Raw genomic sequence first — 113953 nt, 5'->3', positions numbered from 1 at the left:
GGGGGGAAGCCCCGGCGCCTGCTCGGCCAACAGCAACGGGACCGAGGATTGCGGGCCGGGCCAGATCAACAGCATCTGGTTTTCGGTGATCGCCGCTGGCCGCGTGCCCCCGGCGGCGATCCGGCAGGCGCTGACCCACGACGCCTGCTACAACGTCCGGGTGACCGCCTGGATCCTGCGGCGCGAGATCGACGCGGTGGGCTGGGACCGGTTCTGGACGGCGGTCGGCAACTACCACAGCCGCACGCCGGAGCATCACGCCAAGTATCTGCGCCGCATCGTCGAGGCGGCGAAGGCGCTCTCCATCCAGCCGTGACGGGCGCGGCGTCCTGAAGTCCTCAAGACCCGCTACGGCGCAGCTCCATCCGCATGGCGACCTTGCCATCGCTGCCGCAGGCCTTGCCCATGCAGAAATAGGCCAATTCCATGTCCGGGCAGAAGGCCAGCAGGCCCGTGGCGTCGGTCAGCGCGGTGCGCTGGTCGGCGGTGTCCGCCATCGTCAGGCGCAGGCCGTCGGCGGTCGGCGCCACCTCGCCGCCGACCCGGCGGGCCGCGGCGAGGCAGGAGGCCTCCGTCTGCCCGGCGCCGTCGGCGACCGCCTCGGCCAGCCTCAGGCCACGGATGTGCAGGGCCGCCCCGGCGCCGCCGAAGAGCGCCCCCAGGACCAGCAGGGCGATGCAGACGATGCGGACGGCGGCGGGTTCGAACATGGCGGGCAGGATGGCAGGCTCTAGAAGGGCTGTCGCGCGATATGTTCGGACAATTGCAGGATCGGGATGATGGTCAGGCCGAACAGCACGATTCCGGCGATGCTGACCACCAGCACCGACAGCCCGCGCAGCACCGGCTCCGTCACCGCCACCGCGTGGAGGTAGAGGTCGCGGTGCTGCTCGGCCAGCGCCGACAGGGTCTGGGCCAGTTCGGCGCGGTTCTCGGCGGCGGCGAGTGCTGCGCGGTCGGTGCCGTGCAGGCCGCGCAGCGCGTCGGTCCAGGGCAGGCCGAGCGCGATCGCCCCGGTCGCCCCCTCCAGGTCGGCGCGCAGCGCGCCGGGCGGCGCGCCCTCGGCGGTCAGCCGCAGCGCGCGGTCGATCGGCACGCCGCCGCCGACGAGCAGCGCCAGCTCGCGGAAGGTCACATGCCCCTGCACGCCGAGCGCGAGGTCGCGGTAGAGCGGGACGGCCATGATCGCCCGGTCGATCCGGCTGGGCGCCAGCCGCCGGCCGGCGGTGGCGAGCGCCGTCATCGCCGCCAGCGCCGCCAGCAGCACGGCGACCGCCCCGGTCGTCACGTCGGACAGCAGATAGACCCAGCCGACATCGACCTCCTCGCCGGCGCGGCGGAACACCTCGGTGTCGAGCAGGATCGGCGTCAGGAAGACCGAGGTGCCGACCATCACCGCGCCGGCCATCGCCACGTAGAGCACCGCCAGCAGCAGGCCGGAGCGGAACTCCTGCCGCGCCCCCGCGACCTGGCGCTCGAAGCTGGCGGCGGTGCGCAGGGCGGCGGGCGTGCCCTCGCCGAAGCCGCCGGCGCGGACCAGGGCGACGAGGTTGGGCGGGAAGTCGCGCGGCAGCCGCTGCATCGCCGCGGCCAGATCGTCGCCCAGCTCGACCGCGTCGGCCATCCGCTCCGCCGTGCGGCGGATGCGGCCGCGGAAGGAGGCGGCGATGCGGCGCAGCGCCTCGGCCAGCCCGACGCGGGAGTCCAGCATCGCCGCCAGCCGGATGAACAGGATGTGCCGCTCGTTGCGGTCGAGCGGGCGGCCCCAGCCGCCGAGCTTCCGGCGCGGACGCACCGCCAGGATGCGGCCGCGCCCGCTCAGCGCGTTGCGGGCGGCCGGGGCGTCGGCGGCCTCGATTTCCAGGCTGCGCACCCGCCCCTCGGCGATCAGTCTGACCTCGAACCACGCCATGGCGGCGCCGGCCCCCCTCTGGCTCAGTTCGGCACTTCGCGGAAGACGGTGACGGTCGGGCGCAGGATCAGGAACAGGGCGTCCTTGGCGATGTCCTGCGCCCGCTTGCCGATGCCCTCCTCGATGACGCCGCGCGTCGCCGTCGGCTGGTTGCCGCTGAAGCCCCGGCTGTCGGTCTGCAACCCGCCCAGCACCACCGTGCTGCCGGCGACCACCCGGACGATGTCGTTCAGCGCCTGTTCCTGCGTCACCGGCTGGGTCAGGATGCCGACCTGGTTGCCGGCGTTGAGGTCGCGGAACTCGATCAGGTTGTTCAGCAGCAGGTTGAGGTCGACGGTGACGATCCGGGTGTCGGCGTCGTAGTGCGGCGTCAGCTTGATGGTCAGGCCGGTCTGCACCGTGCCGGTCTGCGCCGAGCCGAGCACCCCCGGCGTGTTGAGCGTGGTGGCGGAGTTGGCGGCGGTGGTCGCGGTGGACAGCCCGCTGACGGCGGTGACGCCGACGCCGGTCACGTAGGGGATGGTCTGGCCGCTGCGCAGCGTCACCTCCGCACCCGAGAGCGTGTGCACCTCGACGTTCTGGCGGGTGTCGGTCTGGCCGAACTTCGACAGGAAGGCGATGGCGCCGGCGACGTTGAGGGCGCCGCTGAACCCCAGCAGGGTGGCGGGCTTGGCGACGTTGAAGGACAGGGGTTGCTGGGAATTCGCCAGCGTGCCGAGCAGCGTCCCGTTGCCCGTCGTCGTGCCGTTGACGGTGGCCGTCGAGCCCGACGGCAGCTGGCTGAACTGCAAGGCCAGCGCGTTCCAGTCGAAGCCGCTGGCCGACTGGTCGGTCAGGCCCAGGCTGACGACGGCGAGCTGGATGCGCACCATCGCCATGTTGCGGTGCAGCCGGTCGACGTAGGGCTGGATCACCTCGCGGTAGACGGTGGGCGCGGCGGAGAAGACGACCTGCCCGCCGCGCAGCGACTGGGTGATGTCGGTGGCGCCCAGCGTCTTCAGGTCGCTCATCACCGAATCGATGACCGCCTGGTTCTGCGGCACGGTGAAGGCGAAGCGGTCGCGGTTGCTGAGGAACAGCGTCCCGTTCTGCCACCAGGCGACCACCCCCATGCCGGTTTCCAGCACGCCGGCCAGATCGGTGAAGGTCCCGGAGAAGGACTGGAAGGGCAGCGTCTGCCGCAGCATGGCGGCGCCGTCGGTGCCCTCGAACCGGCTCGCCATCGGCACGCCGGAATAGGCCATCATGCTGGACAGCCGCTCCAGCGTGTTCTCGCCGGACGGGAAGCTGACCGAGATGCGGCGGGCGGCAAGGCTGGGCGGCAGGGATTCGCGCAGCGAGCGCGCCACCAGCATGCCGCGGCTGACCGGCACCTCGGTGACGGGCGGGGAGGGATCCTCGGTCAGCGTCTGCCGGGTCTCGGCGACCACCGCCGCGCGCGGCGGCAGGTTGCCGACCTCCGGCAGCGAGCAGGCCGCCAGCCCGAGCGAGGCCATCAGGGCGGCGGGAAGCCGGGAACGGGTCAGCGTGCGCATGAGGAGGGTCCGCCGGGTGCCGCCGGAAAGGCGCGCGGGTCGATCAGGAAGGGCGTGCCCGAGCGGTCCTGGAAGAAGGCGCGACCGTCGAGGCAGCCGATGAAGGTGGCGCCGGCCGGCACCAGCTCGGCCCCGCCCAGGTTGGGCAGCGGCGGCAGGCGGGGAGCGCCGCCGCCGGGACCGGGGAGCGCCTTGCCGGCCATGCCGCCGGACGCGCCGCCCGCCGAGGCCATGCGGCGGGCCATCGCGTCCTCCAGCGCCTGGGGCAGGGCGCCGTCGCGGGCCTTGCCGTCGAGCGCGTCGATCATGGTCTTGGCCAGCCGCTCCTCCAGCCCGTTGACGGCGCGGTCGATGCGTTGCTGGAGCCTGCCCTCCAGCGACTCCTGGCGTTCCCTGGGCGTCAGGAAGGGGCTTTCCTCCGCCACGGCGGCCGCCAGCGGGGCCACCGCCAGGAGCGCGGCGGCGAGGCATGCCCGCAAGGTCGGCCGTCTGTTCATCGCGCTTGCCCCCACCCTGACCCTCCCCCACCGGGCGGGGGAGGGAACTCCGCCGCATGCCCCGTCTAACCCGGAAATCCTTAAGGAAACGGCCTTCATCGGGCGGTCGCGGTTTCGATGGTCCAGCGGCCGTCGCGGTATTCCAGCTTGCTGACGTAGCTGTCCGGTCCGATGGTCGCCAGCGCCTTCTCCCACTGGCGGTGCGGCATCTGGTCCAGGGTCAGGACCTGCGCGCGCGGCACGCGGTGCGGCGACCAATAGTAGAGTCCGCCGCCCGTCGTCAGCAGGCCGAGCCCGGCGGCGAAGCCGACCGCCGACAGGGCCAGCGGGACCGACACCGGGGTGGCGACCCGCCGCATCCGCCGTGTCGGCCGGATGGTGCGCAGCCGCACCTGGTCGGCCGTCACCCAGGGCGGGATGACGAGGCCATAGGCGCGGCCGTCGACCTTGGCGGTCGGCCGCATCGCCGCCATCTGGAGCTGGACCTGCCGGCTCTTCGCCTCGGGCAGCAGGCCGCCGACCGGGCGGCCGTTGCGCACCGTCAGTTCGAACACCCGGCGGCCCGACGGCACCAGCGCGATGCCGCCGGGGTTGGCGTCCAGTTCGGTGACGAGGTCGGGCAGGAAGGAGCGGCCGGGGCCGCCCTCGTGGATCTCGTAGAGGTAGCCGGTCCACAGCGGCTCCACGGCGTACCAGCAGCGCTCGGAGGTCTTCAGCGTGCGGCGGGCGAAGGAGCGCGCGTAGGCGAGCGCGTCGCGGCGCTCCACCCCCTCCAAAAATCCGTACAGAACATTGGCCGCCAGCCCGCCGTCACCCAAGAACGAACCTGCCTTCCGATGCCTCTTCCCAAAAGCGGTACGCCGCTTTCCCGCCGACAATACTCTGAAAGGCCGAGTATTGGCAGTTGTTTATGGTGCCCGCCGCTGATGGTCAACAGCAAAAGCCGGGCCAACGGCCGGGCTTCCGCTGTCCCGGTCCTTGTCGCCTTCGCTTCTCACCCCCGGGTGTAGGCCAGCACCTGCGGTCCGAACAGGCGTTCGAGCAGGACCGGCGGCAGCTCGTACTGCGGCAGGCACAGGCTGGTGCTGCGGGGGTGCAGCGTGTGCAGGCACAGCCCTTCGGCGTCGGGAAAGGCGCCGACGCGGAACCGTTCGCGCGCCGCCTGGACGAAGGGGGCGTCCTCGCAGGCGTTCACCGGCGGAAATCGCACCGCCTGCCACAGAGCCCGCCGGTAGGCGTAGGAGAAGCCGTAGCCGTCCAGATTGTCGGGGGAGGGCGGGTCGTCCGCCGCCTCCACCCACTCGCAGGCGGTGCGGCCCCAGCGGTGGTGCGAGCCGCCGCGCGCGGTGTCCCAATAGCCGAAGCGGTCGTGGACGACGCTGTGCAGGAACCAGCCCGACAGCTTGACCAGATCGAAGCCCTGCTCCAGCCAGCCGACCATGCGTTCCACATAGGCCGGGGCGTAGAAATCGTCGTCGTCCATGTGAAGAATGATTTCCCCGGTCGCATGCTCGGCCAGGATGTTGCGCTTCTCGCCGATGGCGTAGCGGCTGGGAGAGTAGAAGTATTTCAGCCGTGGCCCGGCCAGCGGCTGGAGATAGGCCGACGGGCGCGGGCTGTCGTCGAAGACCAGCCATTCGATCGCCCCGTGGGTCTGCGCCTGGATGCGGGCGTGCAGCCGGGGCAGGAAATCCTCGCGCTGCCAAGTGGGCGTGACGACGCTGACCAGGGGGCCGGACGGGTGACATGCGGAAGAGGGGGAGGCCATGGCCGGTCCTGCGCGGGTTTCGCCTTGATGGTGCCCTGCATCATAGCACGCCGCCGCCGGTCCCCCAGCGCCCGTCACCCCCGGCCGCGGTCGCGGTCACGGTCGCGGATGCAGTGGGTGGGCGGGCAGGACCGGCAGCTCTGGCAGCACAGCTCGTCGAGGTCCACCATGATCCCGTGTGCGGTCAGCACGCTCTGCGCGTAGACGGTGTAGAGCTTGCCCAAGGCGGGGCCGCCGTTCGGGCGGGGGGACGAGGCGCCGGTCGGCGTGGCCGCCACCACCCGTTCCACTTCATCGATTGCCCGGCGGATTGCGGACGGATCGAACATCGGCCCCTCGAATTCGCGCTGCTTCATTGCACCGCATATAATGGGATGATGCGCCCAATCTGGAACGGTTACAACGTGGGATGCATGACAATTACGACACGAATTCATGAAGACCGCCGACCGCACTGGCGGCGGCGCTAGGCGGGGCGGGCGAGGCGCCCGACCTCCCGCGCCAGGGCGGCGGCCAGATGCCCGGCGAGCGTCCGCCCGTCGCACAGGGGCCCCGCCGCCATGCGGGCGCGCAGGTCCCGCCGCAGGGCCGCCAGCCGCGCCGGGTCGCGCGCCCAGCCGACCGCCAGCTCCACATACTCCGCCGCGTCGCGGGCGACGCATCCCTCCACCCCGGCCACCGTCAGGAAGGCCAGCGAGTGGCGGCTGGAGAAGGTATCCCCCGGCAGCGTGATCACCGGCACCCCCATCCACAGCGTTTCCAGCGTCGTCGTGCTGCCGCTGTAGGGAAAGGGGTCGAGCGCCACGTCGATCGACGCGGCGTGGCGCATGTGGTCGAGGCTGGAGGTGGCGCCGAGCATCGTCACCCGGTCCGGCGCGATGCCGGCGGCGGCGAGCCGGCCGCGCCACAGGGCGGCGGTCGCCGGGCAGGACAGCGCCTTGGTCTTCATCAGCAGGCGGGCCTCCGGCAGGCGGGCCAGGATGGCCGCCCAGGCGTCGAGCACCGTGCCGTTCAGCTTGGTCAGGATGTTGAAGAAGCCGAAGGTCACCGGCGCGCCCGACAGGCAGGGCGGCGGTCCCGGCTCCGGAACGCCGGGCGGCGGGTCGTAGGCGATGAAGGCGTCGGGCATGCGCAGGACGCGCTCGACGTAGAAGGCGTCCGCGCCCTCCGGCACATGGTGGCGGTCGGCGACCAGCGCGTCCATCGCCGCAAGGCCGGTGGTCGCCATGTAGCCCGACCACGCGACCTGCACCGGCGCCGGCTTGCGGGCGAAGACTCCCAGACGGTTGCGGGCGTTGTGGCCGGCGAGGTCGATCAGCACGTCCGGCCGGTCGGCGCGGATGCGGTCGGCCAGCTCGGCGTCGGACAGAGCGGCGACGGGGGTCCAGCGCTCCGCCGCCGCGCGGAAGCGGGCGGTGAGGTCGTCGCTCTCGGGCTGGTTGGCGTAGAGGAACAGGCGGACCCCGAAGGCGGGCAGGGCCTCCACCGTGCGGACGGCGAACTGTCCGGCGGGATGGCGGCGGAAATCGCCCGACAGGATGCCGACCGTCAGCGGCCGCGCGGCGCCCCCCTTGCCGCCGGCGAGCGGCGCCACCTTGTGCCGCCGCCACCCGGCGCGCAGCGGCGCCCCGTGGACGGCGTCCCAGGCTTTGTGGGCCTCCAGCGCGCCGCCCAGGCTCGCGTCCGGCTGGAACAGCGCCAGATAGGCGAGGTTGGAGCGCACCTCGGCGAGGTCGGGCCGCAGGACCAGCGCCCGCCGGTCGCCCGCCTCCGCCGCGTCGAGCAGGCCCTGGGTCTGGCGGACCAGCGCCCGGTTGGCGTGCGCCTCGGCGAGAGCGGGGTCGAGCGCCAGGGCGGCGCCGTAGATGCCGGCGGCCTCGCCCAGCCGGTTGGCCCGCTGGCGCACCTCGCCCAGCCGCAGAAGAGTCTCGGCCACGCCGGGCCGCGCCAGCACCGCGCGGCGCGCCGCGTCGTCGGCCCGCGCGTTGTCGCCGAGCGCCAGCAGGGCGGACGCCCGGTTGGCGAGCGCCGGCCCATGGTCGGGTTGCAGGGCCAGCGCGCGGGCGAACGCCGCGCTGGCCTCGTCCGGGCGCATCCGGGCCAGCAGCAGGGCGCCGTGGTTGGCGTGCGCCTCGACGAAGCCGGGGTCGTCGGCGATGGCGGCGCGGTAGGCCTCGGCGGCCTCGTCGTCGCGGCCGAGCGCCGCCAGCGCGTTGCCCAGGTTGAAGCGGGCGCGGGCGTAGCCGGGCCGCCGGGTCGCCGCCTGCCGGTAGGCGGTCACCGCCTCCTCCCGCCGGCCGAGCGCGTCCAGCGCGTTGCCCAGATTGTAGAGCGCCTGCGCGAATCCGGGGTTCAGTCGGATGGCCTGCCGGTGGGCGGCGGCGGCCTCCTCCAGCCGGCCCAGGGCCTTGAGCGCGCTGCCGAGATTGTCGTGGTAGGCGGCGGCGCGGCGGTCGGACTGGATGGCGGCGCGGATCAGCGCCTCGGCCTCGGCGGGCTGGCCGGCCTGGAGATGGACGACGCCCAGCAGATGGGAGGCGTCGGCGTGGCCGGGGGCGGCGTCGAGCACGGCGCGGTAGAGCCCCGCCGCCTCGCCCAGCCGGCCGGCCTGATGGTGCGCCAGCGCCGCGTTCAGCGCCTCTTGGATCGTCGCCATGGCGCCCTGTCTAACCGGCCGGGCGGGGCGTGCGCCACAGATTTCCGCCATGGTCCGCCGCGGCGGATTCCGGGGGGCGGGAAAGGTCCCGGTTTTCCGCACTTGACCCGGCGGGCGGAGATGGTCAGCTTGCCGCGCGAGCTTCTCCCGGCCAAGGCCCATGAACCGACTGCAACGGTACCTGTTCCGCAATCTCCTGATCGCCACGCTCTATTCGACCGCGGGCCTGACCCTGACCATCTGGCTCAGCCAGTCGCTGCGGCTGATCGAGATCGTGGTCAGCGCCGGCGCGCCGATGGGGATGTTCCTGTGGCTGCTGCTGCTGACGGTGCCGACCTTCCTCGGGATCGTGCTGCCGCTGGCGCTGGTCGGGGCGATCCTGTTCACCTACAACAAGATGGCGACCGACAGCGAGCTGGTGGTGATGCGCGCCGCCGGGGTCGGTCCCTTCTCGCTGTCGCAGCCGGCGCTGGCGCTGGCGCTGGGGGTGACGGTGGTGGTCTACACCCTGAACGTCTGGGTGACGCCGGCCGCCCACCGCGAGCTGGTGCGCATGGAATACGCGGTGCGCAGCGACTATTCGCAGCTCTTCCTGCGCGAGGGCGTCTTCAACGAGGTGGGCGAGCGCTTCAGCGTCTTCCTGCGCGAGCGCGACGGCGAGGGCAACCTGCACAAGGTGCTGATCCACGACGACCGCGTGCCGGAAAAGCCGGTGACGGTGATGGGCGACCGCGCCGTCATGCTGACCGGGCCGGAGGGCGCGCGCTTCGTCGTCTATGACGGCAACCGGCAGGAGCTGGACCGCAAGACCGGCCGTCTCTCGCAGCTTTTCTTCGAGCGCTACGCCGTCGACCTCAAGGTGCTGACCCCGGCGGCGGCCGAGCGCTGGCCCGACGCCCGCGAGCGCTCCACCGCCGAGTTGATGGACCCCAACGCCATCATCGCCCAGGACGACCGCATGCGGCGCGGCCTGATCGCCGAGCTGCACCACCGCTTCTCCTCGCCGCTGCTGGCGCTGGCCTACGCCGCGGTGGCGCTGGCCGCCCTGCTGTCCGGCGAGTTCAACCGGCGCGGCCAGTCGTCCCGCGTCACCATCGCGGTGCTGCTGGTGATGGGGCTTCAGGCGGCGGCGCTGGGGCTCACCAGCCTTGCCGGCAAGATGACGCCCTTCGTGCCGCTGATGTACGCGCTGCCGCTGGTCACGGTGGTCCCGGCGCTCTGGGTGATGTCGCGCGGCCTGCGGCTGAAGCCGGGGCGCAACGCCGGGCCGCCGCCGGCCTCCACCACGGGCGCCGCCGCCGGGGCCGGGCCGTGAGGAGCGGAGCCGTGAGGCGCATCCTCTTCATCACCTCCAACCGGCTGGGCGACGCGGTGCTGTCCACCGGGCTGCTCGGCCACCTGACCGAGCGCTTTCCCGACGCCCGCCTGACCATCGCCTGCGGGCCGCTGCCGGCGCCGCTGTTCCGCGCCGTGCCGGGGCTGGAGCGGCTGATCCCGATGGCCAAGCGCTCCTACGCCCGCCACTGGCTGCGGTTGTGGCTGGACTGCGTCGGCACGCGCTGGGATCTGGTGGTCGATCTGCGCAACTCGGCGGTCGGGCGGCTGGTGCCGGCCCGGCGCCGCGCCTTCCACGCCAAGGCGGCGCGGCCGATGCACAAGGTCGAGGAGATCGCCGCTGTGCTCGGCCTGTCGCCGCCGCCGGCCCCGCGCCTGTGGATCGACGAGCGCGCGCGGGCCGAGGCCGAGGCCCTGCTGCCGTCCGACCGGCTGCCGCCGGGCGCGCCCCTGCTGGCGATCGGGCCGACCGCCAACTGGCTGGGCAAGGAGTGGCCGGCGGAGCGCTTCGCCGCGCTCGCCCGCCGCCTGACCGCCGCCGACGGGCCGCTGCCCGGCGCCCGCGTCGCCGTGCTGGCGGCCGGGCCGGAGCGCGAGCGCGCCCGGCCGCTGCTGGAGGCGCTGGGCGGGCAGGCGATCGACCTGACCGGCCGCACCGACCCGATGGCCGCCGCCGCCTGCCTGTCGCGGGCGGCGCTCTATGTCGGCAACGACAGCGGGCTGATGCACATCGCCGCCGCCGCCGGGGTGCCGACGCTGGGGCTGTTCGGGCCGGGCTTTCCGGAAACCTACGGCCCCTGGGGGCCGCGCGCCCGCGCGGTGACCGGCACGGTGCCGCGCGACGAGCTGCTGTGCCGGGTGGCGGCCGACCCCGGCGCGCGCGGCCTGATGGACGGCATCGCCGAGGCGGTGGTGATCGACGCCGCCCGCGCCCTGCTGGCCGGTTGCGGCGGGGCCGGCGGCTGTGATCATGTCGCGGCAAACCCTTACAGGCCGTCTGAATTAACCCCGTCGCGTTGACAAAACCCGGAGGATCACCCACACTTCGGGCATGAACGAGCGGGGGCAGTCCGTCCGCGTCCGCATGGGTCCGCCTCCTTTGAGGGTTTGGAATGAAGCCGACTCCCACCTACGCCAACAAGCCGACCTCGGACAATCCGCGGGATGTCGAGGCGTGGGCCCTGGCCGAGGCCGCGCGTCGCCTGATCTCCGCCGGACACGCCAGGGACGCCGAGGCCCTTCAGGCCGCTCTACAGTTGAACCAGCGGCTGTGGACGATCTTCCAGGCGGCGATCACGGAAGAGGATTGCGGGCACCCGCCCGAGGTCCGCACCAACATCGCGGCGCTGTCGCTGCTGGTCGACCGCGAGACGACCGCCCGTCTGATCGACCTGGATTTCGACAAGCTCGAAACACTGGTCAGCGTCAACCGCGCCGTCGCCAGCGGCCTGACCGCGCAGGGCGAGTTCATCGCCCAGCAGGCGGCCCAGCAGGCCGCGGCATCCCAGGCGCCGGCCCCGCAGGGTCCGGCCGGTCTGCGCCCGGCCGCCGGTGCGATGCCGCGCCCGCCGATGGCTCCGGCCGCCACGCCGGACAGCCCGCCGGTCAACCGGGAATCGCTGCGCATCTCGATCTGATACCGTCGAGCGAAAGTCCTGACACCGGTGACCCGTCATGCCCGGCCTTGAGCCGGGCATCCACGCGCAAATTCCAAGCACGCTCTCGGAGTGCGCCCGTGGATGACCGGGACAAGCCCGGTCATGACGTGAACGAGAGTAGGCGAGGGGGATGCCTCCCGCCCGGCTGCCCTATCCGTCGAGGCCGGGCAGATCACCCTCCAAACCCGGCCCGGACAGGTTGGCATGGCCGTCGCGGATGCGGGCTTCCAGCGCCGCCGCCTCCGTCAGCATCCTCTGCATGAAGAACCGGGCGAGGCCGATCCGCGCGTCCAGGAAAGCCGCGTCGTAGCCTTCCGGCCGGCGGGCCGCCGCCGTGGCCATCAGCCCCCACATCCAGCCATAGGCGACCAGCGCCGTCAGACGCAGCAGGTCGGTGGCGCCGGCGGCCGGGTCGAGCGGGCCGCGCCCTTCCTCCCCGATCCAGGCGACGGCGGCGCGCAGGCGCTCCAGCGCGTCGCGCAGCGGCTGCGCCAGAGCGGCGGTCGCCGGCTCCGACGCCAGATCCCCCGCCGCATCCTCGACGGCTTTGAACAGCCGGGCGACCGGGCGGCCGCCGTGCAGCGCCAGCTTGCGCCCGACGAGGTCGAGCGCCTGGACACCGTTGGTGCCCTCGTAGATCTGCGTCGCCCGCACGTCGCGGACGAGCTGCTCCACCCCGTTGTCGCGGATGTAGCCGTGCCCGCCCATCACCTGCTGGGCGAGCAGCGCCGCCTCGAAGCCGAAATCGGTGCCGGCGGCCTTGATGACCGGGGTCAGCAGCGCCGCCCAATCCTCCGCCTCCCCGGCGACGGCGGCGTCCCCGCGCTTCGCCGCGCGGTCGAGCCACAGCGCCGTCCAGGCGGCGAGCGCCCGGCCGGCGTCGGTGACGGCGCGGGCGGTCAGAACCATCCGCCGCACGTCGGGGTGGTCGAGGATGGGATCGGCCGGGAGATCGGGGCGCGACGGTCCGCCCGACGGTCCGCCGGGGGAGCGCCCCTGCACGCGGTCGCGCGCGTAGGCGAGCGCCGCCTGCGCGGCCCGCTCGCCGACGCCGATGCCCTGGAGGCCGACGAACAGCCGCTCGTGGTTCATCATCGTGAACATGGCGGCGAGGCCGCGGTGCGGTGTTCCCACCAGCCAGCCGACGGCGCCCTCGTAGGACACGACGCAGGTCGGCGAGGCGTGCAGCCCCATCTTGTGCTCGACCGACAGCACCGACCAGCCGTTGCGGCTGCCGTCTTCCAGCCGCTTCGGCACGGCGAACAGGCTGATGCCGCGCGTGCCGGGCGGCGCGCCGGGCAGGCGGGCGAGCACCAGATGCAGGACGCCGCCGGTCAGGTCGTGGTCGGCCGAGGAGATGAACATCTTCTGGCCGGTCAGCCGGTAGCCGCCGTCGCCGGCCGGCTCCGCCGCCGGGTCCGCTCGGGTCCGCAGCAGGCCGAGGTCGGTGCCGGCCTGCGGCTCGGTCAGCGCCATGGCGCCGGTCCACTCCCCGGCGACCATCGGCGGCAGGAAACGGTCCTTCAGCGCCGCGTCGCCATGGGCGGCGAGCGCACGGATGGCGCCCTGGGTCAGGCCGGGGGTGACGCTGAAGGCGAGGTTGGCGGCGCACACCATCTCGGTCACCAGCGCGTCGAGCAGGAAGGGCATGCCCTGTCCGCCGTAAGCCGGATCGCCGGCCAGCCCCATCCAGCCGCCGTCGCGCCACGCCGCGTAGGCGGCGGCGAAGCCGGCCGGCATCCGAACGCCACCACCGTCATGGCCCGCCTCGACCCGAGCCCCTTCCTCGTCGCCGGAGCGGTTGAGCGGCGCCAGCTTGTCGGCCGCCAGACGGCCGGCCTGGGCCAGCACGTCGTCGAACAGCTCGGGCGACACCTCCTCCCAGCCGGCCTCGGCGAGGAGCGCGGGGGCCTTCAGCACCTCGTGGACGAGGAAGCGCAGGCTTTGCAGCGGCGGCTGCCAGGCGGCGCCCATCAGGCCGGTTCCGAATGACTGCGGCGCAGCTCGCGCTTCAGCAGCTTGCCGGCGGTGTTGCGCGGCAGGGACTCGACGAAATGGACGGCCTTCGGCAGCTTGAAGGGCGCCAGATGCTGCCGGCAATGGGTGACCAGCTCCTCGCCCGTGGCGGTCTGGCCGCTGCGCAGGACGACGAAGGCGGTCACCGCCTCGATCCATTTCGGGTCGGGCAGGGCCACCACCGCCACCTCGGCGACCGCCGGGTGGGTGTAGAGCGCCTCCTCCACCTCGCGGCTGGCGACCACCACGCCGCCGGTGTTGATGACGTCCTTGATGCGGTCGACGATGTAGAGGTAGCCGGCCTCGTCGAGATAGCCGACGTCGCCGGAATGGAACCAGCCGCCCTGGAAGGCTTCCGCCGTTTCCGCCTCCTTGCCCCAATAGCCGGCCATCAGCTGGGGCGAGCGGTGGACGATCTCGCCGTGCTGGCCGGGCGGCAGATCCTTCATGTCGGCGTCGACCACGCGGGTCTCGACGTTGAGGATCGGGCGGCCGGCCGAGGCGGGACGCTCCTCGTGCTCGTCGGGGGCCAGCACGGTGGCGAGCGGGCCGATCTCGCTCTGGCCGTAGCAGTTGTAGGGCTTGGCGCTGGGCAGCCGCCGGCGCAGCTCCTGAAGCACCGGCACCGGCATGATCGAGGCGCCGTAATAGAGCTTCTCCAGAGAGCCCAGATCGTGCGCGTCGAAATCCGGGTGGCGCAGCAGGCTGACCCAGACGGTCGGCGGCGCGAAGAAGGAGGTGATGCGGTGGCGCTCGATCAGCTCCAGGCACAGCTTGGGGGCCGGCGCCTGGATCAGCAGGCTGGAGGCGCCGACCAGCAGCAGCGGCATCAGGAAGACGTGCATCTGCGCCGAGTGGTAGAGCGGCAGCGCCGCCAGCGTGCGGTCGGTGCCGTCGAGCCGGCAGTCGTGGATGCAGCTCTGGTACTCGGCCAGCAGGCTGCCGTGGGTCATCATGGCGCCCTTGGGCGCCGCCGTGGTGCCCGAGGTGTAGAGGAGCTGCACCACCGTGTCGGCGCCGATGAGGGGTTCGGCCGTCAGATCAGGCGCGGTGTCGTCGAGCGCCACCGTCAGCACGTCGAAGGCGCTGGGGGCGCTGGGGGCGCTGGGGGCGCCGGCACTCCCCTCCGCACCCGCCAGCGTCGCCGCCCATTCGCCCCGCCGGCTCGCTCCGGCCAGCGTCTCCGCCAGCTCGGCGTCGTGCAGCACCAGCCGGGCGCCCGACTGGCCGAGGATGTAGGACAGCTCCTCCCCGGTCAGGGCGTAGTTGACTGGCACATGGATGAAGCCGCCGATCGCGCAGCCGAGCCACGCCACCACATAGGCGTCGGAGTTGCGGCCGAAGGCGGCGACCCGGTCGCCGGGCCGCAGGCCGAGGTCGCCCAGCCGGCGGGCGACGCGGCGGGCGGCGCGGTGCAGCCTGGCGAAGCTCCATTCCCGCTCGCCGTAGCGCAGCGCGGTGCGGTCGCCGTACCGCCGCGCCGCGCGCGCCAGGGCGCCGCCGATGCTGGTGCCGCGCGCCGCGACGATCTCGTCCTGGACGATTCCATCCTGGGGCATTGCGTGTTCTCCCGGTTCTTGCCTGTGGACCGGCACCGGAGCGCGGAGGCCGGCCTTCTTGATCTACTTGTTGGAATATATGTTACTTGAAAGTAGAGTTGAGAACAAGCGGGTCACGCGAACAATGCGCCGGACGGCTCATTGCCGCATCCGCTTTCGGTGCGGACGGGTCTGGACAGCGGAGCCGCGAGGTGGGAAGGAAGGGCGATGGGGCAGGGGAGCCGGAGCAGCATGTCGGAATCGCCGTGGAAGACACCGACGGACCGGCGGAACGAGCGCGAGGAAAAGCGCATCGCCGTCCTGCGGACGGCGGCGCAGGCGTTCAACGAGATGGGTTACTACGCCACCTCGCTGGACGATATCGCCCGTCGGTTGAATGTTACCAAGCCGACAATCTACTATTACGTGAAAAACAAGGAGGAAATCCTGTTCGAGTGCGTGCGGATCGGGCTGGAACTGCTCGATTCGGCTTCGAACGAGGTCATCGGTCATGGCGGCAGCGCGTACGACGAGCTGGTCGCGGTGATGACCACCTATGTCGGCATCGTCACCGCCGATTTCGGCATGTGCGTGATCCGCGTCGGCGAGGAGCCGCTGACGGGCGAGAGCCGGCGCACCATGCGCGCCCTGAAGCGCCGCATCGACCTGAAGTTCCGCACCCTGATCGAACGCGGCGTGGCGGAGGGCTCGATCGCGCCCTGCGACCCGAAGATCGCCGCCTTCACCCTGTCGGGCGCCCTGAGCTGGATCGCCCGCTGGTACCGCCCCGACGGCGACCTCGACGTGGAGGCGATCGCGCGCCAGTCGATCGGGCTGCTGCTGGACGGCTTGCGCCCGCGCGCCTAGGCGGCGAGGGTTTCGGGAGCGTCCGGCCGCCCGCGCATTCTTCGCCATTCTTTGAAGCTGTTGGGAACGCGCACCCGGTTTCCCAAGCCGCCGCGATGGCTTTAGACTCCGCTCAACCAGCCATCCGGGCCGGCTGCCCGCCCGAAGGGCGGTGAGAAGGGGAGAGTGTCTGCGATGGAACCCATCCTGTGGGAGTGGATCAACGCCGTGGCGCGGTGGCTGCACGTCATCACCGCCATCGCCTGGATCGGGTCGTCCTTCTACTTCATCCATCTCGACGCCTCGCTGCGCAGGCGGACGGGGGCGCCGGCCGGCACGGCGGGCGACGCCTGGCAGATCCATGGCGGCGGCTTCTACCACATGACCAAGTACATGGTCGCCCCGCCGCAGCTGCCGGAGGATCTGACCTGGTTCAAGTGGGAATCCTACGCCACCTGGATCAGCGGCTTCTTCCTGATGTGCGTGCTCTACTACCGGGGCGCCGACCTGTTCCTGATCGACCAGGACGTCATGGCACTGGCGCCGTGGCAGGCGATCGCCGCCAGCGTCGGCGCGCTGGCCCTGGGCTGGGTCGCCTATGACCGGATGTGCAAGTCGCCGCTCGGCCGCAACGACGCGGCGCTGGCGGCGGCGGGCTTCGTCCTGCTGGTGGCGACCGCCTGGGCGATGACGCGGGTCTTCAGCGGGCGCGGCGCCATGCTCCAGATGGGCGCGCTGATGGCGACCATGATGGCGGCCAACGTCTTCCTGCTGATCATCCCCAACCAGCGCAAGACCGTCGCCGCCATGCTGCGCGGCGAGACCCCCGACCCGGCGCTGGGCCGTCAGGCCAAGCAGCGCTCGCTGCACAACAACTACCTGACCCTGCCGGTGGTCTTCCTGATGATCGCCAACCATTACCCGCTGGTCACATCGACCCGCTTCAACTGGGTGATGGTGGCGCTGGTGCTGGTGGTCGGCGCCTCGATCCGCCATTTCTTCAACAGCCAGCACGCCGGCAAGGGATCGCCCTGGTGGACCTGGGGGGTGGCCGCCGCCGGGATGCTGGCGGCGGCGTGGCTGAGCAGCTTCGGCCCCGCCCTGCCGGCCGGGGGGACGGCCGCCGCGCTTCCGACCAGGGTCAGCTTCACCCAGGTCGAGGAGATCGTGTTGTCCCGTTGCAGCATGTGCCACGCCGCCGAGCCGGTCTGGGAGGGCATCGCCACGCCGCCGCGCGGGGTGGTGCTGGACGGCGAGGCGGCGATCCGCCGCCATGCGACGGAGATCCGCTTGCAGGCGGGCCTGAGCCGGGCCATGCCGCCGGCCAACATCACGCAGATCACACCGGACGAGCGCGCCATCCTGGCCGCATGGTCCGGGGATACCACGCGCTGACGGGACTGCAACCATGACCGACACCACCGCGATCCGTGGCCGCCTGCTCAGCTTCCGTCGCGCGCCCGACGGGCCGGGCGACGCCGGCAGTTACCGGTTCATCGAGGACGGGCTGGTGCTGGTCAAGGACGGGCGGATCGCTGCCGTCGGCGACTACGCCGGCCTGCGCGGCCGGCTGCCGGAAGGCGTCGCGGTCGAGCATCACCCGGACGGGCTGATCCTGCCCGGCTTCATCGACACCCACATCCATTTCCCGCAGACCCAGGTCATCGCCTCCTACGGGGCGCGGCTGCTCGACTGGCTGGAGAAATACACCTTCATCGAGGAGCAGAGATACGCCGACCCGGCCCACGCGGCGGCGGGGGCGGCCTTCTTCCTCGACGAGCTTTTGCGCAACGGCACGACGACCGCTGTCGCCTACGGCTCGGTCCACCCGCAATCGGTCGACGCCCTGTTCGCCGAGGCCGAGCGGCGCGGCGCCGGCCTGATCGCCGGCAAGGTGATGATGGACCGCCACGCCCCGGCCGCCCTGACCGACACTGCCGAGAGCGGCTACGCCGACAGCAAGGCGCTGATCGCGCGCTGGCACGGCCACGGGCGCCAGCGCTACGCGGTGACGCCGCGCTTCGCCATCACCTCGACCGAGGCGCAGCTGGAGGCGGCGGGCGCCCTGCTGCGCGAGCATGCGGGCGTCCACATGCAGACCCACCTGTCGGAGAACGCCGAAGAGATCGCCACCGTCCGCCGGCTGTTCCCCGCCGCCCGCGACTACACCGACGTCTACGACCGCTTCGGGCTGCTCGGGCCGACCTCGCTGTTCGGCCATTGCATCCACCTGTCGGAGGCCGAGATGGGCCGGCTGTCGGAGACGGGATCGGTCGCCGTCTTCTGCCCGACCTCCAACCTGTTCATCGGCAGCGGGCTGTTCGACCGGGCGGCGCTGGCGCGGGCCGACCGGCCGGTGCGCACGGCGCTGGCGACCGACGTCGGCGGCGGCACCAGCTATTCCATGCTGCGCACGGCGGGGGAGGCCTACAAGGTCCTGCAACTGAACCGCCAGAACCTGCCGGCGCTCGCCGCCTTCGACCTGATGACGCGCGGCAACGCGGCGGCGCTGGGCCTGGAGGCGGAGATCGGCGCGCTGGAGCCGGGGCGCTGGGCCGATCTGGTGGTTCTGGACCCGCGCGCCACCCCGGCTATGCGACATCGCATGACGACGGTGGACGGCGACCTGGAGGAGGAGCTGTTCGTGCTGATGACGCTGGGCGACGACCGCGCGGTGGCGGCGACCTACCTGCGCGGCCGGATCGCGCACCGCCGGGTTGGTTGGTAGCGGATTGGCTGATGGCGCATCGCGCTGGACAGGATGCCGCAGTGCGGGATCGCGGGGCGCAAAATTCTTGACCCCGGCGTCCGGCGCCGTTAGGAGTTTGTGCGTCATTGGGGAGTAGCCACCCTCCGGCGTTGGAGGGGTTCGCGTCAACAGACTTGGACGGTTCCGGCGGGTGCGCCGAACCGCCATGGCGCGGACAGCCGTCTTCGGACCAGCCAGGCGAGACCAGTGGAACGGGCATCTCCGCAGGCCAGCCGGAGTCCGCCTGTATCCACTGAAATCCGCTTGGCCGAGGATTCGTCGATGTTCGGGACCTCCCTGGCCCTAGCCTTCAGCCTGTCCATGGATTCCTTCGCCGCCGCCCTCAGCCGCGGCGCCTGCTCGCGCCGTCCCGGCCTGCCCGAGGCGATGCGGGTCGGCATGGCCTTCGGCGTCGCGCAGTGCGCCATGCCGCTGATCGGCTGGGCGGTCGGCATCGCCTTCGCCAGCCTCGTCGAGGCGGTCGACCATTGGATCGCCTTCGGTCTGCTGCTTGCCGTCGGCGGCGCGATGATCCGCAACGCCATCCTCGATTCCGAGGAGGAGGGGGAGTCGGATTGCGGTCCGGTCCGTTCGGGACGCAACGAATGGCTCGCCCTGCTGACCACGGCGATCGCCACCAGCATCGACGCGGCGGCGGTCGGCGCCGGCCTCGCGATGGTCGACGTCGACATGGTGACCACGGCGGCGCTGATCGGCGCCGTGACCTTCGCGGTCGCCTTCGGCGGCGTCCTCATCGGCCGCGCCGCCGGCAGCCGCCTCGGCCGCTGGGCCGAGCTGGCCGGCGGGCTGGTGCTGATCGGCATCGGCGCCAAGATCCTGGTCGAGCACACGATCGGTTGAGGGGGCGAGGCACCGGCCGGGACCCGGCTCCCTCCTCCGAAGATCCCGTTGGAACCCGTTGCCCGGATTGGGGTTGCGTCCGATGATGGAGGCCGATCGGGCTTCTGGACGCAACGGGGGGCAACGATGTTCGAGGGATTCACGGAACGGCGCATCCGCGTCACGGGCGTGGAGATCCAGGCGCGGATCGGTGGGGCGGGGCCGCCCCTGCTGCTTCTCCACGGCTTCCCGCAGTCCCATGTGATGTGGCACCGGGTCGCCCCACGGTTGGCGCAGCGCTTCACCGTCGTCGCCACCGACCTGCGCGGCTACGGCCGTTCCTCCAAGCCGCCGGGCGATCCGGAGCACCTGACCTACTGCAAGCGCAGCACCGCCCGCGACCAGGTGGAGGCGATGGCGGCGCTGGGCTTCGACCGTTTCCGGCTCGCCGGGCACGACCGTGGCGCCCGCGTGGCGCACCGGCTGACGCTCGACCATCCGGACGCGGTGGAGAGCGTCGCCTTCCTCGACATCATCCCGACCGTCGAGGTGTTCGAGCGCGCCGACCAGGCGATGGCCACCGCCTATTTCCACTGGTTCTTCCTGATCCAGCCCAACGGCCTGCCCGAGCACATGATCGGGCTGGATCCCGACTATTACCTGCGGCGCACGCTGGGCTCCTGGGGGTCGGCGCCCGACACCTTCGGCGAGGAGGCGGTCGCCGCCTACCGCGAGGCGTTCCGCGATCCGGTCGCCGTCCACGCCATGTGCGAGGATTACCGCGCCGCCGCCGGCATCGACCTCATCCACGACCGCATCGACCGCGACGCCGGCCGGGTCGTGACCTGTCCGGCGCTGGCGCTGTGGGGCTCGCGCAGCACGGTCGGCCGCCTCTACCCCGACCCGCTGGCGATCTGGCGCCGCTACGCCCCCGCCATCCGGGGGACGGCGCTTCCCGCCGGCCATTTCCTGCCGGAGGAACGGCCGGAGGAGACGGCGGACGCGCTGCTCGCCTTCTTCGGGGAGAAATAGGGCGGGACCGGGTGGGAAAGGCGCCGGCAGGGAAAGAGCACGGGTTTGTGGCGCGGCTCACAGCGGGGGATCCGGAGCGGGATTAGTGTCCGGTCATCGAGACGGTGACAGGGCAGACGGCCAGGACGGCCAGCCACCGCCGGCCTCGCCTCCCTCCTCCCCGCCCCTTATTCCCGCCCCTTATTCCCGCCATGAAGGAAGACGCGCCATGATCCGCACCGCCCTGTTCGCCGGCTTCGCCACCGTCGCCCTGCTGTCGGCCCCGGCCTTCGCCCAGAACGTCAGCTCGATCTCGAACACCGCGGCCGGCGTCGGCAACGTGGCGCTTCAGTCGGCGATGACCCGGCAGGCGACCGGCGGCAGCATCCTCGGCACCGCCAACACCGCCGACGTCAGCAACCTGGCGGCGGGTGTCGGCAACGTCGCCCGCCAGGGCGCCACCGTGATGCAGGGCGGCCCCGGCCGCGTCCTCGGCGCCCCGCTGGTCGGCGGCGGCTCCAACACCGCCATCGTCGGCAACACGGCGGCCGGCATCGGCAACCGCGCCTCGCAGAGCGCCCTGGTCCAGCAGTTCGGCAGCCGCTCCCCGCTGCCCGGCGGCGGCAACCTCGGCAACGTCCAGAACCTGTCGGCCGGCATCGGCAATTTCGCCGGGCAGCGCGCCCTCCTCCAGCAGCGCTGAGCAATCCCCGCAACGCCCTGCCGCAACCCTCTCGCCGCAAACATTCGCCGAGGAGATCGCCATCATGATCCGCTCCGTCCTGCTCAGCGGTTTCGCCGTCGCCCTGCTCGCCGCCCCCGCCATGGCCGACAATGTACCGGTGCGTCCCGGCGCCTTCCCCGGCTTCGGCGGGTTGACCTCCACCAACGTCGGGACCTCCACCAACACGGCGGCGGGCATCGGCAACAGCGCCCAGCAGCGGGTAATGACGATGCAGGGCACGCCCGGCGGCGGTCTGGCCGGCGGCGGTCTGGTCAACCCGCTGGTCAGCACCAACGTCGGCGTGGCGACCAACACGGCGGCCGGCATCGGCAACAGCGCCCAGCAGCGCGTTCTCGGCATGCAGGGCAACGGTGTGCAGGTCGGGCTGAACATGACGGGGCGCGGGCCGCTGGTCAGCACCAACGTCGATCTGGCCACCAACGTGGCGGCCGGTCTCGGCAACGTCGCCGGCCAGCGGGGTCTGGCCCGGCAGCGCTGAGGCGATCATCCCATCGGGCCGGCCGGCAACGCGGAGGCGCTGCCGGCCGGCTCCGTTCTCCGCATCCCCGGAACGAGGGGGGAATCCCATGCCGAACGCCACGCTGTCCCTGTTGCTGCTGCTCGGCGCCGTCGCCGCGCTTCAGCCCACCCCGTCGCAGGCCGCCTTCACCGTGTGCCGGACGGTCAACGGCCGCAGCGTCTGCTCGCAGAGCGGCGAGGCGCTGAGCTGCCAGACCGTCAACGGCAAGACCCAGTGCCTGAGCGGGTCGGGAACCATGCGCTGCGACACCGTCAACGGCAAGACGACCTGCTCGTCCTCGCCGGAGTCCGCGCGCGTCCCGCCTTCCGCGCTGGGACCGCTGCCGCTGCCGCCGGCCCTGCCGGACGAGGATTTGGACGGGGCGGAGGGGCTGCCGGCCCTGCCGCCCGGTTCGGGTGAGTGGAGCGGCTGGGGCGGCGGCCCCGTCGCCAGCCCCGTCGCCAGCTCCGTCGCCGTCGAGCGGACCGCCCATGGCCTGCGCGTGCGCACCGGCACGCTCGACCTGCAACTGGGTTCCCCGCGCTGATTTTTCCGCGAAAGGAGGGCCGGCGGAACGGCGAAGTACCGCCATTGGCGGCCCCGGCCCGGCGGCGGGGGCGATGCTAGGATGTTCCCCTCAAAACCCGATGGTCCAGAGAGGTCGGCCATGACCGTGAGCCGGATCGCGTTCGACAAGGAACTCGTCCTCGCCGGGCATTTCCTCCTCAAGCATCTCCAGCGCGAGGACCTGCACCGGCTCGCCGCCGGATCGCGGCTGACCTACCATCCCAGGAACGCGGTGATCTTCCAGAAGGGCGATCCCGGCAGCAGCATGATGGCGGTGGTGCGCGGGCGGGTGAAGATCTGCTCCCACTCGCTGGACGGCAAGGAGCTGGTGCTCAGCATCGTCAACCGCGGCGGGGTGTTCGGCGAGATCGCCCTGCTCGACGGCGAGCCGCGCACCGCCGACGCGGTGGCGCTGGAGGAGACCGACCTGCTGGTGCTCGATCGCACCCAGTTCCTACCCTTCCTGACGGCGCGGCCCGAGGTGGCCATGCGCCTGCTCGGCGTGCTGTGCAAGCGGCTGCGCCAGACCAGCGAGCATCTGGAGGACACGCTGTTCCTGGAGGCGTCCTCGCGCTTCGCCCGCGCGCTCGGCCGGCTGGCCGACTCCTTCGGCCGTCCGGTGGCGGAGGGCCTGCAACTCGACATCAAGCTGTCGCAGCAGCAGCTCGGCTGCCTCGTCGGCGTGTCGCGGGAGAGCGTCAACAAGCTGCTGAACGAGTGGCAGCGCGGGGGCGTCATCCGGCTGGACGCCGGCCGCATCACCATCCTCGACCGCGAGGCGCTGGAGGATCTGGGCGAGAGCTGCGTTTGAGGGACGATGCGGGGGCGACTGTGGCCCCCGTCACAGCGGTGGGGTGCGGACGGCGTTAGGCTTCCTTCCATGCGGTGATCGTCACCGCGTCCGGGAGACAGCCCCAGGGAGACCGCCGATGTCCAAGCGTCCGACCTCCGACACCGCCTGTGGCACCGACGCGCCGCTCCCCCGCTGGAGCGCCGCCGACCGTTTCTTCGCCGATCTCGGCGTCCATGACAGCGCCTATGTGAAGCCGGTCCTGCTGGACGGCCGCAAGGCGGTCGCCGTGCACGCGGCGGACGGCCGGCTGCTCGATCACTTCTCCAGCGTCGAACTGGCCTCCGCCATCCTCCGCCAGGAGGATCTCGAACCGCTGCGCGTCCATTGAGCCTTTCCCGACCCCCCTCCTTCAACCGTCCTCCAGGGAGATTTCCATGCGGCGCGTCGGCTTTCTGCACGGCATTGCGGGGCTTCTGCTGACGGCCACGGCGGCCGGCGCGGTGGTGGGCGGGGAGGCGCGCGCCCAGGACATGGGCGGCATCGGCTTCGGGCCGGCCGGGGTCAGCGCCGCGAACCTTGCCCAAGCCTTCGCGCAGCCGGCCCGCCAGCCGGTCTTCGCCTCGGCGCGGCGCGGGACGCCGGCCGGCGCCATGGTGACGAATCCGGGCAAGAGCCGGAAGGAATTCCACCAGCAGCTCATCGCCAAGACGCGCGGCGACGCCGGTTTCCTGGCCGGCTTCAGCCAGGGCCAGGCGCTGGCGCCCAGCCGCAACCCGCCGCCGTCCTTCGAGCCGAGCGTGACCTTCATCGACGCGCCCTTCATCGTGAACAACATCAACAGCGCGCTGAACATCGCCATCGGCGAGGGCAACTCCACCGACCAGGGCGTGGTGACCGGCGGCGAGGGCGTGATCCTCGACCCCGGAGCCGGAAGGACGGCTCCGGAGGCTGCGGCCCCGGCGACCGCCGCCCCGGTGGCTACGGCGCCGGAGGTGGCGGCCGACCCGGCTCCCCCCCGCCCGCGCAACCGGCAGAAGGGCGCCGACGGTCCCAGGATGCCGAAGCTGCCGGAGGTGCCGCCGGTGGCGACGCAGGAGATGCCGAAGGTCCCGACCCTGCCGGGCACCGCCCCATCGGGCCAGCCCGACGCGCTGATGACCACGCTGGGCCCGCTGCCCTACCTGCCCTTCGCCATGAAGAACGGCGGCGTGCAGTTCAACAACGCCAACAGCGCCGTCAACATCGCGTCCGGCACCGGCAACTTCGCCGGACAGCGGGTCAAGTCGGTGCAGCGGTGAGGGGGGAGAGGCAGCGCCTGCACCGCCACTCAATTCAGATCGCGGGCGATGCGGAAGCCGTTGTTGAGGTAGCGGACGTCCTGGTCGTAAAGGTTGCGGACGGTGTCGGTGATGTCGGTCAGCGTGTTGCGCCAGGAACCGCCGCGCAGCACCCGCTTGCGGCAGTCGCCGCGCTGCCAGACGCCGCCGTCGGCCGGCGCCCCGGCATAGTCCTTGTTCCAGCAGTCGGCGACCCATTCCGCCACGCCGCCGTTCATGTCGTGCAGCCCGAAGGGGTTCGGCTTGAAGCTGCCGGCCGAGGCCGGGGTCAGCGGTTCCTGCGGGCCGCCGCAATTCTGGCAGTTGGCGAAGATGCCCTTGTCGCCGCCCCACCAGTAGGGGCCGCTGGTGCCGCCGCGCGCCGCGTACTCCCACTCCGCCTCGCTGGGCAGGCGGTAGCGCTGGCCGGTCTTCTGGCTCAGCCACTTCACGTAGGCCTGGGCGTCCTCCCAACTGATGTTGTAGACGGGCGTGCCATCGTTGGCGTTGGTCATGCGCGGCATGTTCGAGCAGCCGCCGCCCTGGACGCAGGCCCGCCATTCGCCGACCAGCACCTCGTAGGCGCTCATCGCGAAGGGCTTGGCGAGGGTGACGCGGTGCACCGGCCGTTCCGACGGGTCGCCCTTGTCGCTGCCCATCAGGAAGGAGCCGGCCGGCAGCCGCACCATCACCGGGCAGGTGTCGCAGTCCTGGAAGCTGTTGCCGGCGCCGTGGTTGCGCGCCCCGCCGTTCGATGGAGCGGCGGGTTGGGGATTGGGTTGGGACGCCGTGGTTTGCGGTGGTTGAGGGGCCGGTGGCTGGAAGGTCTGCGGCTGGGCCTGCTGCGGTTGCGGGGGCTTCGGCGGCGGCAGGGCGGCGATCACCGCCGGGGCGGGCGTCCCGCCCGATCCGCCGCCCGATCCGCCGCCGCCGCTGTTGCCGGAGAGCGCGGGCTGCTCGGACGCGCGCGCGTTGCCGCGCAGCTGGTCGATCCGCTGGCGCGCCGCCGCCGCGAAGGTGCCGTTGCCGAACAGGCGCAGATACGCCTCGATCTCGTTGACGTTGTTGCTGGTCCGCACCCGCTGCCACACCGTCTCCTCGGCGTTGGCGGCGAGCGGCGGGGTACCGGGCTCGGCGATCTCCACAGAGACCGTCCCGCGCGACACGCCGCCGCGCCCGTCGTCGGCGGTGAAGGCGAAGGCGCCGGCCGGACCGGGCGCCGCCCCCGACGGCTCGAAGACCAGGCCGGTCAGCACCTCGGTCGTCAGGATCTCGCCGGGGCGGATCATGCGGTCGCCGCTCACCACATGGCCGCGCTCGGGCACGGCGGTGACGGTGATGGTCAGCGGATCGCCGTCGGGATCGACAGGCGCCTCGATCCGCAGCGGGTTGGGCGTCGCCATCACCCGCTTTTCGGAGATCAGCACCGGCGGCCGGTTGCTCGGCCGGATGGTGATGGGGACGAAGCCGCGCACGTTGCCGCCGCGCCCGTCCATCACCACGAACTCGAAGCCGCCGGCGTCGCCGCGCAGGCTGGCGTCGGGCTTGAAGCTGGTCGCGGCGAGCTGCTCCACCGTCAGGTAGTCGCCGATCAGCACGCTGCGCTCGCCGATGCGGATGGTGCCGCCGCGCGGCAGGCCGGTGACGCGGGCGAAGAGCTGGTCGTCGTCGGGGTCGGTCGGCTGGCTGATGCGCAGCGGTTCCGGGTCGGCGCGGTCGGCGACGGTGATCGGCCGCGTCTCGGCCAGCAGCGGCGGCCGGTTGGGCGGGCGCGGGTTGAAGTAGAAGGGGGTGGCGCCGAGCGAGCCGTAGATGAAGGGATCCTGGCGGCCGTCGGTCGCCTGCTTGACCGTGTCGCGGACGTTGCGGAAGAACAGGCTCAGCTCAAGCCCCGGTGTCGCCAGATGCTGGAGCAGGGCGGCGGTGTAGGGGCTGTGCTCGCCGGTGCCGTCCTCGGCGAGCTGGTCGGCGCGGGTCGCCATGGCGACCAGCGTGTCGCTCGGGGTGTCGTCGACCCGGCCGAAGCCGGGATGCGCCTGGGTCTTGTTGGTGCCGGTGCGGGTCAGCCGGTCGACGAAGGGGTTGTTGCGGCAGGCGTCGAGAATCATGATGCCGAGCTTGCGCGCCTGCGCCAGCTCGCCGAGCGGCAGGTTCAGCGGCACCGCCTCGTAAACGAGGTCGCGCTCGCGCTCCAGCTGGGCGTCGGCCGGGATCAGATAGTTCGTGCCGGCGACCTGGATGCCGTGCCCGGCGTAGAACAGCACGGCCACGTCGGCCTGCGAGGCGCGGATGCCGAAGGCGCGCAGCGCCATGCTGAAGCCGCGGTTGTCGAGGTCGTACTGCTCCTCGACGGTGAAATCCAGGCCGCGCAGCGTCTCCGCCATGGCGCGGGCGTCGTTGCGCGGGTTGATCAGCTCCGGCGCGTGCTGGTAGCTGTTGACGCCGATGACCAGGGCGATGCGCTTCTCGGCCGCCGGTTGCGGCGTCGGCGGGCCGGCCGCCCGCGCGGCCACGGCCATGGTCAGCGCCATGGCGGCGATCAGCGCGGCAACCCAGAGGAACATGGTCGGCAGCGCGGGCACGGCGGACCAGCGCCGCTTCCCCCCTCCTTCCATCATATCGCCCCTCCCATCGTATCGCCTCCTTGCATCGCGGCGAAGCCCACGCCGCTGCGGCGTGTCGGGACATCCGGCGACCGGTTTTGGGATGAGTGTGGAGCATTTTATTGATCGGGCGGAGGGCTGCCAAGCCGCGCGATCAGCCTAACCCGTATAACGGAAAGGATGCACCCTCCATTGGGGCACTCCGTTGGGACAGGTCGGAAGCAGAAGTGCAGAACTGCCGCGCTTCCGTCACAAGGTGGTCTTTCCCGATTCTTCGGGCTCCACCAGCGTCCGGCCGGTCTCGTCTTCGGCGCCGTCGATGACCAGCCAGATGCGGACGGTCCTGGATTTCCCCTTCAGAGCCACCTCGCCGACCGGCAGCACGGCGATCCGGCCGCGCACCGCCCGGCAGGTCGGGTCGCCGATGATGATCCGGCAATGCGGGGAGGAGCGGGCGCCGACCGTCTTGGCGTGGCTTTCCAGCCGGGCCGCCGTGTTGGCGGTGTCGCCGAGCAGCGAGTATTCCATGTGCCGCAGCCCGCCCATGCTGCCGGCGACCAGCGGGCCGGTGTGGATGCCGACGCGCACGCCGACCGGCGGCAACCCCTCGTCGCGCCAGCGCTGGTTCAGCGTCGCCAGTTCGCGCCCCATCTGCACGGCGCAGCGTACCGCCCGCTCGGCGTCGGCGTCGATCTGCGCCTGGGTGGTGCGGGCGACCGGCACGCCGAACACCGCCAGGATGGCGTCGCCGACGAAGCGCAGCACCACCCCGTCATGGGCGGCGACGATGCGGACCATGGCGTCGAGATAGCCCTCCAGCCAGCGGATCAGCGGTTCCGGCTCCAGCGCCTCGCAGACGGTGGTGAAGCCCTCGATGTCGGAGAACAGCACGGTGGCGGTGAGCTGCTGCGGGCGCGGCCGGTTGCCGGCCATGAAGGTGGCGCGCTCGCGCCAGATCTCGTCGGCGACCGGCTGCGAGACGTGGTTGGCGAACAGATGCATCAGCACGCGGCGGTCGGCCCGCGCGCGCAGCGACAGGTGCGCGGCCATCGCCGCCGTGCCGCCGATCCACGCCATCGACGGCGCCATCAGCGGCACCAGCGGCCCGCCCTGGGCGAACAGCAGCGAGCCGCCGGCCCACAGCGCCGCGAGCGGAACGAGGCTGACCGCCGCCAGCAGCCCCGGCCCCAGGCCGGTCAGCGCCAGCCCGACCCCGGCGGCGGCGAGCGCCAGCGCCAGCGCCGCTTCCACGGGCAGCGGCAGGCGCGGGCTGGTGCGGCCGTCGAGCATCTGGGCCAGCACCTGCGCCTCGACGACCAGTCCGGGGGTGGCGGCGCCGGCCAGCGCCAGGGGCGTGCGGTGGCGGTCGATGCCGTTCAGCACGGTGCCGATCAGCACGATGCGCCCGGCCAGCCAGCCGGGCGGCAGCAGCGCCACCATCTCCGCCGGGTAGGCGGCGAAGGGCGGCTCGTCCGGCGTCGGGCCCACGCGCCAGTCGATGCGGAAGGGCTGGTCGGGCACCGTGGCCCCGGCAAGGGCGGCAAGGCTGGCCGGCAGGCTGGGTTCGCCACCCTCGCCGCGCGGCACATGCCAGCGCACGGTCGCGTCCAGGGGATCCTTGGCGAGGTTGGCGTGGCCGTGCCGCATGCCGTCGAGGAAGTTGCCGAGATAGCGGCGCTGCGCCTCGGTCAGCGGGGTCTGGGCCAGCGCGGTGATCGCCACCACGGGAACGCGGGCGTCGAGGATGCGGCGGCGCAGCCGCTCGTCCAGCGCGGGGATGGTCGGCTGGTCGAACAGGATGTCGATGCCGATGGCGCGGACGCGGGCGGCCTCCAGCCGGCCGATCAGGTCGGCGAGGAAGCCGCGGTCGATCGGCGAGCGGCAGACCAGCGTGGCGAAGCTGTCCTCGCCCAGCGTCACCAGCGCCACGCCGGGGTGCGGCGGCTGCGGCGGCGCCAGATGGGCGATCTGGAGATCGCTGAAGGTCTCGTCGGCCGAGCGCAGCGGCGGCACCAGATGGGTCAGCCCGACCGCCAGCGCCGCGACGGCGCCGGCGAGCAGGGCCGCCCGCCACGGCGCGACGCGGCCGTCCCCGCCGGACGCGGTTCCGGAATCCCCCCCGGATTCCTTCCCCCCGGATCCCCCCATGTCAGCGCACCCGCAGGATGACCTGGGTCATGACCACCTCGGTATCGCGCATCCCGTTCAGCGCGCGGTCGAGCTGCGCCACCGTCTCGGCGCTCATCGGGCGGAAGGCGTCGGCGCGGCCGGGCAGGTCGCCGCCCAGGTCGTGGTCGGCGGCGACGCAGCGCACCTCCATGTCGCCGGCGCTCTCGCCGGCCAGCAGCGGCAGCGGCATGCGGTCGCCCGGCATGGTCAGCGGCGTGTCGGCGGAGAGCTGGGCGCTGGTCCCGGACCCCGGCGGGAAGAAGGGGATGAGCTGGCCGCGCGTGTTGCGCAGGTAGCAGTAGACATGGGCGTCGCGGTTGGCCTGGAGCACCAGCCGGAACGGGTCGCCCGGCCGGTAGCTCGCCGCCGGCCCGCGGTCGGCGGCCAGATAGATGTCCAGCGGCACCACCGCGTCGCGCAGCGGGGCCAGCAGCGCCGCCGCCTGCCGGGCGCAGCCGGCGCCGGCCAGCCGCAGGGCCAGCGCCGCGCCGTTGGTCGCGCCGGGGGCGGCGGACGCGGCGTCGAGGGTGCGGAAGCGCAGCGTGTGGCGCGGCGTGCCGTCGGGGCCGCTGACGCGGAACTCGGCGCCGTCGCTCAGCGCCAGCTCGTTCGGCCAGGGGGCCGGGGCGTCGCCGGTCCAGGCCACCGTCGTGGACCCCTCGCGCCCGTTGGCGGCCAGTGAGATTTTGGCCAGGGCGGGATCCTGCGGCCGGGTCAGGCTCGGGCGCCCGCCGGCCGGAATGCAGTAGGTGCCGTCGATTCCGGGGTCGATGGCGAAGGCGCGCTCCGCCGCCTTGTTGAGCGGCGAGCCGAGCGAGCGGGCGGCGCCGAGGTCGGTCTGGACGAAGCGCTCGCCGCCCAGAAGCCCGCCGAGCGCCGGGCGGGTGCCGCCCTGGGCGCCTTGGTCCTGGGCGCTGTCGCGCAGGCTGTCGAACGGCCCGGCGTAGGGACCCTTGAGGCGCATCGTCCGCCCGCTGGCGAACAGCAGCATGACGCCGGCCCCTTCCGGCACCGTCACCGACGCGCCGTCGGCGACGACCTGCCCCAGCTTGTAGCCGGGGGCGGTGGAGGCGACGACCACCGCCTCGGCCGCCCGTGCGGCGGGAGCGGAAAGCGTCGCGGTCAGGGCGGTGGCGAGGGCGACGACCGCACCGGCGCACAGCCGGCTGGCCGGATGGGCGGCGCCAAGGCGGAATGCGGGACGGCGGATCATGGCGGGGACCTCATTCAATCGCGGGAGGGCCAGGGTGGGGCGAGTGCGGCCGCGCCCTCACTCATGCCCACCGAGCAGGCAGGCGGTGCGCGCCTGGGTCGTCACCGACACCGTGCCGTCGGCGTCGCCCGTCCGGCGGAAGCGCATGCCGTTCAACTGGCTGGCGATGCTCAGCGAGACGACGGCGAGGTCGGCCTCGTCGATGATCTTGCGGCCGTCCTGCCAGCATTGGACACGGACCTTGCCCTTCGGCACGCCGACGTCGACGCCCCCGGAGGCGGCCCCGACCGTCTTGCCGTCGCCCTTCCGGACGAGCGTCGCGTCGGCGTCTCTGGGCAGGGCAAGGAGTGGGAGCAGCAGCAGACCGGCCGCCGCAACACAGGACAACAGGCGTCTCATGGCGACCTCCGAAGGGTTGGGTGGGGGCGGGCCGGATCAGCGGGCCGGCTTGAACTCGACGCGGCGGTTGCGGCCGTCGTAGGGGTCGGGCATCACCGGCTCGGCCGGGCCCTTGCCGGCCACGGCGATGCGCTGCGGGTCGATGTGGTGCATGCGGACCAGATACTCGCCGACCGCCACGGCGCGGCGCTGCGACAGGGTCTGGTTGTAGGCGGCGCTGCCGACCGCGTCGGTGTGGCCCTCGACCACCAGCACGAGGCTGCTGTCCTGCGCCATCAGCCCGCCGACCGCGTCGATGTAGGGCTGGAACTCGCGCGGGATCTCGGCCGAGTTGAAGGCGAAGTTGATGCGGAAGCCGAAGGCGTTCGGCGCTGCCGGTTCCGGCGGGGGGGGCGGCTCGGGCAATGCCGCCTGCTGGCGCGCGTCGGGGGGAGCGGCCTGGCGGTCGATCGGGGGTTCGGGTTGGGGTTGCGCCTTGGCGACGGGGCGCGGCTGCGCCTTGGGCGGCACGGCTTTCGCGGGCGCGGGCTCCGGGGCGGAGGCGGCGTCCGACGGGTAGTTCGCCTGCTCGGTCGGGCGCTGGCGCTGGGCGGCGCTGTTGGCGACGCCGCCCATGATCTCGATGCTGCGGGTGCGCGGCTTGGGCGCCACCACCTCGCGCAGCTCGTCGACGGTCGGCGGCCGGTCGAACATCAGGACGCTCGACGAACCGCTGCCCTCCATGGTCTGGGCCAGCGCCGGCCCGGCGCAGGCGATCGCGAGGGCCGGAAGAACGAGGCGGGCCAAGGCCCTCCGGATGTGCGTCGACATAGCAATCTCCCAAGGAAGGAAGGGGTTCGGCGAGAGCGCCTTCTGTTGCATCCGCCGTCTGTTGCTCCATTTCTAGCACCGCCCCCGGCGGCCTTCTGTGAGCCGGGCCACAGAAGGCCGCCGATGGCCTTGCAGCCTCACTCGCGCAGGGCGACCGGCCCCGGCAGTACCTGGATGCCCATCCGCTTCGACCGCGCGGCGCCGCCGGACGCGCCGGCGAAGGCCTCCAGCACGTTGTCCAGCGTGGCGCCGGGGATCGGTTGCAGATCCTCGGTCTTGAAGCGGTCGGGCAGCCGCACGCCCATCTCGTCGCGCGTCGCCACGCAGGCGATGGCCTCCTGGTCGCCGACCCGGTCCATGCGCAGGTTGAAGGGCTTCTGGTTGCCCGGCGGGATCTCGACCTGCCGGTTGGCCTCGACGAAGGCGTCGGGCTGGAAGCGGTTGGGGTAGATGCGGGCGACCGTCCCGCCCGTGTCCTGGTAGTAGCAGTAGACGAAGCCGTCGGCGGTCGGCGACACCCGCACCACCAGCGGCTCGCCCAGCCGGTAGCGCGGCTTCGGCCCGCGGTCGGACGACAGGGCGAGGTCGGGACCGGCCCCGGCCGGCGCCGGGGGCGCGTGCGGCAGCCCCTCGCCGCCGGAGTTGCCGACCGCCTGCAACCGTTCCGGCGCCACCTGCTGGCGGCCCGACGGCTGGCCGAGCATGCGCTGGTAGAGGTCGAAGTCGATCCGCCCGGTGGCGATCAGGTCATGGTCGGCCTGGTAGCGCGACACGGCGGCGCGGGTCTGCTCGTTCAACTCGCCGGTGACGGTGCCGTCGTAATAGCCGTCGGCGACCAGCGTGCGCTGGACGAAGGTGACGCGCTGGGCCGCCGGCATGCCGTCGAACCAGTCGCGCGCCTGCCCCATGAAGGCCGGGTTGGTCTGGTCGATGCCCAGGCATTGCCAGTAGGGGGTGCGCGTCAGCTTGCCCAGCACCTCGATGGTGCTGAGTTCCACCAGCGTGCGGACCGCCTGGTGCAGCCCCTCCGATTTGTTGAAGGAGACGTTGAAGGTCAGGCCGGCCTTGCCGATCAGCGCCCCGCCGTCGGCCCCCTTGCCCGAGGTCAGCACGGCCAGCGAGTTGCTCGCCGACATGCCGGGGATGATCTGGCGGGTCACCAGCTCGCCGACGTTGAGGTCGACCGAGATCATCGACGCCACCTGATCGGCCGAAACGCCGAGGTCGAACTTGGGCAGCGAGATGCCGGCGCCCGCCGACTCGCTGACCACGTTGTCGTCGAGCTGGGTGATGGCGCCACGGATGTAGTAGGAGGGGGCGCGGAAGTTGGGCTGCACGCCGATCATCCAGTACAGCGCGTTGACGTCGTCGAGCGCCGGCTCGAAATCGACGAAGCGGAAGGCGTTGGAGCGCTCCGACATGCGGCTGACGGCGGTGATCAGCATGTCCTTGGTGCCGCCGGCGACACGGCCGGTGGCGTCGGGGATGCCGTTGCTGGTGATGTAGATGTCGTGCTTGCCGTGGGCGGCCATCAGCCCGTCCATGCAGCGCAGCGCTTCGCTGAAGCTGCTGATGGTGCGGACGGCCGGCGTCTTGGGCTGCTGCACCACGGACACCTTCTCGCCGGCGGTGAAGCAGCCGGCCAGCGGCAGCGCCAGCAGCAGGGCCGCCAGCGCGGCGCATCGGCCCGCGGCGCATCGGCCCGCGGCGCATCGGCCCGCCGCGCGTCGGCCGGACGGCGGAACGGACTCCTTGCCTGAAACTCCCATGCCTGCGGTCTCCATGCTGCTGCGGAACGGCGGGGTCGGATGGTGGATTCAGCGCGCCGAGACCTGCGCGCCGCGCTTGCCCTGGACGGTGATGGTGATGACCTTCGAGACGATCGGCGGGTCGTGGGGGACGTGGTTGGAATCCGCCAGGACCAGTTGCAGCGTGTGCCGGCCGGGCGGCAGCTCCAGATAGGTTTCGGTCTGGCCGGCGCCGAAATGGAGGTGCTGCTTGTCGTTGGGGATCGGCTCGTCGAACCTGGTCAGCGGGGTGTCGATCAGCAGATGATGGTGGCCGGTGTTGTCGCGGGTCACGCCGGCCGGGGCGACGCCGAAGTTGCGCAGCCCGAACCACACCTTGAAGCGCGGGCCGACGACCATCCCGTCGTTCGGCCAGCCGATGTAGAGGTGGGCGTCCTTGCGTCCGGCGGCCCGCCCGGTCAAGGGGGAGTCGACCGGGGCCGGGCCGGGCGCGTCGGCCTCGGGCGAGACGGCGCCGTGGTCGTGGCTGCCCGGCTGGCCTGCCGGTTGCTGACCGGCGGGCTGCTGTCCCGACGCGGCCCCGGCGGCGAGAAGGAAACCGGCCGTCATGGCGGCGGCCAGAAGCGTGCGTGCCGGCATCATGTGCGTGGGCGTGGTCATGCGGTCCTCCCCTGTGCGGGACGTTACCGAACCGTGATGGTGATCTTCTGCGACATCACCGGCGGGTTGTGCGGGATATGGTCGGCGTCGCCGAGGACCATCTGAAGCGTGTGCCGGCCGGGCGGCAGCTCCAGCCGGACCTCGGTCTGGCCGCCGCCGAAATGCAGGTGCTGCCGGTCGTTGGGGATCGGTTCCTCGGGGTTGCCGAGGTCGGTGTCGACCAGCAGATGGTGATGTCCCGTACGCTCCCGGCGGATGCCGGCCGGCGCCACCCCCATGTTCTGAAGGCCCATGCGGACCCACAGCTTGCCGCCGTTGATCACGCTGCCGTCGTAGGGCCACATGATGTAGGCGCGGGCACCCTCCGGCGCGGCCTCGCGCTGGGCCGCCGCCGGAATCGGCGCCAGCAGGACGGCGCCGAGCAGGAACGCCAAGGATCGAGGCATGTGCAGCCCTCCCCCATTTTTTCGATTGTGTCCGGTATCGGCCATCTTATGCCCGGAGGGGGCGCGATCCTCCCGCGTCATTCACGGTAATACCGGAAGGGGGAAGGCCCCTCCTTTTCCGGGACCGTCCCGCTCCATCCGGCCGCCGCGGGCTCCGATCCCCCCTCTTCTTTGGGACGGATGACCGTCCCGATGATCGTCGTTGTTGACGGCGCGCGCGTGCCCGAGCATGCGATGCGTGGCTTTCGCCTCCTCCCATCATCCAAGACAGGACATGCCCGCAACCATGAACGCCGTCCGGCGCCTCCTTGCCCCGTTGGCCCTGCTGGCCCTGCTGGCCGCCGCGGTGCTGCACCGGCCCTGGCTGCACGCCCGCCTGGAACCGCTGGGCGGACCGGCGGTGAGCGACGGCTTCGACATGGCGGTCGCGGCGGCGGCGTGGCTGGCCCTGGCCTGGGCGGGGTCGCGGGTGCTCGACCTGCTGGCGACCGGCAACGGCCGCGCGAACGGACGTCCGGGCGGCAGGCCGCCGCCCATCCCGCGCCTGCTGAGCGACCTGCTGCGCGCCCTGCTCTACGTCGCGGCGCTGGTGGCGATCCTGGCCTTCGTGCTGGAGCAGCCGGTGACCGGGCTGCTGGCGACCTCCGGCGTGATGATCGCGGTGCTCGGCTTCGCGCTGCGCAACATGATCGCCGACATCTTCTCGGGCATCGCGCTCAACATCGAGCACCCCTACCGCATCGGCGACTGGATCGAGCTGGCGCCCGGCGTCTCCGGCCGGGTGGACGAGATCAACTGGCGCGCCACCCGGCTGATCACGGCGGACGGCGCCGCCCTGATCGTGCCCAACGGCATCGTCGCCGGCAGCCGCTTCGTCAATTTCAGCCGGCCGGAGCCGCGCTTCCGCGCCGCCATCCCGATCCTGCTCGACCACGACGTCCCGGCGGCCCGTGCCAAGCGGGTGCTGCTGTCGGCGCTGCTCTGCGCCGACGGCGTGCTGGCGACGCCGCGCCCGGACGTGGTCATAGACAGCTTCAGCCCCAACGGCGTCGGCTACCAGGCGCGCTTCTGGCTGGACGACTACGAGCGGCTGTCGGCGGTGCGCGACGCGGTGGCGACGGTGATCCTGGAGCATCTGGGCCGCGCCGGCATCGAGCTGGCCCGGCCCAAGCAGGAGCTGCGGACCCACCGCCCGGCCAAGCCGGTGCCCGGCGCGCTGCGGCGCAGTCTGCTGCGCCAACTCGACCTGTTCGCCGCCTTCGACGAGGCCGAGGTGGCGGAACTGGGGCAGGCGATGCGGCGCCACCACATCCCGGCCGGCGGGGTCGCGGTGCGCCAGGGCGAGGCCGGGGAATCGCTGTTCGTCATCGCCGAGGGGGTGTTCGACGTCACGCTCGACCAGGGTCGGCACGCCGTCCATCTCGACCGGCTGCGGCCCGGCGACCTGTTCGGCGAGATGTCGCTGCTGACCGGCCAGCCGCGCAGCGCCTCGGTCGTCGCCTGCACCGACGCGGTGGTGTTCGAACTGGACAAGGGCCACCTCGACCCGGTGCTGCGGCGCCGGCCGGAGCTGGCGCGGCAGCTCGCCGAGCTGATGGCCAACCGCCAGCTTCACAACGACGCCGAGCGCGACCGGCTGGGGCGTGACGGCGCCGGGCAGTCGCTGGCCGCCTCGCAGGATCTGCTGGCCCGTCTTCGCGGTTTCTTCAAACTTTGAGCGGAAAATACCGGCGGGTGTGAAGCGGACGACAGGCGGCGGACGGCGGCACGGGCATGATGCCCCCATGTTTCCCACCCACCCGGCCCCGCCGAACCCGGCCTCAACCGTCCGGTCCATCCGCTGGAGCAACGCCATGGCCCCCTCCGTCACCCGTGCTTTGCAAGCGATCAAGCGCCATGGCGTCGCCCCTGAACAGCTCGACCGCGCCATCCTGGCGGCGATCAACGTGACGCTGTGCCTGGCCTCCAACGGCAACGACCGGGTGGCCGAGGGCTTCAATCACGACATCGCGTCCAACGGCAGCGGCTTCGCCGCCATGGCCGGATTGGCGGCATGAGCCGGCGGCCGGTCCGGAAGGGGGCGGCCAGAAAGGAACGGACGCACGGGACATGAAGGAACGGGACACGAAAGAGCCGCCACCGGGCGGCTTTTTTCATGCCCGCGTCCCGCGCGTCTGCACATCTTTCGAGAGTCGAGCGGAGCGGCATCTCTCCTCATCCGTCATGCCTGGCCTTGTGCCGGGCATCCAGGGCCGCAAGTCATGCGAAAGAGCCCGCACGTGGACGACCGGGCCAGACCCGTCATGACGGATGACGAAGAACCGATCGAAGACCGCGCGTCCGCTCAGCGCTGCGCCTTCAGCAGGGCCTTCAGGTCGGCGAGGCCGTCCTTGGCCTTGGCCGTCCGCGCGTCGGGTTGGGTGCCGAGCATGAACTGCATCATCCGCTCGTCGCGCGTCATCGTGGCCTTGGCCGTTCCGGGCGTCCCCGCCGGTGCCGCCGCGCCCATCGGTGCCGCCGCTCCGGGCAGCGCGCCGCGCTGCGCCGCCGTGTCCGCCGCCGGCCGCTCGTTGCGCTTGGCCAGCCGCTCGGCCAACAGCGCGACGTTCTGCGCCGACAGCGCCACGCCGCCCGACTGCACGTCGAAGGCGAAGGCGGAGGAAGTGGCGACGGGGGCGGCACCCAGCACGGCGATCAGCGTGACGACTTGAACGGCGCGGCGCATGGAGGCGGCCCTTTCGCGAAAAGGGCCGGTCCGCCGCGTGACGGACCGGCTGAGGCGGGAGGAGGCAGGATGGGGCGGGGATTGCTCAGCGCTGCTGGAGGAGGGCGCGCTGTCCGGCGAAATTGCCGATGCCGGCCGACAGGTTCTGGACGTTGCCGAGGTTGCCGCCGCCGGGCAGCGGGGAGCGGCTGCCGAACTGCTGGACCAGGGCGCTCTGCGAGGCGCGGTTGCCGATGCCGGCCGCCGTGTTGCCGACGATGGCGGTGTTGGAGCCGCCGCCGACCAGCGGGGCGCCGAGGACGCGGCCGGGGCCGCCCTGCATCACGGTGACGCCCTGGCGGGCGACGTTGCCGACACCCGCCGCCAGGTTGCTGACGTCGGCGGTGTTGGCGGTGCCGAGGATGCTGCCGCCGGTCGCCTGCCGGGTCATCGCCGACTGAAGCGCCACGTTGCCGACGCCGGCCGCGGTGTTCGAGATCGAGCTGACGTTCTGCGCGAAGGCCGGGGCCGACAGCAGGGCGACGGTGGCGAAGCCGGCGAACAGGGCGGTGCGGATCATGGCGCGTCTTCCTTCATGGCGGGAATAAGGGGCGGGAATAAGGGGCGGGGAGGAGGGAGGCGAGGCCGGCGGTGGCTGGCCGTCCTGGCCGTCTGCCCTGTCACCGTCTCGATGACCGGACACTAACCCCGCTCCGGATCCCCCGCTGTGAGCCGCGCCACAAACCCATGCTCTTTCTCCCGGCCCGCCTTTTCAGGCCGCGTCGTGGAAGATGATGCCGAGCGTGTGACGCAGACCCGAGCGGACCCGGCTGACCCCGTGGCGCAGGCTGACCCGGTAATCCCCCCGCGTGCCCCGCACCGGGCGGTGGCGCACGGCGAACAGCACGGCGTCGCCCTGACGCAGCGGCACGACCTCCACCCGGCTTTGCATGCGCGGGCGCTGTTCGGTCAGCACGAATTCGCCGCCGGTGAAGTCCCGCTCCGGCTCCGACAGCAGCACCGCCAGCTGGAGGGGGAACACGAGATCGCCGTAGAGATCCTGATGCAGGCAGTTGTGGTCGCCGGTCCGGTACTGGAGCAGCAGCGGCGTCGGCCGATTTTGGCCGGCGGCGTGGCAGAGCGCCAGGAAGTCGGCGTGGCGTGCCGGAAAGCGCGCGGCCTCGCCCATCCGTTCGTTCCACCTGTTGGCGAGCGGCGCCAGGCGCGGATAGAGCGCGTCGCGGAGATCGCCCACCAGACCGGGCAGCGGGTAGCGGAAGTAACGGTATTCGCCCCGGCCGAAACCGTGGCGGGCCATGACGACCCGGCTGCGGAACGGCTCCTCCCGCGGGTAGAGGGCGGCGATGTCCCGGCATTCCGCCGCCGTCAGCAGCCCCTTCAGGACGGCGCTGCCGCCACCGTCCAGTTCGGACGTCACGCCGTCCCAGTCATGGGCGGCGACCCTCTCCGCCGCCGAACGCGGGGGCAGGGCCAGGGCGGGCAAGGGAGGTGCGGGCAAGGGAGGGGCGCTCACGGTTGCCCGTCCCGGACGCCGGCCAGTTCGACCCTGGCTTCCCGGTCGAGCAGGGCGCGCTTGCGCTCGACGCCCCAGCGGTAGCCGGACAGCGCCCCGTCGGTCCGCACCACGCGGTGGCAGGGGATCGCCACCGCGAGCGGGTTGGCGCCACAGGCCGAGGCGACCGCCCGCACCGACTTCGGCGCGCCGATGGCGCGGGCGAGTTCGGCGTAGCTGACGGTCTTGCCGGCGGGAATGGCGCGCAGAGCCTGCCAGACCCGCTGCTGGAAGACGGTGCCGCGCACGTCGAGCGGCAGGTCGTGGCCGAGCGCCGGCGCCTCGACCAGACCGACCGCCGCCGCGACCAGCGCCTCGAAGCCGGCGTCGCCGCCGATCAGGTTGGCCTTGGGGAAGCGGTCCTGGAGGTCGCGGGCGAGCGCATCGGGATCCTCGCCGAGCAGGATGGCGCACACCCCCTTGCGGCTGCTGGCGACCAGGATGGCGCCGAGCGAGCAGTCACCGATGGCGAAGCGGATGTCGGCGTCGGTTCCGCCGGCGCGGAAGGCGGTCGGGGTCATGCCGAGCGTGGCGTTGGACGTCGCGTAGAAGCGGCTGCTGGCGTTGAAGCCGGCGTCGTAGATGGCCTCGGTCACGCTGCCCCGGCCGCTGGCGAGCTGGTCGCGGATCTTCCGGCTGCGATGGGCGGCGCCGTAGGCGCGCGGCGTCAGGCCGGTGGTCGCCTTGAACAGGCGGTGGAAATGGTGCGGGCTCAAGCCCACCGTGGCGGCCAGCGCGTCGAGCGACGGCATCTCCTCGGCCGTCTCGATCGCCCGGCAGGCGTCGGCGACCAGGGCGGCCTGCCGGGCCGCCAGCGGCGCCTCGTTCGGACGGCAGCGCTGGCAGGGCCGGAAGCCGGCGGCCTCCGCCTCCGCCGGGCCGGCGTGAAAGGCGACGTTCTCCGGCCGGGCCGGGCGCGAGGCGCAGGAGGGGCGGCAATAGACGCCGGTCGTCCGCACCGAATAGACGAACCGTCCGTCGAAGGCCGGGTCGCGTTCCCGCAGGGCGCGCCAGCGCGGGTCGTCCTCCAGGTCCGGCCCCACCAGGTCCGGCCCCAGCTCCGGCCCGGCATCCGTCCGGGTGGTGTCGCGGTGTTCCATCTGTCGTTCCATGGCGATGCTCATCGGTCGCTTCCTCGATGACGTGTCGTCCATCGGTGTAGCGGCCCGTCCGGGGCCTCGCACCCCGGCGCTTGCTTTCGAATCCCCGGCCCGATCATACCCGCGATGGGAGCGCGCCGGAAGCGGGGGCGGGTTTATCCATCGGATTGCTCGATGGAAGGCATCGAACAAATTCCTTTTTCCTATTCCTGAAGCCGCCTTATCCTCGGATTCCAAGCCGTTGCGCCGGTGGCCGGCCAAGGCGGGTGGCGCGACAAAATGTCCCGCGTGGGGACTTGCGGTTTTTTGCGCGAGAGTTGTCGCCGTTCCGCCGGTTATCAACGAAAGGCGTTGCGAGAACATCATTCGGAATAGAAAGAAGGCCGGATGCGGGTTTGACGGATGTTCTTCTTTATTTTCCTTGGGAAACATCCTAATTCGATAGGCGAAGAGAGGGTGTGGAGATGATCGAGACTCGGGATTTGACGATCGTCACGGGATGGGGAATGGCCGGTGTCGTCGCCAGCACCCTGGCCGTGATCCTGCTGTCGCCGGGTGCCGCCTCGACCGCGGACACGGTTCTGATGGAGCGTGTCTCGCACAATCTCAGCGGCGACGCCTGCCGCCGCGTGCTGGAGGACGTCATCGCCCGGCCGGCCGACAAGCCGGTTCTCTGGCTGTGGGCCGAGGAATCGGAACCGGGCCGCACGCCGGTCGCCTCCTGGTCGCGGCGCGAGGCGCCGGTGGGGCCGCCGCGCCCCTATGCCTTCCGGCCGGGCACCGACAGCGTCCCGCAGCAGGCCTGCTCCTTCGACAGCAACTCCGTCCACATCGTGTCGTTCGAGCCGAAGAAGACCTTTTCCATCACCCCGGTCATGATCGATCCGGTCGATTGATCCGGTCGATTGTCCGCATCGCGTGTTTCGGGGATGCCGGAAAAGAAAAAAGACGCCCATCGTCGGGGGGACGATGGGCGCGCGAAGGCAAAACGGGAGACATCATCACACCAGTGATGATGAAATCGCCGGAGCGATTGTGCGGCGATCATCGCCGCCGGGACCAGGCCCAGCCTTGACTGCGGTCAAGCTGGAGCGGAAAAAGCGCTTTTCCGTTCGGATGCCTCTTCTGCCCGGTCAATGGGCCATTTCTCCCATCTTCTTGCGGGAGTCGCCGGTCTTGTCGAGGATGATGCTGTCGTCCGCCTTGCCCTCGACCTCCAGGATGCCGATCAGGCCCTTGGTGGCGCGGCTCAGCGCGTGATCGACTAGGGCGTACTGGCCGGGATAATCGACCTTGAACTCGACCATGGTGGCGCCGCCCGGCGGGACGGTGACGGTCTGGATGCCCTTCAGCGGCTCCGTTTCGAGGCCGCCCAGGCTGTGGACGCGGTCGAAGATCTCGCCGATGACGTGGAAGGAGGAGGTCAGGTTGGGGCCGCCGACACCGAACCAGATGCGCACGGTCTCGCCGACCTTGGCCTTCAGCGGCTTGTCCTTCGACAGGGCGCCGACGGCGCCGTTGAACACCAGATAGTTGGGCCGCTCGTTCACGAGCCCGTCGTAATCATCCTCGGCGGTGGGGATGTTCTTGGCCTTGGTGGCGTAGATCTCCTGCTGCATCACGTAGAATTCCCGATCGACCGCCGGCAGCCCGGCTTCGGGCTCGACGACGATCAGGCCGTACATGCCCTTGGAGATGTGGTGGGCGACCATCGGCGTGGCGCAGTGGTAGACGTAGACGCCCGGCGTCAGCGCCTTGAAGGAGAAGGCCTTGGTCTGGCCCGGCTCGACCTGGGTGATCTGGCCGCCGCCGAGGAAGCCGGTCGCCGCGTGGAAGTCGATGGAATGGTTCATCGTCGCTTCCTTGGCGTTGGTGATGCTGACATCCACCGTGTCGCCGACGCGCACGCGCACCATCGGGCCGGGGATGGTGTTGTTGAAGGTCCAGTAGGTGTAGGTGGTGCCGTCGTCGAGCTTGGAATCGACCTCGGTCGTGGTCAGCGTGACCTGATGGGTCTTCGGCGCGCGCTTGCCGGGTTTCTCCGCGGCGGGGACGGCGGCCGGATCCAGGACGATGTCGACCGTCTTGTCCTTGACCTTCGGATCCGCGTAGAGCGTGGTGGCCGAGACCGCGCCGATCCCCGACAGGGTCAGGAGAGTGGCAACGCTGACGCTGGCGAGAAACATCCTGCTGTTCATGGCACGGTCCATTCGATGCGTTTCGTATGGACCGAGTGTCGCCCGACAAGACGGCTGGCCGATTGACCGCCGTCAAGCCGCGCCTCTCTATTTGCCGTTCAGGTTGTGATATTGATGGGATCCAATGAATTGCTTTTGAATCGATTGCGATGTTCGTGGTCGTTACCGTCCGGCGACTTGACGGCGCAGCGCCTTCAATTCCTCGAAGCGGGCTGTGACGTCGCGCAGGACCGCCGCCATGCCGAGCATCCCGCCATCCCCGTCGTGGAGCGGCACGATGGTGAACTCCACGGAGATGCGGCGCCCATCCTTGTGCAGGGCCGGGACCGACAGCAGGTCGCCCTTGCCGTAGCGGCTCTCGCCCGTCGCCATCACGGCGTCGTACCCCTCCCAATGACGGGGACGCTGGCGTTCCGGTATGATCAGGTCGAGGGACTGGCCGAGCGCCTCCGCGGCGCTGAAACCGAAGAGGCGTTCCGCCCCCTCGTTCCAGAACGCGATCCGGCCGTCCCGGCCGGAATAGACGATGGCGTCGGCGGCGCTGCGCAGCAGCGCGTCGCCGAGCCGGGCCAGCGTGTCGGCGGAGAGGGTGGAGTCCGCCGGCTGCCGGGGTTGCGGGTCCATGGTCGGGCTCTTTCCTGGGTTCCTGGCCGTTCCAGCCGTGGTCACGTCACAGGCGCGTCAGCCGGAAGATGATGATGAACATGGTGAGCGTCCCGAGTTCGGCCAGCGCCGCCAGCCAGCTCGGGTGGAAAATGATTCCGAGCGGCATGATCAGCAGAAAGATCAGACCGGGGAAAACCACCCATGGTGACTCCGATTTGTGGGCGTGAGGGTCGTCCTGTTCGGTTCCATCAAGGATTTCCGAGCCGTCGAGCGCGTGATCCGTCATGACCTTTTCCCGTTTTTCTGGTTGTCCGGCCGAGTTCCACGCGACATCGTCTTGTGTTCCCAGCCTGGATTGGTCACGCGACTTTACGGAGTTGACGATGGTTGAAAAGCGAAACTATTCGATGGATATCATCGGTGTTTCCGAAGGCTTCCCGCTGTCCGGGGGCATCTCCGGCGCCGGCTGCGGCGCGCGCGACAGGATCGCCCGCAGGCCGGTGAAGGCGGCCTCCAGAACGCCGGAATCGGCTTCCACCGGGTGGACCGCGTAGATCGGCAGATTGAAGGGGTGGGTTTCCGGCAGGATCTCGGCGAGCCCCTCGTCGACCAGCGGCTGCACCAGTCCGCGCGGGAAGTGACCGGTGCCGCCGCACTGTTTCAGGTAATCGAGCCCCAGCGTGCCGACGCCGATCGACAGCGGCGTCGTTTGCGCCTCCGGGTGGCGCAGGTGGATCTTGCGCTGGAAATCGTCGCTCCAGTCGATGTGGACGTATTCGCCGCCCCCTCCCTCCCCCTGTTCGCCAGGGATGCGCAGCAGAACCAGCTCCTCCTCCATCAGCAGGCTGATCTTCAGGCCCGGCGTGTTGCGCGGCGAGTACATGATGCCGAGGTCGAGCGTGCCCTCCCGCAGCGACTGGAGCAGACCGTCGGCCAGCCCGACCTCGCAGCGCAGCGCGATGTCGGCGGCGTTGCGGCGCATCCAGGGGATCCAGCGGTGCAGCATGCGGTTCCACAGCCCGGCCTCGCTGCCGATGCGCAGCAGCGCGCGGTGGCCCGGCGGCAGCGCCGCCTCCTGGCGGGCCTGCTCCCACAGCCGCATCATGGCGACGGCGTGGCGCTGGAACCGCACCCCGCCGGGGGTCAGCGCCGCCCCGCTCTTGGTGCGTAGGAAGAGGCGGCAGCCGAGCTGCTCCTCCAGCTGGCGGATGCGCGTGCTGACCGTCGACTGGGTGACGTGCAGCCGCTCCGCCGCCGCGACGAAGCTGCCCGCCGCCGCGACCTCAAGGAAGGTGCGGGCCGTTTCCGTGTCCATCTGTCCCGCCCCCGGCGACCGTTTCTGCCCGCCCACAAGGCACACCGGAACCCGTCACTGCGTCAAGAACAGCGACGCGGTGATGGCCAGGGTCGAGACGATCACCAGCGCCAGCCCGCCGCGCCCGAGCGCCCGCTGGCGGTGCAGGGCGATCCCCATGCCGATCACGGCGGCGGCGGCCAGCAGCAGGCCGAGCTTCATGTCGGTCATGGCGTGCCTCCCGGCCCGATCCAGCCCCATGTCCCGGCGGCGTGGACCAGCAGGATCGCCCCGCACAGCAGAACCAGATAGCCCGACAGCAGCACCCGCCAGCCGGCTCCGGCGCGGTCCAGCTCCAGGTAATGCAGCAGGATTTCCCGCCCCTTGGCCACCGCGACCGCCAGAAGCAGCGCCGCCCCGGCGATTCCGACGCCGGATCCGGACTCCTCGTGTTGCGCGAACAGCAGCGTGACGGTCGACAGCCCGAGCAGGATCAGCCAGGACCACGTGAGGCGATCGATCCTCATGATCGATTTCCTTTCATCGCACGAGATAGACGAGCGGGTAGAGGATCACCCAGATCAGATCGACCATGTGCCAGAAGGCGGCGCCGGTCTCCAGATTCTCCACGCTGGGCCAGCGGGCGACGATGGCCAGCACGGCGATCCCCATCACGACGTGCAGCGCGTGGAAGCCGGTCAGCAGGAAATAGAGCGCGAAGAAGGTGTCGCTGTCGATCGACAGGCCGGCCCCCAGCGTCGCCGCGTACTCCACCGCCTTGACCGCCAGGAAGACCGAACCGACCGCCGCCGCCGCCAGCATCCGGCGGCGCGCCAGCGCCGGCCGGCCGCGCCGGCCGGCGGCGACGCCGCGCGCGGCGATGAAACCGCTGGTCACCAGCACCATGGTGTTGACGGCGCCCAGCGTCCCGTCCAGATGCGCCTGCCCGGCCGCGAAGGGGACGGGATCGAGCGCGCGGGCGACGGCGAAGCCGACGAAGGCGGCGCCGAACACCGCCAGTTCGCCCAGGATCAGGATCCACATCATCAGATTGCCGGGCAGGCCGGAAAACCCATCCGGCCGGTCATCCAAAGCGCGGCTGCCCATCGTTGCCTTCCTCTTGCTCGACGGCCGGCACCCTAGACCGGCCGGCGCCGGGGCGGCTTGACCACGGTCAAGGAATGTCCTGGCGCGGCGCTCAATTAATGGACCGACCGGTGGTGGACCACCCGCTGACCTCACCCGCCTCTATCCTGGGATCCCGAGCGATGACCGAACGCTTCACCAAGGCGGCCGCGCGCAACATCTTCTACGGCGGATCGCTGTTCTTCTTCGCAGCCTTCGTCGGGCTGACCGCGCTCAGCCACAACTACATCGTCAACAAAGGCACCGACAGCGCCGGGCTGACCGACGCGGTCGCCCGCGGCAAGCATGTCTGGGAAAAGAACGCCTGCATCAACTGCCACACCCTGCTGGGCGAGGGCGCCTATTTCGCGCCGGAGCTGGGCAATGTCTGGCTGCGCTACGGCGGCGACAAGGACCATGAGGGCGCCGTCACCGCGCTGAAGGGCTGGATGGCCGCCCAGCCGTCCGGCATCGAGGGCCGGCGCCAGATGCCCCAGTTCAACCTGACCGACCGGGAGGTCGAGGATCTCGGCGCCTTCCTGGAATGGACCAGCCGGATCAACACCCAGAACTGGCCGCCCAAGCTGTCGGGCTGAGGAGACTAACCGTCATGAAATACGAATCGCAAAAGGTCGCCCTCTGGTACTTCGCGGCGGCGATGGGGCTGTTCGGGGTGCAGATCCTGGTCGGGCTGCTGGCCGGCGTCGTCTATGTGCTGCCCAACACGCTGTCGGAGCTGCTGCCCTTCAACCTCATCCGGATGATCCACACCAACGCGCTGATCGTCTGGCTGCTGATCGGCTTCTTCGGCGCCGCCTACTACCTGATCCCCGAGGAGTCGGAGGTCGAGCTGCACAGTCCCAAGCTGGCGCTGATCCAGCTCGGCCTGTTCGTCTTCGGGGCGCTGGCCGCCGTCGTCGGCTACGTCTTCCGCGTCCACGAGGGGCGCGAGTTCCTGGAACAGCCGACCTGGATCAAGGCCGCCATCGTCGTCGTCGCGCTGATGTTCCTCTACAACATCACCATGACGGTGCTGAAGGGCCGCCGTACGGTGATCACCAACATCCTGCTGGTGGGCATGTGGGGCATCGCGCTGTTCTTCCTGTTCTCCTTCTACAACCCTGCCAATCTGGCGCTGGACAAGATGTACTGGTGGTACGTCGTCCATCTCTGGGTCGAGGGCGTGTGGGAACTGGTGATGGCCTCGATCCTCGCCTTCCTGATGATCAAGATGACCGGCGTCGACCGCGAGATCGTCGAGAAGTGGCTCTACGCCATCGTCGGGCTGGCGCTGTTCAGCGGCATCCTCGGCACCGGCCACCATTATTACTGGATCGGCACGCCGGGCTACTGGCAGTGGATCGGTTCGATCTTCTCGACGCTGGAGGTGGCGCCCTTCTTCACCATGGTCGTCTTCTCCTTCATGATGGTGTGGAAGAGCGGGCGGCGTCACCCCAACAAGGCGGCGATGCTGTGGTCGCTCGGCTGCGCGGTCTTCGCCTTCTTCGGCGCCGGGCTGTGGGGCTTCCTGCACACGCTGGCCCCGATCAACTACTACACCCACGGCACCCAGGTGACGGCGGCGCACGGGCACCTCGCCTTCTACGGCGCCTACGCGATGATCAACCTCGCGATCATCACCTACGCGATGCCCTACCTGCGCGGCGTGCAGCCCTACAACCAGGTCCTCAACATGTGGAGCTTCTGGCTGATGAGCGGCGGCATGGCCTTCATGACCTTCGCGCTGACCGTGGCCGGCGTCGTGCAGACCCATCTCCAGCGCGTCATGGGCATGGACTACATGGAGGTCCAGGAGCAGTTGGCGCTGTTCTACTGGATGCGCCTCGGCGCCGGTGTCGCCGTGGGGGCGGGCGTGCTGCTCTACCTCTACGCCATCTTCGGACCGGCGCGCGAGGAACGGCCGGCCTCGATCCCGACCAGCTACCAGCCCGCGGAGTGACGGTTCTCCAGTGACGTTTTCCCAGTGACGTCCCCTCGGCTCCCGCGTCCCCCACTCGGACAGATTGGCGGCGCGGGGGCCGTCTTTTTCCTTCCGGAGTGTTTCGCGATGCCCGACAGCGCCGCCTTCCCCGTCCAGCCCGCCTCCCTGCCGTTCTACCAGCCGGTCGCCGACGAGTGCGCGCTGTTCGAACACGCCTTCAACCACCGCCTGCCCCTGCTGCTGAAGGGGCCGACCGGCTGCGGCAAGACCCGCTTCGTCGCCCACATGGCGGCCCGGCTGGGGCGTCCGCTCTACACCGTCTCCTGCCACGACGACCTGACCGCCGCCGACCTGACCGGGCGCTACCTGCTGAAGGGCGGCGACACGGTGTGGACCGACGGACCGCTGACCCGCGCCGTGCGCGAGGGCGCCATCTGCTACCTCGACGAGGTGGTGGAGGCGCGCAAGGACGTCACCGTCGTGCTGCACCCGCTGACCGACGACCGCCGCATCCTGCCGCTGGAGCGCACCGGCGAGACGCTGGAGGCGCCGGATGGCTTCATGCTGGTGGCGAGCTACAACCCCGGCTACCAGAACGTCCTGAAGGCGCTGAAGCCGAGCACCCGCCAGCGCTTCCTCGCCGTCGAGTTCGACTTCCCCAAGGCCGAGCAGGAAATCCCCATCGTCGCCGCCGAGAGCGGCCTGCCCGAATCCCGCGTCGCCCCGCTGGTCCGCCTCGCCAACGCGCTGCGCGCGCTCAAGGGCCAGGATCTGGAGGAGGGCGTGTCGACCCGCCTGTTGATCTACTGCGCGACGCTGATCCGCTCCGGCATGAAGCCCGAGCGCGCCATCCGCGCCGCCCTGATCGAGCCGCTGACCGACGACGCCGACGTGCGCGCGGCGCTGCTGCGCGTTGCCGACGTCACGCTCGGCTGACCCCAATCCTGTTGAAGCTGCCCTGATGGAGCGGTTATGATCGCGTTGTTCGAGCCGGAGGAAACCATCGGCCGGCTGTGGCATCGTCTGGTCGGCAACCGGTCGAGCTACCCGCGCCACCCGGAGGCGGCGGTGACGCTGGAGTCGCTGCGCCCGCGCCTCGCCGTCTTCTTCCGCGCGCTGGGCGGCGACCGCGGCGTGCGGCTGTCCTCCGGCAGCGCCGCCGGGTCGGACCACCGGCTGTCCCTGATGGCCCGCATCGGGCTGGGGACCGAGCGGGTCGAGCGGCCGGCGCTCGACGGCGACGTGCTCCAGCTTCCGGCGGCGATCGACCTGTTTCCCGATCCCCGGATGAACGAGCGGCTGTACGAGTGGCTCGCCGCCTATTTCGCCCACGCCGAGCCGGCGGTGCCGGCCGGCGACCCGTTGCAGGCCGACCTCCAGGCGCTGCGCGACGCCGCCCGCACCACGGCGCGGGTGCTGGCGCGCTGGCCGGGGCTCGCCGCCCATCACGCGGAACTGGCCGCCGCCGTCGCCGCGATCCGCCCGCTCCGCCGCCTGCCGCCGGTCGAGGCCGCCGTGGAGCGCGCGACGCTCGTCCTGCTCGGCGCGGCCGACGCCGACGCCGAGGTCGAGCGCATGCTCGATCCCGCCTTTCCCCTGAGCGCCTTTCCGGCGCCCTTCGAGTACCGCCGGCTGTTGCCGGTGCCGCTCTGGGGGCTGGCGACCGGGATGGCGGGCAACGACGCGGCGACCGCCGACGACGGCCCCATCGAGAGCCCGGCCGCGCGGGAGGGCGACGGCCGCCGCCGCAAGGCGACCCGGCGGGCGACCGACCAGATCAAGCGCGACGACCCGCTGATCCTGAACCGCTTCGAGAAGATGCTGAGCCTCGCCGAGGCGCTGAACATCCCGCGCGCGGTCGACGACGACGACGCGGACAACGCCCGCAAGGCGGCCGACGATCTCGACGAGATCGCCGTCGGCACGCACCAGCGCAAGGCGTCGACCACGCTGAAGCTCGACCTCGATCTGGCGCCGCCGGCCATCGACGTCACCCCGCTCGCCGCCACCCTGACCTATCCGGAATGGGACCATCGTCGTCACGCTCACCACCCCCACCATTGCCGGGTGATCGCCGAGACCGCCCCGGCCGAGGGCGAGGCGTGGCAACCCGACGAGACGGCGCTGCGCCGCATCCGTCAAGTGCGCCGCCAGTTCGAGGCGCTGCGTCCGCGCCGCATCCTGTTCACTGGCCAGAGCGACGGCGAGGAGCTGGATCTGGCGGCGCTGGTGCGCAGCCGCGCCGACCTGCGCGCCGGCGGGGCCGGCAGCGACCGCGTGCATTGCCAGGCCCGCAGCGCGGCGCGCGATCTGGCGGTGGCGGTGCTGGTCGACGCCTCGCTGTCCACCGACGGCTGGATCGACGGGCGCCGCGTGCTCGACGTGGAGAAGGAGGCGCTGCTGGCGCTGACCCATGGGCTGACCGCCTGCGGCGACGACCACGCGCTCTACGCCTTCACCTCCAAACGGCGCGACTGGGTGCGGGTGCAGACGCTGAAGGGCTTCGGCGAGCCGCTGGGATCCACGGTGACGCGCCGCATCGGCGCGTTGAAGCCCGGCTGGTACACCCGCATGGGCGCCGCCATCCGCCACGCCGCCGCCCGGCTCGCCGAACGGCCGAACCGCCACCGGCTGCTGGTGGTGCTGTCGGACGGCAAGCCGAACGACATCGACCATTACGAGGGCCGCTACGGCATCGAGGACACCCGGCAGGCGATCCGCGAGGCCCGCAAGGACGGGCTGGCGGTGTTCGGCGTCACCATCGACGCCGAGGCGCGCGACTATGTGCCCTATCTGTTCGGGCGCGGCGCCTACGCGATCTTCCCGCAGGCCGCCCACCTGACCAAGGCGCTGCCGGCGCTCTACCGGCAGGTCGCCGGCAACCCGTGACCCGGCGCGCATGGCCCCGGACGAAACCGGCGCGCTTCAGGGTCTCTGCATCCACAAGGTGGCGGCGATCGTGCCGTCCGGCGTGCCGCCGTCGCCGCCGCACTCCCGCGTGACGTCGTAGAGCCCCTGCGGGCGCCGCGTCGACAGGGCGTTCAGCGCGTTGCGGACCGGGGCCTTGGCCGGGTCGCCGGACAGCGGGCCGGACAGGCAGAACCAGACCCCCTCCGCTTGGACGCCGTAGGACCAGGACAGCCCCGCCACGGCCGCCGGCAGGCTGCCATGGGCGGGAAACAGCGCCGTCCGCCACGCGTCGGCGGCGGGGGCGGCCGCTCCCGTGGCCTGCCGGCTGCGGAAGGCGCTTTCGAGCGACGAGAAGCCGGCGTCGGCCTGGGAGGCGAGACGGTTGGCGGTCGCAGCACCAGGGTTGACGTACTGGATGCCGCCCGCCACCGCCATGGCCATCAGGGCGATGGCGAACACCGCCTGGACGATCGGCATCAGCGGGGCGTCCGTGGCCGGGGCCGCGGCCTGGCCGGCGGGGATGGGACCGGCGCGCGCGGCTCCATCCCCGCCGCCTCGCTGCCGAAGACCCGGCGCAGCTCGGCGGCCGTGGTCAGGCCGGCGTGGAACTTGGCGACGGCGTCGTCGAACAGGGTCGGCCAGTTCCGCCCGCCCTTGGCGGCGGCGACCACGGCGGCGGGATCCTCGAAGACCGCGCATTCGCTGATCGCCGTGCGGCCATTGTAGCCGCTCTCGCCGCAGGCGGCGCAGCCGGCGCCGTTGCAGTCCTGGCAGGTGGCGCGGATCAGCGACTGCACCATGACGCCGCGCAGCAAGCCCTTGATGTCGTGGGCCGGGACGCCGAGGTGGCGCAGCCGGTCGATGGCGCCGTTGACCGAGCCGGTGTGCAGCGTGGTCAGCACCATGTGGCCGGTGTCGGCGGCGCGCACGGCCATCTGCGCCGTCTCCTCGTCGCGCACCTCGCCCAGCACGATGACGTCGGGATCGGCGCGCATGAAGGTGCGGACGACGCGGGCGAAATCGAGCTTCACCGCCGGGTTGACGTTGACCTGCCCGGTGTAGGCCATGCGGTACTCCACCGGATCCTCGATGCTGTAGATCGCCCGGCCCAGCCGGTCCATCTCGCGCACCGTGGCGGTCAGGGTGGTGGATTTGCCCGAGCCGGTCGGGCCGCAGACCAGGCACAGCCCATGGCGGCGGTCCACCGCGCGCCGCCAGTCGGCGACCCGGCTGAGACCCAGCGTGTCGAGATTGGGCTGCACCCGCTCGGCGTCGAGAATGCGCATCACGATGATCTCGCCGTCCACCGAGGGCACGGTGGTGACGCGCAGATCGACCGGCCGCCCCTGGTGCTCGACCTCGAAGCGGCCCTCCTGCGGCAGCCGCCGTTCGGCCAGATCCATGCCGGAGCGGTCCTTGATGCGGGCGGCGAGGGTCGCGGCGGGGGCGGCGGCCGTCTCGTCCATCAGCCGGCGGATGCCGTCGACGCGCAGGAAGACGCTGCATGTCTTGCGGCGCGGCACGATGTGGATGTCGGACGCCCCGGCCTCCACCGCGCGGGCGACGAGCTGGCCGACCGGGTCGCCGTCCTCTCCGCCGTCCTGGCTGCGGCGGACTCGGTCGAGGAACTCGTCGTACTGGTCGGGGACGAAGGCGCTGAAGCGGATCGTCTTGCCGGGGTAATAGGCGGCGACCACCCGCTCGGCCACGGATTCCTCGTGCAGGGTGGCGACCTGGACCGTCTCGGCGTTGAGGCCGGTGACGATGATCGCGTGGCGCTCCAGCAGCGGCAGCGGGATCGGCGTGCCGCCGAGCGCGGTCGGCGTCTCCAACGCCGTCTCGTGGCTGACCTGGGCCTCGTTCAGGTCGGCGCGGGCGAGGAAGCCGTTGCGCACCAGGATGGCGCCCAGCGGCTCGCCGGTCACCCGCTGCTCGGCGAGCGCGGCGTCGAGGATGCCGCGCGTCACCAGCCCCTTGCGCAGCAGATAGCCGGCCAGTTCCTCGCGGAAGGCGGCGGATGGCTTCAGGACCGGCATGTCCAGCTCGCGCGGTTGGCGACGGCGGCGGCGGCCACGTTCGGCTGTGCCAGCGCGGCGGCGGCCCCCCCGGCGGCGAGTCGCCCGACGTCGCCTGCGGCCACCGCCGGCTGGGCGAACAGGGCGCCCTGGGCGCAGCGCCCGCCCGGCGCCGACCAGATCTGGGTGTTGGGGTCGGCGATGACGTGCGAGCCGCCGAGATCGAGCACGGCGGCGCTGCCCGGCCGCGCCGACGGGCCGCCGACGACCGAGGCCTTCATCTCAAGCTGGCCGTTCTCCACCACCACGCCGAAGGGCATTCCGTTGTCCATGGCCACGTCGGTGCGGTCGAGGATCGCCCGCCCGCCGCCGCTGCGCAAGGCCGCCATCGGCAGCCCGCGCCCGCGCACCTGGAGAAGCGGGCGGCGGTTCTCCGCCGTGAAGGTGATGGCGGCGCCCAGCGTGGAGACCAGCGCGCTGCGCCCGGCGCCGACCGTGGCATCGACCACCGCGTCGCGAAACAGCGCGCTGCCGCCGTCGACCAGCACCCCGTCGCCGCCGGGCGCCGACAGCGCCAGCCGCCCGCCGGCGACGTCGAGCCGGGCATGCGCCACCCGCAGGGCGGCGACCCGGCCGGTGACGATGGCGTTGCTGCCGGCGAAGGTGAGCTGGGTGCCGGGCAGCGCCTCGACCGGCATCTCGAAGGCGATGTTCTCGACCCGCGCGTCGGTCGGCAGGCGCAGGGCCTGGTCGGGCGGGCTGGTCGCCAGCACCACGCCGGCGCCGTCCCCCTTCAGCACCAGCCGCAGCGCGCGGCCGCCGCCGCCCGGCGGATCGGCGGCCAGCGCCTGGACGAGCGCCGCCGGGATTTCGTGGCGGCCGGGGGCCAGCCGCAGCACCATGGTCGCCGGCCGGGTCGCCTGCCAGTGGCCGAGCGCCGCCGGCAGCGCCATCGCGTCGGCCGGCGTGGTGCCGCTGGCGTCGCCGAGCGCCGCCGGGGCGACGTAGCGGGTGACCGTCGCCGAGGCCGCCAGCGCCGCCAGATCGGCCGACGCGCCGCGGGTGACGGCGACGGCGCTGCCCTCGGCGGCGGCGATCTGGCCGTCCTTGAAGGTCAGGGCGGCGCAGTCGGGCAGGGCGGTGGAGCCGATCGGCGGCGCCACGATGGCGGCGACGACCCCGGCGCGCGCCAGTTCCGCCGGGGCGGCGGGGGCGGCGGCGACGTAGCTCCGGCCGCCCGCCGCCGTTCCCGGCGGCCAGGCGGCGGTCTGCACCTGCGACGCCGCGCGGTCGGCGGCGGGGGCGAAGACGCAATAGCCGTAGACGGCGCCCCAGGGCGTCCGCGTGCCGGGCAGCAGCCAGCGCGGCAGGGTGCCCGCCGGCTGGACGGCGGCGACCTTGGCGGTGGTCTTGCCGTTGCTGGCCTGCGCCTTCGCGGCCTGGGTTCCGGCCGGTCGCGGCGGCGGATCCTCGGGGGCCGGCGGGCTGGCGACGCCGTCGTTGTCGAGCGTGCGCAGGTTGGCCTCCACCAGGGCGGCGAGGCGGTGCATCTCGGCGGCGCTGCGCTGGGCCTGGCTGATGCGGTTGGAGGCGTCCACCATGGTGTAGGCGGTGTAGCCGGTCGTCGCCACCAGCGAGATGGCCATGATCGTCATCAGGATCAGCGAGGTCACGGCGGAAATCCCCGAGGCAGCGGCCCGTCGGCGCGCACTCTACCCCGCCGCGCCGTGCGGAACCAATCCCGGCGGCGGCGGGACGCCCGCATCAAAAAAGCGATCGCCCCGGCCGAAAGGGACCGGGGCGACGGTGTCGGGCGACGGCGGTGTCGCTTAGAACTTGTAGTAGGCCACGAACTTGTTGTCGTCGGCCGGGGACGCGCCGGCGACGTTGTTCAGCGTCAGGGCGGAGGCGGTGGTGACCTGGACGCAACCGAACTTGTAGCCGGTGAAGGCGGCAACGAAGGCGGCCTGGGTTCCCACCGAGAGCACCAGACCGGTGCCGGGCGCCGCCAGCGTGCCGGTGGCGCTGATCTGGCCACCGGCGCGGGCGATTTCCGTGCATTGCGACAGGGCGGTGCTGGTCAGCACCAGGAAGACGCCGCCGTTGGCGAAATTGGAGTTGATGGTCAGGCCGGACGCCGTTGCGGGGTTCGTCAGGTCGAGCGCGATGCGGGATGCGCCGCCGCCCCAACTGGCGGCGATGGTGGGCGCCGTCGGCACGGCGGCGAGATAGCCGGTGCCGATCAGGTCGGTCTGCGTCGCCGCTCCGGTCATGCTGGGGAAGGTCGCGCCGGCCGCGGCCAGGGTGGTGGTGTTGCCGTTGGAGGCGTAGAGCACCCAGGCGGCGTCGACCTGCGACAGCGACTGGATGATGCCGACGGCGGCGGCCTTCGGGCCCGCGCTCGTGAAGGCGGTGCCGACATAGAACACGCCCGCGGCGCCCATCACGGCGGTGAGGGCGACGGAAATGATGACCGTCAAAATATTGAACATGGGGGTCCCTTGAAAATGCCGGCACGTTGTTCTTCAGCGGGACGCAGAAAGTCGCGCTTCCGAATCGCTCCGGAAACTATTTCGAGTCCAACCATCCTGATTCCCACTGTTGAGGATTTCAGTGCAAAACTGTTTATGACTCGTTAATCTCGCGGTCTCGTTGATTTGAGTACGGATGATAAAACCGACGTGGGCACCGGGGGCGACCTTCGGCGATGCGTCACGCGGCGCCCTCCGGTCTGGAGGGAAGGCATTCTGGATGGTGCACCAAATCATATTTTTGGTATCCCAAACCGCTTGACCGCCGTATCGGCGACCGCCACATTGCGCCTGTGCGCGGCCCCACTTTTGCTCGGAATCGGTGATGCAGCCTGAGAAACCAAGCCGGGTCTCGGAAATGCGCCAGATCCTCGAACAGGAAATCCTGGACGGGGCGATCAGGCCCGGAGAGCGCCTCGACGAGCGGGCGCTGGCCGACCGCTTCGGCGTGTCGCGCACGCCCGTGCGCGAGGTTCTGTCGCAGCTCGGCTCGACCGGACTGGTGGCCATCCGGCCGGGAGCCGGGGCGTCGGTGGTCCGCATGTCGGCCAAGCAGCTCGTCAACATGATGGAGGTGCTGATCGAGCTGGAGGCGCTGGCCGCCGGTCTCGCGGCGCGGCGCATGGGAATGGCGGAGCGCGGCCGGCTCGCCGCCGTGCACGAGGAAAGCCGCGCCGCCGCGCAGGCCGGCGACATCCAGGATTACGACCGGCTGAATCGCGAGCTTCACGAGCTGATCTACGCCGGCAGCCGCAACGAGCATCTGGAGCAGCAGGCGAAGTTCATCCGCGGCCGGATGCGCATCTACCGCCAGTACCCGTTCCAGCACACCGCCCGCCCGCTGAAGTCCTACAACGAGCATGACCTCGTGGTGAAGGCGATCCTCGAAGGCGACAGCGACGCCGCCCGGATGCACATGCACGGCCACATGACCGTCGGCGGCAGCATCTTCGTCGACATGGTCGTCGGCATGCCGGCAATCGGCGACACTGAATAGCACCCGGCGTTTTCGTTCCGATCGCAGCGGCCCGCCGGCTCCCTCGGCGGGCCGCTTTGCATTTGCGGGCATCCCGGTCCACCATAGGGCGGCCACGGATTGTTCGCATTCCCATCTTTTTCGGATTGCATTCCATAAATCACGTTTGGTATACCATTCAGCGTGAACGGAGCGATCCAGGCCGAAGTTGGTATCCCTTCACCACGAACGGAAAAACATGACACCGGGACACAGGATGAGCGGTTCTCCAGAAACCGGAACGGACGCGGCGGGAACGACGCCCGTGCTTACGACGGACGGCGCGGTCGCGACGATCCGCTTCAACCGCCCCCGGCAGCACAACCGGCTCGATTCGGCGGACATCGCCGCCTTGCACGAGCGGATCGAGTCGGCCGAGGCGGATCCCGCTCTGCGCGTCCTCGTGCTGACCGGCAGCGGGCCGAGCTTCTCGTCGGGCTATGACCTGGGCGCCGCGCAGAACTCGGAACGCGCCGCTCCGGACGCGGACTCCTGCGACGACGGCGAGGTCGCCTTCTCCCGCCTGTGCGACCGGGTCGAGGCGATCCGCATGCCGACGATCTGCGCCCTGAACGGCGGCGTCTATGGCGGTTCCACCGATCTGGCGCTCGCCTGCGACTTCCGCGTCGGCGTGACCGGCATGCGGATGCGCATGCCCGCCGCCCAGCTCGGCATCCATTTCTACCCGAGCGGCCTGCGCCGCTACGTGTCGCGGCTCGGCCTCGCCACCACCAAGCGGCTGTTCCTCACCGCCGAGACGATCGGGGCGGAGGAGATGCTGCGCGTCGGCTTCCTCGACCGGCTGGTCGAGCCCGACGGGCTGGACGCCGCGGTGGCGGAACTGGCCGGGCGCATCGCCGCCTGCGCGCCGCAGGCGACCGCCGGCATCAAGCGCTCGCTCAACGAGCTGGCGCGCGGCACGCTGGACGACCGGGCCGGAGAGGCGGCCTTCCGCGCCAGCCTGCATTCCGACGAGTTCGCCGACGCCCTGAAGGCCTGGTCGCAGCGCCGACCGTCCTGAACGGCTCCTCCAGGCAGGCAACCGACAACAGAGAACCGAGACGACCCATGGCCGACCAGACCCTCGTCCCCACCCTGGATCCCCACGCCCTCGCGCGGGATCTGTCCGGTCTTCTCCTGATCGACGGCGCGCTGCGCCCGGCGCTGTCGGGTGCGACCTTCGACGTCGTCAACCCGGCGACCGGCGACGTCGTCGCCACCGCCGCCGAGGGCGGCGAGCGCGACGTCGACGCGGCGGTGACGGCCGCCGCGAAGGCCCAGCGGGACTGGGCGCGCCGGCCGGCCCGCGAGCGTGGCAAGCTGGTCGCCGAGGCCGGCCGCCGCCTCACCGATCACGCCGAGGAGATCGGCCGGCTGCTCGCCCTGGAGACCGGCAAGGCGATCCGCACCGAAAGCCGGGTCGAGGCGACGCTGGTCTCCGACACGCTGGCCTTCTATGGCGGCCTCGCCTCGGAGCTGAAGGGCGAGACGGTGCCCTTCAGCCCCACCATGCTGACCTTCACCCAGCGCGAGCCGATCGGCGTCGTCGGCGCCATCATCCCGTGGAACGTGCCGCTCTACCTGATGGCGCTGAAGATCGCCCCGGCGCTGGTCGCCGGCAACGCGGTCGTCGTCAAGTCGGCCGAGGAGGCGCCGCTCGCCGCCCTGCGGGTCATCCAGGTGATGAACCAGGTGCTGCCGGCCGGCGTGCTGAACATCCTGTCGGGCGACGGCCCCGGCTGCGGCGCGCCGCTGGTCGCGCATCCGGGGGTGGGCAAGGTCACGTTCACCGGCTCGGTCGAGACCGGCAAGATCATCTCGCATCTGGCCGCCGACAAGCTGATCCCGGTCACGCTGGAACTGGGCGGCAAGAGCCCGATGATCGTGATGGGCGACGCCGACCTCGACCGCGCCATCGACGGCGCCGTCGCCGGCATGCGCTTCACCCGCCAGGGCCAGAGCTGCACCGCCGCCTCGCGCATCCTCGTCCATGAGAGCCTGCACGACGCCTTCGTGACCAAGCTGAAGGCCAAGGTCGACGCCATGACCATGGGCGACCCGCTGGACGAGGCGACCGACATCGGCACCATCATCTCGCCCCAGCAGTTCGAGCGGGTGCGGCGCTACATCGCGCTCGGCGAGGCGACGGCCGGCGCCACCGCGCACCGCTGCGCCGCCCTGCCGGCCGACGAGCGGCTCACGCGCGGCCTGTTCGTGCAGCCGGTGATCTTCACCGGCATCCCCAACGACCACGCGCTGGCGCGCGAGGAGATCTTCGGGCCGGTGACCTGCGTGATCGCGTTCAGCGACTACGAGGAGGCGCTGGCGATGGCCAACGACAGCGACTTCGGCCTCGCCGCCACCATCTGGACGCGCGACCTGCGCACCGCGATGGACGCGACCCGGCGGCTCCAGGCCGGCTTCGTGCAGGTGAACCAGAATCTGGTCGTGCAGCCGGGCCTGTCCTACGGCGGCGTCAAGCAGTCGGGGCTGGGCAAGGAGGCGTCCTTCGAGGCGATGCTCGACCACTTCACCCACAAGAAGACGGTCATCATCAACATGACATGACCCTGACCTGAACCAGGAGCCGGCGCGGCAAGCCGGCCAAACGGGAGGAAAGCACCATGAAGACCCCCATTCTCGCCGCCGCCCTGGCGACGGCGTCGCTGGCGGCCGCCGGAACCGCGCAGGCCGGCCCGGACGCCATCCGCATCGGCGTGCTCAACGACCAGACCGGGCTCTACGCCGATTTCGGCGGCATCGGCTCGGTCGAGGCCGCCAAGCTGGCGGTGGAGGAATTCGGCGGCACGGTTCTCGGCAAGAAGATCGAGATCATCACCGCCGACCACCAGAACAAGCCGGACATCGGCCTGACCATCGCCCGCGAATGGTTCGACGTGCGGAAGGTCGACGCCATCGCCGAGATGACCAACTCGGCCATCGCCATCGGCGTGCAGAATCTGGCGAAGGAGCGCGGCCGGATCACGCTCGCCACCGCCGCCGGCACCACCCGCCTGACCAACGAGGATTGCTCGCCGACCAGCTTCCACTGGATGTGGGACACCTATTCGCAGGCGACCGGCACCGCGCGCGCCGTGCTCCAGGGCGGCGATAAGAACTGGTTCATGCTGTCGGCCGACTACGCCTTCGGCCACCAGATGGCGGCGGAGCTGTCGAAGACCGTGCTCGAGGGCGGCGGCACGGTGGTCGGGCAGGTCAAGCACCCGATCGGCAGCGCCGACTTCTCCTCCTTCCTGCTCCAGGCGCAGGCGTCGAAGGCCCAGGTCATCGGGCTGGCCAACGGCGGCACCGACACCTCCAACGCGATCAAGCAGGCGGCGGAGTTCGGCATCACCGACGGCGGCCAGAAGCTGATCGGGCTGGCCGTCATGATCAGCGACGTGCACGCGCTCGGCCTCGCCAGCGCCAAGGGGCTGATCGCCACCGACGGTTATTACTGGGACCGCGACGAGGGCAGCCGCGAACTGGCCCGCCGCTTCGAGGCGCGCATGAAGCGCAAGCCGAACATGGTGCAGGCCGGCGTCTATTCCGCCGTGCTGCATTACCTGAAGGCGATGCAGGCCGCCGGCACCGACGACGGCAAGGTGGTGGCCGAGAAGATGCGCGAGCTTCCCGTCGACGACCTGATCACCAAGGGCGCCAAGGTCCGCGCCGATGGCCGCGTCGCCCGTGACATGTACCTGATCCAGGTAAAGAGCCCGGCGGAATCCAAGGGTCCGTGGGACTATTACAAGATCCTCCGCACCATTCCGGCGGAGCAGGCGACGATGCCGCTCAGCGAGAGCAAGTGCTATCTGGTCAAGAAGAGCTGAGGGCCGCGAGCAACCTTGAACGGCCCTCTTTCCCCCGGGGAGAGGGAGGGGACCCGCCGCGAAGCGGTGGGGAGGGTGAGGGGGCCGGCGCGCGGAGCGCGCGCCGTGAAGGGGCATCCTGCCCCTTCGCCCATCCTCTTTCGCAAACTTCTCGCCACGCATCCCCCTCACCCAGCCCTCTCCCCAGGGGGAGAGGGCTTTGCAGGCCGTACCGATCGACTCCCAAAAGGACTGAAACCATGGCACGGATTGCCTTCATCGGGCTCGGCAACATGGGCCGCCCCATGTGCGAGAATCTCGTCAAGGCCGGCAACGACGTCGTCGGCTACGACATCGCCCCGGCGATGCGCGACGCCTACGCCGCCGCCGGTGGCCGCGTGGCCGCAACGCTGGCCGAGGCGCTGGCCGAGGCCGACACCGTCATCAGCATGATCCCGACCGGCAAGCATGTGCGCGCCGCCTACGAGGGGGAGGGCGGGGTCTTCGCGCTCGCCCGCTCCGGCACGCTGATGATCGACTGCTCGACCATCGACGTCGACAGCGCGCAGGCGGTCAGCAAGGCGGCGTCGGCCGCCGGCTTCGTGATGGTCGATGCCCCGGTGTCCGGCGCGGTGCCGGCGGCGCAGGCCGGCGCCCTGACCTTCATGGTCGGCGGCACCGCCGAGGGCTACGAGCGCGCCAAGCCGATCCTGACCGGCATGGGGAAGAACCTGTTCCATGTCGGCGCGTCGGGCAGCGGCAACGCCATGAAGATCTGCAACAACATGATGGCCGGCATGAGCATGGTCGCCATCAGCGAGGTCTTCACCCTGGCGGAGAAGCTCGGTCTCGACAACCAGGCGGTCTACGACGTCGTCACCCGCTCGTCGGGCAACTGCTGGGCCCTACAGGTCTACTGCCCGGTGCCGGGGCCGGTGCCGACCTCGCCGGCCAACCGCGACTACCAGCCGGGCTTCACGGCGGCGATGATGCTGAAGGACATGCGGTTGTCCCAGCAGGCCGCCAGCGCCAGCGGCGCCGCGACCCCGCTCGCCGGCAGCTCCGCCGCCTTCTACCAGATGCTGGTCGAGAGCGGCCACGGCGCCAAGGATTTCAGCGCGGTCTTCGAGCTGATCTCCGGCCGCCTCGGCCGTTCGCCGGCGGAGGGCTGAGCATGACCGGCACCACGCTCCGGGGAGGCACGGTCCAGGCGATCCGCGTCCACCAGCCCGGCGGCCCCGAGGCGCTGGTGCTGGAGGATGTCGAACTGCCGCCTCCCGGTCCGGGGCAGGCGCTGGTCCGCCACACGGCGATCGGCGTCAACCTGATCGACACCTACCACCGCTCCGCCCTGTCCGGGCAGTACGCGATCCCGCGCCCGGCCGTGCTGGGCGTGGAGGCGGCGGGAATCGTCGAGGCGGTCGGCCCCGGCGTCGGGACGGTCCGGCCGGGCGACCGCGTCGCCTACTGGATGCTGCTCGGCGCCTACGCTCAGGCGCGCCTCGTCCCCGCCGAGCGCCTCGTCAAACTGCCGGACACGGTGTCGGACGAGGTGGCGGCGGCGGCCATGGTCAAGGGCACGACCGCGCAGTATCTGCTGCACCGCGTGCACCCGGTGAAGGCCGGCGACGCGCTGCTCGTCCACGCCGCCGCCGGCGGGGTCGGACAGATCCTCTGCCAATGGGCGTCCAGCCTGGGCGCCACGGTGATCGGCACGGTCGGCTCGCCGGAGAAGCTGGCCGTCGCCCGGGCCGCCGGCTGCGAGCATGTGATCCTGTCCCGTGGCGAGGATCAGGACGGGGAGGATTTCGTCGCCCGCGTCCGCGACGTCACCGGCGGACGCGGCGTCGACGTGGTCTATGATTCCGTGGGGCAGGATACCTTCCTGCGCTCGCTCGACTGCCTGCGGCCCTTCGGCCTGATGGTGAATTACGGGCAGGCCAGCGGCCCGGTGCCGCCCTTCGACATCGGCGTGCTGGCGCAGAAGGGCTCGCTGTTCCTTGCCAAGCCGACTCTGGCGACCGTCACCCGGACCCGCGCCGACATCGAGGCGCTGGCCGCCGGCCTGTTCGCGGCGCTGGAGGAAGGACGCGTCCGCGTCGAGGTCTCCCGCCGCGCGCCGCTGGCCGAGGCGGCGGCGGTGCATCGCGACCTGGAAGCCCGGCGCACCACCGGGTCGATCGTGCTGCTGCCCTGAAAGAACGATCAAGCGCCAGACGGCGACTGGAACCCCAATGATGACCGAGAACCTCTACAATCTGCTTCTGCCGTCCGACCCGCGCGACGACGCGCGCCCCGCCCTTCAGACCGGGACCGGCGCGGCGTGGAGCTACGGAGACCTGCGGCGGACGGCGGGGCGGATCGCCCGGCTGCTCCATGAGTCCGGCGTCGGCCGTGGCGACCGGGTGGCGGTGCAGGTGGAAAAGTCGCCGGAGGCCCTGTGCCTCTATCTCGCGACCTTGCGGATCGGCGCCATCTATCTGCCGCTGAACACCGCCTACACCCTGACCGAGCTGCGCTATTTTCTCGGCGACGCCGAGCCGGCGGTCTTCGTCGGCCCGCCGCAGTCGGCGGCCGAGGTCGCGGCGCTCGACCCGGCCCCGGCCGGACGCCTGTTCACGCTCGACGGGGACGGCGGCGGCAGCCTGACGGCGGCCTGCCGCGACCTCGACCCGTGGGACGGCACCGCCGACATGGCGGCTGACGACGTGGCGGCGATCCTCTACACCTCGGGCACCACCGGGCGGCCCAAGGGCGCCATGATCACCCACGGCAACCTCGGCTACACCACGCGCACGCTGGCCGGGCTGTGGGGGATCGCCGACACCGACGTGCTGCTGCACGCGCTGCCCGTCTTCCACGCGCACGGCCTGTTCATCGCCGCCAACCCGGTGCTGTTCGCCCGCGGCTCCATTCTGTTCCTCTCCAGGTTCAGCGCCGACCGCGTGATCGATCTGCTGCCGCGCGCGACGCTGTTCATGGGGGTGCCGACGCTCTACACGCGGCTGCTCGCCGACCCGCGCCTGACCCCGGATCTGTGCCGGGGGATGCGGCTGTTCACCTGCGGCTCGGCGCCGCTGTCGGCGGAGACCTTCGCGCGCTTCGAGGAACGCAGCGGCCATCGCATCCTCGAACGCTACGGCATGACCGAGACCGCGATCATCACCACCAACCCGCTGGACGGCGAACGGGTGCCCGGCACCGTCGGCTTTCCGCTGCCGGGGCTGGAGGTCCGCGTCACCGACGAGGGCGGACGGCCCCTGCCGCCGGGCGAGGAGGTCGGCGGGCTGGAGCTGCGCGGTCCCAACGTCTTCAAGGGCTATTGGCGGATGCCGGAGAAGACGGCGGCGGAGTTCCGCCCGGACGGATTCTTCATGACCGGCGATCTGGCGCGCCGCGCGGCGGACGGGCGCATCAGCATCGTCAGCCGCGCCAAGGACCTGATCATCTCGGGCGGCTACAACGTCTACCCGCGCGAGGTGGAGAGCGTGCTGGGCCGCATCGCGGGCGTGCGCGAGGCCGCCGTCATCGGCGTGCCGCATCCCGACTTCGGCGAGGGCGTGGTGGCGGTGGTCGAGCGCCAGCCGGACGCCCCCCCTCCCGATCCCGCCGCCGTCATCGCCGAGGCGGCGCGCGAGCTGGCCGGCTACAAGCTTCCCAAGATCGTGGTGGTGCAGGAGGAGCTTCCCCGCAACGCCATGGGCAAGGTGCAGAAGAACGAGCTGCGCGCGCGGCACAAGGACGTCTTCACGCTCCCCGTGCCAGCCACGCCGCGGGGCTGACGCGGAATGGCGGCCGGACCGGCCGGCCGCCATCCTTCCATCCCGGCAAGCCGGATCAGAACGGCAGCCCGACGTAGTTCTCCGCCAGGGAGCCGAGCGCCTTTTCCGACGAGAACAGATACTCCAGCTCCGTCTCTTGCAGCTTCGCCTCGTAGGAGCCGCTGTCCGGAAAACGGTGCAGCATCGTCGTCATCCACCAGGAGAAGCGCTGAGCCTTCCAGACCCGGGCCAGCGCCTTGCGGGAATAGTCGTCCAGACCCGCATCATCCCCCTTCTCGTAGTGATCGACCATGGCGTGATAGAGGTAGTAAATGTCCGACGCCGCGCTGTTCAGGCCGCGCGCGCCGGTCGGCGGCACGATGTGGGCGGCGTCGCCCGCCAGGAACAGGCGTCCGTAGCGCATCGGCTCGGCGACGAAGCTGCGCAGGGGGGCGATGCTCTTCTCGATCGACGGGCCGGTGATCAGGGAGGCGGCGACGTCGGCGGGCAGGCGGCGCTTCAGCTCGTCCCAGAACGCCTCGTCCGACCAGTCCTCCACCTTGTCGGTCAAGGGGACCTGGATGTAGTAGCGGCTGAGCACCTGCGAGCGCAGGGAGCAGAGCGCGAAGCCGCGCTCGTGCCTGGAATAGATCAGTTCCGGCGAAACCGGCTTGGTGCGGGACAGCACGCCGAGCCAGCCGAACGGATAGACCCGTTCATGCTCGCGCAGGATCTCCTTGGGGATCGACTTGCGGCTCACCCCATGGAAGCCGTCGGCGCCGATGACGAAGTCGCAATCGACGCGGACGATCCGGTCGCCGTCGCGGTAGGTGACGTAGGGGGCGTCGCTCTTCAGGTCGTGCGGCGTGACGTCGGCGGCGTCGTGGACGACCTTGCCGTCCATCCGGTCGCGCGCCTCGTAGAGGTCGCGGGTCAGCTCGGTCTGGCCATAGACGACCACCGAACTGCCGCCGGAATGCTTGTGCAGGTCGACACGGTCCATCACCCCGTCATGGGCGATGAAGAAGCCTTCGTGGATTTCCCCCTCGCGGTCCATCCGCTCGCCGCACCGGGCCTCGCGCATCAGCGCCGCGAAGCCATGCTCCAGCACGCCCGCCCGGATGCGGGCCAGGACATGCTCGCGGCTGTGCTTCTCCAGAACGATCGTGTCGATGCCCTTGAGGTGCAGGAGCTGGGACAGGAGCAGGCCGGAGGGCCCGCCACCGATGATGCAGACTTGGACTTTCATAACGTCTCCGATGGGTTGCCCGAGGTTGGGCCGTGTGAAATCCCCGACCATCCGCGACCGCGCCGCCGGCCGGGCCGTCCCTTGAACGGTGCCGGGGATGCGTTCCCGTGCCGGGCGGTTCGAAAGGCACGGCCGGGAAAGCCGCCGTTGATTGCCTCAGCGGATTGTCTGCACTCCAGACCGTTGAAGGATAGCCGCATGCCGCATGCGGTTGAATGGACGATGCGGCGGAAAAATTGTACTATTCGGACAAACTGACGGCCGGGGAGCGCGGACGTGGACACGAGGCGGGCGGGGAGGGCGGACACCGCCGGCCGGGTGGCGGCGTTCGGGCTGTATGGCGAGGACGCGTCGGCCCCCGACACCGAGTTCCTGCACATCGAGGACATCCACAGCCGCAGCTCGCTCCACGCGTGGGAGATCGGGGCGCACACCCACCGTGGCCTGTTCCAGGTCGTGGTGCTGCTGGAGGGCGGGGCGCGGGTCCGGCTCGACGACCGGACCCTGGAGCTGGCGCCGCAGGGCGCGGTGGTGGTGCCGCCGGCTGTCGTGCACGGTTTCCAGTTCCAGCCGGGCAGCCACGGCTATGTGCTGACGGTGGCCGAGGCGGTGCTGTTCGACGGCGCGCAGGCGCACAACCGCCCGCTGGTCGAGGGGCTGTTCCTGGCGGCGTGCGTCGTCGATCTCGCCGCGGACGCGCCGCTTCTCGGGCGGGTCGCGGCGCTGCTCGAACAGCTGATGGCGGAGTTCCGCCGGCCGCAGCTCGGCCAGACGATGATGTGCGTGTGGCTGTCGCGCAGCGTGCTGCTGCTGCTGGAGCGGCGGCGGGCGGCGGTGTCCGGGGCCACCGGGCCGGAGCGGGTGCGCACCGAACTCTTCGCCCGCTTCCGCACGCTGGTCGAGGAACACCACACGGAGCACTGGCCGGTGCCGCGCTACGCCGCCGCGCTGGGGATCACGGAATCACGGCTCAACCGCCTGTGCCGCCGTCTGGCCGACCGCTCCGCCTTCGAGGTGGTGCAGGACCGGCTGCTGCTGGAGGCGCGGCGGCGGCTGATCTACATCGCCGCCCCGGTGTCGGTGATCGCGTACGAGCTGGGGTTCCAGGATCCCGGCTATTTCAACCGCTTCTTCAAAAAACTGACCGGCACCACCCCGGCGGCCTTCCGCCGCCAGGCGCGCGGCGCGGAGGAATAGAGGCTCCCCGCGCCCGTCCGCCTTCTACTCCCGCGCCACATAGGTGAAGTAGCGGATGACGCCGCCGGCGTCGGTTTCACGGTAGAGCCCCTGGATCTCGTTGTCGAAGCCGGGGAAGCGGTTGGCGCTGTCCTGGAAGACCTTCAGATAGTCGATCATCGGCCTGGCCCGTTCGCACAGCCGTTCGCCGGGGACGATGGTGGCGATGCCCGGCGGGTAGACGACCCACAGGGTGGTGGCGACGCGGCCGGCGATCTCGTCGATCGGCAGGTAATCGACCGTGTTGCGCACCAGATGCCGCGTCGCCTCGCGCGGCGGCATCGCCATCTCCGGCAGGTGCCGGGGCTGGAAGATGGCGCGTTGCAGGGCGCTGGTGTCGCGTTCGCGGTAGAAGGCGTGCATCTCCGCGCACAGGTCGCGCAGGCGCCGGCCGAGGTAATGGGCGCGGCGCTTGGCGACGAATTCGGGGATGACCTCCTCCAGCGGCGCGTTGTCGTCGTGCAGCCGCTTGAAGGCGACCAGCCCGCTCAGCAGCGTCCCGGCCTTGCTCGATTCGACGCCCGGCGTCAGCAGGAACAGCAGGGAGTTGAGGTCGTTCTTTTCCGGGACGATGCGGTTCTCGCGCAGGAACTGCGCCACCACCGGTGCGGGGATGCCGTGGTCGCCGTAGGCGCCGCCGCGACGGTCGAAGCCGGGGGTCAGCAGCGTCAGCTTGTTCGGGTCGGTCATCGCGTAGCCCGGCTCGACATGCCGGAAGCCGTGCCAGTCGGCGCCGGGGGCGAACTCCCAATGGCGGACCTGGGTCGCCAGCTCGTCGGTCGGCACGTCCTCCCAGGCCGTGTCGATTCCGTCGCGGGTGACGCGGTCGGGCACGAAGGGGTCGAAGAACCAGCGGCGCGCCGGGTCGCTCTCGCGCTCCGCGAACTCGCGGCCGATGGCGCGGATCTTCTTGCGCAGTTCGATGCCCAGCCGGATGGTGTCGTCCCACAGCACCTCGCCCGACCGCCCCTTCATCATCTGCGCGCCGACATCCAGCGAGGCGAACAGCGGGTAGAAGGGCGAGGTCGAGGCGTGCAGCAGGAAGGTCTCGTTGAAGCGGCGGTGCTCGACCCGGCGGCGCTGGCCCTTGATGTGGCTGTCGCGCACATGGATCTGCGAGGCCTGCGAGAAGCTGGCGAGCTGCTTGTGCGTCGACTGGGTGGCGATGATGCCGGGGTGTCCCTCGTCCAGCCCCTCCAGCCCCATGGCGAAATGGCCCTTGAACAGCGGGTGGAACTTGAGGAAGCCGGCCCAGGCCTCGTCGAAGAGGATATAGTCGCAGAGCTTGCCGATCCGCTCCAGCATCATCCGCGCGTTGTAGATGGTGCCGTCGTAGCTGCATTGCTGGATCACCGCGGCGCGGAACGGGCGCTCGCGCTTCCAGGCGTCGGGGTCCTTGACCAGCGGGTTGCGGCGGATGCGCTCGCGGATCACCTCCTCGTCGAGTGCCCGCGGGTCGATCGGACCGATCAGGCCGTGGGCGTTGCGCTCGGTCTCCAGGAAGATCGGGATGCCGCCGCCGAGGAACAGGCCGCCATGGTGCGCCGCCTTGTGGTTGTTGCGGTCGAACAGCACGAGGTCGTCCTCGGCCACCAGGGCCGACAGCACGATCTTGTTCGAGGCCGAGGTGCCGTTCAGCACGAAATAGGTGCGCTCCGCCCCGAAGATGCGCGCCGCCTCCTTCTGCGCCTGGAGCGCCGGCCCTTCATGGATGAGCAGGTCGCCCATCTCCAGCACGGAGTTGTCGATGTCGTCGCGGAACACCGCCTCGCCGAGATGCTCGACGAAGATGCGGCCGATCGGGCTGCGGTTGTAGAAGATGCCGCCGTTGTGGCCGGGGCAGGTCCACAGCTGGTTGCCCTCCTCGGCGTAATCGACCAGCGCGCCGAAGAAAGGGGTCTTCAGGGTGTCGGCGTACTGCTTCAGCCGGCTGACCAGATTCTTGGCGATGAACTCCGGCGTCTCCTCCGCCAGGAAGATGTAGCCGTCGACCTGGTTCAGCACGTCGACCGGGATGTTCTCCAGCCGCTGGCGGCGCACCAGGAGGATGATCGGCATCTCCAATCCGCGCTGGCGGGCGAAGGCGATCAGCGAGGCCTGCTTGCCGTCGGCCCCGCGCTTGCCCCAGTCGACGATCATGCAGCCGATGGCGGCGTCGGTGCGGATCGCCAGCTCGGCGTCCTCGACCCGGCGGGCGCGCACCACCTCGAAGCCCATCCGCTCCACTTCCGACAGGATCTGCTGAAGCCGCAGGCCCTCCAGCTCGTCCACCTCGAAGGCGGGGGCGCAGACCAGGAAGTTGAAGCGGCGGAAGAAATCCATGCGAGGGGTCTCCGGGGAACGGGATGACGGAATGGAGGAACGGCAAAGCGGCGACTCAGCCGGCACCTTGCAGGCCGGCGCCTCGCGGGCCGGCGGCCGGCGGCATGGCGGGCCGGCGGTCCTGCGGCGGCTCGCGGTCGGCCGCCCCCAGCGGGCGCTGTAGGAAGACGCTGTCGGTCCAGCGCCCGAACTTGAAGCCGACCGCCCGCAGGATTCCCGCCCGCTGGAAACCGAAGGAGTCATGCAGGCGCAGCGACGGCTGGTTGGCGCTGTCGACCACGGCGATCATCTGGCGGCAGCCGGCGCGGGTGCAGGCGTCGATCAGCGCCGGCAGCAGCAGCCGGCCGATGCCGCGGCCCAGATGGTCCTTGTGGACGTAGATCGAGTGCTCGACCGTGTATCGGTAGGCCGGCCGCTTGCGGAAGGGCGCGGCGTAGGCGTAGCCGACCACCACCCCGCCCAACTCGGCGACGAGGTGCGGCAGCCGCCGTTTCAGCATCGCCTTGCGGCGGCGCTTCAGTTCCTCCGGATGCGGCGGTTCGACGTCGAAGGGGCCGAGCCCGTGCTGGATGTGGTGGGTGTAGATGTCCAGCATCGCCGGGACATCCTCCTCCACCGAGGCGCGGACATGCGCGGCCGGCGCGGAGAAGGCGGCGGGCGGCACGTCCGGGGGCGTGGCCATCGGTGAGGACAGGTCGTACACGAGCGGGCATCCCCTGGACGGACGGGTTCGGCACGGCGTCGTGCCCGCGCGCACGCTACCGCAGCTCCATGACAGGCGTATGACACCGGAAAGGAGCGGGGCTCACAGCAGCGTCAGTTGATCGCCGGGCGCCGGAGGGGGCCGGAAGTCGGCGCAGTTCAGGTCGGCGTCGCGTCCGTTGAGGCCGAGGCGCCGGCAGGCCAGCCTGAAGCGCTGCGACAGCAGCTCCGCGACCGGGCCGGTTCCCTTCATCCGGCTGCCGAACCGCGACCGGTACAGCTCGCCCTCGCGGCATTGGCGGATCAGGCTGAGCACGCGGTCGGCGCGGTTCGGCGCGTGCTCGCGCAGCCATTCCTCGAACAGGTCCTTGATCTCCAGCGGCAGGCGCAGCAGGATGTGGTTGGCCTGGACCGCCCCGGCCTCCGCCGCCGCCGCCAGGATCGCCTCCAGCTCGTGGTCGTTCAGCCCCGGGATCATCGGGCTGGCGAGCACCGCCACCGGGACGCCGGCCGCCGTCAGTTCCCGCATCGCGGCGAGGCGCCGGGGCGGCGCGCTGGCCCGCGGCTCCAGCCGGCGGGCGAGGTCGCGGTCGAGCGTGGTGAGGGAGAGGGCGACGTTGACCAGCCGCCTTTCCGCCATCGGCGCCAGGATGTCGAGGTCGCGCAGGACCAGCGCCGACTTGGTGATGACCATCACCGGCTGGTTGAAGTCGCGGCAGACCTCCAGGATGGCGCGGGTGATGCGCTGCTCCCGCTCGACCGGCTGGTAGGGGTCGGTGTTGGCGCCGAGCGCCAGCGGCTTGCAGACGTAGGATCTGGCCCGCAGCTCCGTGGCCAGCAGCTCGGCCGCCCTGGCCTTGCGGAAGATCCTCGTCTCGAAATCCAGCCCCGGCGACAGGCCGAGATAGGCGTGGGTCGGCCGGGCGAAGCAGTAGACGCAGGCGTGCTCGCAGCCCCGGTATGGATTGACGGAGCGCTCGAAGACGATGTCCGGGGAGGTGTTCCGGCTGATGACGGTCCGGGCGGAATCGTCGAACAGCAGGGTCCGGACCGGTTCGTCCGGACGCTCGCTGCCGCCCCAGCCGTCGTCGCCGAGCACGCGCACCTCGCGCTCGTAGCGCGAGGTCGTGTTGCTGATCGCTCCGCGCCCCTTCTGCGCCTGTCGCCGGATCTCGTCCATGAGCGCGAGCGTAGGCGAGAAGCGAAGGAACGTAAAGGGAACAATTGCCCGGACCGGGCGCCGTCAGGATGAGGGCGCGATCCCCCGCAGGAACAGGTCCACCACCTTGGCGACGAAGGCGCCCCGTTCCTCCTCGGGCGGCAACGGGCATTGGCCCATGACCAGCGCGCAGTAGGGGCCGCCCTGCATCGCCGCCATGAATTGCAGCGCGACGAAGGACGGATCCCCGGTCCGGATCAGACCACGCTCGGCCAGATGCTCGAACAAGGCGACGAAGGCCGCCATGCCCTTTTCCGGTCCGGCCTGGAAGAACAGCCGGGCGATCTCCGGCTGGCGCGCCGCCTCGCCCAGCACCGACTGGTGGACACGGATCGCCGCGTCGGACCAGAGCAGGTCGACGAAGCGCCGCCCGATCAGCAGCAGGATGTCGCGCAGCGGCAATTCGTCGAACTCGTCGGGCTGGAAGCGCATCCCCCGCCGGTCGCATTCGGCGGTGATGGTCGCGGAGAACAGCTCCTCCTTCGAGGGGAAGCGCGTGTAGAGCGTCGTCTTCGACACCCGTGCCCGCTGCGCCACGAGGTCCATCGACAAGGCGGCGTAGCCCATCTCCAGGATGATCTCGCGCGAAGCGGCCAATATCTGCTCGGCCTTGGCGTCCGGTTTGAAATCGTCGGGCTTGGAAACGGAAGGGGAAGGCGGTGTCAGGGCGTTGGCGGGTGGCTGCACTGAACTGTACCGTTCACTCTTGACGAAGGGGTGAGTGGAGAGTACCACGCTAGCAGTACGATACAGTCCAGTCCAGTGGGGAGACGTGGTATGACCGGGATGCGCTTGGCGCGCGGCGGCGTGGCGGCGATCGGGCTTCTGGCCCTGGCCGCCGGCCTGAGCGGCTGCAAGGAAACCCATTCCGCCGCCGCCCCGCCGGAAGCGGAGGCGCGCCCCGTCCGCGTCGCCACCGTGGCGCTGGAGCCGGCCACCGACAGCGTCCGCTACCCGGCCGTCATCCGCCCGCGCGTCGAGGCCGACGTCGGCTTCCGCGTCGGCGGCAAGGTGATCGCCCGGCTGGTCGAGGTGGGCGCCCGCGTCGAGCCCGGCATGGCGCTGGCGAAGCTCGACCCCACCGACCTGCAATTGCAGATCAAGGCGTCGCAGGCGCAGCTCGCCTCCGCCCGGTCCGACGCCGCCAACGCCGGCGGCGACTTCGCCCGCTACTCCAGCCTGCGCCAGGGCGAATGGACGACCCGCCAGGAGTACGACCGCCGCAAGACCGCGCTCGACAAGGCCGAGGCCCGCGTCCGCGAGGTCGAGGCGCAGCTCCGCGTGCTGACCAACTCGGTGCAGTACGCGACGCTGGTCGCCGACGAGGCGGGAATCGTCACCGCCACGCTGGTCGAGCCGGGGCAGGTGGTGGCGCAGGGCCAGACCGCGCTGCGCGTCGCGCGGCTGGGCGCCGTCGAGGCGGTCGCCAACATCCCCGAGCAGCAGCTCGGCGACCTGCCGAAGCGCCGCCTGTCGGTGGAGCTGTGGGCGCAGCCCGGCAGCGCCGTCCCCGGAACCCTGCGCGAGCTGTCGCCGAGCGCCGACCCCGGCACCCGCACCTATCAGGCGAAGATCACGCTCGACAATCCGCCGCCCGGACTCCAGCTCGGCATGACCGCGACGGTCACGGCGGCGCTGGACCATGGCGGGCTGGTCGCGCGGCTGCCGATCAGCGCGCTGACCCAGCGGGAGCAGAAGCCCGCCGTCTGGGTGCTCTCGCAGGCGGCGGGCTCCCAGGCGGGCCCCCAGGGCGACGCGCATGCGGCCGGCACGCTGGAGCTGCGGCCGGTCGCCGTCGCCGCCTACGCCGGCGACCTCGCCATCGTCGCCGGCGGGCTGAAGGACGGCGAGCGCGTCGTCACCGCCGGGGTCCACAAGCTCGACGCCGGCCAGAAGGTCCGCGTCTGGACGGAGCCGGCGCGATGAACCACAACCGGGGCAACCTGTCGGCCTGGGCGCTGTCGCACCGCACGCTCGTGCTGTTCATGATGCTGGCCAGCGTGCTGGCCGGCGCGCTCGCCTACAAGACCCTCGGCCGCGCCGAGGATCCCTCCTTCACCTTCAAGGTGATGATCGTCCAGACCCAGTGGCCGGGCGCCACCGCCCGCGAGGTCGAGCAGTTCGTCACCGACCGCATCGAGAAGAAGCTGGAGGAGGTGCCCTACTACGACGTCGCGCGCAGCTACTCCAAGCCCGGCGAGTCGGTGGTCTTCGTCCAGCTCAAGGACTACACCCCGCCGAAGATGGTCCCCGACCTGTGGTACCAGGTGCGCAAGAAGATCGGCGACATCCGCGCCACCCTGCCCGACGGGGTGATCGGGCCCTTCTTCAACGACGAGTTCGGCGACGTCTATTCCGCCATCTACGCCTTCAGCGGCGCCGACTTCACGCCGGCCCAGCTCAAGAAGGTCGCCGAGCAGACCCGCGCCCGCCTGCTGAAGCTGCCCGGCGTCGAGAAGGTCGAGCTGATCGCCCCGCAGGAGGAGCGCGTCTACGTCGAGATCTCCAGCCAGCGGCTCGCCAGCTTCGGCCTGCCGGTGGAATCGGTGATCCAGGCGCTCCAGCGCGAGAACGCCGTCGCGGCGGCCGGCGACGTCGACACCGGGTCGCAGCGTGTCTATGTCCGCGTCGACCTCGGGCTCGACACCGCCCAGTCCGTGCGCGCCATCCCGGTCGAGGTCAACGGCCGCATGCTGACCATCGGCGACGTCGCCGAGGTCAAGCGCGGCTACGTCGAGCCGCGCCGCTACACCCTGCGCCACAACGGCCAGGACGCCATCGGGCTGGGCGTGGTGATGGCCAAGGGGGGCAATGTCCTGCGCCTGGGCGAGCAGCTCCACGCCGCCATGGAGAAGGCACGCGCCGAGCTGCCGGTCGGGCTGGAGGTGGCGCAGATCGCCGACCAGTCGCAGGTCGTCGAGCATTCGGTCGGCGAGTTCATGGAATCGCTGGCCGAGGCGCTGGCCATCGTCATCCTGGTCAGCCTCGTCAGCCTGGGCTGGCGCACCGGCATCGTCGTGGCGCTGGCGGTGCCGCTGGTTCTGGCGATGACGCTGGTGGCGATGCAGATCCTGCACATCGATTTGCAGCGCATCTCGCTGGGCGCCCTCATCATCGCGCTCGGGCTGCTGGTGGACGACGCCATCATCGCGGTGGAGATGATGGTGGTGAAGATGGAGCAGGGCTGGGACCGGCTGCGGGCCGGCGCCTTCGCCTACACCTCCACCGCCTTCCCGATGCTGAGCGGCACGGTGGTGACGGCGGCCGGCTTCGTGCCGGTCGGTTTCGCCGCCTCGGCGGCCGGCGAATACACCAACTCGATCTTCTGGGTGGTGGCGCTGTCGCTGATGCTGTCCTGGGTCGTCGCGGTGATCTTCACCCCCTATCTCGGCTACCTGCTGCTGCCCAAGCCCAAGCATGTCGTCGCCGAGGGACACGAGCTGGAGATCTACGACACGCGCGGCTACCGCATCCTGCGCTCGCTGATCACGGCCTGCGTGCGGGCGCGCTGGCTCACCATCGGCGCCACCGTGGCCGCCTTCGTCGTGGCGCTCGTCGGCTTCGGCCATGTCCAGCAGCAGTTCTTCCCCAGCGCCAGCCGGCCGGAGCTGCTGATCGACATCCGGCTCGCCGAGGGTTCCTCCTTCGAGGCGACCTCGGCCGAGGTGAAGAAGCTGGAATCGGTGCTCGCCAAGGATCCGGACGTCGATTACTGGGTGGCCTACACCGGCGGCGGCTCGCCGCGCTTCTACCTGCCGCTCGACCAGCAGCTCCAGACCGCCAACTTCGCCCAGTTCATGGTGATGACCAAGGGGCTGAAGGAGCGCGAGACCTTCATGCAGCGGCTGGAGCCGACGCTGGAGGCCGACTATCCGGCCGCCCGCATGCGCATCGGCCGGCTGGAGAACGGCCCGCCGGTCGGCTACCCGGTGCAGTTCCGCGTCACCGGCGACGACCCGGCGACGATCCGCAAGATCGCCTACCAGGTGCGCGACACCATGCGCGCCCATCCCAACACCGCCAACGTCCATCTGGATTGGGACGAGCTGTCCAAGCGCGTCCGGCTGGAGGTCGACACCGCCAAGGCCCGCGCGCTCGGCGTGAGCAAGCAGGATCTGTCCAACGCCCTGCAACTGCTGCTCAACGGCATGGCCGTCACCCAGTACCGCGAGGGGACGGAGCTGATCGGCGTCCTGCTGCGCACCACGCCCGACGAGCGGATGGACCTGTCGCGGCTGGGCGAGCTGAACGTCCGCACCGCCAAGGGCACCGCCGTGCCGCTCAGCCAGATCGCCAGCGTCCGCTACGAGCTGGAGGAGCCGGTGCTGTGGCGCCGGGCGCGCGAGACGACGATGACGATCAAGGCCGACGTCACCGGCGGGCTCCAGGCCCCCGTGGTCAGCACGCAGCTGAACGCGACGCTGGACACGCTGCGCGCCACCCTGCCGGACGGCTACGCCATCGCGCTCGGCGGCGCCATCGAGGAGAGCGCCAAGGGCCAGGATTCGATCAACGCCATGATGCCGGTGATGCTGCTGATCATGGTCACCACGCTGATGCTGCAATTGCAGAGCTTCTCGCGGGTGTTCCTGGTGCTGCTGACGGCGCCGCTCGGGCTGATCGGGGTCACGGCGTCGCTGCTGCTGTTCAACCTGCCCTTCGGCTTCGTGGCGATGCTCGGCGTGATCGCGCTGGCCGGGATCATCATGCGCAACTCGGTCATCCTGGTCGACCAGATCGAGCAGGACATCCGCTCCGGCCGCTCCCGCTGGGACAGCATCGTCGAGGCGACGGTGCGCCGCGCGCGCCCCATCGCGCTGACGGCGGCGGCGGCGATCCTCGCCATGATCCCGCTGACCCAGAGCGTCTTCTGGGGCCCGATGGCGGTCGCCATCATGGGCGGTCTGGCGGGAGCGACGGTGCTGACGATCTTCTTCCTGCCGGCGCTCTACGCCGCCTGGTTCCGCGTGCCCCGCCCGCAGGCGGAAGAGGCGGAGGACGAACGGGACGGGATGGGCCACGCCCTGCCCAGCGGCGCGATGGGGGACTGAGAGGGAAGGGGGCTTCCCATTCGTCATGACCGGGCTTGTCCCGGTCATCCACGCGCAACCCTGTGCACGACGATTTGCGGCCGTGGATGCCCGGCACAAGGCCGGGCATGACGTCTGAGAAGTGCTTTACTTCGCCTTCAGGAAAGCCTCGACGTTCAGCAGGACCAGTTCGTTGTCGTCCGCCGCGTTGGGCTCGCGGCTGCTGGAGAAGGGCAGGTTGTTGTCGTTGCCGACGACGATGCGCTGGCCGTCCACCACGTCGACGTTCTCGATGGTGAAGAAGGGGAAGGTCAGGACGCCGTCGTTCAGCGGCTTGCGCGCTTTCCTGTTAGGATCGGCGATGCGCATCAGGTCGATGTAGCCGATCTTGCGCAGCGGGCCGCCGGCGTTGGCGTCGGTCAGTTCCACCTTGTAGACGCGCTTGAACTGGGCGATGCCGGAGAAGCAGTTCGTCGTCGGCTGGCCCTGGGCGCAGGCCTTGTCGGCGGTGCCCTCGCCGTTGTCGCGCTCGATGATCAGGCCGGTGGTGGCGTCGATCATGTTGAAGTCGCCGATGGCGTTGCCGTTCTTCTCGAGCACATACTGCCAGGAACGGCCGGTCCAGGACTCCTTGGCAACGTCGAACTCCAGGACGCGCAGATACTCCTTGCCGTCGGCGGTCTTCTCGAAGGTCTTGCCGTCGGCGTTCCACACCGGGCCTTCCAGCAGCGGGTAGAGGAACTTGCCGTCCGGCGAGGAGGCCATGCCCTCGAAGCCCTTGGAGCGGCGGATCTGGAAGGCGACGCTGTCGGCCGGGCTGGCCGGGGTGGTCACCGCCGGGTGGTCGGGCGAGCGCACCACCTTGCCGTCCACCTGGGTCTCGTACACCGCCTGGACGCGGCCCTTCCGATCGGCCTTGATCAGGAAGGGACCGAACTCGTCGCCGATCCACAGGGAATCGCCGATGATCTGGAAGCTCTCGGTGTCGAAGTCCGAGCCGGTCAGGTAACGCGTCTCCGTCCCCTCCTGGACGATGCGGAAGGGCACCTTCCTGTCGGGGTCGTGCAGGAAGACCGTCTCCTTGCGGTCGAAGGCGCCGGTCGCGAAATCGACCGCGTAGCGGTTCAGGTACAGCATGCTGTCGGGCGAGTTGGCCTTGGAGCCGAAGCCGTTGTCGGTCAGGATCCAGAAGCTGCCGTCGGCCATCCGCTTGATGCCCGAATGGCCCTGGAGCGGCTGGCCGGCGAAGGGAAGCGAGACGCCGGTCGGGCGGTCGGCCGACTTGCCCTCCACCGTGCCGATCGCCTCGACGCGGCGGCCGTTGGTGAACTTGCCGGAGACCTTCAGGTCGGCCGGGGCGTCGGCCGGGGCCTCGACGAAGCTCTTGGCCGGCAGGAGCGCGTGGCCTTCGAGCGTGACCGGGAATTCGGCGGGGGCGGCGGCCGGAGCGGAGGTTTGCGCGGAGGCGATTGCGGGCACCAGCGACAGGGCGATCAGGGCCGCTCCCATCAGGGAGACGTTGCGGACCATGACGAAAGCTCCACGAAGGGTTTGGGGCAGGGGAGGGGGAGGCCCCTTATCCCCTCGGCGTGTGTCGGCCGCGTGGTGGTTTCGCTATGGATTTGTGAAGCTTGAGCGCGGATGGAAGGGATGGGGCGGCCATCGCCATCGCGGCGGCGGCGGTGTATGAAGGGCGCATCCCAACCGCGGGCGCCCCGGCGAGGCTCCCGCACCCCATCCGCACCCCCCAGGGAGCCCCTCGCATGTTCACCGCCAAGATCCTCCTCCTCGGTTCCGGCGAACTCGGCAAGGAATTCGTCATCGCCGCCAAGCGGCTCGGCTGCGAGGTGATCGCCTGCGACAGCTACGCCAACGCCCCGGCCATGCAGGTGGCCGACGCGGCGGAGGTCTTCTCCATGCTCGACGCCGACGCGCTGCGCGCCGCCATCGCCAGGCACGCGCCCGACTTCATCGTGCCGGAGGTCGAGGCGATCCGCACCGAGGTGCTGCACGAGTTCGAGGAGGCCGGGACGACCGTCGTCCCCTCGGCCCGCGCCACCACCATGACGATGAACCGTGACCGCATCCGCGAGGTGGCGGCCACAGAACTCGGCCTGCGCACCTCCAAGTACCGCTACGCCGAAAGCCTGGAGGAGGTGCGGGCGGGTGCCGCGCACACCGGGCTGCCCTGCGTCATCAAGCCGGTGATGTCCTCGTCGGGCAAGGGCCAGAGCACGGTCCGCACGGAGGCGGAGCTGGAGGCGGCCTGGGACTACGCGGTCGCCAACATGCGCGGCGACCGCCGCAAGGTCATCGTCGAGGAGTTCGTCGCCTTCGAGTACGAGATCACCCTGCTGACCGTGCGCACCCGCGACGGCGTGCTGTTCTGCGAGCCGATCGGCCACCGGCAGGAGCGCGGCGACTACCAGGAATCCTGGCAGCCGGTCGCCATGCCCCAGCGGCTGCTCGACGATGCCAAGGCAATGGCGACGCGGGTGGTCGACAATCTCGGCGGCTACGGCATCTTCGGCGTCGAGTTCTTCGTCACCGCCGACGAGGTGGTCTTCTCCGAACTGTCGCCGCGCCCGCACGACACCGGCATGGTGACGCTGATCTCGCAGAACCTGTCGGAGTTCGACCTGCACGCCCGCGCCATCCTCGGTCTGCCGATCCCGCGCGTCACCGTGCATGCCCCGGCGGCCTCCGCCGTGATTCTCGCCGACCGCGAGGCCGAGCGCTTCGCCATCGAGGGGCTGGCCGAGGCGCTGCGGGTCGGGACGGACGGGCACGACGTCGACGTCCGCCTGTTCGGCAAGCCGACGACGCGCAGGAACCGCCGCATGGGCGTGGCGCTGGCGCTCGGCACCTCGACCGACGACGCCCGCGAGCGCGCGCGCCGCGCTGCCGACGCGGTCACCATCCGCTATTCCTGAAGTCGAATCTTCTGCCCGGCCGGTCCGGGCAGGGGGCAGGTCCGGTTGACCGGCCCCGGCTCAGCGCGTGTCCGCGGGGATGCCGGCCTGGAGGTCCGCGTCATAGGCGGCGATGACGCGCCGGATCGTCTCCGCGGTCTCGGGCCGGCGGTCGAGGCAGCGGGAGACCGGACCGGCCACCACGACCGACAGCCGGCGGTCGCCGATCCGCAACGGCAGCGACACGCCGGCGAGGTCGGGGATGTATTCCGAACAGCTCTGGTGGTAGCCGCGCTCCTGCGCTTGGCGCAGTTCGCCCTCGATGGCCTGCGCGTCCACCGGGGTCGTGTCCGAATAGAGCTGGAACGAGAATTTGCGGTAGATGGCCCGCCGTTCCTCCGGAGAGAGCTGGGCGAGGATCGCCCGGCCCACCGAGCTGGCGTAGGCCGGCACCCGGTCCCCCACCTCGGCGTGGTAGCGGACCGAGTGGTTCGATTTCACCACATGCATGAACATCGCGAATTCGCCGCTGAGCGCGGCGATCGCCGTCGTCTCCCCGGTTTCGCGGGCGATGTCGGCGACCAGCCGGTGCGCCGCCTCCGGAAGCGGCTCGGCGTCCGACACGCGCTGCACCAGATTGAGCCAGCGCGGGGTCGGGTAATAGCCCGCCCGCGGGCGCGGCTCGTACAGATACCCCTTCTCGACGATGGTGCCGACAAGGTTGAAGGTGCTCGACCGTGGCCAGCCCAGATCGTCCGAAATTTCGGCGAGCGTGGCGGGGCGCAGGCGCTGTGAAAAATATTCCAGCAAATCCAGGACGTTGGCAGCCTGCTTCACACTCATGGGTCGCATTGTCCGGTCAGTGGCACGCCTCGTTCTTGTACCCGAGCGCGGGCCGTCGGCGCAAGCCGAATGCGCCGATAAATTCCTTTACAGGATTTTTTAATTCACATACAAGAATTGCATGCTGACGCAGCAATCGGGATCGCTCCATATTCCAGCGTTTGCCGTCCGCGTGAAACCACCGGAACCAACATCATAAATAGGGAGGACAACCATGTCGTCACTTCGGCGCGGAACCGCGATGGCCCTGGCTCTCTCCGCCGTCCTGGGCGCCAGCCCCGCCGCCATGGCGCAGGTGCCGGTCAAGCTCGGCGTGCTGGCGGACATGTCCGGCATCTTCTCCGACATCGGCGGCAAGGGCGCCATGGAAGCGACCCTGATGGCAGTGGAGGATTTCCGCAAGCTGCCGGGCGCCGACGCCCTCAAGATCGACGTGGTGTCCGCCGACGCGCTGAACAAGCCGGACATCTCCAGCGGCATCGCCCGGCAATGGTTCGATTCCGAGGGGGTCGACGCGTTGGTCGACCTGCCGACCAGCGCCGTGTCGCTCGCCGTGGCGCCGCTGGTGAAGGAGAAGAACAAGGTCGCGCTGTTCACCGCGTCGGGCACCTCGGAACTCACCGGCAAAGCCTGCACGCCGAACTCCGTGCACTGGACCTACGACACCTGGGCGCTCGCCCACGGCACCGCCGACGCCATCGTCAAGGGCGGCGGGAAGTCCTGGTATTTCCTGACCGTCGATTTCGCGCTCGGCCATTCGCTGGAGCGCGACGCGACCTCGGTCATCAACGCCAGCGGCGGCAAGGTCGCCGGTTCCGTCCGTCACCCGACCGACACCAAGGATTTCTCCTCCTACCTGCTCCAGGCGCAGGCGTCGAAGGCGCAGGTCGTGGCGCTGGCCAACGCCGGCGGCGACACCATCACCGCCATCAAGCAGGCGTCGGAGTTCGGCATGGTCGAGAGTGGCCAGACGCTGGCCGGCATGCTGCTGTTCATCTCCGACATCCATTCGCTGGGGCTGGAGACGGCGCAGGGGCTGCAACTGACCACCGGCTTCTACTGGGACCAGAACGAGAAGACCCGCGCCTTCGGCAAGCGCTTCGCCGAGCGCATGAACGGCCGCTACCCGACGATGAACCAGGCCGGCGCCTATTCGGCCTCGCTCGCCTATCTGAAGGCGGTGGCGAAGGTCGGCTCGGCGAAGGACGGAGCCGCCGTGGTCAAGGCGATGCGCGAGGCCGGGCCCTTCGAGGATCCGCTGTTCGGCACGACCCAGCTCCGCGAGGACGGCCGGGTGACGCACCCGATGATGCTGGTCCAGGTGAAGAAGCCGGCGGAATCCAAGGGACCGTGGGATTACTACAAGGTGCTCGCCACCGTCCCCGCCGACCAGGCCTTCCGCCCGCTGAAGGACAGCGAGTGCCCGCTGGTCGGGAAGTAGGCCGGTCCGGCCTCCCCGAAAGCGTCATGCCCGTGCTTGGCACGGGCATCCACAGGCAAGCCCGAGGTTTCCGCGTGGATGACCGGGACAAGCCCGGTCATGACGGAAGGGCCTGCGCGCCAACCGTTTCCGCGCAGGTTCCGACAGGCCTCCGCACGCCCGCTCCCAACGACACACCATAAAAACCGAGAGGGACGCATGGACAGCATCGCCCGCTACGAGCATCTCTACATCGGCGGCGCCTGGGTCGCGCCGGAGGACGGGGGGCTCATGGAGAGCGTCGACCCGTCGGTCGGCCGTCCCTGGGCCGTCGTGGCCTATGGCGGCAAGCGCGACGTCGACAAGGCGGTCGCCGCCGCCCGCGCCGCGCTGGACGGCCCCTGGGGCCGCATGCCCGGCCACGAGCGCGCCGCCCTGATCCGCCGCTTCGCCGACCTCTACAAGGAGCACGCCCGCGCGCTGGCCGTGCTGGAAACCCGCGATTCCGGCCGGGCCCTGCGCGAATCCCTGGCCGACATCTCAGGCCATTCCAACGCCTACCATTGGTGGGCGTCGCTGGCCGACAAGAACGCCGGCCGCACCATTCCCTTCGACGACAGCGTCCACGCCTTCACGTCCCGCGTGCCGGTCGGCGTCGTCGGCGCCATCACGCCGTGGAACGTGCCGCTGATGGCCGCCCTGTGGAAGCTCGGCCCGGCGCTCGCCGCCGGCTGCACCGTGGTCCTCAAGCCGGCCGAGCACACCCCGGTCACCTCGCTGGAGCTGGCCAAGCTGTTCGACGAGGCCGGCTTCCCGCCCGGAGTCCTCAACGTCGTGCCGGGCTACGGCAAGGACGGAGCGGGCGAGCATCTCGTCGCCCATCCCGGAATCGACAAGATCGCCTTCACCGGCGAGGGCACCACCGCCAAGTCGATCCTGCGCGCCGGCGCCGAGACGATGAAGCGCTTCACCTTCGAGCTGGGCGGCAAGTCCCCCCACATCCTGTTCGCCGACACCGACCTGGAGCAGGCGCTCAACGCCGCGACCAACTCCGCCTGGACGCTGTGCGGGCAGAGCTGCGCGCTGGGATCGCGCGTGCTGGTGCAGCGCCCCGTCTACGACCGCGTCGTCGAGGCGTTCGTCGAGCGCGCCGGCCGCGTGCGGGTCGGGCTGCCGCTCGACGAGGCGACCCACATGGGGCCGCAGGCGCACGAGGAGCAGCTCGCCAAGACGCTGTCCTACATCGACATCGGCCGGAACGAGGGCGCCGAGCTGGTGACCGGCGGCCGCCGTCTGAACGGGCCGGACCACGCCGCCGGCTATTTCGTCGAACCGACCGTCTTCGCCAACGTCTCCAACGACATGCGGATCGCGCGGGAGGAGATCTTCGGCCCGGTCGCCTCGCTGATCCCGTTCGATGACGAGGACGAGGCGGTGGCGCTCGCCAACGACACCGCCTACGGCCTGACCGCCGGGCTGTGGACCGGCGACGTCGGCCGCGCCCACCGGGTGTCGAGCCGCATCCGCGCCGGCATGGTCTGGGTCAACACCTACCGCTTCATCCGCTGGTCGACCCCCTACGGCGGCTTCAAGGCGAGCGGCTGGGGCCGCGAGAACGGGATCGAGGCGCTCGATTCCTACCTGGAGACGCGCACCACGGTGATCAGCACCACCGGCCGCTTCCCCGACGCCTACGCCCGCTGACCCTTCAAATTCAAAACAGAGAGTTCCGATCATGCGTCTTGCCAACAAGCTCGTCGTGGTGACGGCCGCCGCCTCCGGAATGGGCCGGGCGGGCGTCGAGCTGTTCCTGAAGGAAGGCGCCCGCGTGGCGGCCATCGACATCAACGCCGACGCGCTGGCCGGCCTGAAGGCCGACATGCAGGCCCTTGGCCACGAGGTCGCAACCATCCAGGCCGACCTGTCCCGCCCCGAGGCGATGCGCGGCTCGATCAACGAGGCGGCCGACCGGCTCGGCGGCGTCGACGTGCTGTGGGCGCACGCCGGCATCCCCGGCCCCGGCGGCGTCGAGAATCTCGACCTCGCCGCCTACGACCAAGCGATCGCGCTGAACATCACCTCGGCCACGCTGGCGGCCGGCGAGGTCATTGGCCACATGCGCAAGCGCGGCGGCGGTTCGCTGGTGTTCACGTCCTCGGTGTCGGGCCTCGTCGGCTCGATGTTCAGCCCGGTCTATTCGGCCGCGAAGTTCGCGGTGGTCGGGCTGACCAAGTCGCTGGCCCAGCGCTTCGCCGCCGACGGGGTGCGGGTGAACGTGGTGTGTCCGGGGCTGGCCGACACGCCGATGAAGCTCGGCTTCACCGGCCGTTCCGGCATCGCCGCCGAGGCCGCCGCCAACCAGGAGCGCATGCTCGCCGCCGTGCCGATGGGCCGCCTGTGCAAGGCCGAGGAGGTCGCCCACGCGGTGCTGTGGCTGGCGTCGGACGACGCGTCCTTCGTCACCGGCGTGGCGCTGCCGGTGGACGGCGGCTTCACGGCGCGCTGAAGGGAGGGGGGCGTGTCTTCGCCCCCTCGCCCCCGCCTTCCCGATACCCAGGACGGAGACCACGCCATGGCCGGGCCGCTCGACGGCATCACGGTGATCGACCTCAGCACCGTGATCGCCGGACCCTACGCCAGCCAGATGCTCGGCGATTTCGGCGCGCGGGTGATCAAGATCGAGCCGCCCGGCGGCGACATCATGCGCGCCCCCGGCCCCGCCCGCTCGCCCGGCATGGGCGCCGCCTTCCTCAACTGCAACCGCAACAAGGAGAGCCGCATCCTCGACCTCAAGGACGCCGGCCAGCGGGCGGAGCTCCTCGACCTGCTCGACGGGGCGGACGTGCTGCTCCACAACATGCGGGCGTCGGCGATCGGGCGGCTCGGGCTCGGCTATGAGGCGCTGCGCGGGCGGTTCCCCCGGCTGGTCTATTGCGCGATCGTCGGCTACGGCCAGGACGGCCCCTACCGCGACCGGCCGGCCTACGACGACGTCATCCAGGCGGAGGCCGGCTGGGCGGAACTCTACGCCCGCACCGGCGGCGAGCCGCGCTACGCCCCGACCATCGTCGCCGACAAGACCACCGGCCTGCACGCGGTGGCGGCGATCAACGCGGCGCTGCTGGCCCGTTCGGTCTCCGGCGCCGGTCAGGCCGTCGAGGTGCCGATGTTCGAGGTGATGGCCTCCTTCCTCGCCGTCGAGCATCTCGCCGGACGCACCTTCCGGCCGCCGCTGGGGGACAGCGGCTACAGCCGCGTCCTGTCGGCGCACCGGCGGCCCTACCGGACGCGGGACGGCCATGTCTGCGTGATGCCCTACACGGCGACCCACTGGCGGGCCTTCTTCACGGCGGCAGGGCGGGAGGACTGGGCGGCGGACGCGGCGCTCGGATCGGACTCCGCGCGGGCGGCGATGATCGGCGCGCTGTACGAGCGGCTCGCCGGCTGCCTGCCGGCGGAAACCACCGGCCACTGGCTGGCGCTGCTGCGCCGTCTCGACATCCCCTGCGCGCCGGTCAACTCCATCGAGGATCTGATGGAGGACGAGCACCTGAGGGCCGTCGGCTTCTTCCAGGAGGTCGAGCACCCGAGCGAGGGCGCCGTGGTGAACGCCCGCGCGCCGGTCCGCTTCTCCGGGACCCCCTGCGCTCCGGCCCGTCCGGCGCCGCCGCTCGAACGCTGAGCCTGAAGGCTGAGCCTACAGGCGGTCGGCGGCGAAGGTGTCGCACTGCCGCAGTTCGCCGCCTTGCAGGCCGGTGCGGAACCAGCGGACCCGCTGCTCGGAGCTGCCGTGGGTGAAGCTGTCGGGCGAGACGGTGCCGCGCGCCTGCCGTTGCAGCCGGTCGTCGCCGATGGCGCTGGCGGCGGTCAGCGCCTCCTCGACGTCGCCGGGCTCCAGGATGCGGCGGTCGCGGTTGGCGTGGTTGGCCCACAGCCCGGCGAAGCAGTCGGCCTGCAACTCCAGCCGGACCGAGAGCGCGTTCGCCTCCCGGCGGTCGCCGGAGCGCCGCTGCGCCGCCTCCACCTTGTCGGAGATGCCGAGCAGGTTCTGCACATGGTGGCCGACCTCGTGGGCGATGACGTAGGCCTGGGCGAAGTCGCCGGGTGCCTGGAAACGGTCGCGCAGCTCCCGGTAGAATCCGAGGTCGATGTAGACCTTGCGGTCGGCCGGGCAATAGAAGGGGCCCATCGCCGCCTGGGCATTGCCGCAGCCGGAGGCGACGGCGCCGGTGAACAGCACCAGCGTCGGATCCTGGTACTGCCGGCCCATCTGCTGGAACAGCCCGCGCCAGGTGTCCTCCGTGTCGGCCAGCACAACGGAAACGAAGCGGCCCAGCTCGTCGTCGGGCGCGCTGCCGGGCGGGGCGTTGCGGACGTCGGCCGTCCGCGTTTCCGGCTCGCCGCCGTTCAGCAGGACCGTCGGATCGACGCCGAGGAACAGCGACACGACGACGAGCACCAGCACCCCGCCGACCCCGAGTCCGCCCACCCCGATGGGGAGACCGCCGCCCCCGCCGAATCCGCCGCGCCGGTCCTCGACATTCCCGCTCTCCCGTCCGCCTTGCCAGCGCATGACCGTGCCTCCGCCGCGTGTTCGTGCAGACGAAACCCGGCCGGCGGGCCGGCGTTCCACGCCCCACCCGTTTGAACCCCCGCCTTCCTTGCGCCGCCGTTCGGCCGTCGCAGCCAGAACGTTGACGGTGCCTGGGCTTCCCGGCAATTTCCCCGGCCAGCGCGCCTCGATCCCCACGGCGCGGCATCCTACAGCCCCGAACAGGACCTCCATGGCAGATTTCTTCCCGCGCTGGCCGCTTGCGGCCGGCCCCGTCGTCCAGCCGGACGAACGCCTTCCCTGGGGCTCGACGGCCACGCTCGGCGTCCAGCATCTCGTCGCCATGTCCGGCTCGACCATCCTCGGGCCGCTGCTGATGGGGTTCGATCCGAATCTGGCGATCCTGTTCTCCGGCATCGGCACGCTGATCTTCCTCGTGCTGACCGCCGGGCGGGTGCCGAGCTATCTCGGCTCCTCCTTCTCGTTCATCGCCGTGGTCATCGCGGTGACGGGGTACGGCGGCCAGGGGCCCAACCCGAACATCGGGCCGGCGCTGGGCGGCATCATCGCGGCCGGCGTGCTCTATGTCCTGATCGGCCTGCTCGTGACCTGGACCAGCACCGGCTGGATCGAGCGTCTGATGCCGCCCGCCGTGACCGGGGCGGTGGGGGCCGCGATCGGCCTCAACCTCTCGCCGGTCGCCGTCAAGGGCATCGAGGGGACCGGCCCCCACACCCTCGTGGCCCTGTTCACGCTGGCCGCCACCGCCCTTGTCGCGGTCTACGCGCCGCTCGCCATCCGGCGGCTGTCGATCCTGACCGGCATCGCGTCCGGCTACGTCTTCTACCTTGTCCTGGCGAACGGATTCGGCCTGCTGCCGCCGGTGAGCTTCGCGGAGCTTGCCGCCGCCCCATGGTTCGGCATGCCGGCCTTCCGCACGCCGACCTTCGACGCCGGGGCGATGGCGCTCGTCGCCCCCATCGCCTTCATCCTGGTCGCCGAGAATCTCGGCCACATCAAGGCCATCGGCGCGATGACCGGGCGCAACCTGGACCGCTTCATCGGCCGCGGCTTCATCGGCGACGGCATCGCCACCATCGTCTCGGGAAGCGGCGGCGGCACCGGTGTCACGACCTATGTCGAGAACATGGGCGTGATGGCGGTGACGCGCGTCTTCTCGACGCTGATCTTCGTCGTCGCCGCCGTCGCGGCGATCCTGCTCGGCTTCTCGCCGAAGTTCGGCGCCCTGCTGCGGACCATCCCGGCGCCGGTGCTGGGCGGGCTGGCGACCGTCGTCTTCGGCCTGATCGCCGCGGCGATGGTGCGGCTGTGGGTCGACAACCGCGTCGATTTCTCCGACCCGCGCAACCTGATCACGGTCGGCGTGACGCTGGTGCTCGGCGCCGGCGACTTCACCATCTCCGCCAGCGGCTTCTCCATCGGCGGGATCGGCACCGCGACCATCGCGGCGCTCGGCCTCTACCAGCTTCTCGGGATCGGGCGCCCGCGCGAGGAGCCGCATGTGGACGCCCAGGCGGCATCCACCACGCTCCACTGACGCGCACGCCCCGCTGAGACGCCGGCCCGGACCGGGCCGGCGTCTCAGCGGGCGGAGCGGCGGCAGTCGGCCAGGATGTTGCCCACCGTCACCCGCTCCCGCTCGTCCATCGCCAGTTCCCAGCGGGCCTTCACGGCGATCCAGTCGGCAACGTACAGGCAGATGCCGTCGCGCTTGGGCGGCAGCCAGTCCTCCGGCCCCTTGGAGCCCTTGGCCCGGTTGGCCTCGCGGCTGGAGGCCAGCAGGGTCAGCGGGTCGGTCAGGTCGTTGGCGTAGGCCGCCCGGCGCTCGCGGGTCCAGCCATAGCCGCCGCTGGCGTAGGCTTCCTCCAGCGGCACCCGGTGGTCGATGTCGACCTGTCCCGGATCGGTGAAGCGCTCGCCGGTGTAGGGGTCGAGCCAGTCGCCCGACAGCACCGAGCAGCCGTTCCGCGACAGGGTGGCCGGGCGGCGGGAATCACGGATCAGCACCTGCTCGCGGGCGTTCAGGCAACCACGATCGGGGGCGATCCAGTGCGGCCACTCCTCCCGGACATAGCCGCGCCGCCGCTCCTCCTCGACCCGGATGCCGTCGAGCAGCGCCTGCGTCCGGTCGAAATCGATGCGGTCGGACGAGCGCGCCACGACCGGCGGCGGAGCCGGCGTGTGGCCCCGGCCGCCGCGCGGCTTCTTTTCCTCCTGCCCGAGCAGGCTCTCCAGCGTGCCGGCGGGCAGCAGGTGCAGCCGCTCCGCCAGGGCCAGCGCGGCCAGGACCGCCAGCACGGTGAACAGGCCGCGCAGCGTCAGCGACCGGCCCCTGCGCGGCATCCCACCCGACTTGTTCCATCGCACCGCCATGCGCCGTCCCGTCCTTTTGCATATCGGGCGATGTTATGACGCCCGGACGGCCGAAGCACAAACTCTCTGGGACAGGATCCCTAAGGTTTCGTGCGTCTAATAAGAAACGCACGAAACCTCAGCCTTTTGATGACGAGCGGATTCACGCTCCAAACCGATTCCGGTTTTCCGCGATCCGCTTAGGGCATCCGGCCGGTCAGGGTGGCGCTCAGCCCCTGGAGCAGCCCAACCTGGCAGACCGTGTCGAAGGTCGCCCGCATCAGAGACGGGTCGCCGATCGACACCCGGATGTCGCCGGCCCGTGCCGGGCTGTGGCGGCGCGGCACGCGGGCACCGCACAACTCCTGCAACACCTCCAGCAGCATGACCAGCGAGGTCGCCCGCCCGGTGCACAAATTGTAGACCGGAGCGCCCAGGCCGCGCCGCTCCATCGCCAGCGCCAGGATGCGCACCACGTCGCCGACGAAGACGAAGTCGCGCACCTGCTGGCCGTCGCCGTGGATCTCGATCTCCTCGCCGCGCGCCACCCGGCGGGCGAAGATCGAGATCACCCCGGAATAGGGCGACAGCGGATCCTGGCGCGGGCCGTAGACGTTGAAGAAGCGGAAGCCCACCGTCGGCACGCCCTGGATCGTCCAGGCGATCCTGGCGTGCATCTCGCAGCCCAGCTTGTCCACACCGTAGGCCGACAGCGGGCGGGGCAGTTCGTCCTCGTTCAGCGGGGTGGCCGGGTTGTTGCCGTAGACGGCGGCCGACGAGGCGTAGACCACCGGCACCGGCCCGCCGTTCCGGGCGTCGCGCGCCGCCTCGAACACGGTGACGGTGCCGAGCAAGTTGGTGCGGTGGGTTTCCGCCCACAGCTCGCGCGAGCGCTGGACCGAGGCGACGGCGGCGAGGTGGAAGATGCCGTCAACCCCCTCGGCGGCGTGGCGCACCGCATCGGGGTCGGCCACGTCGCCGACGACCAGCCGGGCGGCGGCGGGCTTGTTCTCCAGCCGGCCGCTGGACAGGTTGTCGAGGATCGTCACCCGGTGCCCGTCGGCGAGCAGCCGGTCGGCCAGATGCGACCCGATGAAGCCGCAGCCGCCGGTGATGAGGTGATGCGCCATGGTCTCCGCCTTCCGTGGATGCCTGACTCATGGTCGGCATGCGGGCAGCGGAGGACCAGAGCATCTTCGGGGTGAGCCGGCGGCCCAGCCGGGACAACGGGCGCGCCGTTCGGGCACCCCTTTCGACGAATCGGCCAGGCCGCCCCGTGTGACGGATTTCGGACAGGCGTTGCCGCTGGTTCAACAGGCTTATCCACGGCTTTGTCCACCGTTCTGTGGATAAAATCGGTCAAGCGCGGCGCTGTCGCGGGCGCGGCCATCCACGCGCCATCGTCCGGGCGCCGCCGCCCTTGCGCGTGGACAGCGGGCGGCCTGCCGGTTAGCATCCCCTGCATGACCGATCATCCGTTGAACACCAAGGGCTTGCAGTGCCCCCTGCCGGTCTTGCGCGCGCGCAAGATGATGAAGGCCATCGCCGTCGGCGACACGCTGACCGTCGAGGCCACCGACCCCGGAGCGCTGAAGGATTTTCCCGCCTTCTGCGAGGCCACCGGCCATCGCCTGCGGTCGAGCGGCGAGGAGGGCGGGGTCTACCGTTTCGTCATCGAACGGATGGCCTGAAGGACGGTCCGCGGGACGGTTCGGAGGGACCCTGCATACGTGAAGATGCGGATGGTTGGCTGTGACGAATCGTCCTGGAATCGGCCTGTACTTTGGGGGGCGATCCGGGAAGAATGGTCGGCGGAAACGTCCCGACCATCCCGAACGCCAACAAAAACGACCGAAACCGCCATGTTCACCACGCTGTTCACCCACGCGGCCTGCCTGGACCATGACACGGGCCTGGGGCATCCGGAATGCGCCGACCGCCTGCGCGCCGTGCTCGCCGCGCTGGAGACCGAAGAGTTCCACATGCTCGAACGGCAGGAGGCGCCGCGCGCCACGGTCGAACAGCTTCTGCGCGCCCACCCGCAGGCCCACATCGACCGGGTGATGGCGTCGATCCCCGCCGCCGAGCACGCCGGCATCGACGGCGACACCGTGGTTTCGCCCGGCTCGGGGGAGGCGGCGCTGCGCGCCGCGGGCGCGGTGGTGGCGGCGGTGGATTCGGTGGCGACCGGCCAGTCGCGCAACGCCTTCTGCGCCGTCCGCCCGCCGGGGCACCACGCCGAGCGGGAGAAGGCGATGGGCTTCTGCCTGTTCAACAACGCCGCGGTCGGCGCCTACCACGCGCGCGCCGCCCACGGGCTGCAACGGGTCGCGGTGATGGATTTCGACGTCCACCACGGCAACGGCACCCAGGACATCTTCCAGTTCGACGCGGACATGCTCTACTGCTCGACCCACCAGTCGCCGCTCTACCCCGGCACCGGCGACGCGGGCGAAAAGGGCGAGTACGGCAACTGCGTCAACGCGCCGCTGCCGGCCATGGCGGGGTCGCCGGAGTTCCGCCACGCGATGACCCACACGGTGCTGCCGGCCATCGACCATTTCAAGCCGGACCTGCTGATCATCTCCGCCGGCTTCGACGCCCATTCGCGCGACCCGATGGCGGCGCTGCACCTGATCGACGACGATTTCGTCTGGGCCACCCGCAAGCTGGGCGAGCTGGCCCGCACCCATTGCGGCGCCCGCATCGTCTCGGTGCTGGAGGGCGGCTACAACCTGCGCGCCCTCGCCTCGGCCAGCGCCGCCCATGTGCGCGAACTGATGTATTGCTGAGGGGAAGGGGGGAGGGGGTCCCGCCGGCCCCTCCTGACCGCATAGACCGCAAGGGCAAGCCGTTGGCACGCCACGGCCCTTGCACACGGCGAGGGGCGGGCCTAACTTCGCGGACGAAGGTCCACCACGGTTTCGCCCCATGCCCCCCTCCGCCGTCCCGTCCCCCACCGCTCCCATTCCGCCCGACATCGCCGCCCTCAGCTTCGAGGATGCCCTGGCCGAGCTGGAGCGGATCGTCCGCCAGCTCGAAGAGGGGCGCGGCAAGCTGGACGACGCGATCTCCTCCTACGAGCGCGGCACCGCCCTGAAGCGCCATTGCGAGGCCAAGCTGCGCGAGGCGCAGGCCAAGATCGACCGCATCACCGTAAGCGCCGACGGTTCCATCGGCAGCGAACCCGCCCGGATCGACTGACGTGCAGACCACTTCGAAGGCCGCCCTGAAGGCGGCGATGAGCGAGATCGCCCGCGCCGTGGAGGATACCATCGGCCGGCTGCTGCCCTCAACCGATCTGGCCGAGGCCCGGCTGTTCGACGCCATGCGCTACGGCAGCCTGAACGGCGGCAAGCGGCTGCGGCCCTTCCTGGTCATGCAGTCGTCGGCGCTGTTCGGGGTCAACCCCGATTGCGCCATCCGCGCCGCCGCGGCGGTCGAGATGGTCCACAGCTATTCGCTGGTCCACGACGACCTGCCGGCGATGGACGACGGCGAGCTGCGGCGCGGCCGCCCGACCTGCCACCGCCAGTTCGACGAGGCGACCGCCATCCTGGCCGGCGACGGGCTGCTGACCTTCGCCTTCGAGGTGCTGGCCGATCCCGCCACCCACGAGGATCCGAACATCCGCTGCCAGCTCGTCACCGCGCTAGCCAAGGCTGCGGGCGGCCACGGCATGGTCGGCGGCCAGATGCTCGACCTGATCGCCGAGCACGAGAGCTTCGACCTCGGCACCACCACCCGGCTCCAGCGCATGAAGACCGGCGAGATGATCGCCTTCTCCTGCGAGGCGGGCGGCATCCTCGGCAAGGCCAACCCGCCGCAGCGCACGGCGCTGCGCGCCTACGCCCATGACCTCGGCCTCGCCTTCCAGATCGTCGACGACCTGCTCGACGTCGAGGGCACGGCGGAGGAAACCGGCAAGACGGTCGGGCGCGACGCCCAGGCCGGCAAGGCCACCTTCGTGTCCATCCTCGGCCGCGAGCGCGCCCGCGCCCAGGCCGAGATGCTGGCAGCCCAGGCCGCCGCGCACGTGGACATCTTCGAGGGGCGTGCCGACATGCTGAAGGCGGTCGCCGATTTCGTCGTCGACCGGCGCGCCTGAGCCGAAAGGACCGTGACCCCGTGACCGCCACCAAGACCCCGCTGCTCGACCTCTGCCCGACGCCCGCCAAGCTGAGGGGCCTCAAGCCCGAGCAGCTCCGCCAGTTCGCCGACGAGCTGCGCACCGAGACCGTGGACGCCGTGTCGGTGACCGGCGGCCATCTCGGCGCCGGGCTGGGGGTGGTCGAGCTGACGGTGGCACTCCACTACGTCTTCAACACGCCCTATGACCGGCTGATCTGGGACGTCGGGCACCAGTGCTACCCGCACAAGATCCTGACCGGCCGGCGCGACCGCATCCGCACGCTGCGCATGGGCGGCGGCTTGAGCGGCTTCACCAAGCGCTCGGAGAGCGAGTACGACCCGTTCGGCGCCGGCCACAGCTCGACCTCGATCTCCGCCGGGCTCGGCATGGCGGTGGCGAGCCGGCTGAAGGGCGAGCGCCGCAACGTCGTCGCGGTGATCGGCGACGGCGCGATGAGCGCCGGCATGGCCTACGAGGCGATGAACAACGCCGCGCCGACCAAGTCGCGGCTGGTGGTGGTGCTGAACGACAACGACATGTCGATCGCCCCGCCGGTCGGCGCCATGAGCGCCTACCTGTCGCGGCTGATCTCGTCGAAGCCCTATCTCAGCCTGCGCCACCTCGCCAAGGAGATCGCCGACCAGCTGCCGCGCCCGCTGCGCACCGCCGCCCGGCGGGCGGAGGAGTACGCGCGCGGCATGGTCACCGGCGGCACCCTGTTCGAGGAGCTGGGCTTCTACTACATCGGGCCGATCGACGGGCACAACCTCGACCATCTGCTGCCGGTGTTGCAGAACGTGCGCGACGCCGACGACGACAAGCCGGTGCTGATCCACGTCGTCACCAAGAAGGGCAAGGGCTACGCCCCGGCGGAGGCCTCGGCCGACAAGCTGCACGCGGTCGCCAAGTTCGACGTGGTGACCGGCGCCCAGGCCAAGCCGAAATCCAACGCGCCGACCTACACCCGCGTCTTCGCCCAGTCCCTCATCACCGAGGCGGCGGCCGACCCGGCCATCGTCGCCATCAACGCGGCGATGCCGTCGGGCACCGGGCTGGATCTGTTCGCCGAGCGCTTTCCCGACCGCTGCTTCGACGTCGGCATCGCCGAACAGCACGCGGTGACCTTCGCCGCCGGCATGGCGACCGAGGGCTTCAAGCCCTTCTGCGCCATCTACTCGACCTTCCTCCAGCGCGCCTACGATCAGGTGATCCACGACGTGGTGCTGCAACACCTGCCGGTGCGCTTCGCGCTCGACCGCGCCGGGCTGGTCGGGGCCGACGGGGCGACCCACGCCGGCTCCTTCGACGTCGCCTTCCTCGGCTGCCTGCCCGACATCGTGCTGATGGCGGCGGCGGACGAGGTGGAGCTGATGCACATGGTCGCCACCCAGGCCGCCATCGACGACCGCGCCTCGGCGCTGCGCTACCCGCGCGGCGAGGGGGTGGGGCTGGAGATGCCGGATCGCGGGTCCGTCCTGCCGCTCGGCAAGGGACGCATCTTGCAGGAAGGCGGCAAGGTCGCCATCCTCAGCTACGGCGGCCGTCTCGCCGAGGCCCGCAAGGCGGCGGCCGAGCTGGGCGCCCGCGGCCTGTCGACCACGCTGGCCGACGCCCGCTTCGCCAAGCCGCTCGACGAGGATCTGGTCCGCCGCCTCGCGCTGGAGCACGAGGTGCTGATCACCATCGAGGAAGGGTCGGTCGGCGGCTTCGGCAGCTTCGTCCTGCACTTCCTGGCGACCTCCGGCCTGCTGGACGGCGGGTTGAAGATCCGGCCGTTGGTCCTACCCGATGTTTATCTCGACCATGATTCGCCGGCCAAACAGTATGAGACCGCCGGGTTGAGCGCGCGGCACATCGTCGCGACCGCGTTGCAGGCCCTCGGAATCGAAAGCGCCGCAGCGCGAGCATAACCGGCCGGCCCGCTCTCCTGATTTCTCGTATCGGCCCCCGCATCCTCTCCGGATGCGGGGGTTTCCTTTTGGCGAATCGCCTTTTCACGCGAACGAATGTCGTACCCCGATTTGTCTAGCGATGCTTCGGGTTGTTCGACTGGTGTCGGCGCGGTTGCTCGGCTTACAATTTGGACACATAGGGATGCATGCACCGGACAGGTGGAAGGAACGGGCGACATGGCGCATATGGTCGTGCTCAACACGGTTCGTGACGCCGATCCGGAGGGGAGCGGCGGCTCGTTCGGTGCTGGTTTCGGCGCCGCCGCGGCCGAACCTCCGGGGCTGAACCTGAACGATCCGGCGGTCCTGCGCTGCCTGCTGGAACAGACGCCGACCCCGACCGCCCTGGTCGAGGGCGAGGCCGGGCTGTGCAGCTTTTCCAACGCCGCCTTCCGTGCCCTGGGCGTGGTGGCCGGAGCGCCGCTGACCTCCCAGTTTCCGGCGGTCTCGTCCTCCCTGCTCGCCGCCGCCCGGCGCGGCGGCGCCCAGCGCGAGGCGGCGGCCCGCGACGGCGACCGTTTCTGGGAGGTCCGGGCCACGCCGATGCTGGGCGTCAACGGGCTGGTGCGCGCCCTGATCGTCACCGTCGAGGAGACCCCGGACAGCGCCGCCGAGCAGGAACGGCACATGCGCGAGCTGAGTCACCGGGTGAAGAACACGTTGCAGCTCGTCTCCAGCCTGCTGACGCTGCAAACGCTGGGGTCCAAGGATCCCGAGGTGCGGCGCGCCCTGCAAAGCGCCGGGGGACGGATCGGCATCGTCACCCAGGCCCACCAGCGCACCCACGCCGCCCTGCGCGGCGACGACCTCGACGTGGCCGGCCATCTGCGCGACCTGTGCGGCGAGCTGGAGGCGACGCTTCCCGGTGCCCGCCGCATCCGGGTGGAGGCCGAGCCGACCAGCCTTCCGGTGGACAGCGTGATTCCGCTGAGCCTGATCGTCAACGAACTGGTCGGCAACGCCGCCAAGCACGCCTATGGTCCTGAGGAACCGGGCGGGATCGAGGTCAGCCTCGGCCGTGCCGCCGACGGCCGCCGGCGGCTGGTGGTGTCCGACCAGGGGCGCGGACTGCCGGACGGGCTCGACGTCGCCCGCGCGGCGACGCTGGGGCTGAAGATGGTGCGCGCCTTCGCCGGCCAGTTGAAGGGGGTCTTGCGCGCCGAAACCGGCCAAGCCGGCACCCGGCTGATCGTCGAACTTCCTGGTTGAGCGGCCTTTGCGCCACGGCGCGCTTGCCCTCGCCGCCGTTCCGGGTCAGGAATGCGCCCCTTGGCCGGAACGGGACGGATCGGAGGATCGGGCATGGCGCGGGTGCGGGCGGACGTGGCTCTGGTGGAGCGCGGCCTGGCGGAAAGCCGGGCCAAGGCGCAGGCTCTGATCCTCGCCGGGCTGGTCTATTCCGACACCAAGCGCATCGGCAAGGCCGGCGATCTGCTGACCGAGGACGCCCCGCTGTCGGTGAAGGGGCAGGACCACCCCTGGGTGTCGCGCGGCGGGCTGAAACTGGTCAAGGGGCTGGACGTCTTCGGCATCGACCCCGCCGGCCTGACCGCCCTCGATGTCGGGGCATCGACCGGCGGTTTCACCGACGTGCTGCTGACGCGCGGGGCCGCGAAGGTCTACGCGGTCGACGTCGGGCATGGGCAGTTGGCGTGGAAGCTCCGCAACGACCCGCGCGTCGTGGTGCTGGAGAAGACCAACGCCCGCCATCTGACCAGGGTCGAGATTCCCGATCCGGTCGATCTGGTGGTGTGCGACGCCAGCTTCATCGGGCTGGAGGTCGTGCTGCCGGCGGCGCTTGGGCTGGTGGTGCCGGGCGGGCGGCTGGTCGCCCTGATCAAGCCGCAGTTCGAGGTCGGCAAGGGCCGCGTCGGCAAGGGCGGCGTCGTGCGCGAACCGGAGCTGCACCAGGAGGTCTGCGACCGTGTCCGCTCCTGGATCGACGGGCTTGCCGGCTGGCGGGTTCTGGACGTTACCGAAAGCCCGATCACCGGCCCGGAGGGCAACAAGGAGTTCTTGATCGGAGCGGCGTTCCGGACGGATCCGGATGGAAGCACGGACTGTCACGGGAACCCCCACTGAACCGTCCTGGATTTTCCGGACAGCCCATCTTCCCGGAAACTTATCCGATCATGTCAGCCAGCCTTATACGCCCCCGCCCCTCTCCGTCGCGGGTGGGAAAATCGAATCACGGACCGCCCGTCCCAGGGGTGCCCCCTCAACAAGTCGGGATTTCCGCTCGCCGGCATCACACTCAAGCGGCGGCCCGTGCGAAGGATTCGGCGAAGGCCCGCCAACTCCGCTCCCCGCGCATGAAGACCCGCCCCTTCTCGGCGCAGGCCCGTGCGACGGCCCTGTCGGTGTAGACGCGCTCCAACTGCGCGACCACCTCCTCCACGGCGGACTCGCCCCAGCCCCGACGGGCGCCCGTGGGATCGGCCACCGGGGTCTGATCGCGAAGCGGCAGGCAATTGCCCTCGCGGATCAGGTCGAGATGCCCGGTGTTGGCCGACAGGATCACGGGCACGCCGCAGGCCATCGCCTCCATGGCGACAAGGTTGGTGGCGCCTTCGCAGCGGTTGGGGAAAACGGCGGCGTGACAGTCGGCCAGGATCCCCGCGATCTCGTGCCTTGCGATGACCCCCATGTCGACGAAGCCCTCCGGTGGCACGCCGTGCGCCATCGCCCACTCCACGATCCGCAGCTTCCCGTTCTCGCCGATCTTCGGGGGCTCGGGCGTCAACGGGGATTCGGCGATCGTCCCGGAGGTGTGCGGCCAGTAATTGTGCCAGGCCGTGACCAGCAGCGCGTCGGGATGCCGCTCGTGGAAACGGCGAAACGCGGCGAGCACGATGTCCTGGCCCTTGCGGAACTCCAGCTTGCCGCCGGAGAAGACGACGAAACGGTCCCCGAACCGGCCGGTGGGAGGCAGCGCGGGCAGTTCGCCCGGATCGATGCCCTGGAACGCGCAGCCGACGTCCGCAATCCCCTGCTCCAGAAGCAGGTCCCGGTTGTAGGTCGAATGCACCACGATCCTGTCGTAACCGCGCGCGCGCTCCAGGGTCTCGGTGTCGAACCGGCTGTCCTCGAAGGCGATCACGCCGACGTTGCGGCTGCCACGGAAGCGCTCGGACGCCGGCCCCTCCACGAAGCCGTTGGCGAGCGCGTGCAGCAGCGTCCAGCCCTTGACGACCACCACCTGTCCCGGAACCCGATCGGCGATGGCGCCGATGCGCTCATACCCGATCATCAGGGCCGCCAGCCTTTCCCGGTTCTCCGGCCGCAGGGTGGCCAGCAGCGGCCGTTCCAGCAGAAGCGGCGGCCGACCCTGGTCCAGCAGGTAAAGCGCCGTGTGCACGCCGACCAGCCCCCAGCCATGGATCTCCGAAAGCTGCCAAGTCAAAGCAAAATTCTGTTCCACGCACAGCCTTTCGACGCGCACCGCGAATGCCGGTTGACCTTCCCGCGGCAGGCTGATGCTATGCGGCAGGATGTGCCGGCATCCAGCCGGCCCATTATTTAGCGCCGGCCCACCTCGACCTTCAAGGCAAGACCATCAAGATCGCGTTCATAGACCCGACGAAGGGCGATTACACCCCCGAGACGCCGCGCCACCAGCCGCTTGGCGGTTCGCAATCGGCGCTCTGCTACCTGGGGGAGGAGCTGGCCGCCGCCGGCCATGCGGTCACGCTGGTCAACGGCACGCGCGCGCCCGCCACCGTGCGCGGGGTGCGCTGCCTGCCCATGGCGTCGGTGAGCCTCGAGGAACTGTGCGCTTTCGACGCCGTGGTTTTCCTGAATGGATGCGATCGGGAGCTGCTGCTGCGCCTGCGCGGCAGGATGGGCGGCGGGCGCAAGCTGATCCTCTGGACGCAGCACGCCGCCGACCAGCCGGCGGTGGCGAACCTGGCCGAGGCCGAACTGCGCGACTGCCTGGACGGCGTCGCCTTCGTCAGCCAATGGCAGATGGATGGGTATCTGGACGCCTTCCGTCTCGATCCGGCACGCTGCCGGGTGATGCGCAACGGGATTGCGCCGGCCTTTGCCGGCCTGTTCGGGCCGGACGAGGACATCCGGGCGGTGCCCCCCTGGCCGCCGGTTCTGGCCTACACCAGCACGCCGTTCCGTGGCCTCGACGTGCTGCTGGACAGCTTTCCGTCGATACGGGCGGCGATTCCCGGAACCCGGCTGCGCGTCTGTTCGAGCCTCGAAGGCTATCAGGTCGCCGCCGGGCAGGATCCCTTCACCGCCCTGTACCAGCGCTGCCGCGAGACCGAGGGGGTGGAGTATCTCGGCGGCCTCGGTCAAGTGGCGCTGGCCGGGGTGCTGCGGGAGGCGACCTGCCTCGCCTATCCCAACCGCTTCGCCGAGACCTCCTGCATCGCCGTGCTGGAGGCGCTGGCGGCCGGCTGCCTGGTGGTGTCGAGCCAATTGGGCGCCCTGCCGGAAAGCGGGGCCGGCTTCGCGCGGCTGACGCCCGTGCCGGAGGATCCGCGGGAACACGCGCGGCGCTACGCCGAGGCGGCGGTGGCCGCCCTGACCGACCTGCGGACGGACCCCGGCGCCGGTCTCCGGCTCCGCGCCCAGGTCGACCACGCGAACGCCGAGACGTCCTGGCCGGTGCGGGCGCAAGGCTGGATCGCCTGGTTCGAGGAGTTGAGCGGGCCGGCTCCGGTGAGGGCCGATGCGGCGAACAGTGCCACGGCGATCACCGCCAGGATCGCCTCCGCCCAGCAGCAGCTCATGGAGGCGTTGGGCGCCCATCTGAATTCCGGGCCGACCAGCCGGCTGGCCGACCCGGCCTGGCGGGCCGAGGCGCGCGGCATGATCGATCTGGTGGAACGGTCGCTCCGCCTCGATCACAACGACGAGGAGGCACGCACCGGCGTCTGGTCGGCGCTGCGCGGCTATGATGCCTGGCTTTCCTACCACACCGCGTTGCCCGATCTGCCGCCGCCGTCCCCGCCGCCGCCCGGCGGGCGCCGGATCTTCGACTGCTTCCAGTTCCACAACGAGCTGGATCTGCTGGAGGTCCGGCTGGCCGAACTCCATCCCGTGGTGGACCGTTTCGTCCTGGTCGAGGCGACCTACACCCACGCCGGCGCCGCCAAGCCTCTGCACTACGCCGACAACCGGGCGCGTTTCGCCGCCTACGCGGACAAGATCATCCATATCGTGGTCGCCGAGGATCCGGGCGGATTCGCCTGGAACCGCGAGGCGTACCAGAGGGACGCGATCCTGCGCGGCCTCGGGGAGTGCCGGCCCAGCGACATGATCCTCATCTCCGACGCCGACGAGATTCTGCGCGCCCCGGTCGTCGAGCGGCTGCGCCGGGAGCCGGACGAGGATGCGGGTACGGGCGCGACGCTCTTCGCGCCCCACCTCGACATCTTCCTCTATTTCCTCGACCTGAAGGCGCCCGATCCCTGGGTCTCGGTGGCTGCCGCCCCCTGGGAACTGATCCGACGCATCGGCGCCAACCGCGCCCGCTATCTGGCCAAGCAGGGGATCGGGCGGGTCGTTCCGGACGCCGGCTGGCACTTCACCTGGATGGGGGGCGCCGACCGTTTCCGCGCGAAGCTGGAGGCTTTCGCGCACCGGGAGATGATCGCCGGCTTCGACCGCGACCCGCAGGCCAACCAGGCCCGGCTCGACCGCTTCTACGCCACCGGCCGCTTCGACGGGGACGCGCTGCCCGGCATGTGGACGGGCCTCCAGCCCGTTCCCGTCGACGAGCGCTATCCGGCCCGCATCCGGGAAACGCTCTCCCGTTTCCGCCGTCTCGGCTGGCTCATCCCGCAGGCGGAACCCGCGCCGGAGGCCCTGCTCGAGGAAGGCTGGCTGCGGGAGAGGGATGGGGACGGCGCGGCGGCCGAGGCGCTGTGGCGCCGGGCCGCGGCCCTCGATCCCACCGACATCCAGGTCTTCCACGCGCTTGCCGAGCGGCTGCTCGCGCGGAACGCAACGGCCGAGGCGCTCCGGCCCCTGCGCTGCTGCACCCGGCTGGATCCCGAGGGAAGCTTCCATCTTTTCAAGCTTGCCCACAGCCTGCTCCTGCTCCGCCGGTACGGGGAGAGCGCGACGGTCCTGAGGGCATTGATACAGCGCGAGCCGGAGGAGCATCGCGCCTACGGCAACCTCGCGGTCGCGCTGAAGAATCTCGGTCGGCACGGGGAGGCGGTGGCCGTCGGCCGCCAGGCGCTGGCGCTGGCGCCGGCCGACGCGGGCCTGCTGGGCAACCTGGGCCTCGCCCTGTCGATGCGGATCGGAGGCGGCGAGGCGGCGGCCGACGCCCTGTCGCGCGCCATGGTCCTGGAACCGGACCGCACCGAGACGCGGATGAACCGCGCGCTGGTCCTGCGCAACCTGCACCGGCTGGACGAGGCGGAGGCCGAGTGCCGCCACCTTGTCGCGGAGCGGCCGGACGACGCCCGTGCCCGCACGCTCCTGGCGACCTGCCTGCTGATGCGGGGCGATCTCGCGGGGGGGTTCCGCGCGTATGAATGGCGCACCCGGCTGGCCGACGGGCAGATGGAGGCGCGAGGCCTGCCGACGCCGCTGTGGGAGGGCGGCGATCCCGATGGCCGGCGCATCCTCCTGCACGACGAGCAGGGGCTCGGCGACGGGATCCAGTTCGCGCGCTACGCGACGCTGCTGGCGCGGCGCGGCGCCCATGTGATCGTGGAGTGCAACGACGCGCTGGCGCGGCTCCTCGCCACGCTGCCGGGCGTGGCGACGGTGGTCGGGCGCTCCGCGCCGACCCCGGCGCACGATGCCCATGCCGCCCTGATGAGCCTGCCGCATCTCCTTGGCACGACCCTCGCGACGGTCCCGTCGGAGGTGCCGTACCTCGCGGCCGAACCCTCCCTCGTCGCGCGGTGGCGCGACCGGCTGGAGCCGGTGCGGGCGGGGTTGCGGGGCGGGCTGGTCGTCGGGCTGGTCTGGGCCGGCAACGCGGAGCTTCCCGACGATCCCAAGCGTTCGCCGGGGCTGGAGCCCCTGCTGCCGCTGCTCGGCCTTCCCGGAATCGTCTTCGTCTCCCTTCAGAAGGGCGACGGGCGGGCGGATCTGGAGCGGTTGGGCGGGCGGCTTCCCGAGGGCTTCCACGATGTCGGCGACGCGTTGGAGGATCTCGCCGACACCGCGGCCGTCGTGGCGCAGCTCGATCTGGTCATCTCCGTGGACAGCGCGGTCGCCCACCTCGCCGGGGCGCTGGGGCGGAAGGTCTGGACGATGGTGCGCGCGGAGTCCGAGTGGCGGTGGATGCTGGAGCGCGCCGACAGCCCCTGGTATCCGACCATGCGGCTGTTCCGGCAGAAACGGGCGGGCGACTGGAGCGACGTGGTGGCGGCGCTGCGCGGCGCGCTGCATCAGGCGGTCAGGGAGGCCCCTCGGTAGGGGCGCCATGCGCGGCGCGGCGCCGGACCTCCTCGTGCAGAGCCTCGCGGACGCGCGCGAAGACGGGCGCCCAGTCCAGATCCGGCCCCTGGCGGAACAGGCGCATCGACGGGTACCAGGGCGTCCGCTCCCCGGTGAAGCCGTAGATCCAGTAGGGCACATGCTGCACGAGGTTCCAGACCGGCGTTCCGAGGGAGCCGGTGAGGTGGGCGACCGAGCTGTCGGTCATGACGACCAGATCCAGCCGCTCGATCATCGCCGCGGTGTCGGCGAAATCCTCCATGTGGGGGCCGAGCGGCACCACCAGCCGGCCCGCCGGGCCGAGCGCGTCCAGTTCGGCCTCCGGCGGGCCTTTCTGAAGGCTGTAGAGCCGCACCCCCGGAATTTCGGCGAGACGCAGGAACGGCATCAGCCTCGTGGCGCGCCGGGCGTTGTCGGCGAAGCTGGAGCGGCCCGACCAGACGATGCCCACGCGCAGCGTTCCCGGCTCCCGCCCCCCCAGCCGCCACGCGGCCTTCTCCCGGGCCTCGGCCGGAACGGTGAGCGGCACCGGCGGCGGGACGGAGGCGAGCGTCGTGCGGAACAGCAGCGGCAGGGTCATCTGCGACACCTCGACGTCGCAGGGCGGTGCCGGGGCTCCCCACGCCACCCAGTCGTCCGGGGCGAGCCCGGACAGCACCCGCCGCAATTCCGAATGGCATTCGTAGATCAGCCGGCCGCCGGCCTTCCTGACCATCGGCAGATAGCGGGCCACCAGCAGGGCGTCGCCGAAGCCCTGCTCGGTCGTCACGAAGACGCGGCGCCCGTCCAGGGGCCGCCCATCCCATGGCGGCATCGAGGTCGGCCGCGCGTGATAGGACGGTATCTGCCGCCGCGCCTCGTAATCGTCGAAGCCGTGGACGTAATCGCCGATCTGCAACCGCGCCAGCGCCCGTTCCCACCGCAGGAGCGGCGTCGGTCCGCCGTTCTCGCCGATGGCGAGGTCGATCGCCGCCAGGGCGTCGGCGTAGCGCCCCGCCTTGCGGAAGGCGACCACGCGGTTGAACAGGACCGTCCGGCTGCCGGGCTCGTGCCGGAAGGCCTCCTCCTGCGCCGCCACCCCCTCGGCAAGGCGTCCGGCCTCGGTCAGCGCGTTGCCGAGGTTGGTCCAGAGGCTGCCGCAGAGGCCGCCGTCGCCGGGTGCGTGCTCCAGCCCGCGCCGATGGCAGGCGATGGCTTCCTCCAGCTTTCCGGCCCGGCGCAGCAGGATGCCCAGGATGCTCCACGCCTTGGCGTCGGAGGGATCGGCGTCGAGAGCCGCCTCCGCGGACCGGCGCAACCGGTCATCCTCATCCTGCGCCCTGTCGGCGTCCTTCGTTTCGACGTGCATGCCCGACCGTTCCACAGAGCCAAGCCGCTCGACGCTCGCGCGGGGGAGCGGCCATGACGATCCCAGCTTGAAGGCCGGGGGGCGTGGACGCTAGATACATGCGCGATGGAACATTTTGGCCAACAAGCCTATACCATAGCACCCCGCCACCACCGGCATGAAGGTCGCAATCCTTTGCAAGGCGAGATGAACGCTGCCGGCGGCGCCATCCGGGGCGTCGATCCCTGGAACATCCCGCGAGGCAAGCGGAGGCGGTGGGCCTCGGCGGTCTCCGGCGCGCGGGCGGCGGGCGGCCGATGATGGACGACCCCGATCCGATGGCGGCGCATCGGCGGGCGCTGGCCGCCGATCCGGCGGAGGCCATGTCCTGGCAGCGGCTGGCGTTCGAGATGCGCCAGGCCGGCAAAGCGCCGCGGGCCCTGTCGCTTTTCATCCGCGCCGCCCGGATGCACGGTGACGGCGCCGTGCTGGAACAGCAGATCGAGAGGGTCGTCACCCCCGCCCTCAACCAGGCCGTGCTGCTGATGCAGGACGGGCGGATCGACGAGGCGGCGGCGATCGTCGAACCCTTGGCCGGCATCATCGCGCCTCGCGGCGATCTCGCGCATGTTCTCGGCGTTCTGCGCTTCATTCAGGGGCGCGACGACGAAGCCGCCCGTCTTCACGCGGCGTCCCGGATGGACGGCAATGGCCTCGGCGTCGCGCTGGACGGGATCGCCCGCCATCGTGCCGATTGCAACGTCATCGGCACGGTCGTGATCCCCGTCTACCGGATGGAGGACACGATCGAGCGGGCGCTCGACAGCGTTCTGGCGGCGGCCCGCTACCACCGCGCGGCGTCCGGTGAGGCCGGTGCGCGGATCCATGTCTGCGTCGTGGACGACGCCTCCCCCGACGACAGCGTGGCGCGGGCGCTGCGCTGGGCGCGGGCGCATCCGGAGCAGAGCGTCGCGGTCATCGCCAACAACCGGAACCGGGGCGCGGGGTGGGCGCGCAACGCGGGCGCCGCCGCCTCGCTGGGCCGCTATCTCTGGTTCCTAGATGCCGACGACCATTTTCTGGAACGGCACCTCTTCCTGACGATCCAGGCCCTGGACGCGGCCCCCGGCATGGGCTTCGTTCGCACCGGCATCCTCTTCGACGAGATCGACGCCGAGATCACCCGGGAGTGGCGGCAGGCGTCGGAGAACTGCTACCCCGGCAATCTCTGCGTCCGGCGCGACTGCCACGACCGGATCGGCGGCTTTCCGGAGGAACCGCCCTTCCAGCCGGCGGTCGCCGAGGATGTCGCCTACGGCCGCGCCTTGCACAGCCGGTTCGGCGGGTTGAAGCTGCCCGAGAAGACCGTCCGCTACACCATGCGGCCGGGCAACGCGCTGGAGCGGCAGCGGGCCGAGATGATCGGCGGCCCCCTTTCCGCCGAGCGCCAGCAGCCGGACAGCCGCTTCGTGGCCATCGAACTCCTGACCCAGCGCCGTCTCTACGGCCTGGCGGCCGAGGCGGCACGCAGGCCGCCGCCGACGGACGCCGCCGCCTGGTTGGAGAAGGGGAAGGAGCTGATCCGTGAGCGGCAGCCGGAGGTCGCCGTCGCCGTGCTGGTCCGGGCGGCGGCCCTCGACCCCGCCAGCGCGACGGTCTGGTTCGAGCTGGGGCTGGCGGCGAACGGACTCAAGCGCGATGCGCTGGCGCTTCGCGCGTTCCGGGCGGTGGCGAGCCTTCACCCCGATGCGGGAGGGGCGCGCTTCAACCTTGCCTCCCTGCGGTTCGAGCAGGCTGCCCTCGATCCGGCCGCCCGCCATCTGCGGGAGGCGCTGGCGCTCCGGCCCGAGCATGGCGGTTCGCTGTTCCTGCTGGGACGGACGGAGCGGCGGCGAGGGCGGGTGGATGCCGCGCACGGGCTTCTCCGTCGGGCCGCGCGGATCGAACCGAATCTGGGGGAGGTCCGCGCGGAATGGGCTGAGGCGGCCCTCGGCCTCGGCTGCGCGACGGAGGCGGCGGAGCAGGCACGGCGCGCGCTGGCCCTCGCGCCCGATCTGTTCGACGGCCACACCGCCCTTGCCGGCGCCCTGGAGGCGCTCGGCCGGCCGGATGCGGCGCTGCAAGGCTGGCAGCGGGCGATCCGCTGCAACGCGGGCCGGGGAGAGGCCTTCACCGGGCGAGCCGTCAATCGGCTCGTCCGGCGATACGGGCCGCCGCCCGCGCCGGCGCCGAGGGCGGAGACGGGGCGCCGGCTCGCCTCCACCGCGCTCGGCTGGCATGGCCGGTTCGGCAACCAGCTTCTGCAATATGGGGTGCTGCGCCTGTACGCCGCGCGGCACGGCCTGACCCTGGAGGTGCCGCCCTGGCCGGGACGCCATCTCTACGGGCTGGACGATCCGCTTCCCGGCCCGGCCATGCCCCGGCTGCCGGAGCGGGAGGTCGAGGCCAGCGTCGTGGCGTCGCTCGGCGGCACCGGCGGCGCGGTGCTGGCCGACCGGGACGTCACCGCCTATTTCTGCGGCGACACCCGCTTCCTGGCCCCCCATCGGGAAACCTTCCGCGGCTTCTTCACGCCGGGACCGCACATCCGGTCCTGGGCGGACGCGCTGACCGGCCGCCTGCGCGCGGCCGGGGGGACGCTGGTGGCCTTGCACATCCGGCGCGGCGACTTCGGCTGGGGCCCTTTCTGGATTGCGCCGGAATCCTGGTACCTGCGTTGGCTGGAAACGGTCTGGCCCGGCCTGGACCGGCCGGTTCTCTACGTCGCGACGGACGACCCGCGCTGTCTCTCCGCCTTCGCCGCCTACCGGCCGCTCCACGCGCGGGATCTGGCGGAGCCGATCCCCGGAGCCGAGTTCCTCACCGATTTCCATGTCCTGTGCGAGGCCGATCTGGTGGCGGTGTCCAACAGCAGCTTCTCCTTCGTGGCGACCATGCTGAACCGGCGCGCCCGAAGCACCGTCCGTCCCGACCGGACCCGGCAGGCGCTTCGTCCCTACGACCCCTGGTCCAGCCCGGTCCTGCTGTGATGATGGAGTCCAGCCGCCCCGATTCGCCGCTGCAAGCCGCGATGGCCCATCATGCCGCCGGCCGCGCGGCGGAGGCGGAACGCGCGTACCGGGCGGTGCTGGCCACCGATCCCGGCCATCCCGGCGCCCTGCATCTGCTGGGGATGCTGGCGCTCCAGCATGGCCGGCCGGCGATCGCGGCGCAGCTCATCGGGGAGGCCGTCCGTCGCAACCCCGGCAACCCGGCCGGCTTTTCCAGCCTCGCCCAGGCCTTGCACCGGCTCGGCCAGCTCGGCAAGGCGCGGACGAGCGCACGTCTGGCGGTGGCGCTGGATCCCGGTTTTCTGGACGGCCTCGACATTCTCGCCGACATCCTGTCCGACCGGGGGGAGCATGGCGCGCTGGCGGACACGCTCGGCCGCCGGCTGGCGCTCACCCCATGGGTGACGGAACCGAGGATGAGGCAGGCCCACGCGCTGCTCTTCGCCGGACGGAACGAGGAGGCGCGCGAGGCCCTGATGACGCTGCTCGGCATGACCCCTCTGTCGGTGGCGGGATACACCAACCTCGGCGTGGCGCTGCGCCGGCTCGGGCGGACGGAGGAGGCGATCGCCGCCTACCGCAGCGCGCTGGGCTTCGCGTCCGGAGAGCCGGGAACCCTCAACAACCTCGGCATCTCCCTTCAGGATCTCGGCCGCTACGAGGAGGCCGCCGCCTGTTTCCGCCTGTCCATCGTGGAACAGCCGGACGGCTCCCACGCCCATCTCAACCTCGGCCTCGTCGCGCGCGACGAGATGCGGGTGGACGAGTCCATCCGCCTGGCGCGGCGCGCCGCCACGCTGGCTCCGGCCCTGGCGGAGGCGCACGCGGCCCTGGGCCACGGCCTCCTGATCAAGGGCGAGTTCCGCGAGGGGTTCGCGGAGTATGAATGGCGGTCGCGCATGGCGGACTTCGCCTCGCCGCGCCGCGACTTCGCCTCGCCCGTCTGGGACGGCTCCCCCCTCGCGGGCCGCACGCTGCTCGTCCATGACGAGCAGGGGATGGGGGACACGATCATGTTCGCGCGCTACGCCGCGCTGCTCCAGGCGCAGGGTGCGCGGGTGTACCTGGATTGCGGCGGGCCGCTCGTCCGGCTGCTTTCGTCGATGCCGGGGATCGCCGGCGTCGTGTCCCGCCAGGATCCCGCGCCGCCGCACGATTTCCATGTGTCGCTGGCGAGCCTGCCGCACCGGCTGCGCGCCACCCTCTACACCATCCCCGCGCCGCTCGCCTATCTGCGGGCGGAGCCGGCGCTGGTGGAGAGCTGGGGCGCGCGGCTCGGCCCGCGGCGCGGTCTCCGCATCGGGCTGGTCTGGGCCGGCAATCCGGAATTCAAGGGCGATCGGCTGCGTTCTCCCGGACTGGCGGCTTTCCGGCCCCTGCTCGATCTGCCGGGCGTCTCGGTCTACGGCCTTCAAAAGGGGGCGGGGCGGGACGATCTGGATCGGTGCGGGCCGCTGCCGGCGAACTTCGTCGACCTCGGCGCGGACATCGCCGACCTCGCCGACACGGCGGCGATCATGGACAATCTGGATCTCGTCGTCAGCTCCTGCACCGGCCCGGCCCATCTCGCCGGGGCGCTCGGCCGGCCGGTCTGGACCGTGCTGCCCTTCGCGCCGGACTGGCGCTGGCTGGAGCACGGCGTCTGCACGCCCTGGTACCCGACCATGCGCCTGTTCCGGCAGGAGCGGCGCGGCAACTGGAGCGCGGTCGTGGCACGGCTGCGCGGGGTGCTGGAAAGCGTTACCGGCTGAGGTCAGGGGGTCCAGGGCCGGTACGGGCGGATGCATCGCGCCGCCATGTCCGGCTCGACGAAGATCCGGGCGCGCCGGTTGAGCCGGGCGGCGAGCTGGCTGAAGCCGCTGGCGGCGCTGATGCCGACCACATCGGCCTGGGTCAGCACGTGGAAGTCCTGGAGATACTCCAGGTTGGGCCAGTCCGGCGCCACATCCTCCCGCGCCAGCGGCCGGAACTCGGCGAAATCCCGGCGCACCGCCGGCAGGTCGTCGCTGGCGAGATAGAGCACCGGCCGGTCGAGCCGGGGCCACAGCGCGCGCAGCCACTCCACATACCAGGCCGTGTCGGTGATGGGGTAGCCGAGCGGAACGAAGTCGCCGCGCCGCAGGTGCAGCGCCACCACCGTGGCGCCCCCGGCCCGGAGCCGCTCGACCGCCGGGTCGAGCCAGGGCGCCCAGACCGGACGCGGCCGCAGCCAGGACTGCACCCGCTCGCGCTGGCTCTCCTTGTGGTCGAACAGGAACAGGGGGGAGAGGATGTCGCGGTCGAGAACGGGCGACGCCGGGTCGGTGCCGCCGGCCACCAGCCCGTTGAGGAGGTTGCGGGCGAAGGGCAGGGGCGGCAGCGGCCGGCTCTGGGGCGGATCGTCGAGCGTGAAGAAGGCGCCGCCCACCCAGTCCGGGGTCTCCAGCACGAGGCCGTGCGTCTCGGCGTAGAGCCGCAGGAGGATGTATTCGAGAACGTTGTGGGCGAAGCGCCCCCGGCTGGCCAGGGAGGAGGAGGTGATGCGCGGAACGGGCCGGCTGTCCGGGGCCGGCCGTCTCAGCCGCAGGCCCTGGCCGGCAAGCGTGGCCTGGAGCATGGCCAGCGACCGGATCGTGAAGAACCAGCCCTGGTCGCCCTGGATGCGGGCCAGACGCGCGGCGGCCGCCTCGGGCGCGTTCTCCCGAAGGTCCAGCGCGGCCAGCGCCGTCAGGCAGTCGGCGCGGTAGGTTTGGCCCGCCAGCGGCCTGTCCATGAGACGGGTGAACAGGTCGCGCGCCGGAACCAGCGCCCCGCGCCCGATGAGCAGCCGGCTCAGATGCTCGATGGCGGGGGCGGCATCGGTTCCCGGCTGGAACAGGCTGTCGAACAGGAGGTTTTCCGCCTCGCCCCGCCGGCCGAGCGCGTCCAGCATGTCGGCGACGCGCGTGCGGGCCAGCCCGAGCCCGAGCCGGGCCGCGCGTTCGTAGGCCCGGAGCGCCCCCTCGGGATCGTGGCCCTGGCTGGCGTTGCCGAGATTGTACCAGCATTCCGGCGTCGCCGGCCCGAGCGCCAGCGCCCGCTCCAGCCGAGCCCGCGCCTGTGCGTGGGCCCCCTCGTCGAGGAAGCCGTTGCCCAGGTTCATGTGGGCGGGCAGGAAGCCGGGCTCGGCCCGGATGGCCCGGCGCAGGCTGTCCTGCGCCTCCCCGAGCCGCCCGGCCCGGCGCAGGGCCAGCCCCAGCGCGTGATGGGCTTCGGCGGAACCGGGAGCCAGCCGGGCGGCGCGCTCCAGCGCCGCGACGGACGCGGCGGCGCCCAGACCGGATGCCGGCCCGGATGCCAGCCCGGATCCGAGGGCCAACCACGCCGCCGGATGGTCGGGGGCGAGCGTCGGAAGGCGCCGCCGTTGCGCCATGGCCTCACCGCTCCGCCCGGCATCGTCCAGGACATCGGCCAGATCGATCCGGGCCCGGACGAGCGTGGGATCGAGCCGCAGCACCCGCCTGAGCGAGGTCGCAAACGCGTCGGGCACGCCGCCGTGCCGACCGACCAGGGCGAGCAGATGCAGGGCCGTCGCATCGGCGGGATCGGATTCCAGCACCCGCCGGTACCCCCTTGCCGCCTCGTCGAGGCGGCCGGCGCGGTGGTGGTCGAACGCGCGCGCGAGGCGCTCGCCGGTCATGGTCCGGGCCTCGCCGGCTTATGCCCGGCGCTCGTCATGACGGCTCCACCGTGAAGGCTTCCGGCGGCAGGCCGGCCGCGTGGCGGTCCCACATGGCCCGGTAGGCGCGCTCCAGGTTCCGCGTGAAGCGCGGGCTGTCGAACAGCGGCGCCGTGGCGCGCCCGGTCTCCAGCCGGCGGCGGTAGGCGGCCAGCGTCGCCGGTTCCCCGGCCAGCCGGACCGCCCGTTCCTCATACTCGGCGAAGGAGCGGGTGACCGTCTCCGGCAGGCCGGCCGCGTGCAGCAGGCTGGCCGCGACGCTGGAGGCGAAGGTCTCCCCCCGCGTCGTGAGAACGGGCAAACCCATCCACAGGGCGTCGGAGGTGGTGGTGTGCCCGGTGTAGGGAAAGCTGTCGAGCGCCAGATCGGCAAGCCGGTAGCGGGCGAGATGCTCGGCCTGCGGGCGGTGGGGGGCGAAGACCAGCCGTGACGGTTCGACGCCGTGGCGCGCCGCCTCCATCCGCAGGTTGGCGGCGGCATCCCGTCCCGCCTCCAGGAGCCAGAGCGTGCTGCCCGGCACGCGGCCGAGGATGCGCATCCACAGGCCGAACAGGGCCGGGGCGATCTTGAAGGCGGTGTGGAAGGCACAGAAAACGACGCCTTCGGCGGGCAGGCCGCAGGCCGCGCGCGTCGGCACGGGAGCGTCGGCCGGCCGGCGGCGGTCGTTGACCTGATAGCTGTCGGGCATGCGCACCAGCCGCTCGCGGTAGAAGGGCTGGTGCTCGGGCGGCGTGACGAAGCGGTCGCCGATCGCGTAGTCCAGCAGGTCCGCGCCCAGGGTTCCCGGATAGCCCAGATAGGCCACCTGGACGGGCGCCAGACGCCGCGCCAGCAGCGTCGGCCGGGCGTCCCGGGTGTAGCCCTTGAGGTCCACGAGAATGTGCACGTCGTCCTCGGCGCACAGCGCCGCGACCTCGTCGGGGCCGGCGTGCCGCAGGTCGCGGAAGCGGTCGAAGCCCGCCTCCAGCCGACGCCGCATCCGGCCTCCGTCATCCTCGCCGTAGGAATAGCCGAACACGCCGAAGCGCGTCCGGTCGTGCAGCTCGAAGAGTTCCGCCGTCAGATAGGCGGTGGCGTGCTCCTGGAAGTCGGCGGAGAGATAAGCGATGTTCAGCCGCCCCCCGGACGCGGCGGGCCGCCGCGGGAGCGGAACCGCCAGGGCCCGTCCGACGGCCGTGCGGTGGAATCGGCGCGCCGCGCGGTCCTGCTGCGCCGGACTGGTGCCGATGAGCAGGCTCAGCAGCGGCAGCACGACACCCTGGTCGCGGTCGATGGTCTCCACCAGCCGGCGGCAGGTCTCCGCGTGGTTTCGCCAGTCGCAGAGGGACAGGCTCGCGAACAGGCGGTCGCAGAGGAACTCCGTCCGTTCCGGGGCAAGCCGGTGGGCGTGGTCGTAGCCCCGAACGGCCTGCGCCGGCCGGTTCGCCGCACGCAGGCTGTGGGCCCTCTCGTGCCACGCGTCGGCCGAATCCGGCTGGAGCGCCAGCGCCCGCCCGTGGGCCTCCAGCGCCTCGCCGTCCCGCCGCTCGTCCCGGAGCAGGGTGCCGAGCCGGGTGAAGATCAGGGCCTCCGGCTGAAGGCGCAGCGCGCGCCTGGTCAGGGTCGCGGCGCGGCGGGGGCGGGCCTGGTGTTCCAGCAGGGCGAGGTTGTTGAAGGCGTCCGCGAGATCGGGTTGCAGCGCGATGGCGAGGGCGAAGCAGCGCCGCGATTCCTCCGGCCGCCCCAGCGCGAAGTCCACCGCCCCCAGCAGGAAGGCGGCCGCCGGCTGGTCGGGCGAAGCGGCGAGGATCGCCCGGCACAGTGTGCCGCTCTCCTCCGCTTTCCCCTGCTGGTAGAGGGCGAAAGCCCTGCCCAGCGCGTCCTCCGGCCGCTCCGCGGGGCCGGATGCCGGCGGCGCATCCGGTGGCCGATGGCTGAGCGGGCGTACGACCGTGCCGCCGCCGGGGGTGGAGAGGGTGTGCGGGTCCTGCTTGCGGGGCAGGGGATAGCCCGCCAGATGCAGGATGCCTAGGGGGGCGTGGGGAAGCTCCGGCTCCAGCAGCAGCCGGCCGTCCCCGGAGCTGAAGGGCGTGGCGCGGAAGCAGATCCAGTTGCAGCGTGCCGGCAACTGGCTGAAGGGCAGCCCGCCGGCGCGCAGGGCGAGGTTCAGCGCGATCTGCCCGCTGACGAAGAGCACGGTCCGGCGGAGGGAGTCCGTCAGCAGGCGCGCCCAGAGCGCCCAGTGCGGCGCATCGCGGCGCGCGGCGAAGACCCCGCCGTTCAGCAGCGGGTGGGCGAAGAGCCGGCGCGCCGTGGCCTCGTCGAAGCAGGCCTTGTACCAGTCGTGGAGGTGATGGGCGTGGGGGGCGCCGTCGTGGAAAGGCGTGTAGGCGCGGTCGAGCTCCGGCACGATGGCGAAGCCGGTCGCCGCCGCACCCGCCAGCAGCAGGTCGATGGCCGACCAGTCCTGCACCCAGCAGTCGGCGTCCAGCCACAGGATGACGGCGGCGTCGGGAACATGGCTGGGGAGATGCGGGCGCGACACCATCGCCTTGAAGCGCTCCGGCATCGGCCGGTCGAAGGGATGGTCCCAGCCGGGCGCCGCCAGCCGCGCCCCTTCGCTCGTCAGCCAGCGCCGCTCCTCCGTTCCGAACCCAAGGTCGAGCACGGTGATCGGGACCCCGGCCCCCTGCGGAAAGGCGCGGATCGAGCGGACCAGCCCCTGGAGCAGCGGGAAATAGGCGCTGTCGCCGGCCGTCGCGATCGCGAAGGGATGCACCGGTCAGCTCCCGGCCGGTTTTCCTCTCCCGCGCCGGCGGAGGCGCCGGAGAGGAAAGGCATGTGCGAAGCGGGAAGCGGCGGTGTGTTCCATTCGTCCCCTCCTTCCGGAACCGACCAGGGGGGCGACCCTGCATCATCGGCCGGGTCTTGGCAATCCTGCGGGGCCCTGGCCCCTGCCGGTGCGTTCCGCCCCATGCCCCCCGCCCACGCCGGATCCGCCCTGAAGGAACTTGCCGGCCCTCCCGGATCGCCGCGACCGGTCTGATCGGGCGCGAGCGTCCGGTCCAGGGCCTCGGACGCCTTGCGGCGGAACGGCTTCCATCCGACAATGGTTCGCGTTGGCCGCCGGCCCTCGACGGGGCGTTTCCGGATGGCGCTTTTTCGGCGGCGTCCGTGAAGGGGGATCGGTGGGCGAGGAAGTTTTTCTTCAAAATTTCAACCAAGGGCTGCTTCACATCGAGCATTCGAGGCTGCCGGAGGCGGCGACCAGCTTCCAGGCCGCCGCCGCCCTGCGTCCGGAGCATCCGGTGCCGTGGTTCCTGTTGGGGGTCACCCTGCGGACGGCGGGCCGTGCGAGGGAGGCCGCGGCGGCGCTGCACGCGGCGCTGCGCCTGCGGCCCGAGCATCCCGACACGCTCTTCCACGTCGCCTCCACCCATCTGGAACTGCTGCGGCCGGACCGGGCCCTGCCATCCCTGCGGCGCCTGGTCGCCTTGCAGCCGGACCGGACGGGCGCGGCGTTCACGCTGGGCGGCGCGCTGATGGCGCTCGACGACCCGGAGGCGGCGGAGCGCGCCTTCCGGCTGGCGGCCCTGCTGCAACCCGGCGACGCGGCGGTGAACAACAACGTCGGGGCGGCGATCATGGCGCAGCGGCGGCTCGGGACGGCCGTCGGGCATTTCCGGCGCGCCATCCGGCTCGATCCGGCGCGGCCGGAGCACCGCAAGAATCTCGGCGTCGCCCAGCTCATGCGCGGCGAGCTGGAGGAGGGGCTGCGCGAGTACGAATGGCGCACCCGCCAAACGGTCTGGCAATGGAACCGGGCGTTTCCGGGCAAGCCGGCCTGGGACGGCGGTCCGCTCGCCGGCCGGACCATCCTTGTCCATTACGAGCAGGGGCTGGGCGACAGCGTGCAGTTCGTCCGCTATCTCCCGCTGCTCAAGGCCAGGGGGGCGCGAACAATCTTCGAGTGCCAGCCGGTGCTGAAACGGCTGCTCGCCACCGCACCCGGCATCGACGCGCTGGTGGCGCGGGGGGAACCCCTGCCCGATTTCGACTGCTGCCTGTCCCTGATGAGCCTGCCGTACCGGTGCGGCGCCCGGGCGGACGGGATCCCCCGCGACATCCCCTATCTGCGGGCCGATCCGGAGCGGGCGGCCTTCTGGCGCGCGCGGGTCCCCGAACTGGTCCCCGAACCGCTCCCGGGGCGGGCACGGCCGCGCGAACTCCGCGTCGGCATCCAATGGCGCGCCGACGGCGGCGACCGCTCCATCCCGCTGGAGTGTTTCGAACCCCTGTCGCGGCTTCCCGGCCTGCGGCTCTTCAGCCTGCAACGGGCGACCGGGCTGGACGAGCTGGAGCGGCTGGGCGGGCGGTTCGGGATCATCGACCCTCCGGACCGCAGCGACGGCCCGGAGGGGTTCCTCGACACCGCCGCGCTCGTGGAGTGCATGGATCTCGTGGTTGCCTGCGATTCCGTGGTCGGGCATGTTGCCGGCGCGCTGGGCAAGCCGGTGTTCCTGGCACTGCCCTGGCTGGGCGACTGGCGCTGGATGGATCACCCCGACCGCACACCCTGGTATCCGTCGCACCGGCTCTTCCGCATGGAGCGCCGCAACGACTGGCACGGGGTCATGGCGCGGGTGGCCGAAGCTGTTGAGGAAGAGGTGCGTCGTGTCCGATCTTGACTCCGCCATCGCGCTCCACGAGGCCGGCCGGCCGGCGGAAGCCGCCGCCAAGTGCCTTGCCCTGCTGGAGGCGGGGTCGCGCGACGCCGACACCCTCAACCTGCTGGGCGTGTCGCTCTTCGCGACCGGCAACGGCGATGCGGCGGCGGGGCCGCTGGAGGAGGCGGTGCGGATCGCCCCCGCCCACTTCGCGGCGCGGAGCAACCTGGCCGTGCTGCGACAGCAACAGGGCGACTGGGCGGCGGCGGAAACGCAGTTCGGCATGCTCGCCGTGCTGGATCCGGCCTTCCGGCTCGCCCAGGACCGGCTCGGCACCCTGCGGCAGGAACGGGGCGACCTGGATGGGGCGCTCCGTGCCCTGACGCGGGCGGTCCGGCTCGACCCGGTCTCCGGGCTGGCATGGTTCAACCTCGCCTCGGTGCGCATGCTGGCCGGCCTGTTCGATGAGGCCATGGCCGGGTTCCGGCACGCCATCGCCGAGGATCCCGCCGGCGCCCCTGCCCACACCCAGCTTGGCGAGATGCTGCTGCGGCTGGGGAGGATCGGAGAAGCGTCGGAGATCTTCCGGCGGGCGCTGCGGCTCGACCCGGCCGCGGCGGGGGCGGGGAACGGGCTGGCCCGCTGCGGGCGCTACCGCGCCATGACGGCCGCCGCGGGCATGCCGGCCGGCGGCGTGGCGATACGCGGCCCCTTCGAGAGCGCCACGGGGTACGGCCACTTCTGTCAGCGCCTCATCCGGACCTTGCGGGGCCGGACGTCGCACGCAGGGCAGCGGGTGCCGCTGGAGGTGATCGGGATCAACGGGCCGGAGGCTTGGCCGGGCGGCGCGCTCGACCGGCCCGTTCCGGCGCGGGCGGTGGTGAACTGCCTCATCCCGCTGGCGGTGGAGCCGGTGCCGGGCCGCGCCACCGTGACCTTCTCCATGTTCGAGGCAAC

97 protein-coding genes and 1 riboswitch (2 of these 98 cut by a window edge) are annotated in these 113953 nt (G+C 71.2%); of the genes, 50 read left to right on the top strand and 47 right to left on the bottom strand.

What is annotated here, in order from left to right; genetic code table 11:
- Window positions 1-316, top strand: the 3' portion of a protein-coding gene (locus tag J2847_RS11395; RefSeq protein ID WP_209779088.1) for a lytic transglycosylase domain-containing protein. Its footprint begins 206 nt before the window's first position; 316 of the gene's 522 nt are visible here — the last part of the coding sequence; the start codon falls outside the window, past its left edge; the stop codon is at window positions 314-316.
- 22 nt (window positions 317-338) lie between these two features.
- On the opposite strand, the gene J2847_RS11390 is transcribed toward J2847_RS11395, so the two are convergent.
- The 8 genes from J2847_RS11390 to J2847_RS11355 form a co-directional block, all read right to left on the bottom strand.
- Window positions 339-710, bottom strand: coding sequence for a hypothetical protein (locus J2847_RS11390; RefSeq protein ID WP_209779087.1), 372 nt, complete (start codon window positions 708-710; stop codon window positions 339-341).
- 20 nt (window positions 711-730) lie between these two features.
- Window positions 731-1912: a type II secretion system F family protein gene (locus tag J2847_RS11385; protein ID WP_209779086.1), complete on the bottom strand. Its 1182-nt coding sequence runs from the start codon at window positions 1910-1912 to the stop codon at window positions 731-733.
- Between the two features lie 23 nt (window positions 1913-1935).
- Window positions 1936-3447: a type II secretion system protein GspD gene (locus J2847_RS11380; protein WP_209779085.1), complete on the bottom strand. Its 1512-nt coding sequence runs from the start codon at window positions 3445-3447 to the stop codon at window positions 1936-1938.
- Complete coding sequence (locus J2847_RS11375) at window positions 3435-3944, bottom strand: hypothetical protein (RefSeq protein WP_179166314.1); 510 nt, start codon at window positions 3942-3944, stop codon at window positions 3435-3437. Before J2847_RS11375 ends, J2847_RS11380 begins: the two co-directional genes overlap by 13 nt.
- Window positions 3945-4039: 95 nt before the next feature.
- A complete protein-coding gene (locus J2847_RS11370; protein WP_233474448.1) occupies window positions 4040-4762 on the bottom strand; it encodes a hypothetical protein in 723 nt (240 codons plus the stop codon).
- A gap of 176 nt (window positions 4763-4938) precedes the next feature.
- The gene (locus J2847_RS11365; protein WP_209779084.1) at window positions 4939-5712 is read right to left on the bottom strand and encodes a glycosyltransferase family 2 protein; all 774 of its coding nucleotides are present in this window, start codon (window positions 5710-5712) and stop codon (window positions 4939-4941) included.
- A gap of 74 nt (window positions 5713-5786) precedes the next feature.
- Window positions 5787-6068, bottom strand: a complete 282-nt coding sequence (locus J2847_RS11360) for a hypothetical protein (RefSeq protein WP_209779083.1) — start codon at window positions 6066-6068, stop codon at window positions 5787-5789.
- Window positions 6069-6178: 110 nt separating this feature from the next.
- Window positions 6179-8368: an O-linked N-acetylglucosamine transferase, SPINDLY family protein gene (locus J2847_RS11355; protein ID WP_209779082.1), complete on the bottom strand. Its 2190-nt coding sequence runs from the start codon at window positions 8366-8368 to the stop codon at window positions 6179-6181.
- A 160-nt stretch (window positions 8369-8528) separates the two neighbouring features.
- Between J2847_RS11355 and lptF the strand changes: the two genes are divergently transcribed.
- The 3 genes from lptF to J2847_RS11340 all read left to right on the top strand — a co-directional run bounded on the left by lptF (window position 8529) and on the right by J2847_RS11340 (window position 11340).
- Window positions 8529-9683 carry an LPS export ABC transporter permease LptF gene (gene lptF / locus J2847_RS11350; RefSeq protein WP_085557707.1) on the top strand — a complete coding sequence of 385 codons (1155 nt, stop codon included), beginning with the start codon at window positions 8529-8531 and terminating at the stop codon, window positions 9681-9683.
- 11 nt (window positions 9684-9694) lie between these two features.
- Window positions 9695-10723, top strand: coding sequence for a glycosyltransferase family 9 protein (locus tag J2847_RS11345; protein WP_209779081.1), 1029 nt, complete (start codon window positions 9695-9697; stop codon window positions 10721-10723).
- 92 nt (window positions 10724-10815) lie between these two features.
- The gene (locus J2847_RS11340) at window positions 10816-11340 is read left to right on the top strand and encodes a flagellar biosynthesis regulator FlaF (protein ID WP_209779080.1); all 525 of its coding nucleotides are present in this window, start codon (window positions 10816-10818) and stop codon (window positions 11338-11340) included.
- A 171-nt stretch (window positions 11341-11511) separates the two neighbouring features.
- On the opposite strand, the gene J2847_RS11335 is transcribed toward J2847_RS11340, so the two are convergent.
- On the bottom strand, window positions 11512-13335 hold the full coding sequence (locus J2847_RS11335) for an acyl-CoA dehydrogenase (protein ID WP_209779079.1): 1824 nt from the start codon (window positions 13333-13335) through the stop codon (window positions 11512-11514).
- Entirely contained in the window at window positions 13335-14936 is a 1602-nt protein-coding gene (locus J2847_RS11330) for a fatty acyl-CoA synthetase (protein ID WP_209779078.1), read from the bottom strand. The genes J2847_RS11335 and J2847_RS11330 overlap by 1 nt, the downstream gene beginning before the upstream one ends.
- Before the next feature lie 231 nt (window positions 14937-15167).
- On the opposite strand from J2847_RS11330, the gene J2847_RS11325 reads away from it, so the two are divergent.
- The 11 genes from J2847_RS11325 (at window position 15168) to J2847_RS11275 (ending at window position 24263) form a co-directional block, all read left to right on the top strand.
- Window positions 15168-15782: a TetR/AcrR family transcriptional regulator gene (locus J2847_RS11325; protein WP_233474447.1), complete on the top strand. Its 615-nt coding sequence runs from the start codon at window positions 15168-15170 to the stop codon at window positions 15780-15782.
- 174 nt (window positions 15783-15956) lie between these two features.
- A complete protein-coding gene (locus tag J2847_RS11320; protein ID WP_209779076.1) occupies window positions 15957-17156 on the top strand; it encodes a urate hydroxylase PuuD in 1200 nt (399 codons plus the stop codon).
- A gap of 13 nt (window positions 17157-17169) precedes the next feature.
- Window positions 17170-18489, top strand: coding sequence for a guanine deaminase (gene guaD, locus J2847_RS11315; RefSeq protein ID WP_209779075.1), 1320 nt, complete (start codon window positions 17170-17172; stop codon window positions 18487-18489).
- Between the two features lie 97 nt (window positions 18490-18586).
- Window positions 18587-18701: riboswitch (yybP-ykoY riboswitch) on the top strand.
- A gap of 91 nt (window positions 18702-18792) precedes the next feature.
- Entirely contained in the window at window positions 18793-19371 is a 579-nt protein-coding gene (locus J2847_RS11310; protein WP_209779074.1) for a manganese efflux pump MntP, read from the top strand.
- Window positions 19372-19497: 126 nt separating this feature from the next.
- Window positions 19498-20382, top strand: coding sequence for an alpha/beta fold hydrolase (locus J2847_RS11305; protein WP_209779073.1), 885 nt, complete (start codon window positions 19498-19500; stop codon window positions 20380-20382).
- Between the two features lie 208 nt (window positions 20383-20590).
- Window positions 20591-21064 carry a hypothetical protein gene (locus tag J2847_RS11300; protein ID WP_209779072.1) on the top strand — a complete coding sequence of 158 codons (474 nt, stop codon included), beginning with the start codon at window positions 20591-20593 and terminating at the stop codon, window positions 21062-21064.
- A gap of 64 nt (window positions 21065-21128) precedes the next feature.
- Window positions 21129-21584: a hypothetical protein gene (locus J2847_RS11295; protein ID WP_209779071.1), complete on the top strand. Its 456-nt coding sequence runs from the start codon at window positions 21129-21131 to the stop codon at window positions 21582-21584.
- An 88-nt stretch (window positions 21585-21672) separates the two neighbouring features.
- On the top strand, window positions 21673-22152 hold the full coding sequence (locus J2847_RS11290) for a hypothetical protein (RefSeq protein WP_209779070.1): 480 nt from the start codon (window positions 21673-21675) through the stop codon (window positions 22150-22152).
- Window positions 22153-22272: 120 nt separating this feature from the next.
- The gene (locus J2847_RS11285) at window positions 22273-22983 is read left to right on the top strand and encodes a Crp/Fnr family transcriptional regulator (RefSeq protein ID WP_209779069.1); all 711 of its coding nucleotides are present in this window, start codon (window positions 22273-22275) and stop codon (window positions 22981-22983) included.
- Between the two features lie 118 nt (window positions 22984-23101).
- Complete coding sequence (locus J2847_RS11280; protein WP_085557685.1) at window positions 23102-23353, top strand: hypothetical protein; 252 nt, start codon at window positions 23102-23104, stop codon at window positions 23351-23353.
- A gap of 46 nt (window positions 23354-23399) precedes the next feature.
- Complete coding sequence (locus J2847_RS11275) at window positions 23400-24263, top strand: hypothetical protein (RefSeq protein WP_209779068.1); 864 nt, start codon at window positions 23400-23402, stop codon at window positions 24261-24263.
- Window positions 24264-24292: 29 nt separating this feature from the next.
- Here J2847_RS11275 and J2847_RS11270 read toward each other — a convergent pair whose 3' ends face one another.
- From J2847_RS11270 to J2847_RS11235, 8 genes are all read right to left on the bottom strand, one after another.
- On the bottom strand, window positions 24293-26899 hold the full coding sequence (locus J2847_RS11270) for an SUMF1/EgtB/PvdO family nonheme iron enzyme (RefSeq protein WP_209779067.1): 2607 nt from the start codon (window positions 26897-26899) through the stop codon (window positions 24293-24295).
- Between the two features lie 234 nt (window positions 26900-27133).
- Window positions 27134-29032 (bottom strand): adenylate/guanylate cyclase domain-containing protein, encoded by a 1899-nt coding sequence (locus J2847_RS11265; RefSeq protein ID WP_209779066.1) that lies wholly within the window; start codon window positions 29030-29032, stop codon window positions 27134-27136.
- Between the two features lies 1 nt (window position 29033).
- A complete protein-coding gene (locus J2847_RS11260) occupies window positions 29034-30266 on the bottom strand; it encodes a DUF4384 domain-containing protein (RefSeq protein WP_209779065.1) in 1233 nt (410 codons plus the stop codon).
- A gap of 57 nt (window positions 30267-30323) precedes the next feature.
- The gene (locus tag J2847_RS11255) at window positions 30324-30665 is read right to left on the bottom strand and encodes a hypothetical protein (protein ID WP_209779064.1); all 342 of its coding nucleotides are present in this window, start codon (window positions 30663-30665) and stop codon (window positions 30324-30326) included.
- Between the two features lie 36 nt (window positions 30666-30701).
- A complete protein-coding gene (locus J2847_RS11250; RefSeq protein WP_209779063.1) occupies window positions 30702-31475 on the bottom strand; it encodes an OmpA family protein in 774 nt (257 codons plus the stop codon).
- A 137-nt stretch (window positions 31476-31612) separates the two neighbouring features.
- Complete coding sequence (locus J2847_RS11245) at window positions 31613-33244, bottom strand: DUF4384 domain-containing protein (protein WP_209779062.1); 1632 nt, start codon at window positions 33242-33244, stop codon at window positions 31613-31615.
- 48 nt (window positions 33245-33292) lie between these two features.
- The gene (locus tag J2847_RS11240; protein WP_233474446.1) at window positions 33293-33883 is read right to left on the bottom strand and encodes a DUF4399 domain-containing protein; all 591 of its coding nucleotides are present in this window, start codon (window positions 33881-33883) and stop codon (window positions 33293-33295) included.
- Between the two features lie 23 nt (window positions 33884-33906).
- Complete coding sequence (locus J2847_RS11235) at window positions 33907-34329, bottom strand: DUF4399 domain-containing protein (RefSeq protein ID WP_209779061.1); 423 nt, start codon at window positions 34327-34329, stop codon at window positions 33907-33909.
- A 286-nt stretch (window positions 34330-34615) separates the two neighbouring features.
- Between J2847_RS11235 and J2847_RS11230 the strand changes: the two genes are divergently transcribed.
- A complete protein-coding gene (locus tag J2847_RS11230; RefSeq protein WP_209779060.1) occupies window positions 34616-36046 on the top strand; it encodes a mechanosensitive ion channel family protein in 1431 nt (476 codons plus the stop codon).
- Window positions 36047-36182: 136 nt separating this feature from the next.
- Window positions 36183-36386, top strand: a complete 204-nt coding sequence (locus J2847_RS11225; RefSeq protein WP_085557696.1) for a hypothetical protein — start codon at window positions 36183-36185, stop codon at window positions 36384-36386.
- A 287-nt stretch (window positions 36387-36673) separates the two neighbouring features.
- Here J2847_RS11225 and J2847_RS11220 read toward each other — a convergent pair whose 3' ends face one another.
- From J2847_RS11220 to ada, 4 genes are all read right to left on the bottom strand, one after another.
- Window positions 36674-37054: a hypothetical protein gene (locus tag J2847_RS11220; RefSeq protein ID WP_209779059.1), complete on the bottom strand. Its 381-nt coding sequence runs from the start codon at window positions 37052-37054 to the stop codon at window positions 36674-36676.
- Window positions 37055-37139: 85 nt separating this feature from the next.
- Window positions 37140-37613, bottom strand: a complete 474-nt coding sequence (locus tag J2847_RS11215) for a hypothetical protein (protein ID WP_209779058.1) — start codon at window positions 37611-37613, stop codon at window positions 37140-37142.
- A gap of 192 nt (window positions 37614-37805) precedes the next feature.
- On the bottom strand, window positions 37806-38552 hold the full coding sequence (locus tag J2847_RS11210) for a 2OG-Fe(II) oxygenase (protein ID WP_325169377.1): 747 nt from the start codon (window positions 38550-38552) through the stop codon (window positions 37806-37808).
- 11 nt (window positions 38553-38563) lie between these two features.
- The gene (gene ada, locus J2847_RS11205) at window positions 38564-39730 is read right to left on the bottom strand and encodes a bifunctional DNA-binding transcriptional regulator/O6-methylguanine-DNA methyltransferase Ada (RefSeq protein ID WP_233474445.1); all 1167 of its coding nucleotides are present in this window, start codon (window positions 39728-39730) and stop codon (window positions 38564-38566) included.
- A 440-nt stretch (window positions 39731-40170) separates the two neighbouring features.
- Here ada and J2847_RS11200 point away from each other — a divergent pair, with 440 nt between their 5' ends.
- The gene (locus J2847_RS11200; RefSeq protein WP_209779057.1) at window positions 40171-40602 is read left to right on the top strand and encodes a hypothetical protein; all 432 of its coding nucleotides are present in this window, start codon (window positions 40171-40173) and stop codon (window positions 40600-40602) included.
- Window positions 40603-40839: 237 nt separating this feature from the next.
- Here the strand turns inward: J2847_RS11200 and nirK are convergent, their stop codons facing one another.
- From nirK to J2847_RS11165, 7 genes are all read right to left on the bottom strand, one after another.
- The gene (nirK, locus tag J2847_RS11195; RefSeq protein ID WP_209779056.1) at window positions 40840-41904 is read right to left on the bottom strand and encodes a copper-containing nitrite reductase; all 1065 of its coding nucleotides are present in this window, start codon (window positions 41902-41904) and stop codon (window positions 40840-40842) included.
- Window positions 41905-42066: 162 nt separating this feature from the next.
- Window positions 42067-42528, bottom strand: coding sequence for a PAS domain-containing protein (locus tag J2847_RS11190; protein WP_209779055.1), 462 nt, complete (start codon window positions 42526-42528; stop codon window positions 42067-42069).
- 46 nt (window positions 42529-42574) lie between these two features.
- Window positions 42575-42796: a hypothetical protein gene (locus J2847_RS11185; RefSeq protein WP_209779054.1), complete on the bottom strand. Its 222-nt coding sequence runs from the start codon at window positions 42794-42796 to the stop codon at window positions 42575-42577.
- 114 nt (window positions 42797-42910) lie between these two features.
- Window positions 42911-43825, bottom strand: coding sequence for a LysR family transcriptional regulator (locus J2847_RS11180; RefSeq protein WP_209779053.1), 915 nt, complete (start codon window positions 43823-43825; stop codon window positions 42911-42913).
- A 54-nt stretch (window positions 43826-43879) separates the two neighbouring features.
- On the bottom strand, window positions 43880-44035 hold the full coding sequence (locus tag J2847_RS11175) for a hypothetical protein (protein ID WP_209779052.1): 156 nt from the start codon (window positions 44033-44035) through the stop codon (window positions 43880-43882).
- Window positions 44032-44331 (bottom strand): cytochrome C oxidase subunit IV family protein, encoded by a 300-nt coding sequence (locus tag J2847_RS11170; protein ID WP_211114698.1) that lies wholly within the window; start codon window positions 44329-44331, stop codon window positions 44032-44034. The genes J2847_RS11175 and J2847_RS11170 overlap by 4 nt, the downstream gene beginning before the upstream one ends.
- A gap of 13 nt (window positions 44332-44344) precedes the next feature.
- On the bottom strand, window positions 44345-44911 hold the full coding sequence (locus J2847_RS11165) for a cytochrome c oxidase subunit 3 (RefSeq protein ID WP_233474444.1): 567 nt from the start codon (window positions 44909-44911) through the stop codon (window positions 44345-44347).
- Between the two features lie 161 nt (window positions 44912-45072).
- On the opposite strand from J2847_RS11165, the gene J2847_RS11160 reads away from it, so the two are divergent.
- The 4 genes from J2847_RS11160 (at window position 45073) to J2847_RS11145 (ending at window position 49760) form a co-directional block, all read left to right on the top strand.
- Window positions 45073-45525 carry a c-type cytochrome gene (locus J2847_RS11160; protein WP_209779051.1) on the top strand — a complete coding sequence of 151 codons (453 nt, stop codon included), beginning with the start codon at window positions 45073-45075 and terminating at the stop codon, window positions 45523-45525.
- A gap of 14 nt (window positions 45526-45539) precedes the next feature.
- Window positions 45540-46889 carry a cbb3-type cytochrome c oxidase subunit I gene (locus J2847_RS11155; RefSeq protein ID WP_209779050.1) on the top strand — a complete coding sequence of 450 codons (1350 nt, stop codon included), beginning with the start codon at window positions 45540-45542 and terminating at the stop codon, window positions 46887-46889.
- 108 nt (window positions 46890-46997) lie between these two features.
- Window positions 46998-47807, top strand: coding sequence for a CbbQ/NirQ/NorQ/GpvN family protein (locus J2847_RS11150; RefSeq protein WP_209779049.1), 810 nt, complete (start codon window positions 46998-47000; stop codon window positions 47805-47807).
- Between the two features lie 36 nt (window positions 47808-47843).
- A complete protein-coding gene (locus J2847_RS11145; RefSeq protein ID WP_209779048.1) occupies window positions 47844-49760 on the top strand; it encodes a nitric oxide reductase activation protein NorD in 1917 nt (638 codons plus the stop codon).
- A gap of 36 nt (window positions 49761-49796) precedes the next feature.
- Here the strand turns inward: J2847_RS11145 and J2847_RS11140 are convergent, their stop codons facing one another.
- The 4 genes from J2847_RS11140 to J2847_RS11125 form a co-directional block, all read right to left on the bottom strand.
- Window positions 49797-50258, bottom strand: coding sequence for a hypothetical protein (locus J2847_RS11140; RefSeq protein ID WP_209779047.1), 462 nt, complete (start codon window positions 50256-50258; stop codon window positions 49797-49799).
- Window positions 50258-51817: a GspE/PulE family protein gene (locus J2847_RS11135; protein ID WP_209779046.1), complete on the bottom strand. Its 1560-nt coding sequence runs from the start codon at window positions 51815-51817 to the stop codon at window positions 50258-50260. Before J2847_RS11135 ends, J2847_RS11140 begins: the two co-directional genes overlap by 1 nt.
- Entirely contained in the window at window positions 51805-53469 is a 1665-nt protein-coding gene (locus tag J2847_RS11130; protein ID WP_209779045.1) for a hypothetical protein, read from the bottom strand. The genes J2847_RS11135 and J2847_RS11130 overlap by 13 nt, the downstream gene beginning before the upstream one ends.
- Before the next feature lie 156 nt (window positions 53470-53625).
- Window positions 53626-54288, bottom strand: a complete 663-nt coding sequence (locus J2847_RS11125; protein WP_209779044.1) for a hypothetical protein — start codon at window positions 54286-54288, stop codon at window positions 53626-53628.
- Between the two features lie 397 nt (window positions 54289-54685).
- Between J2847_RS11125 and J2847_RS11120 the strand changes: the two genes are divergently transcribed.
- The 7 genes from J2847_RS11120 (at window position 54686) to J2847_RS11090 (ending at window position 62936) form a co-directional block, all read left to right on the top strand.
- Window positions 54686-55324 (top strand): GntR family transcriptional regulator, encoded by a 639-nt coding sequence (locus tag J2847_RS11120; RefSeq protein ID WP_233474443.1) that lies wholly within the window; start codon window positions 54686-54688, stop codon window positions 55322-55324.
- 283 nt (window positions 55325-55607) lie between these two features.
- The gene (locus J2847_RS11115; RefSeq protein ID WP_325169376.1) at window positions 55608-56363 is read left to right on the top strand and encodes an enoyl-CoA hydratase/isomerase family protein; all 756 of its coding nucleotides are present in this window, start codon (window positions 55608-55610) and stop codon (window positions 56361-56363) included.
- Between the two features lie 47 nt (window positions 56364-56410).
- Window positions 56411-57910 (top strand): aldehyde dehydrogenase family protein, encoded by a 1500-nt coding sequence (locus J2847_RS11110; RefSeq protein WP_209779041.1) that lies wholly within the window; start codon window positions 56411-56413, stop codon window positions 57908-57910.
- 56 nt (window positions 57911-57966) lie between these two features.
- Window positions 57967-59175, top strand: coding sequence for an ABC transporter substrate-binding protein (locus J2847_RS11105; protein WP_209779040.1), 1209 nt, complete (start codon window positions 57967-57969; stop codon window positions 59173-59175).
- A 239-nt stretch (window positions 59176-59414) separates the two neighbouring features.
- On the top strand, window positions 59415-60326 hold the full coding sequence (mmsB, locus tag J2847_RS11100; protein WP_209779039.1) for a 3-hydroxyisobutyrate dehydrogenase: 912 nt from the start codon (window positions 59415-59417) through the stop codon (window positions 60324-60326).
- Window positions 60327-60328: 2 nt separating this feature from the next.
- Entirely contained in the window at window positions 60329-61351 is a 1023-nt protein-coding gene (locus J2847_RS11095) for a quinone oxidoreductase family protein (protein WP_209779038.1), read from the top strand.
- Between the two features lie 37 nt (window positions 61352-61388).
- A complete protein-coding gene (locus J2847_RS11090; protein WP_233474442.1) occupies window positions 61389-62936 on the top strand; it encodes an AMP-binding protein in 1548 nt (515 codons plus the stop codon).
- Between the two features lie 55 nt (window positions 62937-62991).
- Here the strand turns inward: J2847_RS11090 and pobA are convergent, their stop codons facing one another.
- Window positions 62992-64164 (bottom strand): 4-hydroxybenzoate 3-monooxygenase, encoded by a 1173-nt coding sequence (pobA, locus tag J2847_RS11085; protein WP_209779037.1) that lies wholly within the window; start codon window positions 64162-64164, stop codon window positions 62992-62994.
- A 276-nt stretch (window positions 64165-64440) separates the two neighbouring features.
- On the opposite strand from pobA, the gene J2847_RS11080 reads away from it, so the two are divergent.
- On the top strand, window positions 64441-65361 hold the full coding sequence (locus J2847_RS11080; RefSeq protein ID WP_209779036.1) for a helix-turn-helix domain-containing protein: 921 nt from the start codon (window positions 64441-64443) through the stop codon (window positions 65359-65361).
- Window positions 65362-65385: 24 nt separating this feature from the next.
- Here J2847_RS11080 and J2847_RS11075 read toward each other — a convergent pair whose 3' ends face one another.
- The 4 genes from J2847_RS11075 to J2847_RS11060 form a co-directional block, all read right to left on the bottom strand.
- On the bottom strand, window positions 65386-67722 hold the full coding sequence (locus J2847_RS11075) for an Orn/Lys/Arg family decarboxylase (protein WP_209779035.1): 2337 nt from the start codon (window positions 67720-67722) through the stop codon (window positions 65386-65388).
- Between the two features lie 55 nt (window positions 67723-67777).
- Window positions 67778-68404 carry a GNAT family N-acetyltransferase gene (locus J2847_RS11070; protein ID WP_209779034.1) on the bottom strand — a complete coding sequence of 209 codons (627 nt, stop codon included), beginning with the start codon at window positions 68402-68404 and terminating at the stop codon, window positions 67778-67780.
- Window positions 68405-68527: 123 nt separating this feature from the next.
- Window positions 68528-69604 carry a PA0069 family radical SAM protein gene (locus J2847_RS11065; protein ID WP_209779033.1) on the bottom strand — a complete coding sequence of 359 codons (1077 nt, stop codon included), beginning with the start codon at window positions 69602-69604 and terminating at the stop codon, window positions 68528-68530.
- 63 nt (window positions 69605-69667) lie between these two features.
- Window positions 69668-70330 carry a TetR/AcrR family transcriptional regulator gene (locus J2847_RS11060; protein ID WP_325169375.1) on the bottom strand — a complete coding sequence of 221 codons (663 nt, stop codon included), beginning with the start codon at window positions 70328-70330 and terminating at the stop codon, window positions 69668-69670.
- A 90-nt stretch (window positions 70331-70420) separates the two neighbouring features.
- On the opposite strand from J2847_RS11060, the gene J2847_RS11055 reads away from it, so the two are divergent.
- Window positions 70421-71569 carry an efflux RND transporter periplasmic adaptor subunit gene (locus J2847_RS11055; protein WP_209779031.1) on the top strand — a complete coding sequence of 383 codons (1149 nt, stop codon included), beginning with the start codon at window positions 70421-70423 and terminating at the stop codon, window positions 71567-71569.
- Window positions 71566-74694, top strand: coding sequence for an efflux RND transporter permease subunit (locus J2847_RS11050; RefSeq protein WP_209779030.1), 3129 nt, complete (start codon window positions 71566-71568; stop codon window positions 74692-74694). Before J2847_RS11055 ends, J2847_RS11050 begins: the two co-directional genes overlap by 4 nt.
- A 126-nt stretch (window positions 74695-74820) precedes the next feature.
- Here the strand turns inward: J2847_RS11050 and J2847_RS11045 are convergent, their stop codons facing one another.
- The gene (locus tag J2847_RS11045) at window positions 74821-76203 is read right to left on the bottom strand and encodes an esterase-like activity of phytase family protein (protein WP_209779029.1); all 1383 of its coding nucleotides are present in this window, start codon (window positions 76201-76203) and stop codon (window positions 74821-74823) included.
- A 233-nt stretch (window positions 76204-76436) separates the two neighbouring features.
- On the opposite strand from J2847_RS11045, the gene purT reads away from it, so the two are divergent.
- Window positions 76437-77606 (top strand): formate-dependent phosphoribosylglycinamide formyltransferase, encoded by a 1170-nt coding sequence (gene purT / locus J2847_RS11040; RefSeq protein ID WP_209779028.1) that lies wholly within the window; start codon window positions 76437-76439, stop codon window positions 77604-77606.
- A gap of 60 nt (window positions 77607-77666) precedes the next feature.
- On the opposite strand, the gene J2847_RS11035 is transcribed toward purT, so the two are convergent.
- On the bottom strand, window positions 77667-78428 hold the full coding sequence (locus J2847_RS11035; RefSeq protein WP_085557651.1) for an IclR family transcriptional regulator: 762 nt from the start codon (window positions 78426-78428) through the stop codon (window positions 77667-77669).
- 214 nt (window positions 78429-78642) lie between these two features.
- On the opposite strand from J2847_RS11035, the gene J2847_RS11030 reads away from it, so the two are divergent.
- From J2847_RS11030 to J2847_RS11015, 4 genes are all read left to right on the top strand, one after another.
- The gene (locus tag J2847_RS11030; RefSeq protein ID WP_209779027.1) at window positions 78643-79869 is read left to right on the top strand and encodes an ABC transporter substrate-binding protein; all 1227 of its coding nucleotides are present in this window, start codon (window positions 78643-78645) and stop codon (window positions 79867-79869) included.
- 198 nt (window positions 79870-80067) lie between these two features.
- The gene (locus J2847_RS11025) at window positions 80068-81552 is read left to right on the top strand and encodes an aldehyde dehydrogenase (protein ID WP_209779026.1); all 1485 of its coding nucleotides are present in this window, start codon (window positions 80068-80070) and stop codon (window positions 81550-81552) included.
- A gap of 31 nt (window positions 81553-81583) precedes the next feature.
- A complete protein-coding gene (locus J2847_RS11020; RefSeq protein ID WP_085557648.1) occupies window positions 81584-82354 on the top strand; it encodes an SDR family NAD(P)-dependent oxidoreductase in 771 nt (256 codons plus the stop codon).
- A 66-nt stretch (window positions 82355-82420) separates the two neighbouring features.
- Window positions 82421-83530, top strand: a complete 1110-nt coding sequence (locus tag J2847_RS11015; protein WP_209779025.1) for a CaiB/BaiF CoA transferase family protein — start codon at window positions 82421-82423, stop codon at window positions 83528-83530.
- Between the two features lie 15 nt (window positions 83531-83545).
- On the opposite strand, the gene ypfJ is transcribed toward J2847_RS11015, so the two are convergent.
- Window positions 83546-84421: a KPN_02809 family neutral zinc metallopeptidase gene (gene ypfJ, locus J2847_RS11010; RefSeq protein WP_209779024.1), complete on the bottom strand. Its 876-nt coding sequence runs from the start codon at window positions 84419-84421 to the stop codon at window positions 83546-83548.
- A 211-nt stretch (window positions 84422-84632) separates the two neighbouring features.
- Here ypfJ and J2847_RS11005 point away from each other — a divergent pair, with 211 nt between their 5' ends.
- Window positions 84633-85958 (top strand): solute carrier family 23 protein, encoded by a 1326-nt coding sequence (locus tag J2847_RS11005; protein ID WP_209779023.1) that lies wholly within the window; start codon window positions 84633-84635, stop codon window positions 85956-85958.
- Window positions 85959-86002: 44 nt separating this feature from the next.
- Here J2847_RS11005 and J2847_RS11000 read toward each other — a convergent pair whose 3' ends face one another.
- Both J2847_RS11000 and J2847_RS10995 read right to left on the bottom strand, forming a co-directional pair.
- Window positions 86003-86794, bottom strand: a complete 792-nt coding sequence (locus tag J2847_RS11000; protein WP_233474441.1) for an HNH endonuclease family protein — start codon at window positions 86792-86794, stop codon at window positions 86003-86005.
- Between the two features lie 179 nt (window positions 86795-86973).
- Window positions 86974-87903, bottom strand: coding sequence for an NAD-dependent epimerase/dehydratase family protein (locus J2847_RS10995; RefSeq protein WP_209779022.1), 930 nt, complete (start codon window positions 87901-87903; stop codon window positions 86974-86976).
- 333 nt (window positions 87904-88236) lie between these two features.
- Here J2847_RS10995 and J2847_RS10990 point away from each other — a divergent pair, with 333 nt between their 5' ends.
- The 7 genes from J2847_RS10990 (at window position 88237) to J2847_RS10960 (ending at window position 94939) form a co-directional block, all read left to right on the top strand.
- On the top strand, window positions 88237-88464 hold the full coding sequence (locus J2847_RS10990) for a sulfurtransferase TusA family protein (protein WP_085557642.1): 228 nt from the start codon (window positions 88237-88239) through the stop codon (window positions 88462-88464).
- Between the two features lie 171 nt (window positions 88465-88635).
- Window positions 88636-89565 (top strand): histone deacetylase family protein, encoded by a 930-nt coding sequence (locus tag J2847_RS10985; RefSeq protein ID WP_085557641.1) that lies wholly within the window; start codon window positions 88636-88638, stop codon window positions 89563-89565.
- 139 nt (window positions 89566-89704) lie between these two features.
- The gene (locus J2847_RS10980) at window positions 89705-89977 is read left to right on the top strand and encodes an exodeoxyribonuclease VII small subunit (RefSeq protein ID WP_209779021.1); all 273 of its coding nucleotides are present in this window, start codon (window positions 89705-89707) and stop codon (window positions 89975-89977) included.
- Between the two features lie 37 nt (window positions 89978-90014).
- Window positions 90015-90881, top strand: a complete 867-nt coding sequence (locus J2847_RS10975) for a polyprenyl synthetase family protein (protein ID WP_209779149.1) — start codon at window positions 90015-90017, stop codon at window positions 90879-90881.
- Window positions 90882-90901: 20 nt separating this feature from the next.
- Window positions 90902-92815, top strand: a complete 1914-nt coding sequence (gene dxs, locus J2847_RS10970) for a 1-deoxy-D-xylulose-5-phosphate synthase (protein WP_209779020.1) — start codon at window positions 90902-90904, stop codon at window positions 92813-92815.
- Between the two features lie 219 nt (window positions 92816-93034).
- Window positions 93035-94066, top strand: a complete 1032-nt coding sequence (locus J2847_RS10965; protein WP_209779019.1) for a sensor histidine kinase — start codon at window positions 93035-93037, stop codon at window positions 94064-94066.
- 93 nt (window positions 94067-94159) lie between these two features.
- Window positions 94160-94939, top strand: coding sequence for a TlyA family RNA methyltransferase (locus J2847_RS10960; protein WP_209779148.1), 780 nt, complete (start codon window positions 94160-94162; stop codon window positions 94937-94939).
- Between the two features lie 172 nt (window positions 94940-95111).
- On the opposite strand, the gene J2847_RS10955 is transcribed toward J2847_RS10960, so the two are convergent.
- A complete protein-coding gene (locus J2847_RS10955; protein WP_233474440.1) occupies window positions 95112-96260 on the bottom strand; it encodes a glycosyltransferase family 4 protein in 1149 nt (382 codons plus the stop codon).
- A gap of 341 nt (window positions 96261-96601) precedes the next feature.
- On the opposite strand from J2847_RS10955, the gene J2847_RS10950 reads away from it, so the two are divergent.
- Entirely contained in the window at window positions 96602-100255 is a 3654-nt protein-coding gene (locus tag J2847_RS10950; protein WP_209779017.1) for a glycosyltransferase, read from the top strand.
- Here J2847_RS10950 and J2847_RS10945 read toward each other — a convergent pair.
- Entirely contained in the window at window positions 100236-101624 is a 1389-nt protein-coding gene (locus J2847_RS10945) for a tetratricopeptide repeat protein (protein ID WP_209779016.1), read from the bottom strand. The two genes, J2847_RS10950 and J2847_RS10945, sit on opposite strands and share 20 nt — an antisense overlap.
- Window positions 101625-101920: 296 nt before the next feature.
- Between J2847_RS10945 and J2847_RS10940 the strand changes: the two genes are divergently transcribed.
- Together J2847_RS10940 and J2847_RS10935 are read left to right on the top strand one after the other, a co-directional pair.
- A complete protein-coding gene (locus tag J2847_RS10940) occupies window positions 101921-104632 on the top strand; it encodes a glycosyltransferase (protein WP_209779015.1) in 2712 nt (903 codons plus the stop codon).
- Window positions 104632-106404, top strand: coding sequence for a tetratricopeptide repeat protein (locus J2847_RS10935; protein WP_209779014.1), 1773 nt, complete (start codon window positions 104632-104634; stop codon window positions 106402-106404). The genes J2847_RS10940 and J2847_RS10935 overlap by 1 nt, the downstream gene beginning before the upstream one ends.
- A 2-nt stretch (window positions 106405-106406) precedes the next feature.
- On the opposite strand, the gene J2847_RS10930 is transcribed toward J2847_RS10935, so the two are convergent.
- Both J2847_RS10930 and J2847_RS10925 read right to left on the bottom strand, forming a co-directional pair.
- Window positions 106407-108311, bottom strand: coding sequence for a tetratricopeptide repeat protein (locus J2847_RS10930; protein WP_209779013.1), 1905 nt, complete (start codon window positions 108309-108311; stop codon window positions 106407-106409).
- A 34-nt stretch (window positions 108312-108345) separates the two neighbouring features.
- Entirely contained in the window at window positions 108346-111108 is a 2763-nt protein-coding gene (locus tag J2847_RS10925; protein WP_325169373.1) for an O-linked N-acetylglucosamine transferase, SPINDLY family protein, read from the bottom strand.
- 409 nt (window positions 111109-111517) lie between these two features.
- Between J2847_RS10925 and J2847_RS10920 the strand changes: the two genes are divergently transcribed.
- Window positions 111518-113017: a tetratricopeptide repeat protein gene (locus tag J2847_RS10920; protein WP_209779012.1), complete on the top strand. Its 1500-nt coding sequence runs from the start codon at window positions 111518-111520 to the stop codon at window positions 113015-113017.
- On the top strand, window positions 113004-113953 hold the 5' portion of the coding sequence (locus tag J2847_RS10915) for a tetratricopeptide repeat protein (RefSeq protein ID WP_209779011.1). 841 nt of this gene lie beyond the right edge of the window; only the first 950 of its 1791 coding nucleotides appear in the window; the start codon lies at window positions 113004-113006; its stop codon lies beyond the right edge, outside the window. Before J2847_RS10920 ends, J2847_RS10915 begins: the two co-directional genes overlap by 14 nt.

The organism is Azospirillum agricola (genome assembly GCF_017876095.1).
In the GTDB taxonomy this organism is placed as follows: Bacteria; Pseudomonadota; Alphaproteobacteria; order Azospirillales; family Azospirillaceae; genus Azospirillum; species Azospirillum agricola.
This window is presented reverse-complemented; position numbering and strand designations above follow the sequence as displayed.

Excerpts from the sequence above, each read along its gene's own strand:
- J2847_RS11215 (WP_209779058.1), bottom strand. The coding sequence starts at position 37,613 with ATGATCCGCACCGCCCTGTTCGCCGGCTTCGCCACCGTCGCCCTGCTG.
- J2847_RS11260 (WP_209779065.1), bottom strand. The coding sequence starts at position 30,266 with ATGATCCGCCGTCCCGCATTCCGCCTTGGCGCCGCCCATCCGGCCAGC.
- J2847_RS11180 (WP_209779053.1), bottom strand. The coding sequence starts at position 43,825 with ATGGACACGGAAACGGCCCGCACCTTCCTTGAGGTCGCGGCGGCGGGC.
- mmsB (WP_209779039.1), top strand. The coding sequence starts at position 59,415 with ATGGCACGGATTGCCTTCATCGGGCTCGGCAACATGGGCCGCCCCATG.
- J2847_RS10935 (WP_209779014.1), top strand. The coding sequence starts at position 104,632 with ATGATGGAGTCCAGCCGCCCCGATTCGCCGCTGCAAGCCGCGATGGCC.
- J2847_RS11030 (WP_209779027.1), top strand. The coding sequence starts at position 78,643 with ATGTCGTCACTTCGGCGCGGAACCGCGATGGCCCTGGCTCTCTCCGCC.
- J2847_RS11005 (WP_209779023.1), top strand. The coding sequence starts at position 84,633 with ATGGCAGATTTCTTCCCGCGCTGGCCGCTTGCGGCCGGCCCCGTCGTC.
- J2847_RS11240 (WP_233474446.1), bottom strand. The coding sequence starts at position 33,883 with ATGACCACGCCCACGCACATGATGCCGGCACGCACGCTTCTGGCCGCC.
- J2847_RS11335 (WP_209779079.1), bottom strand. The coding sequence starts at position 13,335 with ATGGGCGCCGCCTGGCAGCCGCCGCTGCAAAGCCTGCGCTTCCTCGTC.
- purT (WP_209779028.1), top strand. The coding sequence starts at position 76,437 with ATGTTCACCGCCAAGATCCTCCTCCTCGGTTCCGGCGAACTCGGCAAG.
- J2847_RS11020 (WP_085557648.1), top strand. The coding sequence starts at position 81,584 with ATGCGTCTTGCCAACAAGCTCGTCGTGGTGACGGCCGCCGCCTCCGGA.
- J2847_RS10950 (WP_209779017.1), top strand. The coding sequence starts at position 96,602 with ATGGCGTCGGTGAGCCTCGAGGAACTGTGCGCTTTCGACGCCGTGGTT.
- ypfJ (WP_209779024.1), bottom strand. The coding sequence starts at position 84,421 with ATGCGCTGGCAAGGCGGACGGGAGAGCGGGAATGTCGAGGACCGGCGC.
- J2847_RS11045 (WP_209779029.1), bottom strand. The coding sequence starts at position 76,203 with ATGGTCCGCAACGTCTCCCTGATGGGAGCGGCCCTGATCGCCCTGTCG.
- J2847_RS10965 (WP_209779019.1), top strand. The coding sequence starts at position 93,035 with ATGGCGCATATGGTCGTGCTCAACACGGTTCGTGACGCCGATCCGGAG.
- J2847_RS11190 (WP_209779055.1), bottom strand. The coding sequence starts at position 42,528 with ATGGACCCGCAACCCCGGCAGCCGGCGGACTCCACCCTCTCCGCCGAC.
- J2847_RS10930 (WP_209779013.1), bottom strand. The coding sequence starts at position 108,311 with ATGACCGGCGAGCGCCTCGCGCGCGCGTTCGACCACCACCGCGCCGGC.
- J2847_RS11025 (WP_209779026.1), top strand. The coding sequence starts at position 80,068 with ATGGACAGCATCGCCCGCTACGAGCATCTCTACATCGGCGGCGCCTGG.
- J2847_RS11170 (WP_211114698.1), bottom strand. The coding sequence starts at position 44,331 with ATGAGGATCGATCGCCTCACGTGGTCCTGGCTGATCCTGCTCGGGCTG.
- J2847_RS11175 (WP_209779052.1), bottom strand. The coding sequence starts at position 44,035 with ATGACCGACATGAAGCTCGGCCTGCTGCTGGCCGCCGCCGCCGTGATC.
- J2847_RS11250 (WP_209779063.1), bottom strand. The coding sequence starts at position 31,475 with ATGTCGACGCACATCCGGAGGGCCTTGGCCCGCCTCGTTCTTCCGGCC.
- J2847_RS11050 (WP_209779030.1), top strand. The coding sequence starts at position 71,566 with ATGAACCACAACCGGGGCAACCTGTCGGCCTGGGCGCTGTCGCACCGC.
- J2847_RS11120 (WP_233474443.1), top strand. The coding sequence starts at position 54,686 with ATGCGCCAGATCCTCGAACAGGAAATCCTGGACGGGGCGATCAGGCCC.
- J2847_RS10960 (WP_209779148.1), top strand. The coding sequence starts at position 94,160 with ATGGCGCGGGTGCGGGCGGACGTGGCTCTGGTGGAGCGCGGCCTGGCG.
- J2847_RS11145 (WP_209779048.1), top strand. The coding sequence starts at position 47,844 with ATGATCGCGTTGTTCGAGCCGGAGGAAACCATCGGCCGGCTGTGGCAT.
- J2847_RS11290 (WP_209779070.1), top strand. The coding sequence starts at position 21,673 with ATGCCGAACGCCACGCTGTCCCTGTTGCTGCTGCTCGGCGCCGTCGCC.
- J2847_RS11225 (WP_085557696.1), top strand. The coding sequence starts at position 36,183 with ATGGCCCCCTCCGTCACCCGTGCTTTGCAAGCGATCAAGCGCCATGGC.
- J2847_RS11090 (WP_233474442.1), top strand. The coding sequence starts at position 61,389 with ATGATGACCGAGAACCTCTACAATCTGCTTCTGCCGTCCGACCCGCGC.
- ada (WP_233474445.1), bottom strand. The coding sequence starts at position 39,730 with ATGAGCATCGCCATGGAACGACAGATGGAACACCGCGACACCACCCGG.
- J2847_RS10995 (WP_209779022.1), bottom strand. The coding sequence starts at position 87,903 with ATGGCGCATCACCTCATCACCGGCGGCTGCGGCTTCATCGGGTCGCAT.
- J2847_RS11295 (WP_209779071.1), top strand. The coding sequence starts at position 21,129 with ATGATCCGCTCCGTCCTGCTCAGCGGTTTCGCCGTCGCCCTGCTCGCC.
- J2847_RS11015 (WP_209779025.1), top strand. The coding sequence starts at position 82,421 with ATGGCCGGGCCGCTCGACGGCATCACGGTGATCGACCTCAGCACCGTG.
- J2847_RS11230 (WP_209779060.1), top strand. The coding sequence starts at position 34,616 with ATGAACGCCGTCCGGCGCCTCCTTGCCCCGTTGGCCCTGCTGGCCCTG.
- J2847_RS11035 (WP_085557651.1), bottom strand. The coding sequence starts at position 78,428 with ATGAGTGTGAAGCAGGCTGCCAACGTCCTGGATTTGCTGGAATATTTT.
- J2847_RS11160 (WP_209779051.1), top strand. The coding sequence starts at position 45,073 with ATGACCGAACGCTTCACCAAGGCGGCCGCGCGCAACATCTTCTACGGC.
- nirK (WP_209779056.1), bottom strand. The coding sequence starts at position 41,904 with ATGAACAGCAGGATGTTTCTCGCCAGCGTCAGCGTTGCCACTCTCCTG.
- J2847_RS11300 (WP_209779072.1), top strand. The coding sequence starts at position 20,591 with ATGATCCGCACCGCCCTGTTCGCCGGCTTCGCCACCGTCGCCCTGCTG.
- J2847_RS11140 (WP_209779047.1), bottom strand. The coding sequence starts at position 50,258 with ATGCCGATCGTCCAGGCGGTGTTCGCCATCGCCCTGATGGCCATGGCG.
- J2847_RS10940 (WP_209779015.1), top strand. The coding sequence starts at position 101,921 with ATGATGGACGACCCCGATCCGATGGCGGCGCATCGGCGGGCGCTGGCC.
- J2847_RS11375 (WP_179166314.1), bottom strand. The coding sequence starts at position 3,944 with ATGAACAGACGGCCGACCTTGCGGGCATGCCTCGCCGCCGCGCTCCTG.
- J2847_RS11165 (WP_233474444.1), bottom strand. The coding sequence starts at position 44,911 with ATGGGCAGCCGCGCTTTGGATGACCGGCCGGATGGGTTTTCCGGCCTG.
- J2847_RS11285 (WP_209779069.1), top strand. The coding sequence starts at position 22,273 with ATGACCGTGAGCCGGATCGCGTTCGACAAGGAACTCGTCCTCGCCGGG.
- J2847_RS11280 (WP_085557685.1), top strand. The coding sequence starts at position 23,102 with ATGTCCAAGCGTCCGACCTCCGACACCGCCTGTGGCACCGACGCGCCG.
- J2847_RS11340 (WP_209779080.1), top strand. The coding sequence starts at position 10,816 with ATGAAGCCGACTCCCACCTACGCCAACAAGCCGACCTCGGACAATCCG.
- J2847_RS11155 (WP_209779050.1), top strand. The coding sequence starts at position 45,540 with ATGAAATACGAATCGCAAAAGGTCGCCCTCTGGTACTTCGCGGCGGCG.
- J2847_RS11075 (WP_209779035.1), bottom strand. The coding sequence starts at position 67,722 with ATGGATTTCTTCCGCCGCTTCAACTTCCTGGTCTGCGCCCCCGCCTTC.
- J2847_RS11185 (WP_209779054.1), bottom strand. The coding sequence starts at position 42,796 with ATGACGGATCACGCGCTCGACGGCTCGGAAATCCTTGATGGAACCGAA.
- J2847_RS11220 (WP_209779059.1), bottom strand. The coding sequence starts at position 37,054 with ATGCGCCGCGCCGTTCAAGTCGTCACGCTGATCGCCGTGCTGGGTGCC.
- J2847_RS11270 (WP_209779067.1), bottom strand. The coding sequence starts at position 26,899 with ATGATGGAAGGAGGGGGGAAGCGGCGCTGGTCCGCCGTGCCCGCGCTG.
- guaD (WP_209779075.1), top strand. The coding sequence starts at position 17,170 with ATGACCGACACCACCGCGATCCGTGGCCGCCTGCTCAGCTTCCGTCGC.
- J2847_RS11265 (WP_209779066.1), bottom strand. The coding sequence starts at position 29,032 with ATGGGGGGATCCGGGGGGAAGGAATCCGGGGGGGATTCCGGAACCGCG.
- J2847_RS10990 (WP_085557642.1), top strand. The coding sequence starts at position 88,237 with ATGACCGATCATCCGTTGAACACCAAGGGCTTGCAGTGCCCCCTGCCG.
- J2847_RS11310 (WP_209779074.1), top strand. The coding sequence starts at position 18,793 with ATGTTCGGGACCTCCCTGGCCCTAGCCTTCAGCCTGTCCATGGATTCC.
- J2847_RS11305 (WP_209779073.1), top strand. The coding sequence starts at position 19,498 with ATGTTCGAGGGATTCACGGAACGGCGCATCCGCGTCACGGGCGTGGAG.
- J2847_RS11000 (WP_233474441.1), bottom strand. The coding sequence starts at position 86,794 with ATGGCGGTGCGATGGAACAAGTCGGGTGGGATGCCGCGCAGGGGCCGG.
- J2847_RS11055 (WP_209779031.1), top strand. The coding sequence starts at position 70,421 with ATGACCGGGATGCGCTTGGCGCGCGGCGGCGTGGCGGCGATCGGGCTT.
- J2847_RS10945 (WP_209779016.1), bottom strand. The coding sequence starts at position 101,624 with ATGCACGTCGAAACGAAGGACGCCGACAGGGCGCAGGATGAGGATGAC.
- J2847_RS11365 (WP_209779084.1), bottom strand. The coding sequence starts at position 5,712 with ATGGCCTCCCCCTCTTCCGCATGTCACCCGTCCGGCCCCCTGGTCAGC.
- J2847_RS11355 (WP_209779082.1), bottom strand. The coding sequence starts at position 8,368 with ATGGCGACGATCCAAGAGGCGCTGAACGCGGCGCTGGCGCACCATCAG.
- J2847_RS11275 (WP_209779068.1), top strand. The coding sequence starts at position 23,400 with ATGCGGCGCGTCGGCTTTCTGCACGGCATTGCGGGGCTTCTGCTGACG.
- J2847_RS11200 (WP_209779057.1), top strand. The coding sequence starts at position 40,171 with ATGATCGAGACTCGGGATTTGACGATCGTCACGGGATGGGGAATGGCC.
- J2847_RS10975 (WP_209779149.1), top strand. The coding sequence starts at position 90,015 with ATGAGCGAGATCGCCCGCGCCGTGGAGGATACCATCGGCCGGCTGCTG.
- J2847_RS11255 (WP_209779064.1), bottom strand. The coding sequence starts at position 30,665 with ATGAGACGCCTGTTGTCCTGTGTTGCGGCGGCCGGTCTGCTGCTGCTC.
- J2847_RS10985 (WP_085557641.1), top strand. The coding sequence starts at position 88,636 with ATGTTCACCACGCTGTTCACCCACGCGGCCTGCCTGGACCATGACACG.
- J2847_RS11360 (WP_209779083.1), bottom strand. The coding sequence starts at position 6,068 with ATGAAGCAGCGCGAATTCGAGGGGCCGATGTTCGATCCGTCCGCAATC.
- J2847_RS11390 (WP_209779087.1), bottom strand. The coding sequence starts at position 710 with ATGTTCGAACCCGCCGCCGTCCGCATCGTCTGCATCGCCCTGCTGGTC.
- lptF (WP_085557707.1), top strand. The coding sequence starts at position 8,529 with ATGAACCGACTGCAACGGTACCTGTTCCGCAATCTCCTGATCGCCACG.
- J2847_RS10980 (WP_209779021.1), top strand. The coding sequence starts at position 89,705 with ATGCCCCCCTCCGCCGTCCCGTCCCCCACCGCTCCCATTCCGCCCGAC.
- J2847_RS11320 (WP_209779076.1), top strand. The coding sequence starts at position 15,957 with ATGGAACCCATCCTGTGGGAGTGGATCAACGCCGTGGCGCGGTGGCTG.
- J2847_RS11135 (WP_209779046.1), bottom strand. The coding sequence starts at position 51,817 with ATGCCGGTCCTGAAGCCATCCGCCGCCTTCCGCGAGGAACTGGCCGGC.
- J2847_RS11325 (WP_233474447.1), top strand. The coding sequence starts at position 15,168 with ATGTCGGAATCGCCGTGGAAGACACCGACGGACCGGCGGAACGAGCGC.
- J2847_RS11380 (WP_209779085.1), bottom strand. The coding sequence starts at position 3,447 with ATGCGCACGCTGACCCGTTCCCGGCTTCCCGCCGCCCTGATGGCCTCG.
- J2847_RS11095 (WP_209779038.1), top strand. The coding sequence starts at position 60,329 with ATGACCGGCACCACGCTCCGGGGAGGCACGGTCCAGGCGATCCGCGTC.
- J2847_RS11330 (WP_209779078.1), bottom strand. The coding sequence starts at position 14,936 with ATGCCCCAGGATGGAATCGTCCAGGACGAGATCGTCGCGGCGCGCGGC.
- J2847_RS11065 (WP_209779033.1), bottom strand. The coding sequence starts at position 69,604 with ATGGACGAGATCCGGCGACAGGCGCAGAAGGGGCGCGGAGCGATCAGC.
- J2847_RS11105 (WP_209779040.1), top strand. The coding sequence starts at position 57,967 with ATGAAGACCCCCATTCTCGCCGCCGCCCTGGCGACGGCGTCGCTGGCG.
- J2847_RS11245 (WP_209779062.1), bottom strand. The coding sequence starts at position 33,244 with ATGGGAGTTTCAGGCAAGGAGTCCGTTCCGCCGTCCGGCCGACGCGCG.
- J2847_RS11110 (WP_209779041.1), top strand. The coding sequence starts at position 56,411 with ATGGCCGACCAGACCCTCGTCCCCACCCTGGATCCCCACGCCCTCGCG.
- J2847_RS11235 (WP_209779061.1), bottom strand. The coding sequence starts at position 34,329 with ATGCCTCGATCCTTGGCGTTCCTGCTCGGCGCCGTCCTGCTGGCGCCG.
- pobA (WP_209779037.1), bottom strand. The coding sequence starts at position 64,164 with ATGAAAGTCCAAGTCTGCATCATCGGTGGCGGGCCCTCCGGCCTGCTC.
- J2847_RS11125 (WP_209779044.1), bottom strand. The coding sequence starts at position 54,288 with ATGTTCAATATTTTGACGGTCATCATTTCCGTCGCCCTCACCGCCGTG.
- J2847_RS11070 (WP_209779034.1), bottom strand. The coding sequence starts at position 68,404 with ATGGCCACGCCCCCGGACGTGCCGCCCGCCGCCTTCTCCGCGCCGGCC.
- J2847_RS11150 (WP_209779049.1), top strand. The coding sequence starts at position 46,998 with ATGCCCGACAGCGCCGCCTTCCCCGTCCAGCCCGCCTCCCTGCCGTTC.
- J2847_RS11385 (WP_209779086.1), bottom strand. The coding sequence starts at position 1,912 with ATGGCGTGGTTCGAGGTCAGACTGATCGCCGAGGGGCGGGTGCGCAGC.